The 115,343-nt window shown below is 65.9% G+C and carries 91 protein-coding genes (1 of these 91 running past the window's edge); 38 read left to right on the forward strand and 53 right to left on the reverse strand.

Features of this window, described 5'->3' with window-relative positions:
- Window positions 1-353 precede the first annotated feature (353 nt).
- From ACQR1D_RS27735 to ACQR1D_RS27745, 3 genes are all read right to left on the reverse strand, one after another.
- The gene (locus tag ACQR1D_RS27735) at window positions 354-3,962 is read right to left on the reverse strand and encodes an error-prone DNA polymerase (RefSeq protein WP_434894195.1); all 3,609 of its coding nucleotides are present in this window, start codon (window positions 3,960-3,962) and stop codon (window positions 354-356) included.
- Between the two features lie 366 nt (window positions 3,963-4,328).
- Window positions 4,329-5,915 (reverse strand): Y-family DNA polymerase, encoded by a 1,587-nt coding sequence (locus ACQR1D_RS27740; RefSeq protein WP_434894196.1) that lies wholly within the window; start codon window positions 5,913-5,915, stop codon window positions 4,329-4,331.
- Window positions 5,815-6,603, reverse strand: coding sequence for an ImuA family protein (locus ACQR1D_RS27745; RefSeq protein WP_434894197.1), 789 nt, complete (start codon window positions 6,601-6,603; stop codon window positions 5,815-5,817). The genes ACQR1D_RS27740 and ACQR1D_RS27745 overlap by 101 nt, the downstream gene beginning before the upstream one ends.
- A 184-nt stretch (window positions 6,604-6,787) precedes the next feature.
- On the opposite strand from ACQR1D_RS27745, the gene ACQR1D_RS27750 reads away from it, so the two are divergent.
- The gene (locus tag ACQR1D_RS27750) at window positions 6,788-8,026 is read left to right on the forward strand and encodes a putative DNA modification/repair radical SAM protein (RefSeq protein ID WP_434894198.1); all 1,239 of its coding nucleotides are present in this window, start codon (window positions 6,788-6,790) and stop codon (window positions 8,024-8,026) included.
- 100 nt (window positions 8,027-8,126) lie between these two features.
- Window positions 8,127-9,611, forward strand: coding sequence for a UdgX family uracil-DNA binding protein (locus ACQR1D_RS27755; RefSeq protein ID WP_434894199.1), 1,485 nt, complete (start codon window positions 8,127-8,129; stop codon window positions 9,609-9,611).
- A gap of 46 nt (window positions 9,612-9,657) precedes the next feature.
- Here the strand turns inward: ACQR1D_RS27755 and ACQR1D_RS27760 are convergent, their stop codons facing one another.
- The 7 genes from ACQR1D_RS27760 to ACQR1D_RS27790 form a co-directional block, all read right to left on the reverse strand.
- Window positions 9,658-10,998 carry a TfuA-like protein gene (locus ACQR1D_RS27760; protein WP_434894200.1) on the reverse strand — a complete coding sequence of 447 codons (1,341 nt, stop codon included), beginning with the start codon at window positions 10,996-10,998 and terminating at the stop codon, window positions 9,658-9,660.
- A gap of 8 nt (window positions 10,999-11,006) precedes the next feature.
- The gene (locus ACQR1D_RS27765; RefSeq protein WP_434840200.1) at window positions 11,007-12,296 is read right to left on the reverse strand and encodes a YcaO-like family protein; all 1,290 of its coding nucleotides are present in this window, start codon (window positions 12,294-12,296) and stop codon (window positions 11,007-11,009) included.
- 42 nt (window positions 12,297-12,338) lie between these two features.
- Window positions 12,339-13,454, reverse strand: coding sequence for an aKG-HExxH-type peptide beta-hydroxylase (locus tag ACQR1D_RS27770; RefSeq protein ID WP_316183636.1), 1,116 nt, complete (start codon window positions 13,452-13,454; stop codon window positions 12,339-12,341).
- Between the two features lie 99 nt (window positions 13,455-13,553).
- Window positions 13,554-14,759, reverse strand: a complete 1,206-nt coding sequence (locus tag ACQR1D_RS27775; protein ID WP_434840199.1) for a radical SAM protein — start codon at window positions 14,757-14,759, stop codon at window positions 13,554-13,556.
- On the reverse strand, window positions 14,756-15,787 hold the full coding sequence (locus tag ACQR1D_RS27780) for an aKG-HExxH-type peptide beta-hydroxylase (RefSeq protein ID WP_434840198.1): 1,032 nt from the start codon (window positions 15,785-15,787) through the stop codon (window positions 14,756-14,758). The genes ACQR1D_RS27775 and ACQR1D_RS27780 overlap by 4 nt, the downstream gene beginning before the upstream one ends.
- Window positions 15,788-16,027: 240 nt before the next feature.
- Entirely contained in the window at window positions 16,028-16,378 is a 351-nt protein-coding gene (locus tag ACQR1D_RS27785) for a hypothetical protein (protein ID WP_316183632.1), read from the reverse strand.
- 492 nt (window positions 16,379-16,870) lie between these two features.
- Window positions 16,871-18,040 (reverse strand): M20 aminoacylase family protein, encoded by a 1,170-nt coding sequence (locus ACQR1D_RS27790; protein ID WP_315801251.1) that lies wholly within the window; start codon window positions 18,038-18,040, stop codon window positions 16,871-16,873.
- Window positions 18,041-18,213: 173 nt separating this feature from the next.
- On the opposite strand from ACQR1D_RS27790, the gene ACQR1D_RS27795 reads away from it, so the two are divergent.
- The gene (locus ACQR1D_RS27795) at window positions 18,214-19,833 is read left to right on the forward strand and encodes a GMC family oxidoreductase (protein WP_434840197.1); all 1,620 of its coding nucleotides are present in this window, start codon (window positions 18,214-18,216) and stop codon (window positions 19,831-19,833) included.
- Window positions 19,834-20,185: 352 nt separating this feature from the next.
- Here ACQR1D_RS27795 and ACQR1D_RS27800 read toward each other — a convergent pair whose 3' ends face one another.
- The gene (locus ACQR1D_RS27800; RefSeq protein WP_316183630.1) at window positions 20,186-21,358 is read right to left on the reverse strand and encodes an acyltransferase; all 1,173 of its coding nucleotides are present in this window, start codon (window positions 21,356-21,358) and stop codon (window positions 20,186-20,188) included.
- 223 nt (window positions 21,359-21,581) lie between these two features.
- Here ACQR1D_RS27800 and ACQR1D_RS27805 point away from each other — a divergent pair, with 223 nt between their 5' ends.
- The 4 genes from ACQR1D_RS27805 (at window position 21,582) to ACQR1D_RS27820 (ending at window position 24,288) form a co-directional block, all read left to right on the forward strand.
- Window positions 21,582-22,526 carry a metallophosphoesterase family protein gene (locus tag ACQR1D_RS27805; protein ID WP_315801254.1) on the forward strand — a complete coding sequence of 315 codons (945 nt, stop codon included), beginning with the start codon at window positions 21,582-21,584 and terminating at the stop codon, window positions 22,524-22,526.
- Between the two features lie 13 nt (window positions 22,527-22,539).
- Window positions 22,540-22,857, forward strand: coding sequence for a cupredoxin domain-containing protein (locus tag ACQR1D_RS27810; RefSeq protein WP_315801255.1), 318 nt, complete (start codon window positions 22,540-22,542; stop codon window positions 22,855-22,857).
- 97 nt (window positions 22,858-22,954) lie between these two features.
- Window positions 22,955-23,503, forward strand: coding sequence for a sigma-70 family RNA polymerase sigma factor (locus ACQR1D_RS27815; protein ID WP_316183628.1), 549 nt, complete (start codon window positions 22,955-22,957; stop codon window positions 23,501-23,503).
- 2 nt (window positions 23,504-23,505) lie between these two features.
- Window positions 23,506-24,288, forward strand: a complete 783-nt coding sequence (locus ACQR1D_RS27820) for an anti-sigma factor family protein (RefSeq protein ID WP_316183627.1) — start codon at window positions 23,506-23,508, stop codon at window positions 24,286-24,288.
- Between the two features lie 197 nt (window positions 24,289-24,485).
- On the opposite strand, the gene hpnO is transcribed toward ACQR1D_RS27820, so the two are convergent.
- Entirely contained in the window at window positions 24,486-25,877 is a 1,392-nt protein-coding gene (gene hpnO / locus ACQR1D_RS27825) for an aminobacteriohopanetriol synthase HpnO (RefSeq protein ID WP_315714885.1), read from the reverse strand.
- Window positions 25,878-25,978: 101 nt separating this feature from the next.
- Here hpnO and ACQR1D_RS27830 point away from each other — a divergent pair, with 101 nt between their 5' ends.
- Window positions 25,979-26,605 carry a DUF2147 domain-containing protein gene (locus ACQR1D_RS27830; protein WP_409997886.1) on the forward strand — a complete coding sequence of 209 codons (627 nt, stop codon included), beginning with the start codon at window positions 25,979-25,981 and terminating at the stop codon, window positions 26,603-26,605.
- Between the two features lie 69 nt (window positions 26,606-26,674).
- On the opposite strand, the gene ACQR1D_RS27835 is transcribed toward ACQR1D_RS27830, so the two are convergent.
- Window positions 26,675-29,275, reverse strand: coding sequence for an MMPL family transporter (locus tag ACQR1D_RS27835; protein ID WP_434840196.1), 2,601 nt, complete (start codon window positions 29,273-29,275; stop codon window positions 26,675-26,677).
- A gap of 487 nt (window positions 29,276-29,762) precedes the next feature.
- On the opposite strand from ACQR1D_RS27835, the gene ispH reads away from it, so the two are divergent.
- Together ispH and hpnH are read left to right on the forward strand one after the other, a co-directional pair.
- On the forward strand, window positions 29,763-30,689 hold the full coding sequence (gene ispH / locus ACQR1D_RS27840; RefSeq protein ID WP_315801259.1) for a 4-hydroxy-3-methylbut-2-enyl diphosphate reductase: 927 nt from the start codon (window positions 29,763-29,765) through the stop codon (window positions 30,687-30,689).
- A gap of 34 nt (window positions 30,690-30,723) precedes the next feature.
- The gene (gene hpnH, locus ACQR1D_RS27845) at window positions 30,724-31,872 is read left to right on the forward strand and encodes an adenosyl-hopene transferase HpnH (RefSeq protein ID WP_316183626.1); all 1,149 of its coding nucleotides are present in this window, start codon (window positions 30,724-30,726) and stop codon (window positions 31,870-31,872) included.
- 218 nt (window positions 31,873-32,090) lie between these two features.
- On the opposite strand, the gene ACQR1D_RS27850 is transcribed toward hpnH, so the two are convergent.
- The 5 genes from ACQR1D_RS27850 to ACQR1D_RS27870 all read right to left on the reverse strand — a co-directional run bounded on the left by ACQR1D_RS27850 (window position 32,091) and on the right by ACQR1D_RS27870 (window position 36,627).
- Window positions 32,091-32,855: a phosphorylase gene (locus tag ACQR1D_RS27850; protein ID WP_410051994.1), complete on the reverse strand. Its 765-nt coding sequence runs from the start codon at window positions 32,853-32,855 to the stop codon at window positions 32,091-32,093.
- Window positions 32,856-33,200: 345 nt separating this feature from the next.
- Window positions 33,201-34,451 carry a hydroxysqualene dehydroxylase HpnE gene (gene hpnE, locus ACQR1D_RS27855; RefSeq protein ID WP_316183367.1) on the reverse strand — a complete coding sequence of 417 codons (1,251 nt, stop codon included), beginning with the start codon at window positions 34,449-34,451 and terminating at the stop codon, window positions 33,201-33,203.
- The gene (hpnD, locus tag ACQR1D_RS27860) at window positions 34,451-35,290 is read right to left on the reverse strand and encodes a presqualene diphosphate synthase HpnD (protein ID WP_315801263.1); all 840 of its coding nucleotides are present in this window, start codon (window positions 35,288-35,290) and stop codon (window positions 34,451-34,453) included. Before hpnD ends, hpnE begins: the two co-directional genes overlap by 1 nt.
- Window positions 35,287-36,165, reverse strand: coding sequence for a squalene synthase HpnC (hpnC, locus tag ACQR1D_RS27865; protein ID WP_315801264.1), 879 nt, complete (start codon window positions 36,163-36,165; stop codon window positions 35,287-35,289). The genes hpnD and hpnC overlap by 4 nt, the downstream gene beginning before the upstream one ends.
- A gap of 225 nt (window positions 36,166-36,390) precedes the next feature.
- Window positions 36,391-36,627 (reverse strand): hypothetical protein, encoded by a 237-nt coding sequence (locus ACQR1D_RS27870; protein ID WP_315801265.1) that lies wholly within the window; start codon window positions 36,625-36,627, stop codon window positions 36,391-36,393.
- A gap of 477 nt (window positions 36,628-37,104) precedes the next feature.
- Here ACQR1D_RS27870 and ACQR1D_RS27875 point away from each other — a divergent pair, with 477 nt between their 5' ends.
- Window positions 37,105-37,599, forward strand: coding sequence for a hypothetical protein (locus tag ACQR1D_RS27875; protein WP_316183366.1), 495 nt, complete (start codon window positions 37,105-37,107; stop codon window positions 37,597-37,599).
- A 319-nt stretch (window positions 37,600-37,918) separates the two neighbouring features.
- Here the strand turns inward: ACQR1D_RS27875 and ACQR1D_RS27880 are convergent, their stop codons facing one another.
- Both ACQR1D_RS27880 and ACQR1D_RS27885 read right to left on the reverse strand, forming a co-directional pair.
- A complete protein-coding gene (locus ACQR1D_RS27880; RefSeq protein ID WP_316183365.1) occupies window positions 37,919-40,276 on the reverse strand; it encodes an efflux RND transporter permease subunit in 2,358 nt (785 codons plus the stop codon).
- A gap of 381 nt (window positions 40,277-40,657) precedes the next feature.
- Window positions 40,658-42,244, reverse strand: a complete 1,587-nt coding sequence (locus ACQR1D_RS27885) for a B12-binding domain-containing radical SAM protein (protein WP_316183364.1) — start codon at window positions 42,242-42,244, stop codon at window positions 40,658-40,660.
- Between the two features lie 583 nt (window positions 42,245-42,827).
- Between ACQR1D_RS27885 and ACQR1D_RS27890 the strand changes: the two genes are divergently transcribed.
- The 9 genes from ACQR1D_RS27890 (at window position 42,828) to ACQR1D_RS27930 (ending at window position 53,543) form a co-directional block, all read left to right on the forward strand.
- Window positions 42,828-44,564 carry a methyl-accepting chemotaxis protein gene (locus ACQR1D_RS27890; RefSeq protein ID WP_316183363.1) on the forward strand — a complete coding sequence of 579 codons (1,737 nt, stop codon included), beginning with the start codon at window positions 42,828-42,830 and terminating at the stop codon, window positions 44,562-44,564.
- Window positions 44,565-44,655: 91 nt separating this feature from the next.
- Window positions 44,656-45,276: a GTP cyclohydrolase I FolE gene (gene folE / locus ACQR1D_RS27895; RefSeq protein WP_315714899.1), complete on the forward strand. Its 621-nt coding sequence runs from the start codon at window positions 44,656-44,658 to the stop codon at window positions 45,274-45,276.
- A gap of 205 nt (window positions 45,277-45,481) precedes the next feature.
- On the forward strand, window positions 45,482-46,027 hold the full coding sequence (locus ACQR1D_RS27900) for a sigma-70 family RNA polymerase sigma factor (RefSeq protein WP_315772520.1): 546 nt from the start codon (window positions 45,482-45,484) through the stop codon (window positions 46,025-46,027).
- The gene (locus ACQR1D_RS27905) at window positions 46,024-46,674 is read left to right on the forward strand and encodes a ChrR family anti-sigma-E factor (protein WP_315749232.1); all 651 of its coding nucleotides are present in this window, start codon (window positions 46,024-46,026) and stop codon (window positions 46,672-46,674) included. The genes ACQR1D_RS27900 and ACQR1D_RS27905 overlap by 4 nt, the downstream gene beginning before the upstream one ends.
- 162 nt (window positions 46,675-46,836) lie before the next feature.
- Entirely contained in the window at window positions 46,837-47,430 is a 594-nt protein-coding gene (locus ACQR1D_RS27910; protein ID WP_315801270.1) for an RNA polymerase sigma factor, read from the forward strand.
- Between the two features lie 30 nt (window positions 47,431-47,460).
- Entirely contained in the window at window positions 47,461-48,987 is a 1,527-nt protein-coding gene (locus ACQR1D_RS27915) for a cryptochrome/photolyase family protein (protein ID WP_316238764.1), read from the forward strand.
- Window positions 48,988-49,102: 115 nt separating this feature from the next.
- Window positions 49,103-50,386, forward strand: coding sequence for a sodium:proton antiporter NhaD (nhaD, locus tag ACQR1D_RS27920; protein WP_316183359.1), 1,284 nt, complete (start codon window positions 49,103-49,105; stop codon window positions 50,384-50,386).
- 9 nt (window positions 50,387-50,395) lie between these two features.
- Window positions 50,396-52,441 carry a PQQ-dependent sugar dehydrogenase gene (locus ACQR1D_RS27925; protein ID WP_434840194.1) on the forward strand — a complete coding sequence of 682 codons (2,046 nt, stop codon included), beginning with the start codon at window positions 50,396-50,398 and terminating at the stop codon, window positions 52,439-52,441.
- 199 nt (window positions 52,442-52,640) lie between these two features.
- Window positions 52,641-53,543, forward strand: coding sequence for an SMP-30/gluconolactonase/LRE family protein (locus ACQR1D_RS27930; RefSeq protein ID WP_316238762.1), 903 nt, complete (start codon window positions 52,641-52,643; stop codon window positions 53,541-53,543).
- A gap of 350 nt (window positions 53,544-53,893) precedes the next feature.
- Here the strand turns inward: ACQR1D_RS27930 and ACQR1D_RS27935 are convergent, their stop codons facing one another.
- From ACQR1D_RS27935 to ACQR1D_RS27950, 4 genes are all read right to left on the reverse strand, one after another.
- A complete protein-coding gene (locus ACQR1D_RS27935; protein WP_434840193.1) occupies window positions 53,894-54,274 on the reverse strand; it encodes a hypothetical protein in 381 nt (126 codons plus the stop codon).
- Between the two features lie 102 nt (window positions 54,275-54,376).
- Window positions 54,377-55,255, reverse strand: coding sequence for a transglutaminase family protein (locus ACQR1D_RS27940; protein ID WP_315801276.1), 879 nt, complete (start codon window positions 55,253-55,255; stop codon window positions 54,377-54,379).
- Entirely contained in the window at window positions 55,252-57,786 is a 2,535-nt protein-coding gene (locus ACQR1D_RS27945; protein WP_434840192.1) for a circularly permuted type 2 ATP-grasp protein, read from the reverse strand. Before ACQR1D_RS27945 ends, ACQR1D_RS27940 begins: the two co-directional genes overlap by 4 nt.
- Window positions 57,787-57,816: 30 nt before the next feature.
- The gene (locus tag ACQR1D_RS27950; protein ID WP_434894201.1) at window positions 57,817-61,128 is read right to left on the reverse strand and encodes a DUF2126 domain-containing protein; all 3,312 of its coding nucleotides are present in this window, start codon (window positions 61,126-61,128) and stop codon (window positions 57,817-57,819) included.
- Window positions 61,129-61,562: 434 nt separating this feature from the next.
- Between ACQR1D_RS27950 and ACQR1D_RS27955 the strand changes: the two genes are divergently transcribed.
- Complete coding sequence (locus tag ACQR1D_RS27955) at window positions 61,563-61,760, forward strand: hypothetical protein (RefSeq protein WP_008964013.1); 198 nt, start codon at window positions 61,563-61,565, stop codon at window positions 61,758-61,760.
- Window positions 61,761-61,996: 236 nt separating this feature from the next.
- On the opposite strand, the gene ACQR1D_RS27960 is transcribed toward ACQR1D_RS27955, so the two are convergent.
- From ACQR1D_RS27960 to hpaR, 4 genes are all read right to left on the reverse strand, one after another.
- Window positions 61,997-63,520 carry a UxaA family hydrolase gene (locus tag ACQR1D_RS27960; protein ID WP_316218542.1) on the reverse strand — a complete coding sequence of 508 codons (1,524 nt, stop codon included), beginning with the start codon at window positions 63,518-63,520 and terminating at the stop codon, window positions 61,997-61,999.
- Window positions 63,521-63,637: 117 nt separating this feature from the next.
- On the reverse strand, window positions 63,638-64,417 hold the full coding sequence (locus ACQR1D_RS27965; protein WP_316183352.1) for an HpcH/HpaI aldolase family protein: 780 nt from the start codon (window positions 64,415-64,417) through the stop codon (window positions 63,638-63,640).
- Between the two features lie 131 nt (window positions 64,418-64,548).
- The gene (locus tag ACQR1D_RS27970; protein ID WP_316183351.1) at window positions 64,549-65,634 is read right to left on the reverse strand and encodes a malate/lactate/ureidoglycolate dehydrogenase; all 1,086 of its coding nucleotides are present in this window, start codon (window positions 65,632-65,634) and stop codon (window positions 64,549-64,551) included.
- Between the two features lie 157 nt (window positions 65,635-65,791).
- Complete coding sequence (gene hpaR, locus ACQR1D_RS27975; protein WP_409997893.1) at window positions 65,792-66,247, reverse strand: homoprotocatechuate degradation operon regulator HpaR; 456 nt, start codon at window positions 66,245-66,247, stop codon at window positions 65,792-65,794.
- Window positions 66,248-66,423: 176 nt separating this feature from the next.
- Here hpaR and hpaH point away from each other — a divergent pair, with 176 nt between their 5' ends.
- From hpaH to ACQR1D_RS28000, 5 genes are read left to right on the forward strand one after another with little or no spacing between them, the layout of a single operon-like run.
- The gene (gene hpaH / locus ACQR1D_RS27980; RefSeq protein WP_434894202.1) at window positions 66,424-67,230 is read left to right on the forward strand and encodes a 2-oxo-hept-4-ene-1,7-dioate hydratase; all 807 of its coding nucleotides are present in this window, start codon (window positions 66,424-66,426) and stop codon (window positions 67,228-67,230) included.
- A gap of 24 nt (window positions 67,231-67,254) precedes the next feature.
- On the forward strand, window positions 67,255-67,653 hold the full coding sequence (locus ACQR1D_RS27985; protein ID WP_315801284.1) for a 5-carboxymethyl-2-hydroxymuconate Delta-isomerase: 399 nt from the start codon (window positions 67,255-67,257) through the stop codon (window positions 67,651-67,653).
- Window positions 67,646-69,184, forward strand: a complete 1,539-nt coding sequence (gene hpaE, locus ACQR1D_RS27990; RefSeq protein WP_434894203.1) for a 5-carboxymethyl-2-hydroxymuconate semialdehyde dehydrogenase — start codon at window positions 67,646-67,648, stop codon at window positions 69,182-69,184. Before ACQR1D_RS27985 ends, hpaE begins: the two co-directional genes overlap by 8 nt.
- Before the next feature lie 12 nt (window positions 69,185-69,196).
- The gene (locus tag ACQR1D_RS27995) at window positions 69,197-70,069 is read left to right on the forward strand and encodes a fumarylacetoacetate hydrolase family protein (RefSeq protein ID WP_434882587.1); all 873 of its coding nucleotides are present in this window, start codon (window positions 69,197-69,199) and stop codon (window positions 70,067-70,069) included.
- Between the two features lie 21 nt (window positions 70,070-70,090).
- Window positions 70,091-71,716 (forward strand): thiamine pyrophosphate-dependent enzyme, encoded by a 1,626-nt coding sequence (locus ACQR1D_RS28000; RefSeq protein WP_434882588.1) that lies wholly within the window; start codon window positions 70,091-70,093, stop codon window positions 71,714-71,716.
- A 34-nt stretch (window positions 71,717-71,750) separates the two neighbouring features.
- Here ACQR1D_RS28000 and ACQR1D_RS28005 read toward each other — a convergent pair whose 3' ends face one another.
- The 3 genes from ACQR1D_RS28005 to ACQR1D_RS28015 all read right to left on the reverse strand — a co-directional run bounded on the left by ACQR1D_RS28005 (window position 71,751) and on the right by ACQR1D_RS28015 (window position 74,443).
- Window positions 71,751-72,971, reverse strand: coding sequence for an MFS transporter (locus ACQR1D_RS28005; RefSeq protein ID WP_434840187.1), 1,221 nt, complete (start codon window positions 72,969-72,971; stop codon window positions 71,751-71,753).
- A 74-nt stretch (window positions 72,972-73,045) separates the two neighbouring features.
- Entirely contained in the window at window positions 73,046-73,696 is a 651-nt protein-coding gene (alkB, locus tag ACQR1D_RS28010; protein ID WP_316183347.1) for a DNA oxidative demethylase AlkB, read from the reverse strand.
- 3 nt (window positions 73,697-73,699) lie between these two features.
- Entirely contained in the window at window positions 73,700-74,443 is a 744-nt protein-coding gene (locus ACQR1D_RS28015; RefSeq protein WP_434840186.1) for a 2OG-Fe(II) oxygenase, read from the reverse strand.
- A 230-nt stretch (window positions 74,444-74,673) separates the two neighbouring features.
- Here ACQR1D_RS28015 and ACQR1D_RS28020 point away from each other — a divergent pair, with 230 nt between their 5' ends.
- On the forward strand, window positions 74,674-75,432 hold the full coding sequence (locus ACQR1D_RS28020) for a transglycosylase domain-containing protein (RefSeq protein ID WP_316183345.1): 759 nt from the start codon (window positions 74,674-74,676) through the stop codon (window positions 75,430-75,432).
- 15 nt (window positions 75,433-75,447) lie between these two features.
- On the opposite strand, the gene ACQR1D_RS28025 is transcribed toward ACQR1D_RS28020, so the two are convergent.
- On the reverse strand, window positions 75,448-76,800 hold the full coding sequence (locus tag ACQR1D_RS28025) for an amidase (protein ID WP_434840185.1): 1,353 nt from the start codon (window positions 76,798-76,800) through the stop codon (window positions 75,448-75,450).
- Window positions 76,801-76,806: 6 nt separating this feature from the next.
- On the reverse strand, window positions 76,807-77,130 hold the full coding sequence (locus ACQR1D_RS28030) for an AtuA-related protein (RefSeq protein WP_316183343.1): 324 nt from the start codon (window positions 77,128-77,130) through the stop codon (window positions 76,807-76,809).
- 191 nt (window positions 77,131-77,321) lie between these two features.
- On the opposite strand from ACQR1D_RS28030, the gene ACQR1D_RS28035 reads away from it, so the two are divergent.
- The 4 genes from ACQR1D_RS28035 (at window position 77,322) to ACQR1D_RS28050 (ending at window position 81,206) form a co-directional block, all read left to right on the forward strand.
- Window positions 77,322-77,735: a Zn-ribbon domain-containing OB-fold protein gene (locus ACQR1D_RS28035; protein WP_434840184.1), complete on the forward strand. Its 414-nt coding sequence runs from the start codon at window positions 77,322-77,324 to the stop codon at window positions 77,733-77,735.
- 4 nt (window positions 77,736-77,739) lie between these two features.
- A complete protein-coding gene (locus tag ACQR1D_RS28040) occupies window positions 77,740-78,879 on the forward strand; it encodes a thiolase C-terminal domain-containing protein (RefSeq protein ID WP_434840183.1) in 1,140 nt (379 codons plus the stop codon).
- A gap of 110 nt (window positions 78,880-78,989) precedes the next feature.
- Window positions 78,990-79,904, forward strand: a complete 915-nt coding sequence (locus ACQR1D_RS28045) for an SDR family oxidoreductase (RefSeq protein ID WP_315801296.1) — start codon at window positions 78,990-78,992, stop codon at window positions 79,902-79,904.
- 129 nt (window positions 79,905-80,033) lie between these two features.
- Window positions 80,034-81,206, forward strand: a complete 1,173-nt coding sequence (locus ACQR1D_RS28050) for an SMP-30/gluconolactonase/LRE family protein (protein ID WP_434840182.1) — start codon at window positions 80,034-80,036, stop codon at window positions 81,204-81,206.
- A gap of 67 nt (window positions 81,207-81,273) precedes the next feature.
- Here the strand turns inward: ACQR1D_RS28050 and ppc are convergent, their stop codons facing one another.
- The 3 genes from ppc to ACQR1D_RS28065 form a co-directional block, all read right to left on the reverse strand.
- Entirely contained in the window at window positions 81,274-84,057 is a 2,784-nt protein-coding gene (gene ppc / locus ACQR1D_RS28055) for a phosphoenolpyruvate carboxylase (RefSeq protein WP_434840181.1), read from the reverse strand.
- A gap of 117 nt (window positions 84,058-84,174) precedes the next feature.
- The gene (locus tag ACQR1D_RS28060) at window positions 84,175-85,719 is read right to left on the reverse strand and encodes an acyl-CoA synthetase (RefSeq protein ID WP_434840180.1); all 1,545 of its coding nucleotides are present in this window, start codon (window positions 85,717-85,719) and stop codon (window positions 84,175-84,177) included.
- A gap of 129 nt (window positions 85,720-85,848) precedes the next feature.
- Window positions 85,849-86,658, reverse strand: coding sequence for a crotonase/enoyl-CoA hydratase family protein (locus ACQR1D_RS28065; RefSeq protein WP_316183338.1), 810 nt, complete (start codon window positions 86,656-86,658; stop codon window positions 85,849-85,851).
- Window positions 86,659-86,760: 102 nt separating this feature from the next.
- On the opposite strand from ACQR1D_RS28065, the gene ACQR1D_RS28070 reads away from it, so the two are divergent.
- Complete coding sequence (locus ACQR1D_RS28070) at window positions 86,761-87,636, forward strand: SDR family oxidoreductase (RefSeq protein WP_434840179.1); 876 nt, start codon at window positions 86,761-86,763, stop codon at window positions 87,634-87,636.
- Between the two features lie 132 nt (window positions 87,637-87,768).
- A complete protein-coding gene (locus ACQR1D_RS28075; RefSeq protein ID WP_434840178.1) occupies window positions 87,769-89,349 on the forward strand; it encodes a fatty acid--CoA ligase in 1,581 nt (526 codons plus the stop codon).
- A gap of 189 nt (window positions 89,350-89,538) precedes the next feature.
- Here the strand turns inward: ACQR1D_RS28075 and ACQR1D_RS28080 are convergent, their stop codons facing one another.
- A complete protein-coding gene (locus ACQR1D_RS28080; RefSeq protein ID WP_434840177.1) occupies window positions 89,539-90,813 on the reverse strand; it encodes an acyl-CoA dehydrogenase family protein in 1,275 nt (424 codons plus the stop codon).
- 166 nt (window positions 90,814-90,979) lie between these two features.
- On the opposite strand from ACQR1D_RS28080, the gene ACQR1D_RS28085 reads away from it, so the two are divergent.
- Window positions 90,980-91,759 carry an enoyl-CoA hydratase-related protein gene (locus tag ACQR1D_RS28085; RefSeq protein WP_434840176.1) on the forward strand — a complete coding sequence of 260 codons (780 nt, stop codon included), beginning with the start codon at window positions 90,980-90,982 and terminating at the stop codon, window positions 91,757-91,759.
- A 233-nt stretch (window positions 91,760-91,992) separates the two neighbouring features.
- Here the strand turns inward: ACQR1D_RS28085 and ACQR1D_RS28090 are convergent, their stop codons facing one another.
- From ACQR1D_RS28090 to ACQR1D_RS28100, 3 genes are read right to left on the reverse strand one after another with little or no spacing between them, the layout of a single operon-like run.
- The gene (locus ACQR1D_RS28090; RefSeq protein WP_315801304.1) at window positions 91,993-92,370 is read right to left on the reverse strand and encodes a DUF6285 domain-containing protein; all 378 of its coding nucleotides are present in this window, start codon (window positions 92,368-92,370) and stop codon (window positions 91,993-91,995) included.
- On the reverse strand, window positions 92,370-93,359 hold the full coding sequence (locus tag ACQR1D_RS28095; RefSeq protein ID WP_315801305.1) for a phosphotransferase family protein: 990 nt from the start codon (window positions 93,357-93,359) through the stop codon (window positions 92,370-92,372). The genes ACQR1D_RS28090 and ACQR1D_RS28095 overlap by 1 nt, the downstream gene beginning before the upstream one ends.
- Window positions 93,356-94,150, reverse strand: coding sequence for an enoyl-CoA hydratase/isomerase (locus ACQR1D_RS28100; protein WP_315801306.1), 795 nt, complete (start codon window positions 94,148-94,150; stop codon window positions 93,356-93,358). Before ACQR1D_RS28100 ends, ACQR1D_RS28095 begins: the two co-directional genes overlap by 4 nt.
- A gap of 178 nt (window positions 94,151-94,328) precedes the next feature.
- On the opposite strand from ACQR1D_RS28100, the gene ACQR1D_RS28105 reads away from it, so the two are divergent.
- Together ACQR1D_RS28105 and ACQR1D_RS28110 are read left to right on the forward strand one after the other, a co-directional pair.
- A complete protein-coding gene (locus ACQR1D_RS28105; RefSeq protein ID WP_315801307.1) occupies window positions 94,329-95,108 on the forward strand; it encodes an SDR family NAD(P)-dependent oxidoreductase in 780 nt (259 codons plus the stop codon).
- Window positions 95,109-95,276: 168 nt separating this feature from the next.
- Window positions 95,277-96,110: an alpha/beta hydrolase gene (locus ACQR1D_RS28110; protein WP_315801308.1), complete on the forward strand. Its 834-nt coding sequence runs from the start codon at window positions 95,277-95,279 to the stop codon at window positions 96,108-96,110.
- Between the two features lie 69 nt (window positions 96,111-96,179).
- Here ACQR1D_RS28110 and ACQR1D_RS28115 read toward each other — a convergent pair whose 3' ends face one another.
- The gene (locus tag ACQR1D_RS28115) at window positions 96,180-96,470 is read right to left on the reverse strand and encodes a hypothetical protein (protein ID WP_315801309.1); all 291 of its coding nucleotides are present in this window, start codon (window positions 96,468-96,470) and stop codon (window positions 96,180-96,182) included.
- 181 nt (window positions 96,471-96,651) lie between these two features.
- Here ACQR1D_RS28115 and ACQR1D_RS28120 point away from each other — a divergent pair, with 181 nt between their 5' ends.
- Window positions 96,652-97,263 carry a flavin reductase family protein gene (locus ACQR1D_RS28120; RefSeq protein ID WP_315801310.1) on the forward strand — a complete coding sequence of 204 codons (612 nt, stop codon included), beginning with the start codon at window positions 96,652-96,654 and terminating at the stop codon, window positions 97,261-97,263.
- Between the two features lie 20 nt (window positions 97,264-97,283).
- Here ACQR1D_RS28120 and ACQR1D_RS28125 read toward each other — a convergent pair whose 3' ends face one another.
- The 3 genes from ACQR1D_RS28125 to yghU form a co-directional block, all read right to left on the reverse strand.
- Entirely contained in the window at window positions 97,284-97,613 is a 330-nt protein-coding gene (locus ACQR1D_RS28125; protein WP_410051476.1) for a cytochrome c, read from the reverse strand.
- A gap of 5 nt (window positions 97,614-97,618) precedes the next feature.
- Window positions 97,619-98,818, reverse strand: coding sequence for a molybdopterin-dependent oxidoreductase (locus ACQR1D_RS28130; protein ID WP_434840175.1), 1,200 nt, complete (start codon window positions 98,816-98,818; stop codon window positions 97,619-97,621).
- A 528-nt stretch (window positions 98,819-99,346) separates the two neighbouring features.
- A complete protein-coding gene (yghU, locus tag ACQR1D_RS28135) occupies window positions 99,347-100,222 on the reverse strand; it encodes a glutathione-dependent disulfide-bond oxidoreductase (protein WP_316183439.1) in 876 nt (291 codons plus the stop codon).
- A 179-nt stretch (window positions 100,223-100,401) separates the two neighbouring features.
- Between yghU and ACQR1D_RS28140 the strand changes: the two genes are divergently transcribed.
- A complete protein-coding gene (locus tag ACQR1D_RS28140; protein WP_434840174.1) occupies window positions 100,402-101,913 on the forward strand; it encodes an acetyl-CoA acetyltransferase in 1,512 nt (503 codons plus the stop codon).
- Window positions 101,914-101,928: 15 nt separating this feature from the next.
- Here the strand turns inward: ACQR1D_RS28140 and ACQR1D_RS28145 are convergent, their stop codons facing one another.
- The 9 genes from ACQR1D_RS28145 to otnK all read right to left on the reverse strand — a co-directional run.
- The gene (locus tag ACQR1D_RS28145) at window positions 101,929-102,267 is read right to left on the reverse strand and encodes an antibiotic biosynthesis monooxygenase family protein (RefSeq protein ID WP_315801315.1); all 339 of its coding nucleotides are present in this window, start codon (window positions 102,265-102,267) and stop codon (window positions 101,929-101,931) included.
- Between the two features lie 112 nt (window positions 102,268-102,379).
- Window positions 102,380-103,468 (reverse strand): J domain-containing protein, encoded by a 1,089-nt coding sequence (locus tag ACQR1D_RS28150; RefSeq protein ID WP_315801316.1) that lies wholly within the window; start codon window positions 103,466-103,468, stop codon window positions 102,380-102,382.
- A 39-nt stretch (window positions 103,469-103,507) separates the two neighbouring features.
- On the reverse strand, window positions 103,508-104,473 hold the full coding sequence (locus ACQR1D_RS28155; RefSeq protein ID WP_434840173.1) for an MBL fold metallo-hydrolase: 966 nt from the start codon (window positions 104,471-104,473) through the stop codon (window positions 103,508-103,510).
- A 347-nt stretch (window positions 104,474-104,820) separates the two neighbouring features.
- On the reverse strand, window positions 104,821-106,512 hold the full coding sequence (locus tag ACQR1D_RS28160) for a methyl-accepting chemotaxis protein (protein WP_316183444.1): 1,692 nt from the start codon (window positions 106,510-106,512) through the stop codon (window positions 104,821-104,823).
- 470 nt (window positions 106,513-106,982) lie between these two features.
- Window positions 106,983-108,689, reverse strand: a complete 1,707-nt coding sequence (locus ACQR1D_RS28165; protein ID WP_434840172.1) for a methyl-accepting chemotaxis protein — start codon at window positions 108,687-108,689, stop codon at window positions 106,983-106,985.
- A 386-nt stretch (window positions 108,690-109,075) separates the two neighbouring features.
- Complete coding sequence (locus ACQR1D_RS28170) at window positions 109,076-110,680, reverse strand: ABC transporter substrate-binding protein (protein ID WP_434840171.1); 1,605 nt, start codon at window positions 110,678-110,680, stop codon at window positions 109,076-109,078.
- A gap of 69 nt (window positions 110,681-110,749) precedes the next feature.
- Entirely contained in the window at window positions 110,750-112,453 is a 1,704-nt protein-coding gene (locus ACQR1D_RS28175) for a methyl-accepting chemotaxis protein (protein WP_434840170.1), read from the reverse strand.
- 542 nt (window positions 112,454-112,995) lie between these two features.
- The gene (locus tag ACQR1D_RS28180; RefSeq protein ID WP_316183447.1) at window positions 112,996-115,023 is read right to left on the reverse strand and encodes a methyl-accepting chemotaxis protein; all 2,028 of its coding nucleotides are present in this window, start codon (window positions 115,021-115,023) and stop codon (window positions 112,996-112,998) included.
- Between the two features lie 267 nt (window positions 115,024-115,290).
- Window positions 115,291-115,343, reverse strand: partial view of a 3-oxo-tetronate kinase gene (gene otnK / locus ACQR1D_RS28185; RefSeq protein ID WP_434894204.1) — the 3' end only. 1,225 nt of this gene lie beyond the right edge of the window; only the last 53 of its 1,278 coding nucleotides appear in the window; its start codon lies beyond the right edge, outside the window; its stop codon occupies window positions 115,291-115,293.

A 115,343-nucleotide genomic window follows, 5' to 3' on the forward strand; every position in this document is an offset into this window, starting at 1 on the left:
ACATTCAACGCCATCTCCAAGAGCCGCCAAGAAAACGAGAATACCAAGCGTTAATTTGGTAAGTTAGCGCCAATGGGGGTATCTCTCCGAAAGCAACGACCGTGGAGACAGACCCCTCACCCAACCGAACTTGCCGCACCTTCCTACATGCCCTCTCCCACAAGGGGAGAGGGCGCATTCACTTGCACTGCGCACGATCTTTCAACGTGCAAACACCGCGATGATAATTCCAATCGTTGATGCGGATCGTCATTGCACTTGGTGGAGGAAGTTACTTCGGGCGATGCGAAGCATCGCACGAAACACCGCGCCCAACATGTTAGGCGAGCCATGTGGCAACACCTCTCCGTACCTCAATGAAAATCCCGCGAGCGCGGCAGGATGCGGACGTTGCGGGGGTGGCTGACGCGCTGGGAGGGAGTGTCGGGGTGGTCGCGGCGGTCGTCGTTGAGCGGCTCGGCGGGCGTGGCGCCATGAGGGACGGCGCCGAGGCGGTCGTCTGACAGCAAGGTGAGATCGGCGCTGCGGTCGACCAGGCGCTCGGCGACGAGATGAACGACTTTCTCGGGGCTGCTCTGGATGCGGCCTTCGACCAGCACGAGGCGCGCGCCCATCACCTCCTTGCGGAAGGTCTCCATCACCTTCGGCCACACCACGATGTTGGCGATGCCGGTCTCGTCCTCCAGGGTCATGAACACGACGCCCTTGGCGCTGCCCGGTCGCTGCCGCACCAGCACCACGCCGGCGCAACGAACTCTGCGACGGTCATTGGCATCGTTGATCTCGCGGCAGGCCAGCACGCCTTCGGCAGCAAAACGCTCACGCAGGAACTCCATCGGGTGGCCCTTCAGGGACAGGCGGATGGTCTGATAGTCCGCGACGACGTGCTCCGGCAGCGGCATCTCCGGCAGCGGCCTGGCGCCCTCGTCCGGCTGCTCGCGGGCGATGGCGGCCTCGAACAGCGGCAGCGGCACGTCGTCGGGCAGCCGGCGCACCGCCCAGAGCGCGGCGCGACGGTCGAGCCCGAGCGATCGGAACGCATCGGCATCGGCCAGCAGCAGCAGCGCACGCTTGGGCAGCGCGGTGTCGCGGGCGAAGTCCTCCAGCGAGGTGAAGGGACGGCGCTCGCGCGCCTTGATGATGCGGTCGGCCCAGTCGTCCTCGCGGTCGAAGATGTCGGCTTGTGTCTCGTTATCGTTGCGGGGCGATGCGTTTGCATGCTCTCCAAATGCACCAATCGTTTGCGAGTTAGAAACAACTCCACCCACGCCGTCATTCCGGGGCGCCCGGAGGGCGAGCCCGGAATCCATAACCACGATCGGGAGTATGGATTCCGGGCTCGCGCTGCGCGCGCCCCGGAATGACGATGGGGAGAGAGCCTCCCCAGCACCTATTGAAGATGTTGGAGCAGGCTGCGCCTTCCTCCGCAGCGCCTCCGACAATTTCCTGATCCGTTCCTCGTCGCGGTCGATCCAGCGGAAGCCGTCGATCTGGCGGAAGCCGAGGCGGACGGCGCAGTATTTGTCGTTCGTGTTCTCCAGCGTGTTGTCGGCGAAGCTGTGGGACACGTCGATGTTGCGGATCTCGACGCCGTTCTTGTGGGCGTCGCCGACGATCTGCGCCGGGGCATAGAATCCCATCGGCTGCGAGTTCAGCAGCGCGCAGCAGAACGCGTCGGGATGGAAGCATTTCAGCCAGGACGAGACGTAGACGAGCTGGGCGAAACTCGCGGCGTGGCTTTCCGGGAAGCCATAGGAGCCAAAGCCCTTGATCTGGTCGAAGCAGCTCTTGGCGAAGGCCGGATCGTAGCCGCGCGCGATCATGCTCGTGACCATCTTCTCCTCATAGGAGCCGATGGTGCCGACGTTGCGGAACGTCGCCATCGCGCGGCGCAGGCCGTTCGCCTCCTCCGGCGAGAACTTTGCCGCCTCGATCGCGATCCGCATCGCCTGCTCCTGGAACAAGGGCACGCCGAGCGTCTTGTGCAGCACCTTGTAGAGTTCGTCCGCCGGGCCGTGATCGGGCGACGGCGACGGATAGGTCACCTTTTCCTGATTGTTCCGACGTCGCAGATACGGATGCACCATATCGCCCTGGATCGGCCCGGGCCGGACGATCGCAACCTCGATCACGAGGTCGTAGAAGGTGCGCGGCTTCAGCCGCGGCAGCATGTTCATCTGCGCCCGGCTCTCGACCTGGAACACGCCGAGCGACTCGCCCTTGCACAGCATGTCGTAGACTCTGGAATCCTCCCGCGGCACCGACGCCAGATCGTGATGAATATGCTTATGCTGCTCGATCAGCGCAAAGCTCTTGCGGATGCAGGTCAGCATGCCCAGCGCGAGCACGTCGACCTTCATCATGCTGAGCGCGTCGACGTCGTCCTTGTCCCATTCGATGAAGGTGCGGTCGTCCATCGCGGCGTTGCCGATCGGGACGTAGCTGTCGAGCCGATCCTGCGTCAGCACGTAGCCGCCGACATGCTGAGACAGATGGCGCGGAAAGGTGATCAGCTCCCCCGCCAGCTCCACCGCGCGACGGATCATCGGGTTGGCGGGATCGAGCCCGGCCTGGCGCACCTGCATGTCCGACAGGCCGTCGCCCCAACTGCCCCACACGGTGTCGGCGAGCACGGAGGTGACGTCTTCGGTCAGGCCGAGCGCCTTGCCGACGTCGCGGATGGCGCTGCGCGGGCGATAATGGATGACGGTGGCGATGATCGCGGCGCGGTGGCGGCCGTAGCGGCGATAGACATATTGCATCACCTCCTCGCGCCGCGAATGCTCGAAATCGACGTCGATATCCGGCGGCTCCAGCCGCTCCTTGGAGATGAAGCGCTCGAACAGCAGATCGATCTTGGTTGGATCGACCGAGGTGATGCCGAGCACGTAGCAGACAGCCGAATTCGCCGCGGAGCCGCGGCCCTGGCACAGGATGCCCTGGCTGCGAGCATAGCGGACGATGTCGTGGACGGTGAGGAAGTAATGCGCGTAGTTGAGCTCGGCGATCAGCGCCAGCTCCTTGTCGAGAACAGCGCGCAGCTTGTCATCGAGATGGTCGCCGAAACAGGTCTTGGCGCCGGCCCAGGTCAAATCCTGCAGATGCCCCTGCGCGGTCTTGCCGGGCGGCACCGGCTCGTCCGGATATTGGTATTTGAGCTGGTCGAGCGAGAAGACGATGCGGTCGGTGAAACGGATGGTCTCGGTCACAGCGTCGGGGTGGTCACGGAACAGCCGCGCCATTTCGTGGCCCGGCTTGAGATGGCGCTCGGCATTGGCCTGGAGCCTTCGGCCGATGGTCTCGATCGAAGCTTTCTCGCGGATGCAGGTGAGCACATCCTGCAGCATGCGCTGCTGCGGATGATGATAGAGGACGTCGTTGGTGGCGATCAGCGGCACTTTGCTGGAAGCCGCAAGGCGCGCGAGCCGCGCCAGCCGGCGGCGGTCGTCGCCACGATACAGCAGGCTGCCGGCCAGCCACACGCCTTCGGCGGGGCTGTCTTTCAGCCGTGCCAGGATTTTGCCGAGCACAGCCTCGTCGAAGCGATGCGGCGGCATCAGCACCACGAGCTGGCCTTCGATGAACTCGAACAGATCCTCGAAACTCAGGCGGCAGTCGCCCTTGGCGACCTTGTCGAGATCGCTGCCGCGCTTGCCGTGGGTGAGCAGCTGGCACAGCCGGCCGTAGGCGGCGCGGTCGCGCGGATAGACCAGGATGTCCGGCGTGCCGCAGGTGAACACCAGCCGTGCGCCGTAGAGCAGCTTCGGCTTGCAGCTCAGCCGGTCACTACTCAGCTCGCTATAGGCGCGGACGATGCCGGCGAGCGTGTTGTGGTCGGCGATGCCGATGGCGGTGAGGCGATACTCGGCGGCCTGATGCACATAGTCCTGCGGATGCGAGCCGCCGTGCAGGAAGGAAAAATTGGTGGTGATGCCGATCTCGGCATAGGGGTTAGGGGTCATGGGGTGATCGCCGAGGCTGGGCGGCGGCACGATGCCTGACCCTTAAAGGGATGATGTAAGCGCGCATCTTGCGGCTTGCTCGGCCCTCACCTCGCCCCGCTTGCGGGGGCGCGACGAGCTGCGCTCGCGCTGAGAGGTCGGATTGCATCGTCAGATGCAATCCGGGTGAGGGGGTACAGGTCTCACCACGAACACTTCCCGTGCGGCTGCCCCTCACCCCACCCCTCTCCCCGTGAAGAACGGGGAGAGGGAGCGCACCGTCCGCGCTGCAAGTGCTCGGATCCAATTTCCAGACAAGTGCGTTAACTTGCTCTCCAAAGGGGAAGTAGCGAGCTTGCCGCGAGATGTGTGTGATCGCTCCTGCCCTCATGCGAACAGCCCGTGCATGTACCAGGCGGGCTGCATCGGCAAACCGTTCTCCGGCTGCTCGAGTTCGCGGTCATACAGACCGTCGCGGTAGAGCCAGAAGCGCAGGCCGTGCTCGTCCTCGACGCGGAAATAGTCACGCGTGAGGCCCTGCCCGTCCGGCCGCCACCATTCCATCGCGATGCGCTCCGGGCCTTCGGCGCGCACGACGGCATGCGCCGCGCGGCGCCAGACGAAGCGCGCGGGCGGGCCGTCCGGTACGCCGGCGATCACCTGGATCGCCTCGGGGCGCGCGAACAGCCGCAGAGGTCGCAACGGCGGCTCGCCGTCGCTTCGCTCGGGCCAAGCGGCCGTGCTGGTGGCCGCCAGATGGTGCTGCGCTGGCAGCGGCAGCGCTACGCGCTCCGGAATATGCGTATCCACCGGCAGATGCACGACCACACGCTTGCCGCCGATGCGCGCGGCGATGCGGTCGATCAGGGCCGAGAGCTCATCATTGTCATGAACATGCGCATCGAGATCGCGCTGCTGCTGCACCACGATCTCGCTGCGGCTGGCCGACAGCCGCATCATGTCGAAGCCGAAGCCGGGATCGAGCGGATCATTCAGCGCCTCGAGCCGTTCGCGAAACAGCCGGTCGATGACGACGGCCTCGGTGACCGGCTGGCCGGTGTCGACCGCGATGACGCGCACCAGCCCATCGGTGCGGAAGAAGCAGGCCTCCAGCCGCCGCGCGCCCTTGCCCTGCTGCGCCATCGCCGCCACCAGCATCGCGGCCAGGCTGGAGAGGCTGGCCGCGATCACGGTGTCGGTCGCGACCGGCTCGGCGAAGCGCTTGTCGACGATGTAGTCCGGCGGGACTTTGCGCGGGCTGATCGGCGCATCGGCCTCGCCCAGCGCCTGCGCCAGCACACGGGTGAAAGCGGCGCCGAACCGCGCGGTGATCTCGTTGCGGCCGCGCGCGGCGACGTCGCCGATCGTCTTCAAGCCGGCGCGGCGCAGGCCGAGCGTGATCGCCTCGCTGCCGCCCAGCGCGGCCACCGGCAGCGGCGCCACCGCAGTCGCCTCCTCGCCATCAGGCACGATGCGGCCGTGCACCTGCCGGTTCAGCGTCCGCGCGCAGACGGCGTTGGAGGCGATCGCCGCCGACACAATGAGGCCGTGCGCGGTCAGCGCGTCGCAGACCGACCGCATCAGTCTGGCTTCGCCGCCGAACAGATGCACGCAGCCGGTGATGTCGAGCAAAAGCCCATGCGGGGGATCGAGCGCCACCAGCGGCGTGAAGCGGTCGCACCAGTCGGCGATGCCCTCCAGCATCTTTGCATCAGCCGCCAAATCCGCCTCGTGCACGACGAGATCGGGACAGACCGCGCGGGCATTGGCCAAGGGCTGGCCGAGGCTGACGCCGTGACGCGCCGCCGCCTCGTCCAACGAATGGATCAGCAGCACATTGGCATCCTTGAGGACGACGGCCTGCGGAAGGCCATCATGCGGATCGGCGGCGCGGCTGCGCTTGATGCGATCGATGGGCAGGCGCGGCAGCCACAGGCTGAGGATCCGCCGCCGGTTCATTGAAACGGCATGCATCGGGGGTCCACTCCATGATCCATCGTCCGGTCTGGCCGTGACGGTTGCGAATGAGCTCGGCATCGAGGCGCGGTGCGCCCCACGCCATCCACGGCGCCGAGGGCAGCGACGGCGCGGTGCGGACGATCCAGCGCGTCTCGGCGGTCGAGGGCTCGGGCGTGGCCGCGATGCGCAGCATGAGCGCCGTCACCCCGGACTCCTGCGCCGCCAGGGTCAGCTTGCGGCTGGCGACGAGATCGAGCTTTTGCGTCTCGCCCCACACCTCCAGCATCACACCGCCCAGCGCATCGCAGACGAGCGCGTCGGCGGCGGTGCGCAGGGCGTGATCGAGATCGGGCGCGCGCACGATCACGAGTCGGCACGGATCGAGGCCGAGCTCGGCGAGCCCGCTCATCGACAGCGCGCCCATCTCGCGCTCGGCGAAATCCTGCCGGATCCAGATCAGCGGCCGGCGCGCGGCGACACGCGCGGCAAGCCCGCACAGAAAACCGGTCGCGGCCGCCGCCTGGCGGCAGGTCTCGGCGAACACCTCATGCAGCGCGCCGGTGGCGAGCCCACCCTGCAGCACCGCATCGGCCGCGTCATGGCCGAGCGCGACCCGGCGCAAATCATGTGCGCCATCTCCCGCCTCGAGACGGGCAATGCGGCCGCGCAGACGCGCGAGCGTATCCATGCGTGCGCCGGTCATCCGTCGCCGCTCCTCTTCAATCCATCGTGCGGGCGCTGCCGTTCTCAAGTGAAGCAGGCAGTTGAACCCGCGACGACCCTCTTTGTTCATGATACGTTCTAATATAAAGCTAACGCCTTCGAGAGAGTCAATCGGGATTGCCCCGGATACGATTCAACGAATGGAATCAAAGGGATTCAAAGGTATGGAGCTGCTCCGCAAGCTGGAGATCCTGGCCGATGCCGCCAAGTACGACGCGTCCTGCGCCTCCAGCGGTACTGAGATGCGGGATTCCCGCGACGGCAAGGGTCTCGGCTCGACCGCGCCCGGCATGGGCATCTGCCATTCCTATGCGCCGGACGGACGCTGCATCTCGCTGCTCAAGGTTCTGCTGACCAATGCCTGCAACTACGACTGCCTGTATTGCATCAACCGCGCCTCCTCCAACGTGCCGCGCGCCCGCTTCACGGTCGACGAGGTGGTGAAGCTCACCATCGACTTCTATCGCCGCAACTACATCGAGGGGCTATTCCTGTCGTCGGGCATCATCCGCAGCCCGGACTACACGATGGAGCAGGTCGTGAGCGTCGCGCGCAAGCTGCGCGAGGAGCATCGCTTCCGCGGCTACATCCATCTGAAGACGATTCCCGAAGCCGACGAGGCGCTGATCGCGGAAGCCGGCCGCTACGCCGACCGGCTCAGCATCAACATCGAGACGCCGCTGGAAGAGAGCCTGACGCAGCTCGCGCCGGAGAAGGACCAGCGCGCGATCCGCCGCACCATGGGCCGTCTCAGGCTGAAGCTCGACGAGACGGCGGAAGCCAAGAAGACGGTGCGCCGGGCGAAGCCGCCGCGCTTTGCGCCGGCCGGCCAGAGCACGCAGATGATCGTCGGCGCCGACGCGGCCAACGACCGCGTCATCCTGTCGACCTCGGCCAATCTCTACGGCGCCTACAAGCTCAAGCGGGTGTATTACTCCGCCTTCAGCCCGATCCCCGATGCCAGCCGCGCGCTGCCGCTGCAGGCCCCGCCTCTGGTGCGCGAGCACCGGCTGTACCAGGCCGACTGGCTGATGCGGTTCTACGGCTTCGACGCCGACGAGATCGTCGAGGAGAACGAGGGCATGCTGCCGCTCGACATCGACCCCAAGCTTGCCTGGGCGCTGCGCCATCGCGACCGCTTCCCGCTCGACATCAACACCGCAAGCCACGAGGAGCTGCTGCGCGTACCCGGCTTCGGCACCCGCACCGTGCAGCGCATCCTCGCGACCCGGCGCACCACCACGATCCGCCTTGCGGATCTCGCCCGGCTCAACGTCGTCCGGAACAAGGCGCTGCCGTTCATCGTTCTCTCCGACCACCGGCCGTCTCCGTCTTTGCTCGACGGTGCCAGCCTCAGAGCCCTGCTGCGGCCGAAACCGCAGCAGCTGGGATTTGGATTTTGACGGAAGCCGTCATCGCGAGCGCAGCGACGCGATCCAGGGGCGACACGACGACTCTGGATTGCTTCGTCGCTTCGCTCCTCGCAATGACGTGAGGAGACAAATGCACGTCGTAACCCTCGACAGCGACACCGATTTCGACGGCTGGCGCCGGGCGGCGCGGGCGCTGGCGATGAACGACGTCAGGCCGGCGGATGTCACATGGCGCGTCAAGGGCGCGGCGCCCGATCTGTTCGACGACCATGCTGACACCCAGCTGCCCGAGGTGCCCAAGGGCGCGTTTTCGGTGCCGGCGAGCTTCATGGAGCTTGCTGAAAGCGCGATCCTGCACAGCGACCCCAGCCGCTTCACCCTGCTCTACCGGCTGCTGTGGCGTCTGCGGACCAACCACGATCTCATGGACATCGCCACCGATCCCGACGTCGCGCAGGCCAATGCGCTGGCGCGCGCGGTGCGCCGCGACGTCCACAAGATGCACGCCTTCGTCCGTTTCCGCGAGGTCGGCCGCGAGCGCGAGTCACGCTACGTCGCCTGGTTCGAGCCGGAGCATCACATCGTCGAGCGCGCCGCGCCGTTCTTCGCCCGGCGCTTCGCCGACATGCCCTGGTCGATCCTCACCCCGGAAATCTGCGCGCATTGGGACGGCAGCCACGTCTCGTTCACGCCGGGTGTGAGCAAGGCCGAAGCGCCGTCGGAAGACCGCCTCGAAGAGGTGTGGCTGCGCTATTATGCTAGCATTTTCAATCCGGCACGGCTCAAAGTGAAGGCAATGGAAAAGGAGATGCCGAAGAAATATTGGCAGAACCTGCCCGAGGCCAAGCTGATCCAGCCGCTGATCGCGGCTGCCGCCCGGCGCACCACCGAGATGATCGCCGAACCTGGCACCGAACCGCACAAGCCACAGAAGCGCGTCGAGGAGACCGCGATGACCCGCAAGCCGAAAGCCCACGCGCATGCTGCTGCTGAGACCTCACGTGATGTTGTCGCCGCCGACCTTGAGACCTTGCGTGAAGAAGCCGCGTCCTGCCGCGCCTGCCCGCTGTGGAAGGATGCCACCCAGACCGTGTTCGGGGAAGGTCCTGAGCATGCGCCGCTGATGCTGGTCGGCGAGCAGCCGGGCGACAAGGAGGATCTGGCCGGCCATCCGTTCGTCGGCCCGGCGGGACAGATGCTCGACCGTGCGCTCGCAGAGGCCGGCATCGACCGGTCCAAGGTCTACGTCACCAATGCGGTGAAGCATTTCAAGTTCGTGCCGCGCGGCAAGATCCGGCTGCACCAGAAGCCGGCCACGCCGGAGATCAAGGCCTGCCGGCAATGGTACGAGCGCGAGCTCGCCGCCGTCCGGCCCGCTCTGGTCGTGGCGATGGGCGCCACCGCGGCGCAGTCGGTGTTCGGCAAGATCACCCAGGTCACCAAGAATCGCGGCCATGTGGTCGACCTGCCCGATGGTGTCAGGGCGATGATCACGGTGCACCCGTCCTATCTCTTGCGCCTGCCCGACGCCGACGCCAAGGCGCGTGAATACGAACTCTTCGTGCAAGACCTGAAGATCGCCGCCGCCGCGCTCAAGCGCGCCCACGCGGCATGACCGCCTCCCCGCCATCGGGCGTGAAGCACGACGCGGCAACCGTCGGTCAGGATTTGCGCGAGGTGTAAACGTGCTCGCGCAGCAGGGCCTGGATCAGCGCGGCGCGATCCGGAAACCCGAGCGATCCCGCCAACTCCGCCTCGTCCTGGCCTCCGTCGTCGGACGCTGCCGGCAGATATCTCGCCATCAGCTCGTCCTCGCTGATCCCGAAATCGGCCGGACAGCCGCCGCCATCGATCTCCGCCTGCTTCAGCACCTCGCATTTGTCGCGGGCGCGCGCCAGCAGATCCTCGAAATGGCCGTCGATCCGGGCCCAGTCGGCCAGCGCATTCAGGGCCGAGCCGTTGAGCCCCTTCCTGAACGAGCGGATGCGCGCCTCGTCCAGCATCAGCTCCAGAAACTCCGAGCGGGTCAGGCCGTTGCGCGCGATCCACGCCTCGAGCTCGGCCGGGTCCATCAGATCCCTGCTCTGGCGAAACCGGATGATCTCCGCGCTCAGCGCCTGGGCGTCGACCCTGACGCCGCGGCGCTTGGCCTCCGATGCGGCGAGAAATCGCGCGATCGCCTTGTCGGACAGGTCGCCGCCGCGCGCGGCCAGCAGCCGCAGCTCGTCCATCAATTGCGGCGTCCCGTCCGGGATGCCGGACTCGCGTTCTGCGGCCGCCGAGCGCTGTGCGTCCTGGATCAGGCCGTCCCACAACTGCGTGTGCTCGAAGGCGTAATCGACCGCCTTGGGCACCACGTCGCCGGCGAACCGGCGCCGCATCGTCCGCAGCATCTCCAGCGCGTCGTCACGCTTCTGGTCGATGCGGTGATCCGGCAGCCAGACCTCCAGCGCGTCGATCTCCTGCGACGTCAGGCGGCCATCGGACCGCGCGCCCTGCAGCAGCGCCGGGTAGCTGCGCTCGGGATAGAAGCTTGCCTTGCCGAGCGCCTCCAGGATCTGACGGGACGCCTCCGAGATCACGCCAGCGGCGACCGCCTTCTGCAGGGTGAAGCGGATGTTGACCAGCGGCTCGGACAGCGCGGGAAAGCCGAGCTCCGCCGGCCCGTGAATCAGGGCGACCTCGTCGTCGGCCTCGAACACGCCGTCGCGATACGCCGCGAATACCTTGCCGACGCCCTCCATGCCGAACGCGTGCAGCTCGGCCGCGCGCAGCGCGCCCATGCTGGCGCTGCCGAACACGTGGATGCCGTTGGCCATCGCCCACAGGATCTCCTTGTGCCACACCGACGGCACCTGCTCGAAATAGCCGTCGATGATCCCGATCGCCGCAGGCTTGGCCAGCGCGGCGCGATAGACGTCGCCCTGCTGCACCGGCGGGAGATACTCCGCCTCCAATTCGAGCGCGGCGTCGCGCGGATGCAGCGTCGGCCCGGTGAACACGATGCATGTCATAGCGGATGCCCCGATGGCTGGCGCCGCGAGAGCTGATCATCGGCGAAGGCCCGCGCCCTCCGCCCCGGGCTGTAGTCCGGATTCTTGTCGAAGGTCTCTAGCCCTGGAATGACGACCCTCGCCACGGGGATCTCGAACCTGCTCTTGGTGAGATCGACCGCGATCACCTGTCGGACACCGGCGGATTGCAGCCGATCGAGAACCACGGCGAGGTCGTCGTTGAACGTCTCCGAGGCCAGCGACGGCGTTTCGCGCAGGCTTCGCGTCGGCGGGCTGGTTCGCAGCAACGCCCGCTGCTCGCCGAGAAACTGCGCGGCCAGCGCCGTCTCGTCATATTCCTCGCGAAACACGTCGTCGCGCGCCCCCGCGATCAGCGTCAGCCGGCTCTGCGCCGCTTCGGTCAGCGCGCGCAGGAAGGCGATCTCCGGCGATAGATGCGCGCCCATGCCCAACGCAGCATAGAGATCCCGCCCCAGCTCCTCGTCACGATCGAAGATCAGGCACTGGCAGGCGGCGAGCCCGACATCGGAGCTGATGTCCCACGCCACCACCTCGAGGCCCGCACGCTCGCACATCTCCAGCAGCCGCCTGTTGCCTTCGTCCTGAACCGTGTCGAGCGCGATGCGCCGGCCCTGCTGCTCGTCCGGACTGCGCAGGTGCCAGAGCGTGGTCGCATCGCGCTCCACGACCTCGCAGATGCCGTGCAGCAGCGCCTCGATCAGGTGGTTGCCGGACGCCAAGCCGTTCGACGACGAGATGAAGCTGCCGGCCGGCATTTCGGGGCGCGATGTCGAGAGGTTCACCATCTCGAACGGCACCCAGACATCGGCATCCGCAATCAGATCGCGGCCTTCGATCCACAGCATCTGCAGATCCGGATGGAAGCGGCCGCCGGCGATCAGCGGCAGGTCGGCGACGTCGACCACGTCATGGTCGCGGATCAGCTCGGCATAGGTCGCAAGCTTCAACGGCAGCGTGATCGTCTCGGCGTGAAACAGCTCGATCGATTCCATCAGGCCCGACGCCTTCGCGGCGTCCAGGGTCAACCCCTTGCCCTGCGACACCGAGACCGAGCGCGAGTTCGGCCGGCAGACCATGGTGACGGGAATGCCGACCCGGTCGAGGCCGGTGACGTCGGCCACCCGCGTGATCCCCATCTCGGCGAGGTAAGGACGCACCCGCTCCACCGTCTGCGACGGCGGCACCGACCGCTGCGTTCCCGATCGAAAGCTCTTCTGGACCGGACGCGCCAGACGATCCCGATGCAGTGCCGTTCCACTCCCCATCCGCAGCCTCCGCACTCAACCGTCACCGACGTCGTCGTCGCATCAGCCTGCATGGCGGACATCGGCGAAAGCGCCGACGACGACGTTCTGCATCTCCTCGATGGTCTTCTGCACATCGGCGTCGACCACCGACGTGAACCCCGCGATGCTGTCGAGCAGCGGCTGCTTGCAGAAGCCGCGCAGGCAGAGCTGGATGCGCTTGATTGCGACGCCCTGCTCGAACGCGCCGGACTGCATCGCCCGGCTCCAGAAATGCAGCAGGCCGTACCAGACGAAACAGGCCTGCAGGAACGACGGAAACGGCAGCCGGCTGCCGCTCCAGGGCGAGGTGATGCGCGGCAGCGACCCCTTCGCCGTCGAATCGAGAAACCAGGGCTGTTCCTGCTCCTGCATGTAGAGCAGCGCGTGGATGCCCTCATGGACCAGCGCATCGGCGACGTGGGATTCGTCGATCTCGGGAAGGTGCGGATTGGCGAGGAAGGTTCGGCCGATGTAATAGCCGTTCGATCCCGACGAGAAGCTGGCCGGGCTCTCCGGATCCTTCTGCAGGATGAGGGCGATGTTGAAGCGGGCGACGAAGCGGGGAAGCCCCGCCTCGGTCCGTTCGAGCGCCGCCCGCGACCGGCGCAGCAGATCGTGCAGCCGGTCGATTTCGCTGTCCGAGAACGGCGGGCGCGGCGGCGGGACCGGCCGGTCCTGGCCGGACAGGTCCACCCTGAGCGCATGCGGGCTGCCGTAATCGGTCACCGGCATGCCCTCGACCTGGGGCCAGATGCAGGCGCCGTCACGCAGATAGCCGCGGTCGCCGAGCGCGGTCCACACGTCCCGGTCGGCGGCGACGTCGAGCTCCTGGCGCAACGCCTCGGCCACGAACGCATCGCGCAGAAATCGTCCCTTGTCCTCGGCGTGCCGGCCCGGCGCCGACAACAGACGGAACGAGGTCTCGGGAGCATCGAGAACCCGCATGAAGCCATCGTCCGCGACGCGATCCATCATGCTGCGCAGCTCGTCCCCGCCCGCGGGATCGTCGCGGCAGATCTCGCCCACGGCCTCGCCCAGCTTCTGCGCGAGCCGATCGCCATAGCTGGCAAGCACGCCGTCGCACACCGCGTCGTAATCGTCCCAGCGCAGAATATCGGGCATCCGGGTGATCGTCATCGTGCGCACTCCTTCCGCTTCCGCATTCCACTCTCCACCGTGCCGCCCGACCGCAGGCCCCGGCGCGATCGCTCATGAGACGGCGATCGAGGTCCCGCCTCAGCCGATGGCCGGCAACTCCTGCTGCAGCCCCACCGCCCGCTGCAGCGCCATGTCGATGAAATGGGCCCGGCGGAGCTTCGTTTCTTCCACCGACGTCCCCAGCCGTTCACGGACATGATCGAACAGTTTCAGGAGATCGGCGCACCACACCGTCGGATTGTTGAAGCCGGTCTGCGACGCATAGCGATGCGGAAGATAGCCGCCGGCACAGGTGTCGCGCTCGCGGCAGGCGCGGCAGCCGTCGGGCAGCGGCAGGCCCTCGAACACCGCCGCGCGGTGAAACGCGCCAGCGTGCTGGACGTCCATGAAGTCGGAGGTCCGCACATTCAGGCCGGTGCGCGCGGCACCGTCGTAGCAGACCCGCAGCACATCCAGCCCTTCGATCTCGCCATCGGTGTTGACGAACAGGAAGGTCAGCGGCTGGTTGCCGAGCATGTCGATGCGGCTCTCCCCGCCCTGAACCAGCCAGGCGATATTCCAGAAAATCTTGATCCGGAGATCCAGCGTGCCGTCCCGCCACCAATCCTCGAAGATCGGGATCAGAAAATCGGCACAGGGTGTCGGCCCATAACGATCGCGAACCGCCGCAATGGTGTCATGGGTGAAATCCGGCAGCAGATAGTCGATGGAGGCCGGTCCCAGGCTCGTCAGATGACGATGCACCGCGGCGCCGCTGGCCCCGAGTTGGATCACCGACAGGAAGCGGAGCGGAATCCCGGCGCGGCGCAGCACCGACAGGCCCTGCTCGACGTCGTGATAGGAGCCCCGCCCGGCATGATCGACGCGCAGGGAATCATGCACCTCCGGCGTTCCGTCGATGCTGATCCCGAGATCGATGTCGAACCTCTTGATGATCCCGGCCCAGCCGTCGTCGAGCAGCGTGCCGTTGGTCTGCATGCAGAGCTGCACCCGCGCGACGCCCGCCAGCCCGTCCTTGATCTTCTGGCACCAGGAGCTGAACCGCTCATGCTTCACCAGGCACGGCTCGCCGCCATGAAAGGTAATCGTCAGATAGGTCTGGCCTGTGGCCAGGCAATGACCGCGGATGCGGTCGATCGCGATCTCGACGACCTCATCGTCCATGATCGCGGGGCGTTCTTTCCAGGTGCTGTCGCCCTTGTTGTAGACGTAGCAATAGGAGCAGTTCAGATTGCAGCGCGACGCGACCTTGAACACGAAGTGAAGATGAGGACCGTCCTTCATTGGTAGGCAATCTCGGCGGTGCGATCGACGAAGACGCGGCCGTCCTCGGTCAGGAACTGTCGCGCATCACCCAATACGACCTGCGCCTCCTTGAGCTTGGTCAGCATGTTGGCAAGCTCGGCATCGTACTCGGCCGATCCGCCAAACCCCTGCTTCTCGGCCTCGCGATAAAAGGCACAGATGTAGGCGATGGCGTGAAACGCCAGCAGGATCCCGCGCAGGGGCCGCGGCTCCGGCCGCAGCGGCGATGCGTAGCGGCCCTGGTGCTGCGGATCCACCAGGGGACCAGAGGCCTCCGCCATGAACAGATGCAGATGCGCGGATTCGTGGACGATGGCCTCCATCACCTGCATCAGCCCGCCGAACAGATCGGCATAGACCATGCCGGGCACATCGGCCTGCGATCCGCTGCGGAAATAGGATCGCTCGCTGCTGCGCAAGGGAATCAGGACCCGCGTCACATCGGACACCCACTTCACGCACTCGGGAAACTTCTTTGCGGCGGTCACGAGGATCTCGAGCGCGTTCGTCACCTCGCGCATCATCCGGGCCTGCTCGTCGGCCGAGAGATCGGCGTGCTCGGCCCAGGTATCGGGGATCGGAAATCCCAGCGAGTGGCACCCCACATCGACCGATATGTCGTAGGGCCACTCCTTCATCGGAAGCAGCGCGGCCAGCTCGTTCAGGTCATACGTGCCGGCCTCGATCCGATAGCCTCCGACCGGCGACCATAAGGTCAGCGGCTCCGGCGCCGTCAGCGACGTGGAGGCAGTCGGCGCATTGGCAGCCGTCCAGATCGCGACCTGCAGATCGCGCTGCGGGCTTTTGTCGTGTCCCTCATAGGTGATGGAGTTCATGCAGGGATGGCGAAGCCAATCCGCTTCATGCGCATTGGCTTCGATGAGCGATGCCTTGAGCGGCTCGCCATCCAGGCCGAGGCGCTCCTCGGGCTGCCATCTCAGGATCTTGTCGTTGAATTTCTCATGCCAGGCAGATTTCGACGGTCGCCAGGTCCACGCGTCAGTCATGATCGAGCATGCCTCCGGAAATACGCCAACGAAGCCAGCCGCGAGCTTTCCCGCCGTGAGGCAGGACCGCAACCGATTCCGGTATCAAGAGCAGCTATCAGGAAAGCTCATGCGCACGACGGCGACCGAGTCCCGTCATACGCAATGGCGAGGTGGCGGGCGGGCCAAGACCGGTCACATCGGCAAGATCCGACACGGCAGGCCCGCTTCGCTTGGGTCTAAGCCGAACAATCGATCCGATCACCTGGTCGATTTCGTCGACGCGGCCGGCGCCTGGGACACGTTGAACTGCCCCTTGAGGTCCTTCACAGCCCGCACCTGCGTGAGGCGCTCAGCAAGAGCCCCCAGGACCGCAGGATCGTTGGCGATTTCGCGTTCCATCTCGTCCGGACGCTCCATCGCCGCGAGGCGGCTGAAGACGATGCCGCGCGAAAACGGGTTGGTCTTGCTGAAGATCGCTCCGCGCGAGAATGGAACGCCTTCCGCCATGATGTCGATCTTCAGAGAGGCACGTGCAATCTCTGAATCTACTACGGATTTCAACGCAAGATCGACCTTCTTGCGCATTTCCGCCGGATCGCGATCAGCCATTCCTAAAACTCCCAGTCGGTTGAGAACCGCCATTCATTCAGAAAGGAAATAGCAACGTCCCGGTACAAGTCCTGTGACCTCGCGCCCTGAACTCACAGATCCTGGAACATTCGTCTTGGAACACAGACAGATCTTGCAACGATGTAGCTGTGCTAACCACTTCGCTCAGGCCGTCCACACTCGGCCAGTCGCCGAAGTCGGAAAAAACTAACATGAAGCTATTTGAGGCACAATAGAGTAGTCGGGTCGATACACCTGCTGATTGCTTACATGGAGGACATGCTGCGATCGCCTCATATGCCTGCAACGGCTGCGCATGACGCGTGCCTTGCGCCTGCAAACATTATCGCAAGGCATATCGTCGCACCTCGCTCCACCGCAGCGCACGCGCAGCCATCTCGCGAAGGTCATGAACCCCAACGTGCATAGGGCAAGCAAAAGGCCCGCGCTCACCGCGCGGGCCCGTCACATTCCCATGCGCGATGACGAGCCTCACGCCGCCAGCGTGTTCTCCACCACCTTGATGAAGAACGACGTTCCGTAGACGATCGCCTCGTCGTTGAAATTGTAGGCGGGGTGATGCAGGCCGGCGCTGTCGCCATTGCCGACGAAGATGAAGGCGCCGGGACGGGCCTCGAGCATGTAGGCGAAATCCTCGCCGCCCATCATCGGCGGCATCTCGTGGACGTTGGCGTCGCCGGCGACCTCCTTGGCAGCGCGGATCGCGATCTCGGTCTGCTCGGCGTGATTGATCACCACGGGATAGCCGCGCGCATAGTTCAGGTCGATCCTGGCGCCGGTCATCTGAGCGACGCCGGTCACGACTTCGCGCACCCGCTTCTCCATCAGCTCACGCACCTTCGGCGTCAGCGTCCGCACGGTGCCGCGCAGCACCGCGCTCTGCGGAATCACGTTGCGGGCATTGCCGGCGTGGAACTCGCAGATCGACAGCACCGCGGCCTCCAGCGGATCGACGCTGCGCGACACGATCTGCTGCAGCGCGGTGACGAGCTGGGCGCCGACCAGGAGCGAGTCGATGCAATTGTGCGGCTTGGCGGCATGACCGCCATGACCCTCGATGGTGATGTCGATCGCGTCGGTCGACGCCATCAGCGCCCCCTGGCGGATGGCGAAGGCGCCGACCGGCAGGCCGGGCCCGTTGTGCATGCCGTAGACTTGGTCGATCTTGAAACGGTCGATCAGGCCGTCCTTGATCATCGCGTCCGCACCACCGCCGCCCTCCTCGGCCGGCTGGAAGATCACCGCCACCTCGCCGGCGAAGTTGCGGGTCTCCGCCAGATAGCGCGCGGCGCCGAGCAGCATCGCCGTATGGCCGTCATGGCCGCAGGCATGCATCATGCCCGGGGTCTTCGAGGCATAGGGCAGTCCGGTCGCCTCCACGATCGGCAGCGCGTCCATGTCGGCGCGCAGTCCGAGCACCTTCACCTCGCCATGGCCGGGCTTGCGGCCCTTGATGACCCCGACCACGCCGGTTTGGCCGAGGCCGGTCACGACCTCGTCACAGCCGAACTCGCGCAGCCGATCCGCGACGAAGGCCGCCGTCCGATGCACGTCGTAGAGCAGCTCCGGATGCGAATGGATATCCCGCCTCCAGGCCTGGATATCGGGCTGCAGATCGGCGACGCGGTTGACGATGGGCATGGGGAATCTCGTAACTCCGGTGGGACTTTGCGCCTGTTTAGCATGCAAAAGTCGCACCGCCCAAGATAAGGGCTGCGCCCGTCTCATGGCTCGGTCAACCAGCCATGAACGTGGCGCTTGTCCGGGCTGGTCCGGGCTGACTAAAAGCTCGCAACGATGGGAAGGGAATGCCGATGCCGAGACAGCTCGAGGGGGATTACGACTATATCGTGGTGGGCGCCGGCACCGCCGGCTGCATCCTCGCCAACCGGCTGTCGGCCGATCCCAAGGCCCGCGTCCTGATTCTCGAGGCAGGCGGCAACGACAACTGGATCTGGTTCCATATTCCGGTCGGCTACCTCTTCGCGATCGGCAATCCGCGCTCCGACTGGATGTTTCGCACCGAGGCCGAGCCGGGCCTCAATGGCCGCTCGCTGGCCTACCCCCGCGGCAAGGTGATCGGCGGCTGCTCGGCGATCAACGCCATGATCTCGATGCGCGGCCAGGCCGCCGACTACGACCATTGGCGCCAGCTCGGCCTCGCCGGCTGGAGCTATGCCGACGTGCTGCCGGTATTCAGGAGGCTGGAGGATCATTTTCTCGGCGAAAGCGAACACCATGGCGTCGGCGGCGGCTGGCGGATCGAGGCGCCCCGGCTGTCCTGGGCGGTGCTCGACGCGGTCGGCGACGCCGCCGAGCAGATGGGCCTGCGCCGCATCCCCGACTTCAACACCGGCGACAATGAGGGCATCAGCTATTTCCACGTCAACCAGAAGCGCGGCCGGCGCTGGTCCTCCGCGCGGGGCTTCCTCAAGCCGGCGCTGAGCCGGCCGAACCTGCGGCTGGAAACGCAGGTGATGGTGGATCGCCTGATCATCGAGAACGGCCGCGCCGCCGGCGTGCGCTTCCGGCAGAACGGCGAGACCATCGAGGCCCGCACCAGGGGCGAGGTCATCCTCAGCGCCGGCTCGATCGGCTCGGTGCAGGTGCTGCAGCGTTCGGGCATCGGCCCGGCCGAGTGGCTCGGCGCGCTCGGCATCGACCTCGTCCTCGACAGACCGGGCGTGGGACGCAACCTGCAGGACCATCTGCAGCAGCGCGCGATCTACAAGGTCACGGGCGTGAAGACGCTGAACGAGACCTACTACTCGCTGGTCCGCCGCGGCCTGATGGGTCTCGACTACGCGTTCCGGCGCCGCGGGCCGCTGACCATGGCGCCGTCGCAGCTCGGCATCTTCACGCGCTCGGATGCGACGCGCGACCGCGCCAACATCCAATTCCACGTGCAGCCGCTGTCGCTCGACAAGTTCGGCGATCCCCTGCATCGCTTTCCCGCGATCACGGTCAGCGCCTGCAATTTGCGTCCGACCTCGCGCGGCAGCGTCCGCATCCGCTCCGCAGCAATCGATGAAGCGCCATCGATCGCGCCGAACTATCTGGCGACCGAGGACGACCGCCAGGTCGCGGCCGACGCCATCCGCGTCACCCGCCGGCTGATGAAACAGAATGCGCTCGCCGCCTACAGGCCGGAAGAATATCTGCCCGGCCCATCGGTCGGCGATGACGACGCGGCGCTCGCCAAGGCCGCCGGCGACATCGGCACCACCATCTTCCACCCCGTAGGCACGGCGAAGATGGGCTCCCCCGATGATCCGATGGCCGTGGTCGACGAGCGGCTGCGCTTCCGCGGCATCGACCGCCTGCGCATCGCCGACGCCTCGATCATGCCGACCATCACGTCGGGCAACACCAACACGCCGACCGCGATGATCGCGGAGAAGGCGGCGATGATGATCCTGGAGGATGGGCGGTGAAGCGCGCGCATGCGATCCCGCTCGTTTTGCGCCGAACTCGCGCGCGCAATTCTCACCATCGGCATCGATGGCGTTGACACAGGGCGCTGTACGATACAGCGCCCTCTCCCCTTGTGAGAGAAGGCATCTTCGGCCTATCCACGCGCGCGGTTGGGTGAGGGTATATCTCGGCGAGCGACGCTCGTTGAGGCATACCCCTCACCCAACCGAGCTTGCTGCACTGTCCTACATGCCCTCTCCCACAAGGGGCCCACAAGAGGAGAGGGCGCATTCACCCGCACCGCGCCTCGTCTTATTGACGCCAAGTGTCACCGTAACGAGTTCGACGGCAGCCACCGCCGCGCGCAACGGATCAGACGATCCGCGCCACCAACGGGATTCGGCGCAACAGCACAGTCGCCAGCCAGCTCACCGACAGCGTGCCCGCCAGCACGATCGCGAACTTCACTCCCGCCGGCCACGCCGGGTCGTAGACCAGATATTGCAGCCACAGCAGCGGCAGGAAGTGCAGCAGATAGATGCCGTAGGCCGACGGCTGCAGGCGATCCATCAGCGCCAGCGGCGCCTTCGCCCAGCGCAGGAAGAAGGTCGGCACGCCGAACGCCATCGCAGCACAGAAGCTTGCCACGGCGCTGCCATAGGCCGCACGCCACCATAGCGGCGGCGAGTCGAAGTCGGCGATCCAGTTGTGATGGGCGTAGGCCAGCAACAGGATCGCGCCATAGCAGCCATAGGAAAGACCGAACCAGATCCACCAGCGCCGCACCAGCGCGCCGTCGGCCGCGAACGGGCCCGCTCGCAGCCCGGCGGCACCGATCGCGACGCCGCCGACGAAGAAGGCCGGATAGAGCAGCACCCGGCTCGCCTGCAGCGGCAGCGGAAAATGTCCGGGCATGAACCAGAAACCGTCACCGAAGCCGAGATGCGGCGGCAGATAGGCCAGGTTGGCGATCACGAGGAAGATCAGGAAGCCAGTGAGCGGATAGTGCAGCAACGCCCCGGCCCAGCGCCCGACTGCGCCGATCGCCTGCGGCGCCAGGACGCAGACGAGCGCAGCCAGTATATCAAACCCCAGCAGCACGCCGAGAAACCAGGCCGAGCCGGACGGCCACGGCCCTTCGCTGATCATGCGCCACCACACCGCGGCGAACTGATCCTCGGCCACGTAGTATCGGTAATAGGCGATCGGCATGATCACGAGGATCGACACGATGTAGGGCACGCCGAGCCGCAGCGCGCGGCGCCCGACATAGTCCGACGCGCCCCGGCCCGCCAGGCTTGCCGGCACGAACAGGCCGGAGATGAAGAACATGCACGACATGAAGTAGCTGTCGTTGAACAGCGCGACGAGGTCGAAGCCGAGCCAGTGCATGCGGTCGCCGCCCTGGCCGAAATGAGTGTAGTTGATGGCGGAGTGATAGAGCACGACCGAGAGCGTGATGAACGTCCTGGCGCGATCGAGCGGCACGATCCGATCGGCAGACAGCTCGGTTCGTTGCAGGTTGGGGATCACGCGCTCATGCATCGACGTCGCATCCAGTCCATCAGCCGCCCTTCGGCGGCGCACGCCGCTTGTATATTTCGCGCGGCCCTGCGCCGACATCCTGCGCGAGCAGGTGAGCCGCCGGCCATGGCCGGCATGATCACGAACACGTCATCGCGTTTCGATCGCGAGAAGCCGGGAATAAAACCGGGCCGCCATCGCTCTTCTCACCCGCAAGCCCGATGACGGGCAACGGGAGATGACGATGAGCCTTGGTGATCACGACGAGAACGGCGTCAGCCGTCGCAAGGTGCTGGAGTGCATGACGTGGGCAGGCACCGGCGTGCTCTGGACGCTATCGGGCGGCGTGCCGCGTTCGCTCGGCCTGGTCGACGCCGCGCGGGCGGCCGAGCAGCCCGCCTCCGGCCTGACCTTCCTGCAGATCAGCGACAGCCATGTCGGCTTCGACAAGCCGGCCAATCCCAACGCGCTCGGCACGCTCGAGGAGGCCGTCAACCGCATCAAGGCGATGCCGGTGAAGCCGTCCTTCATGATCCACACCGGCGACATCTCGCATCTGTCGAAGGCGGCCGAGTTCGACGACGCCGATCGCATCATCTCGCAGACGCGGCTCGACGTGCACTACGTGCCCGGCGAGCACGACTTCCTCGACGAGGACGTCAAGCTCTACAAGGAGCGCTACGGCAAGGGCACGCGCGGCTCCGGCTGGTATTCGTTCGACGCCAATGGCGTACACTTCATCGGGCTGGTCAACGTGGTCGATCTCAAGGCCGGCGGGCTCGGCAATCTCGGCGCCGAGCAGCTCGCCTGGCTGGAGCAGGATCTCAAGGGCCGCTCCAAATCGACCCCGGTCGTCGTGTTCGCGCACATCCCGTTGTGGACCGTATATCCGGAATGGGGCTGGGGCACCGAGGATGGCGGCCGCGCGCTGGACAGCCTGAAGGGGTTCGGCTCGGTGACGGTGCTGAACGGCCATATTCATCAGGTGATGCAGAAGGTCGAGGGTAACGTCACCTTCCACACCGCGCGCTCGACCGCCTTTCCGCAGCCGGCGCCGGGCACGGCGCCCTCGCCCGGCCCGATGAAGGTCGAGGACGCCAGGCTGCGCAGCCTGCTCGGCATCGCCAGCATCGACTTCAAGGTCGGGTCCGAGCGGCTCGCCATCATCGACACGCCGCTGGCCGGCTGAGGACGGAAACGCAATGAGCCAGTCTGTTGTTCGCGGCGCCTGCCTCGCCGCCGCGCTGCTTCTCGGCGCCACGCCGCTGCGCGCCGAGACCATCAAGGTCACCATCGACAACTTCACCTTCACCCCGGCCGCGGTGACGGTGAAGGTCGGCGACACCGTGACCTGGACCAACCACGACGACATCCCGCACACGGTGGTGTCGGCCGGGAAATACCGGTCGAAAACGCTCGATACCGACGACAGCTTCTCCTTCACCTTCGCAGCCGCCGGCGACTACAAATATTTCTGTTCGCTGCATCCGCACATGACGGGGCTGGTCAAGGTTGAGTAGCATCGCGAACCAGGGCATGAGCATCGTCGCATGGACCGGTCGGCGGCGTAGCGCCGGCCGCGCCGTGCGACCGCGAACCGGGCCGGAGACCACGCCGGTGACGACAGCCAGTGACGATCCCGAGAGGGCGCGACGCTTCCGCGAGGCGGCACTGCCGCATCTCGACGATGTCTACACGCTGGCGCGCTATCTGCTGCGCAACGCCGCCGACGCGGAGGACGCGGTGCAGGAATGCTACCTGCGCGCTCTGAAGCATTTCGACACCTACCGTGGTCCGGCGATGAAGCCGTGGCTGTTTGCGATCCTGCGCAATGTCTGCCACGCCGAATTCGCGCGCCGCGCCGGTGCGCCGGTCAAGGCGCTCGACGATGCGCCCGAAGCGGCCGAGCAGCCGCCGCTGTGGCAGGAGAGCACCGAGACGCCGGAAGGCGCCGTGCTGCGCGAGCGCGATGCCTCGGCGATCCGGCGAATGATCGACACGCTGGCCGAGCCGTTCCGCGAGACGTTCGTGCTGCGCGAGGTCAACAATCTGTCCTATCGCGAGATCGCGGAGGCCGCCGACGTGCCGGTCGGCACCGTGATGTCGCGTCTCGCCCGCGCCCGCGCGATGCTGCGCGCCGCCTGGCTCGCGCAGGAGGAGCTCTAGCCATGACCTGCGATGAAGCCGAGATCCTGATCCACGCGCTGGCCGATAGCGAGCTCGACGCCGGCCACGCTCTCGAGGTCGAAGCCCATGTCGCGACCTGCCCGCGCTGCGCTGCGGAGCTTGCTACCATCAGGGAGATGAAGCAGATGCTCGCCGGCGCCGACCTCGGCTACAAGGCGCCCGCCGCCTTGCGCCAGCGCATCGAAGCCGCCCTGCCGCCGGTCGAGGCGGCCGTCGTTACTCCGTTTGCCGTCCGGCCGAGCCGCCGCTCGCTGCTGAAGGGCTTTGCGATGGGCTCGGCCGTGTCGGCGCTGGCCGCCACCGGTCTCGTCGCCATCGTGCTGCGCAATGACGACCAGCAGCGGATCGAGGCCGAGATCGTCTCGGCGCATCTGCGCTCGCTGCAGGCCGGCCACCTGACCGACGTGATCTCGACCGACCAGCACACCGTCAAGCCCTGGTTCAACGGCAGGCTCGACGTGGCGCCGCCGGTGATCGACCTCACCGCTGAGGGATTCACCCTGATCGGCGGGCGGCTCGATTATGTCGATGCCCGCCCGATCGGCGCGGTGGTCTATCGCCGCCGCCAGCACGTCATCAATCTGTTCGTGGCGCAGACCTCGTCCACCGAGCGCCGCGCCGCACGGATGGACACGATCCAGGGCTTCAATATCAGGAGTTGGCGCGACCGCGGCCTCAGCTATTGGGCGATCAGCGATATCGGCGGCGACGAGCTCGAGGAGTTCGGCGAGCGGTTCGAGCGGAAGATGGGTGGGAGCAGCTGAGTCGCTCTCGCGCGCTCCGTCATTGCGGGCGAAGCGACGCAATCCCGAGGCGCGAAGGAAGGCTGGATTGCTTCGCTCGCCATGACAAGCCCTTCGTAGGGCGGGCAAAGCGTAGCGTGCCCCACCAAAGGTCCTGCGAGGATCGAGATGGTGGGCACGGCGCGTCGCGCCTTTGCCCACCCTACATGTTCGTCAGCTCACGCCGATTTGCGGATGGCGTTGTCGACCAGGGTCTTGCCGAGCGACCAGATCGCGCCGGGGACCTTGTGGCTCTGCGCGATGACGTCGTCGAAGGCGCGCTCGATCCAGGCGCAGTCCTCCTCGGTGATGGTCAGCGGCGGCAGCAGCTTGATCGTGTGCAGGCCGTGACCGGCGACCTGGGTCAGGATCTTGTGATCCTTGAACAGCGGCACCGTGATGAGCTGGCAGAACAGGCCCTTGTTGGCGCTCTCCAGCATGGTCCACGACGCCTTGAGGCGCAGCGATTTCGGCGGACCGAACTCGACGCCGATCATCAGCCCCTTGCCGCGGACTTCCTTGAGCAGCTCGTAGCCCGGCACCATCCGGGTCAGCGCCAGCCGCAGCTCGGCGCCGCGCTTGGCGGCTGCCTCGACCAGCTTCTCGGCCTTCATCACCTCGAGCGTGGCAATGCCGGCGGCCATCGCGAGGTCGTTCTTGGCGAAGGTCGAGCCGTGCACCACGGCGCGATCCATGCGGTTGAATATCTTGTCGAAGATCTGCTTGCGCGTCAGCAGCGCGCCGACCGGGACATGGCCGCCGGACAGCGCTTTCGACAGCAGCACCATGTCGGGCTCGACATTCCAATGTTCCACCGCGAGGAACCGGCCGGTGCGTCCCATGCCGGTCTGGATCTCGTCGGCGATGAAGATGGTGCCGTATTTCTTGCAGAGCGCAGCGGCACCCGGCAGGAACTCGTCGGAGGGCATGTTGACGCCCTTGCCCTGGATCGGCTCGACGATGAACGCTGCGATCTCGCGCGACGACAGCGCCTGCTCGAGCGCGGCAAGATCGTTGAAGGGGATTGCCGTGCAGCCCGGCAGCAGCGGCTCGAAGCCGTTGCGGAAGTTCGAATCATCGGTCAGCGACAGCGCGCCATAGGTGAGACCGTGATAGGAGTGCCCGCAATAGACGATGCCGGGCCGGCCGGTCGCGCCACGCGCGAATTTGATCGCGGCTTCCACGGTCTCGGCGCCGGAATTGGCGAAGAACACCTTGTCCAGATACGGGACATATTCCAGCAGCCGCTCGGCAAGAACGCCCGCCAAGGTCGAGACGTCGAGCTGAACGAGATTCGGCAGGTCGGTGTCGAGGACGCTTTTCAGCGCGGCGCGCAGTGTCGGATGATTGCGGCCGATTGCAAAGACGCCAAAACCGCTGAGCAGGTCAAGATAACGGGCCCCATCACGATCGTAGAGATATTGCCCTTGTCCCTTCTGGAACCCAACATCATATCCAATCGTTTTGAGAACGCGGACAAGCTGCTCGTTCAGATGCCGAGAGTGCATCGTGCTGCGCTGCGCTTGCCGCTCCACAAACATCTCGGAAACGTCTAGATTGGGTTTTAGCATCGGCTACATACTTCGGTTGATGGACGTGACGTCAACTGAAAACGCGCAATGCGGCGTTTTGCCCTCATTCGCACCATCAAAGCAAGCACGGGTTTCTGCCAATGTTGCATCGCCTTAGATATCTCATGTCGACGACACTAGCATACTCCGCAGTCGTGTTCGCAGCAGGAATTTCTTCCGCGCTCGCGGCCGACCCCACCGGCGACTGGCGGGTTGCCGACGGCGTCGCGAACATCCGAGTCGCACAATGTAATGGCAGCATGTGGGGCGTCGTGGCCTGGGAGAAGACCCCGGGCGGACGCGACAGCAACAACCCCGATCCGGCCCGCCAGAGCCGGCCGACGCTCGGCATGCCGATCCTGATCGACATGAAGAAGAAGCCCGGCGCAGACGCGTGGGAAGGCCAAGTCTACAACGCCAAGGATGGGCAGCTCTACAGCTCCACCATCACGCCGGTCGACCCCGATCACCTGGAGATCAAGGGCTGCGTGCTCGGCTTCCTGTGCGGCGGCGAGACCTGGACGCGGGTTGCTCCGCCGATTCCGTCGAGCCCTGTGAACAGCATGGCCAAAGGTACACAGAAACCAATCGCGCCGGCCCCTGCTCCGGCGGCCAAGACGACCACCGGCGTCGGCAGTGGCGCAACCGCATCGGCCAAGCCGGGACACAAGCCCGCGGACCAGGTCGGCGATATCTGCCTGCTGCCCGAGATCGCGCGCCCCCGCTAACTAACGGGCGTCCGTCACGCGAACAAAAAAAAAGCGGCCGAGAGATCGGCCGCTTTTTCTATTCCGTGATCACGAGCCCTCTTGCTCCTTGATCTCGCGAGGCTTGCCCATCAGCGCCGGCTGGAACAGCAGCACGGCGGCGAGCGTGGTGACCAGCGACAGCGCCAGCAGCTTGCCCATGCTGGACGTGCCGGGATGGCTCGACAGCCAAAGGCTGCCGAATGCGGTCGCCGTCGTCAGTGCGCTGAAGAAGATCGCCCGGGTCAGGCTGGTCTGGAGCAAATTTGTGCGGCCGCCGCGCCACGCCACCACGTAGTAGATCTTGAACGCGACGCCAATGCCTAGCAGGAGCGGCAGGGCGACGATGTTGGCGAAGTTCAGCGGCAGCTTGATCAGCACGCAGATCTCCAGCGTCACGGCGCCCGCAACCAGCAGCGGCACGATCGTCATGAGCACGTCGCTGAAGCGCTTCAAGGTCACCCACAGCAGGAGGCTGATCACGACCAGCGAGTAGATGCCGGCGTGGATGAATGCCTTCACGATCGTGTCACCGGACTTCAGGATCGAGACCGGACCGCCGATCGCGTTGGGCTCGGCCGTCAGGACGGCGTTGGCGAATCGCCTGAGATTGTCGTTGTCGTTCGGATCGCCCTTGGGCTGCGCCTCGACCCGAATCAGTCCGTCCTTGCTCTTCCACTGCGACACCAGTTCCGGCGGAAGGTTCGCGAGGCTGACCGGCTGCGCCTGGAGAGTGGCGCTGAGCTGCGTCAGCGTGATCTTCCACGGCTCGACGAACACCGCCTGCGCCTTGTTGCGAACCGTTTCGCTGGCGCCCGCGAGCCTGGCAAGCGCGTCGGCGAGCCGCCGCGACGCGACCGCGCCCGGCCCGTTGCTCTCGCCCGCGGTGCGCCGGAGATTGTCGACGGTCGAGTTCAGGGCGTCGACATTCTCCTTGTCGCTCGGCGCCGCATCGACCTGATCGGGGTTGAGTGCAGGCCCCAGCACCTTCGCGCCCTGCGCGATCAGCTTCAATTTGGCCGGCTGGTCCTCGGGGACGAAGCTGTCGAGCGACATCACGCGCGCCACCTCGGGCAACTTCGCCAGCTTGGCCTCGATCGCCTTGGCCTCGGTCTCGGAGCGCGTCAGCACGTCGATCGCATTGGCGCCCGTGTTCGGATCCTTTCGCAGGTCGAGATAGGTCGCGATCGACTCGGCGCGCGGATTGCGCAGGTTCATCGGGTTGAAGTCGAACTTCATGTAGTAGAGCAGCGGCAGGCCGGCGACGACCAGGCCGAGCGTGCCGACGATGATCGGCACGCGGTGCTTCTCGAGGAAATGATCGACCGGCGCCAGGAAGGCGTAGCCGACCGGCTCCTTCTCGCCGGGCGGATTGAGGATCCTCAGCAATGCCGGCAGCACCGTGATCGACGACAGGAACGCGATGATCATGCCGGCGCCGGCGATGGCGCCGAGCTCGGAGATGCCCTTGTAGTCGGTCGGCAGGAAGCACAGGAAACCGGCAGCCGTCGCCATCGCCGCGAGCGACAGCGGCACCGCGGAGCGGCGCGCGGCTTCCGCCAGCGCCTCCGGAAGATTGTCGTTCTTGAACCGCTCGGAGCGATAGCGCACGCTGAACTGGATGCCGAAATCGACGCCGAGGCCGATGAACAGCACGGCGAACGCGACCGACAGCAGATTGAGCGAGCCGACCATCATCAGGCCGACGGCCGTGGTGAGCGCGAGGCCGATGAACAGGTTGATGAACACGGCCGAGATGATCTTGGCCGAATGCAGCGCCAGCCACAGGATGATCAGCACGACGACCACGGTGCCGATGCCGTTGACGACGGCGCCTTCCTGCACGGTGGCGTATTCCTCGTTGGCGATCGGCACCGGCCCGGTCAGCCGCACGCGGGCGTGAAAGCGGTGCGGGAAATCGAGCTCGGCCGCCGCCTGACGGATCGCATCCGTCGCCGCCTTGCCGGGCTCCAGGGCCTGGTAGTCGAGGATCGGCTTGAACTGGATGAAGGCGCGCTTGTCGCTGTCTTCGAGCGGCTTGTCGGAGATCAGCTGGCGCCAGGAGAAGGTCGCATCGCCCTTGTCGAGCACGGTCTCGACCGTCTGGGAGATGTAGTCGAACGGCCGCGCGGCATTATCGAGCTTGACCTGGCCGCGCTTGACGCCGGCAAGGCCGGTCTCCAGCGCACCGGTCAGGCCGCGGATCGAGGGGTCCCCGGCCATGATCTCGACCAGCGGCGCCGCCGCCGTGAACTGGTCCGTGAGCTGCTTGACCTCCTCGGTCGGCAGGAACAGCAGGCCGTTCCTGGCGAAGAACTCGCCGCCGCCGAGCAGCTCGACCGATGAGAAGTTCGCGGTGTCGCCCTTGAGCTTCTTGGCAAGCGCATCAGCCGCCACGCCGGTCAGCTCCGGTGTCGCCGCCTCGACCACGCCCAGGATCATGCGATCGCGATCGAACGCCTGCTCATATTGCTGGTCGCGCTTGCGCCAGTCGAGATCAGGCGAAATCAGCTTGTTGATGTCGGTATTGATCGAGAAATGACGCGCCGTATAGAAGCCCGCGCCGACGGCGAGCAGCAGGGCCGCAATCAATGTCGGCCAGGCAAACCGGGTGCAGGCCTTGACGATCGAGACGACAAACGTGGTCAGCACTTCGTGACTTTCTAATGTTTAGAGAGCTGGGCGGAAACGTCCGCTTCATGGCGGAGTTCCCCGATCAGGGCGAGCCCCGGACGCACACATCCTGAGCGCGCCCCGACCCGGCCTGGCCCAACCTTGAAGACGAGGATGGTCCCTCGACGGCGGATCAAGTTGAACGATGCACGGAACCGTCGGGCCGGCTGATATAGCGGCTGTTCTCGGCGGTAAAGTGACGAACGAGTGAGAGCATAACCAACTCAATTGATTGATCTAATTTATAATTACTAAATTACCTGCAACCTCTCGGGGGCTGCGTGCGACGCATCACATGCGAGCGACTTGCAGACCGGCTTTTCTCTTCGCTCGATTTTTGACACAAAGCCCTGCGTTTCCATCCGTGTGGCGGGCCATTGGGGGCACTCGCTGGTGCGATTATTGCAACCCTGTCGCACGCACGGAGGTGCCGGGTCGAAAGTGAGGCAACGTGGCTGGACGTCCCATGCAGGTGTATCTCGCGCAGCCGCGCGGTTTTTGTGCTGGAGTCGTGCGTGCGATCGAGATCGTGGAGCGCGCGCTGGAGAAGTATGGCCCGCCGGTCTACGTGCGTCATGAGATCGTCCACAACAAGCATGTGGTCGAGAGCCTGAAAGCCAAGGGCGCCATCTTCGTCGAGGACCTCTCCGAGGTCCCCCCGCGCGCCGTCACCGTGTTCAGCGCCCACGGCGTCGCCCGGACGGTCGAGGAGGAAGCGGCCGCCCGCGGGCTGCCGGTGCTCAATGCCACCTGCCCGCTGGTGACGAAGGTTCACAACCAGGGCAAGCGCTACATGTCCAAGGGACGTACCCTGGTACTGATCGGTCATGCCGGCCATCCGGAGGTGGAGGGAACCATGGGCCAGGTTCCCGGCCCGGTCTACCTCGTGCAGAACGTGGCCGATGTGGCCGCCCTGCCTCTGCCGCTCGACACCCCCTTGGCCTATATTACCCAGACCACGCTCAGCGTGGACGACACCCGGGACATCATTTTAGCCCTTCAAGCCCGCTTTACAGACCTTCAAGGTCCCGATATCCGGGATATCTGCTATGCGACACAGAACCGCCAATCTGCGGTAAGGGATTTGAGCAAGCTGGTGGACGTCATCCTGGTGGTGGGCGCCGCCAACAGCTCCAACTCGAACAGACTGCGCGAGATCGGCACCGAGGCCGGGGTCGCAAGCTATCTGATCGCTGATGGCAGCGAGCTTGATCCGGTTTGGCTGAAGGGGGCCAAGGCCGTCGGCATCACTGCCGGCGCCTCGGCTCCCGAAGTGCTTGTCGACGACGTCATCGAAGCCCTGCGGCGCATCGGACCGGTCGAGGTCGCGGTGGTCCCGGGGCGGGAAGAAAACATCGAATTCCGCCTGCCGGCCGAGCTGGTCGCGGGCTGATCGGTCCTCGTTTGGTCCAGAAAGAAGAGACGTAATGGCAATCCCCTTCCATAAGGAACTGCGTATCGGGGCCTATCTGATGAAGCAGAAGCTTCTCGGCCGGAAACGCTATCCGCTCGTGCTGATGCTGGAGCCGCTGTTCCGCTGCAACCTGGCCTGCGCGGGCTGTGGCAAGATCGACTATCCCGACGCGATCCTCAACCGCCGCATGAGCGCGCAGGAGTGCTGGGACGCCGCCGACGAATGCGGCGCGCCGATGGTCGCGATCCCCGGCGGCGAGCCGCTGATCCACAAGGAGATCGGCGAGATCGTGCGCGGCCTCGTCGCGCGCAAGAAGTTCGTCTCGCTCTGCACCAACGCGCTGCTCCTGGAGAAGAAGCTCGACCTGTTCGAGCCGTCGCCCTACCTGTTCTTCTCGGTGCATCTCGACGGCCTGCGCGAGCATCACGACAAGGCGGTGTCGCAGAAGGGCGTGTTCGACCGCGCCGTCTCCGCGATCAAGGCCGCCAAGGAGCGCGGCTTCACCGTCAACGTCAACGCCACCGTGTTCGACGGCCACCCGGCCGAGGAGATCGCCAAGTTCCTGGACTTCACCACCGAGCTCGGTGTCGGCGTCACCATGTCGCCCGGCTATGCCTATGAGCGCGCGCCGGACCAGGAGCACTTCCTCAACCGCACCAAGACCAAGCAGCTGTTCCGCGACGTCTTCAAGCTCGGCAAGGGCAAGAAGTGGAATTTCATGCATTCCGGCCTGTTCCTCGACTTCCTCGCCGGCAACCAGGAATTCGAGTGCACGCCCTGGGGCATGCCTGCGCGCAACATTTTCGGCTGGCAGAAGCCCTGCTATCTGCTCGGCGAAGGCTACACCAAGACCTTCAAGGAGCTGATGGAGACCACCGACTGGGATTCCTACGGCACCGGCAAGTACGAGAAGTGCGCCGACTGCATGGCGCATTGCGGCTATGAGGCGACCGCCGCCAATGCGGCGCTGACCAACCCGATCAAGGCGATGTTCGTGTCGCTGCGCGGCATCAAGACCGAAGGCCCGATGGCGCCGGAGATCGACCTCTCCAAGCAGCGCCCGGCGCAATACGTGTTCTCGTCGGAGGTGCAGAAGCGCCTCTCCGAGATCCGCAAGGACGAGGCCGTCGAAGCCCAGCAGAAGGCCTCGACCGCGGCCTGAGGCCGCTGAGATCAGTCCACAACGAAACGGCCGCCGGGCAACCGGCGGCCGTTTTTCGTTGAGGTGCTATGGGCTCGTAGGCGCCGCTCCGTTTCGGTGCAGGGATTGCGCCTCTGAGCGAAGCTCTTTCCACACGTCATTGCGAGCGCAGCGACGGAGCAAGCGGGATTATCGGAGCCTTAGCCGATAAAGCCGACGATCATTCGCCAGCCGGCGCCTTACGCTTCGGCGGCGGCCAGCGTCTCGGTCTCGAGGAAATGCTCGGCCGCCAGCAGGCCGCTCAGCAGCAGGTCGCGGGCGCCGCGCAGCGAGCGCAGGGCGCGATTGAACTCGATGCCCGTCGACACCAGACCACGCAGCACGGCCGGATTGCGGGCGACGCCGCGCAGGATCATCGGCAGGTCGATGTCGCCATTCGGCTTGATGGCGTCCTTGGCGAGCGACGGGAGGGTGCGATGGGCGGGATCGGAGATCACCCGCAGCGCCGCGAACGGCAGCCCGTACTCGGCGGCATAGGCGGCAGCGATGTGGCTCTCCATGTCGACCGCGGCCGCGCCGGTCTTCATGCGCAGCGCCGCCTTGCGGGCCTGCGCCACCACCACCTCTTCGGCGCCGGCGAGCACGCCGCGCACGACGCGGCGCTTCTTCAGGGCGGCGCGGGCGATGTGCTCCTCGCGCAGCGACAGGCCCGACAGCCAGCGGGCATCGCCGGCGGTCACCTCGGTGGCGACGACGATGTCGCCGGCCTTGAGGCTCGGATCGAGGCCACCGGCCACGCCGAAGCTGACGACGCCGCGGATCGAGGTCGGATCGAACACGGTGAGCAGCGAGCGCAACTGTCTGGGGTCGCTCGAGCTGCAGATCACCATCATGCCGGGCCCGGCAGCAATCCGGGCCTCCTGCACCAAGCCCGTCACGACCAAGACCGGCCGCGGATCAATCGGGCGATCCGCGGACGTGTCGTCCCCCATCCCCAACTTCACAATCCGACCCCTGACACCTTCTCGGACGTCGCGTGATCCGACGTCTCCGTCTCTTGTTCCAAAGCCTCAGCCGCGGCGGCGCCAGAGCGGAAAGACCTTAACAAACCGAGGATTACGCAGAAAATTTCCACGAGGAAACCCCGTTTGCGCCGCACTGCACCCGCACCCGATGCGTTTTTTGCCGGGTGTTGCCATTTGGCCCCGCCGACCCCTGTTCCGCCCTGGAACAGATCGCGTCAGCGCCTCCAGGCGTTGAACTTTAAGCAAGAACTACGCCACGAAAATGTGAGACTCGGGGCGGGGGGCGGCGTGACGGCGCGGCCGGATTCGGCAGCCCTGCGCCCGTCAGCCGTGCCCGAGCAGGAGATTCGCGGCGCGGTCGCCGGAGCGCACCGAGCCTTCGATGGTTGCTGGCAGGCCGGTATCGGTCCAGTCCCCCGCCAGAGCGAGATTGCCGAACGCCGTCTTCACTCCGGGCCGGAGCGCGTTCTGCTCCGGCGTCGCCTCGAAGGTGGCGCGACGCTCGCGCACGATCTGCCACGGCGGCAGCTCGCCCGAGATCCCGGCGGCCTTGCAGACGTCGGCCCAGATCGCGGCGGCGAGTTCCTCGCGCGGCATGTCGACCAGGCGATCGCCATTGCTGATGGTGACCGAGAGCCGCTGCGGGAAGGCGAACAGCCACTCGACCAGGCCGCCGACCACTCCGAGCAGAGCTGGTGCATCGCGCGGCGGCGTGATGCGGAAATGGGCATTGACGATGGCACGATATTTCGTCGGCCCCGTGAGTCCCGGCAGCAGCGCCATCGCCGGCCGCGGCGGCACGGCGAGCACCACGACGTCGGAGGGACCGAGCGCGACGGTTTCATCACCGCCGAACCTGAGCCCGGTGACGCGACCGCCTGCATTGTCGAGGCCGCGCAGCTCGCGGCCGATCCGGACGCTGCCGCCCTTGCCTTCCAGGAATTTCACGGCCGGATCGATCAGCACGCCCGACAACCCGTCGCGCGCGATCAGCGGCCGGCAGGCCTGACCGCCGGCCAACAGCGTCTCGCGGACGATGGCGCCGGCGAGCCCCGCCGAGCCCTCCGGCGGATCGCAGTTCAGCGCCGCGAGCAGCAGCGGCTGCACCAGCCGGTCGTACAGCGCGCCCTTGCAGGGAATCGTGCTGCCGATGGTCTTGGACGTGCCGGCCCAAATCAGCGGCGACAATGCGAGATAGTCGCCGAGCTTGGTATCCGGCACGCGGCGGCCCTCGTCGAACACCCACAGCGGCAGCCGGCCGTTGCCGAGATCGAGCAGCCAGCGCTGGCCGCTCCGGATGTCGACGAATGCGAACTGCGCCTTCTCCGGCCCGACCAGCCCCGCTTCCGAGCCGATCGCACGGGCATAGGACAGCACGTGATGATTGGCCGACAGCAGCAGATGGTTGCCGTTGTCGATCACCAGGTCGGTCGCGGCGTCGTAATAGGACCGGCAGCGGCCGCCGAGCTGCTGCGTGGCCTCGTGGACGTGCACGATGTAGCCCGCGTTGGCGAGCCGCACGCCGGCGGAAAGGCCGGACACGCCGGCGCCGATGATGTGAGCTGTCTTCTGCATCAGATGATTGCGTAACGGAGGATGATGCCGATCTTCGTGAGCTTGCTCACGCGGACGGGCTCGCGCGGCAGCGCGAAGCCGCGTTCGAGCAGGAGGTCGAACACGGCGCGATAATATTTCGACATGATCCGCGGCGCCCGCACGGCGCGCCGACGATTTCGCCGCATGATCTCGTCGGCCTTCTCGAAATGCGTCTTGGCCCTGACCGCTACCGAGTTGCAGACCTTGGGCAGCGCCCGCTCCTGCATCACCTTGACCGGATCGTCGCTGGTGATGCCGGCGAACAGCAGCGCCTCGCGCGGCAGGTAGAGCCGGCCGATGCCGGCATCCTCGTCGATGTCGCGCAGGATGTTGGTGAGCTGCAGCGCGCGGCCGAGATGGTGCGCGAGCAGGATGCCGTCCTCCTCGGGCATGCCGAAGATGCGCACCGAGAGGCGGCCGACCGCGCTCGCCACGCGGTCGCAATAAAGGTCGAGCGTGGCGAGATCGGGCGCGCGGATCTCCGCCGGCACGTCCATCTCCATGCCGTCGATGATGGCGAGGAAGTCCTCGCGCTTCAGTCCGAAGGTCTTCACCGACGCGACATAGTCGCGCAGCCGCGGCGGCGGGTTGCCCTGGTACAGCGCGTCGATGTCGTCGCGCCATTTCTGCAGCGCTGCCAGCCGCTCGGGCCGCGGGCCGTCGGAATCGGCGATGTCGTCGACCTCGCGGCAGAAGCTGTAGACCTGGAACATCGCATCGCGCTGGGCGCGCGGCAGGATGCGCATGGCGGCATAGAACGAGCTGCCGGAGGCCGCCGTGCCGTGATCGACGTTATCCGCGGTCGCCTCGAGGGTCATGCGCCGGCTGCCGATTTGGTCTGGGGATGACGCCCGGCCACGCGGCGGCCGATCTCGCCCATCACCGAGGTGAAGGTGAGACCGAGCATGCCGATGGGCGACAGGTGCACGCGCTCGCTCAGCGGATCGCGCACCTTCAGCAACGCCACGATGCGGTCGGCGAAGGCCTGGATCACGGCGATCTCCAGTCCGAAGCGGAAATCCTTGACGCCGCTGTTGAGGTCCCTGCCCTCCTCGAGCAGCGCCGCATTGCGGACGGCGAGCTTCTGCAGGCAGCTCAAGAGCTGCGGCGACGATTTGGCTGCGCCGAGCATCTCGACCGTGGCGCCGGCTTCGGCCAGCGCGTCACGCGGCAGATAGACGCGGTTGAGCGCCTTGTAGTCCTTGCCGCAGTCCTGCAGGTGGTTGTTGATCTGAAGGCCGGCGCAGATCGCGTCCGAGGCCGGCCAGGTCGCGGTGGACTCGCCGTGCACATCGAGCATGAAGCGGCCGACCGGCATCGCCGAATAGCGGCAGTAGTGGATGACCTCGTCCCAGTTCTCGTAGCGCAGCTTGGTCACGTCCATCCGGAAGGCAACCAGCAGATCGAGCGCGTGCCGGGGCGACATGCCGCGCCCGGCGAGCGCCCGGCGCAGGCTGACGGCGACGTCCTGGGTCTCGCCCGTTCCCGTCAGCTCAGCCTCGAGCAGGTCGAGCAGCCGCAGCTTCTCGTCGCCCGGCAGGCTCGGATGGTCGGCGATGTCGTCGGCGGTGCGCACGAAATTGTAGAAGGCGAGGATCAGCGCCCGATGCTCAGGACGGATGATCCACGACGCCACCGGAAAGTTCTCGTCCCGGTGTGTCTTGCCGGATCGCAAATCGCTCGCGGTGGTCATGGACGAAACAGCTATCAGGTTGAAGGGGCGCTACCGAAAACAATGCCCGCCGCTTCGCTCATGCGAACGGATTGCTCGCCCCCCATATAGGCGAAGATCCCGCCAAAACCAATGCAATCGATGTCGGGCAGCCCATAGAAGCGAACCGCCGTCCTGCCCCGAGGGGGCGGGCCGGCGGTCGTTAACCAAGAGAGTTCGGAAACAACCGTTCCGAACGGCAACCGCTTACTGGTTGTGGGTCTTCAGCACCTGATCGCAGGCCGAGCTGATCTTGGGGCGGTTCTCCTTGAGGCACGCCAGAATCGTGAAGTCACCCTGATCGATGACCGCACGGCAGAACTTCTGAACGTCACGCGTGCAGGCCGCCTGCTCTTCGGGCGTGCCGCCGCGGCCTTGCGCGAACGCACCGGTGGAAACGGACACCGACGACAGCAGGGAAAGTGCCAGGAAAATCTTACGCATCGTGTTCCTTCATTTTGACAGCAGAGGAGACCTCCCGGATCGCCGATGCTGCCCGGGAAACACCTGTTTGGTTTGGCAAGGACCGCAAGCCCCCCAGCGCCGGAGGTACGCTGCCAAATGCGGCCAAATTTGCGCCCTATGATCCCGAGCGGATCAAGCTCGGAGATCACAGCTTTGGCACAAACAAGGCGTTGATACTAGGGCGTTATTCTCGGAACACGTTTTTCGCATTTGGCTGTTGCAAGCATGCCGCGCGGACCGTTAGATGCGGGCGCCGTCGAGGCGGCTTGCGTGCAGCCGTCTTGCGAGGACGACCATTCGGCGCCGACCGGTCGCACGGTATCGGCGGGCATCATGGCATCCGGTCGCAGCGCCCGACCGGCCGTCATTTGAACCTAACCTTCGGCGAGAACACCAAGTGTTCGAAGCGGCGGCATACGCCGACACAGCGGTGTCATTTTGGATGGGAAACTCGATATGAAACTGTTCGGCTCACCTTTCTCTGGGCACGTCGTCAAGGCCGCCGGTCTCGGAGCGGCACTGTTCGTGGCGGCGACCGCAGTTCACGCTCAGTCGGGCCCGTTCGCCGGCTTCGACGGCTCGTGGTCGGGCAACGGCACGGTCGCGCTGTCGGACGGCACCACCGAGCGCATCCGCTGCAAGGCCAGCTACAAGGTGGCCGGCGCCAATCTGAAGCAGAGCCTGCAATGCGCCAGCGACAGCTACAAGTTCCTCCTGTCCAGTGACGTCACCAGCCAGGGCGACCGCATCTCCGGCAACTGGAGCGAATCCAGCCGCAACGTGAACGGCGAGCTGCAGGGCACCGCCGGCAACGGCCAGATCGACGTGTTCGTGCAGGCCGCCGGCTTCGCCGCCAGCATCACCCTGCGGACCAGCGGCAACAAGCAGGTCGTGCAGATCTCCTCCAAGGGCGAGATTCGCGGCGTCAACATCACGATGTCGAAGACCTGATCTTTGGACCGGAGCGCGTCGCGCGCTCACGGGCAGTCGAATGCGCAAACGGCCCTGACAATGTCAGGGCCGTTTTGTTTTGCGGTGCTTCCGCAGCCGTCGGATACGAATGAGACCCACCGTCGTCGTCGCCCGGCTTGCCGCCTTCGCTCACGCTTCGGCACGCCCCCGAGGTGTTTAGCCGCGTCGAAGCCGAAGGCGCAGACAGGACCGGGCGCCCAGTGTTCCAGAGGCTGTCGTAGTTGAACCGATAGGCCACGGCGTACTGGATCACCCGCTTTCGCGGGTATAACGGCCCTGGTTTACGCAACAGCCTGGGCTAGAGCGGCTTGCGCTTGAGCTTCTGCGACAGGTTGATCAGGAACATCGCGGTCGGGCGGAGGATGAAGAGATCGGCGAACAGCGCCGCCACCATCGAGAACGCGCTGAGCCAACCGAACAGCCGCAGCGACGGCAGATCCGAGAACACGGTGACGACCAGGCCGCAGGCCAGCACCACGGTGGTGAGGATCAGCGCCGGTCCGACCAGCACGGTGGCCCGCTCCACGGCGACTGCGGCACTGACGCCGGGCGCGCTCTCCATCCGCAGCCGGTTCAGGAAGTGGATGGTGGCCGACAGGCCGAGGCCGAAGGAGACCGTGAGCGCCACCACGCTGGCGAATTGCAGCCCCTCCCCCATTGCCCACAGCACGGTCCCCGACATCACGACAGGGAAGATGCCGGGCAGGATGCAGGCGAGCATGACGACCCAGGACCGGAAGGCCAGCCCGATGAACATCGCCACCAGCGCGAACTCGATCGTCAGCCCATGGTTGAGCTTTTCGATCATGCCGGCCGAGTTGCGCGCGGCGATGGCGGCGAGACCGGTAACGGCGATTTCATAGCCGGGATGCTTCTTTCTCACCGCATCGAGCTCGTGGTCGAGCTTGTCGACCACCGGCAGCAGCTGGCTGGAGTCGACATCCGGCACACGGCCGGCGACCACCACCGCATCCTGCTCCTTGTCGATGAAGCGGCGCACCAGATGCTCGGGGATCAGATTGACGTATTCCTGCAGGGTCGCGGTATCCGACGAGCCGGCCTTCTCGGCCAGCCAGCGCCGGAGCGTCTCGACCGACCAGACGTTGCCGACACCCGCGGTCTTCTCGACCGTGGCATGGACGTCGGCGATGGTCTGCAGGGTCTCCGGGGCATAGAGCGAGGCGCCCTTCGGAAACTGGATGAGCACGTTGACCGGATTGGCGCCGGTCAGCTTGGCATCGAGCCGGTTGCTCGCCGCAACCGCCTGCTGCTTGTCCGGCACCTGGTCGGCGAGGCGATAGCGCGGCTCAAGGGTCGAATACACCACCGCGAGCGAGCCGACGAACAGCACCGCGATCAGGCTGAACAGGCCGGGACGGCCGACCATGCGCACCGCGATCCAGTAGCAGAAATTGCGCAGCGCCTGGACGCCGGCGTCGGCGCCCTGGAATTTGACCGCGAACGTCTTCTCGTTCCGCACCAGCAGCACGCCGAACACCGGCACCAGCGACAGCACCGCGACCAGCGCGATGATGGTGGCGGCGAGCCCCGCCTCGCCGAACTTGCGGATCAGGTCGCTGTCGGAGAACTGCAGGGCGATGAAGGAAATGCCGGCGGTGGCGTGGGTCAGGACGCAAGCCGGGCCGACGACCAGCACGGCGTTCTTGAACGCCGTCACCTTGTCCTGCCCCGCGATCAGGCGGTCGCGAGCGGCGAAGGTGAGCTGCATCGAATCGGAGAAGCTGATGACCATGATGAGCGGCGTCATCACGTTCAGGAACATGTTGAGATTGAAATTGGCCCACCCGAGCGCGCCGAGCGCGAGCATGATCGCGATCAGCGGCGGAAACGCCGCCGCGATCATGAACGAGACCTTGCGGAAGAAGATGATGGCGATGACGCAGCCGGCGAGAATGCCGAGAATGTTGTAGGTTAGCCCGTCACGCTCCACCGCGTTGCGGATCTCGAGCTGCATGACCGGCACGCCGGAAAGCTGGACATTCAGGCCGGTGTCGCCGAGGTCCTCCGCCATCAGCTTCCGGATGTCGCCCACCACCTTCCCGAGATCGTTCGAGGCGACCACCTTGGGCTCGAGCGACAGCACGATCAGGGCCAGCGTGCCGTCCTCCGACAACAGCTTGCCACGGATGATCTCGTTGGACTTCACCGTTTCGATGAACTTGTCGTAGGCCTCGCCCTCCGGCAGATCCGACGGAAACAGCGCGGCCGGCAGCTTGCCGGGCGCCGGCGCCTGACGGGCCGAGAACAGCGACACCAGGCCCCGGGTGCCCTCGACCAGTTGCAGGTCGGTCACGAAGTCACGAAGCTTCTCGAGGTTTTGGCGGGCCAGCAGGGTCTTGCCCTCGACCACGACGAGGACGTCGAATTCCTCGGCCGGGAACTTCTTCGTCACCTCCTCGTACTGGTGGAATTCCTTGCTGTCGGAGCGAAACAGCTGGCTGAGCGAATCGTCGATCTGGATGCGCTTGATGCCGAACACCGCCGCCACGATGAGAACGAGCAGGACGACGCAGGAGAAGATCGGCGCCTTGACCGCGAGGAGGCCGAGCCGCTCGATGCCAAAGGCGATGCTGTCGGCCGGCCGGTGCTCGACCTTCTCGACATGGACTTCGTTGTCGTGCCTGACTTCCAGCATGCGGTGTCCAGTGGTTGGGGCGCGGCCCAATTCGGAAGGCCTGAGCGCATAGGGCAGAAATAAGGCCGCTCAGCGAAGCAGAGATGACCGCATTGTGGCCCCGCAGCCGAAGCTAATCCTTGAAAACACGTGAAAATTCGTCGAGGCGGTCTAGCAGGGTTCACTCCCCGGCCGCAACCATGCGCGGCCACACAAGACGGCGAGCCGCGACGGCTTCCGATCACGCCACGATTCTGCCGTGCTTGAAAAGAGGTGGACGGCCCCGACGGACGCGGGGCTCGAAACCTGAACGACTCAAGGACCGGTATCCGACTGAGCCGTCCTTGCCGGAGCAGGCCGCGGCGCCGGCGAGCGCCCCGCTGCCCTCCCCCGGCGAGGCCATCACCCCGCAGGAAGGGCGGCCTCGCGCAGCCGGATCGAGTAGTTCGACGCGTTCTGATGCCCGCGCGAGGCGGCGCGCGCAAACATGATGAGGTGATGCGCGATCAGCGTCACGGCGATGAAATTCTCGATCTCGCCGCGCTTGAGCTGGCTCCAGGCAAAGCGCCAGAACGGCCGCTTGTAGTCGCCGAGCACGCCCACCTTCCAGAAGATCTTGCCCATCATGACCAGGCCGCGCCTGACGTTCGGCCAGCTCTTCATCTCGTCGCTGACCGGCACCTCGATGCGGTTGGCGTAGGTGGTGTCGCATTGGTGCTTGTAGCGCGCGAACAGCCGCTCCGGCTCATAGGCCACCTCCATGCAGCGCCGCCACGCCGTGACCACCTCGTCATAGGGCATCAGGAATTTCACGTTGGAGTCGCGACCGTCGTCGTGGACCAGCCTGCCCTCGCGCTCGAGGCGATCCCACAGGGGCGTCTTCGGGAGCGCCTGCAGCAGATTGATCGTGAGCAGCGGGATCCGGCTCTCCTCGACGAACTGCAGCAGCGCGTCCGCGGTCTGCGGCGTGTCGGTGTCCAGCCCCATGATGATACCGGAGACGACCTCCATGCCGTAGCTGTTGATGGTCCTGATCCCCTCCAGGATCGGCACCATCATGTTGTGATCCTTCTGCATGGCCGTCAGCGCATCCGGATCGGGCGTCTCGATGCCGCAGAAGATGGTGATGAAATAGGCCTCGCGCATCTTCTCCAGGATCTCGGGCCGCTTGGCGATGTTGAGCGTGGCCTCGCAGGCGAGCCGCATCACATAGCCGGTGCGCTTCTGCCATTCGATCAGATGCGGCAGCAGCTCCGTCGCGGCTTTGCGGTTGCCGATGAAATTGTCGTCGACGAAATAGACCGAGCCGGTGACGCCGCATTCCCTGAGCTTGTCGAGCTCGGCGATGATCTGCTGCGGCGACTTGATGCGCGGGTTGCGCCCATAGAGGCCGGGGATGTCGCAGAACTCGCATTGATAGGGACAGCCGCTGGAATACTGGATACTGCCGAGAAAGTACTTCTTCACCTCGGCGAGCTCATAGGCCGGCACCGGGAAATCGGTCATCGCCACCCGCTCGCTGGTCCGCAGCACGACCTGCTGCGCAGGCCGTGACGGATCCCGCGCCAGCCGCGCGATCAGCTCGTCGGTCGCATCGCCAAGCTCGCCGACATGCAGATAGTCGAAGCTCGGATAGTAGTCCGGGCAGGCGCTGACCGAAGGGCCGCCGAGCGCGACCGGCAGGTCGAACGCGTGCGCCCGCTGGCAGATGTCGTTCATCTGCTGACGCTGGATGTGCATGCCGCTGACGAACACCGCTTCGGCCCAGGAGAAATCCTCGTCCCGCGCCGGGCGGATGTTCTCGTCGATGAAGCGCACCTGCCAGGAGCTTGGAAGATAGGCCGCGATCAGCAGCAGCCCCTGCGGCGGCATGAAGGCCTGGATGCCGTCGGTGAGCGGATAGGCATGCTCGAAGGTTCCGAACGACGAGGTGTAGCGCGGAAACACACAGAGAATGCGACGTACCGTTTCGATGCCCTCGAATCTCATCGACTGCCCCTCGCGACAACCCGCTAACTGGTTACCTTACGGCCGAAGACAAGGCTTCGCCACCCCTTCCGGAAAAGTTGAGGTGCGATCGAGTTTTCCGCTCCTGTCGCAAGGCGCGACGTCCCCGCCGCGTGCCCGATGCTCACGCTGCCAGGCATGATCAGACGCGACCTGATGAGGCGACCTGATCCAATGTATCGCAATACGGATGGCGGAATGCGACGGGCGATCCAAGGTTCCAATCAGATGGATCATCGATCGGTCGAGCGCGACGACCGCTCCCGCCTGTCTCCGATCGGCGACCAATTGCTGAGCGCGCGTGCGCGCGGTCACTGGTTTGCAATGCATTTGCAAGGGAACGAGGGGCCTCGAAAGGGCGCATGCCCTCCGTAGTCGACCGGACGCCCCGGCGCCCGCCCCTGCTGCGGAGCACCAACTAATCGATTGAAACGCCAAGCAAAGTACGCTGTGGTTGTATAATACTGACGGTGTCCACTTAACGCTTTCTCCATGAAGGTTTTGCATAACTATTAACAATCAAGCGCCTCCTCCGTCGCAGCAAAAACTCGCGGTGTCTCACCTCATGACCTCACGCCCGACGTCAACGAAGACGGCCACGCGCCGATCCATCGCAGTCAAGCTCTATGCAATCTTCGCGTTGTTTGCGCTATTGACCGCCGCAATCACCTGGCTGTCCGACTACAACTCGCGGCGGGCCACGGAGCTCATCAAAGCCATCGAGACGGCCAATCTCGCCGCTCACAACGTTCAGCTGGTCAACGGCCTCGTCTATGCCGTCGTGATGGAGTCGCGTGGCGTCTACATGTCGACAGATCCGGCCGTCGTGAAGCAATACGGCAACGGCTTGCTCAAATTCAACGCCGAGATTCTGAAGGTCGTCGACAAGTGGCAGGCGATCGTACAGGCCGACGACGCCCAGCAATTCGCAACTTTCAAGAAGCGGATCGAGCAATTCGTCGAATTCCGCGCCGAACTGGTCCGCCGCGCCAATGAAATCAGCCCGGCTGCGGGACGCGAGTGGGGCGACAACGACGCCAATCGCTCCGTGCGCAAGGCGCTCAACACGGACCTCGAAGCGCTGTCCAAAGTCTATGTCGAGCGCGGAGGAAAGATCGCCGAGAAAGCGGCGCTGAACAACAAGCTCTCGCTCATGCTGACAGGCCTTGGCGGCTTGATGTTGGTTCTGGTCGCAGCCGGCGTGGTGATCATCGCTCGCTCGATCGCTCGGCCGCTGTCTCAGATCACCGAGACGATCCGCCAGGTCGCCACCGGCGCCGAGAACGTCGAAGTGCCGTATGCCGGGCGCGCCGACGAGGTCGGCGAGCTGGCCCGCGCCATCGGCGTGTTCCAGCAGGCGATGGCCCACAACCGCGACCTCAATGTCCAGGTCTCGCAGGACTCCGAAATCCGCGAAGCCCGGGCCCGCCACATCGAAACCGCGGTCGAGGAATTTCGCACCGCAATCGGCAGCGTGATGCGGACCGTCACCGAGAACGCCGCCGCGATGCGCGCCACCGCCGAGGCGATCACACGGCTGACGGCGGACGCCAACGAGCGCGCGGTCACCGCAGCCGGCGCGACGTCGCAGGCCTCGACCAACGTTTCCGCCGTCGCGAGCGCCGCCGAGGAGTTGTCGACGTCCGTCGAGGAGATCGGCCGGCAGATCCGGCAGTCGGCCGGCGCCGTCGAGCAGACCGGCCAACGCACCGAGAAGTCGGTCACGGAGATCGAGGGCCTTGCCGCCGCCACCCAGCGCATCGACGGCGTATTGACCCTGATCCAGACCATCGCCGAGCAGACCAACCTCCTCGCTCTGAATGCGACCATCGAGGCCGCCCGCGCCGGCGAGGCCGGCCGCGGCTTTGCCGTCGTCGCTCACGAGGTCAAGGCGCTGGCCGGGCAGACGGCCAAGGCGACCGAGGAGATCAGCCAGAACGTCGGCCTGATCCAGGCCTCGACCAAGACCGCGGTCGACGCGGTCCGCGAGATCGGCCAGGCGGTCCGCGGCATCAACGAGATCACCTCGAACATCTCCAATGCCATCCAGCAGCAGGACCAGGCGACGCGGGAGATCTCGACCAACGCGCAGTCGACCGCCCAGGGCAACCAGACGCTGGTCATGAACATCGGCTCGCTCCGCGACGCCATCAGTGAGACCTCGACGGCCGCCGCCTCCGTCCTGTCGGCGTCCGGCGACCTCAACGCGACCGCGCAGACGCTCGCCAACGAGGTCGAGAAGTTCTTTCAGAACCTGCGCTCGGGTCCGTCCGCGGAGATGCGGCTGCGCAAGGCGAGCTGACCGGGGCGAGCCCTCGGTTGCGGAAATCGCCCCCCGCAAGACGTGATCCGTTCCGACACCGGAACCGTTTCTTGGTTTTTGGAGAGCCGTCGTGCGCCAGACAGCCAAGAAACTTCCGTTCGCCTGCGACCCGGTCGCGGTCACCCAGGATGACGTCGAGGACGCCATCCGCACCATCCTGACCTGGATCGGCGAGGATCCGTCACGCGAGGGTCTCTCCGAGACCCCGGCCCGCGTGGCGCGGGCCTACAAGAGCTATTTTTCCGGCTATGAGCAGAACCCCGAGGAGTATCTGCGCAAGACGTTCGAGGAGACGGCCGGCTACGATGAGATGGTGCTGTTGCGGAACATCCCGTTCCAGAGCCATTGCGAGCACCACATGGCGCCCATCATCGGCCGCGCCTGGGTCGGCTACGTGCCGCGCAACCGCGTGGTCGGGATTTCCAAGCTCGCCCGGGTCGTCGAGGCCTATGCCAGCCGGCTGCAGATCCAGGAGCGCATGACCGCCGAGATCGCCAACATCATCGACGAGGTGCTGCAGCCGCAGGGCGTGGCGGTCGTGATCAAGGCAGCCCATCACTGCATCAGCTCGCGCGGCGTCAAGAAGCACGGCGTCGATCTCACCACCAGCCGCATGCTCGGCTGCTTCCGCACCGACCCGATGAGCCGCCAGGAGTTCCTGGCGATGGTCAATTCCGACCTGAAGGATTGAAGGGGCCGGAAAATCCTCCGCCCACTGTGATCCAGCCGTCCATGGTCCACGTTATCCAGGGTCAAGCAGCGTGCCGGGGACCATGACCACGCGACTGAGAGCGACTGGATTAGCGCAATGGAACGTGGCATCGTCCCGGCATCGATTTGCACGGGCCTTCAGTGCCCGTACCAGGGTGAATGTGAGCAGAGGGCCGAAGGCGACTGTGGACTGGGCTGAATTGATCGGACGCGTCGCCGCGCGCGGCGATCGCGAGGCATTCAAGGCCCTGTTTGCGCATTTTGCGCCCCGCATCAAAGGTTTCCTCATCAAGACCGGCTGCAACGCCGACGACGCTGAGGAAATCGCCCAATCCACCATGGTGGCGGTGTGGACGAAGGCGGGGCAATTCGATCCGTCGACGGCCGGCGCGGCCGCCTGGATCTTCACGATCGCGCGCAACCAGCGGATCGACGCCGCGCGCAAGGCTGCCCGCGACAGCCGGCTGAGCAGAGAAGTGGGGCGGGACGAGGAAGCCGATCCGACGCCCGCAGCCGACCAGATCGTCTCGCGTGTCGAAGATGCCACACGGGTGGCGGCCGCGATCGAAAGATTGTCGGTGGAGCAATCCACCGTGATCCGCCTGTCGTTCGTTGAAGAACGACCGCATTCGGAAATCGCGGCGGTGCTCGGCCTGCCGCTGGGTACGGTAAAGTCACGAATCAGATTGGCGATGAATCGCCTGAGAGACCTGTTGGACGACGCGACATGACGATCAGCCACCACCCGCCGGAAGACCTGCTGGCCGACTTCGCCACTGGTGCGCTCGACGAGGCCGAGCGGCTGGTCGTCGGTGTCCATGTCGCCGATTGCGGCCGATGCCAGCGCTTCGTCCGCGCCATCGAGCAGCTCGCCGGCGCCTCGCTGGATGCGGCCGAGCCGATCGCGACGGGCGCGGATGCGTTCGATGCCGTGATGGCACGCATCGATCGACGCCCGCAGGCGGCGCCACAGGTGAGCGAGGTCGCCGAGCACGATCCCGAGCTCGCCGACCTCCCCGAGATGGTCAAGCGCTGCAAGATCGGCAAGCGCCGGCGTGTGGCGCCCGGCATCAGCATGCGCCCGATCCTGCTGCCGGGCACCGGCAAATCGCGCGCCTTCCTGCTGCGCTCGGAGCCTGGGGCGCGGATGCTGGAGCATACGCATTCCGGCAACGAGCTGACCTGCGTGCTGAAGGGCAGCTTCAGCCATCTCGGCGGCTATTACGGACCCGGCGACTTCGACTATGGCGACGACGAGGTCGACCATCGTCCGGTGGTCGGTGACGAGGGCCCCTGCCTCTGCCTCGTCGCCATGACCGGCGACCTGCGCATGCACGGCCTGCTCGGCCGGCTGATCAGCCCATTCGTCCGGCTCTGAATTGCTCCGCCGTCATTGCGAGCGCCGCGAAGCAATCCGGAGCGACGCGGAGGGCCTGGATCGCTTCGTCGTTTCGCTCCTCGCAACCATGACCGCAAGCATTCGGGTGATCCGCATCGGACTCTGACCCGTTTCCGCTCAGGAAGCGCATGGAGGAGACAGATGCGATCAGCAAGCGCGGATAAGGGGTACGTCGCGCATCTCGGCGGCTTGCTGGCCCGTGCCGGACGCAACGACGAGCAAGCCTTTGCCGAGCTGCATGCTGCAACGATCTTGAAGATGCGGAAGACCGTGCGCGCCTTGCTGCCCTCCTCGGCCGACCTCGACGACATCCTGCAAGATGGCTACCTGAAGATCTGGCGGCATGCCGCGAGCTTCGACCCGGCGCGCGCCTCGCCCATCACCTGGATGTGCACCATCATGCGCAACACCGCGATCGATGCGCTGCGCGCCACCGGCGTGCCGACCTCGGAGCTCGATGAGGCGCTCGCGATCCCTGATCCCGCTGACAGCGCCGCCGACGACGAGTTCGACTACGCGCTGGCGGAACCGATCGCCCGCGAGGCGCTCGAGCGGCTGCCGGAGGAGCGCCGACGGCTGCTGGCGCTCGCCTATCTCGAGGGCGAAAGCCGGACGCGGCTGTCGGAACGGTTCGGCGTGCCGGTCGGCACCATCAAGACCTGGCTGCATCGCAGCCTGCTCACGGTGCGCAAGGATTGTCTCGGCCAGGCCCACGCGGTTACCGTGGCGGCCTGATCGTCGGCATGGCGCGATGACCAACGTATCATGATCAGGACACGTCCCGTCAGACATCTCGTCGTCGTGCTGGGCGACCAGCTCGATGCGGACTCGGCGGCCTTCGACGGCTTCGACCCGGAGCAGGATGCCGTGCTGCAGATGGAGGTCGCCGACGAGGCGAGCTACGTGCCGCAGCACAAGATGCGCATCGCCTATTTCTTCGCGGCGATGCGCCACTTCCGCGCCGATCTCGAGGGCCGCGGCCGTACCGTCCACTATGTCCGGCTCGATGATCCCGCCAACACCGGCACGCTCGACAGCGAGATCGCGCGGCATCAGGCCGCGCTGCAGCCGGCGGCGACGATCGTGCTGGAGCCCGGCGACTTTCGCGTGCGCGAGGGCTTGCGCAAGCTGCCGCAGCGGATCGACATCCGCGCCGACCGCCACTTCCTGTGCACGGCGGACGAGTTCGACGCCTTCACCGAGCGCCATCCCCGCCCGATCATGGAAACGTTCTACCGCGCGATGCGGCGCAAGACCGGCATCCTGATCGACGACAGCGGCCGCCCGGTCGGCGGCAGCTGGAATTTCGACGCCGACAACCGCAAGGGGTTCGGCAGGAGCCGCCCGCCTATTCCCGTGCCCCGATCCTATGCGCCCGACGCGATCACGCGCGACGTGCTCAAGCTGGTCGCGGCGCGCTTCTCCAACAGTCCGGGCAAGCTCGGCCGCTTCGACCTGCCGGTGTCGCGCGTCGACGCGCTGACGGAGCTGTCGGACTTCGTCGCCTGGCGGCTGTCGCTGTTCGGCACCTATCAGGACGCGATGCTGAGCGACGAGCCGTTCCTGTATCACTCGCGGCTGTCGGGCGCGCTAAACCTGCACATGCTGAACCCGCGCGAGGTGGTCACGGCCGCGCTCGAAAGCCGCAACGCGCCGCTGAACGCTCTCGAAGGCTTCGTCCGCCAGATCATCGGCTGGCGGGAATTCGTGCGCGGCATCTATTGGCAGCGCATGCCTCACTACGCCGATGAGAACGCGCTCGACGCCAGCCTGCCGATGCCGCGCTTCTACTGGACCGGCGAGACCGAGATGCGCTGCCTGGCGCAGGCGATCGGCCACACCATTGACCATGCCTATGCGCATCACATCGAGCGGCTGATGGTGCTCGGCCTGTTCGCGATGCTGCTCGGCGTCCGGCCCTACGACGTGCACCTCTGGCACATGTCGATGTTCCACGACGCCATCGACTGGGTGTCGCTGCCCAACACACTCGGCATGAGCCAGCACGGCGATGGCGGCGTGGTCGGCACCAAGCCCTATGCGGCCTCGGGCCACTACATCGACCGCATGAGCGACCATTGCCGCAATTGCCGCTACGATCCGAAGCAGGCGACCGGCGACAGCGCCTGCCCGTTCACGACGCTGTATTGGAGCTTCCTCGCCAAGCACCGCCGCCGCTTCGCCAATAATGGTCGCATGCGCAACCAGTACGTCAATCTCGAGCGCCGCAGCGCGGCGGAGATCCGCGCCATCCGCAACCACGCCGACGCGATCGTGTCGGCCCTGGTGTAATCCGGCGTTCGCCGGTCTGAACAGCGCTCACGGCTTGCTGGCCGGACGCCGATCGGTCATATCTTGGGCAGTTCCATCCCGCCCCTCCGCCGATCAAGCCCGGAATGCCTCACTCATGACCGCTGCCATCGTCGCCGTCTTCACGCTCGCCTATGCCGTGGTGGCGCTGGAGCACCCGTTCCGGATCAACAAGGCGGCCACCGCCCTGGTCGGCGCCGGCCTGATGTGGACCGTCTATGCTGTCATGGGCGGCACGGCTCCGGCGGTCGCGACCGAGCTCAACGAGTCCGTGGCCTCGACCGCCCAGATCATCTTCTTCCTGATCGGCGCGATGACCATCGTCGAGGTGATCGACGCCCATAACGGCTTCGAGGTCGTGACCTCGCTGATCGGCACCCGCAACCAGGTCACGCTGGTCTGGCTGGTCGGCTTCGTCACCTTCTTCCTCAGCGCCATGCTCGACAACCTCACCACCGCGATCGTGATGGTGTCGCTGATGAAGAAGCTGTCCGGCCGCGACGAGGACCGCCTGGTCTTCGCATCGATCATCGTCATCGCCGCCAATGCCGGCGGCGCCTGGTCGGCGATCGGCGACGTCACCACCACCATGCTGTGGATCGGCGGTCAGATCACGCCGCTCGCGATCATGAAGTCGGTCTTCATCCCCTCGCTCCTGAACCTGCTGGTCCCGCTTGCCGTCATCAGCTTCACCCTGCGCGGCAAGCAGCTCGTGCCGCCGGCGAGCGCCGGCCTCGCCTCGATCAGCCCGATCCTGCCGTTCGAGCGCAATTTGATGTTCTTCATGGGCCTCGGCATCCTGGTCGCCGTGCCGGTGTTCAAGGCGGCGACGCACCTGCCGCCGTTCATGGGCATCCTGTTCGGCCTCGGCCTGTTGTGGATGGTCGGCGAGATCGTCCATCGCGAGAAGGCCTTCGAGCAGAAGCAGCGCCTGACCCTGGTGCATGCGCTGACTCGGATCGACATGCCCTCGATCGTGTTCTTCATCGGCATCCTGCTGGCGGTGGCCGCGCTCGAGCACACCCACATCCTGGAGGCGCTGGCGCAATGGCTCGACCGCAGCGTCGGCCGGCTCGACCTGATCGTGATCGTGCTGGGGCTCGCCAGCGCCGTGATCGACAACGTGCCGCTGGTCGCGGCATCGATGGGCATGTACAGCCTGAGCCAGTTTCCGCCGGACAGTTTCCTATGGGAGTTCGTCGCCTACTGCGCCGGCACCGGGGGCTCGATCCTGATCATCGGCTCGGCGGCCGGCGTCGCCGCGATGGGGCTCGAGAACATCCACTTCTTCTGGTACGTCCGCCGCATCAGCCTGCTCGCGCTGCTCGGCTATTTTGCCGGTGCCGCGGCCTACATCGTCCAGTACAACCTGCTGCACTGAGCGGATCGCATGAGCTGGTCGTGGCGCATTCTGGCAGTCGTCGCGACCCTGCTGCTCGGCGCGGGCGACGGCCGCGCCGACGACGTGACGCTCAAGAGCGGCTACGCGCTCGGCGCGAAGAGCTGCGGCGAAGCGCCCCTCGGCTTTCCACGGCTGCGGATCGACATGAAGGCCGGCTTCTGCGCCGGCCTCGTCGCCAGCCGCGACGACGGCCTGAGATTTCCCCGCGGCATCGTGCAGATCCCCGGCCATCGGCAGTTCGTGATCGCGGACATGGGCGGCTGGGGCCATGATGACGGCCGGCTGCTGATCCTCGATCCCGCGGCGCCGGCCGGCCAGCGCCTCCGCGAAGTGATCACGCGGCTATCCTATCCGTTCGGACTTGCGGCCGGCCCTGGCGGCCGCATCTACGCCTCCACCGACACGTCGATCTTCCGCTTCGATCCGCTCGCGGCCGATCCGAGAGCAACGATCGAGACCATCATCCGCGACCTGCCGGGACGCCGCCTCACGCTGCCCGACGGCACCCGCCTGTCGGAAAGTGCGCATCCGCTGAAGGCATTCGCCTTCGACCGTACCGGACGGCTGTTCGTCAATATCGGCGCGCCCAGCGACAACTGCCTGTCGCCGGCGCCGATCACGCAGCCCTGCGCCGCGGGCGAAGGCCCTTCGGCACTCGCCGCGATCTGGCTGTTCACGCCACCGGCCGGCGGCGTCTTTGCGGCGCTGAAGCCCGGCGATCCCTCGCCGCCGCACCAGGTTTACGCGCGCGGCCTGCGCAACTCGATGGCGCTGGCATTGCATCCGCGCTTTCCCGATCCCGGCACCGCCTTCCTGCAGGGCGAGAACGCGCGCGACCTGCAGGACGTGTTCGCACCGAACGAGGAGATCAACGCGATCGAGCAAGGGCGCCACTATGGCTGGCCCTATTGCTACGACCTCGCCACGCCGAGCCCGGAGTTCAGGCGCGTGCTGCAATCCGGAACGCTCAAGAGCTTCTGCACGACAGCCTCGCACTATCAGCAGCCGTGGTCGCTGCTGCCGCCGCATGGCGCGCCGCTCGGCATGCTCTACTACACGGGCGATCGTTTCGAGGAGCTGAAAGGCAGGCTGCTGGTCGGCCTGCACGGCTATCGCCCGACCGGCAGCCGCCTGCTCGCCTATGAAGTCGACGAGCACGGCTTTCCCAAGCTGAGCCCGGCGCCGGTGCGCTATCACGTGAGCTGTGCCGCCGAGCCGACGCGCGCCTTCCAGACCGCGGCGGGGCCGGCGCGCGCCGCCGCGTTCGACGAGATCATCGCCGGCTGGCATCGCGTCAACGGCATCCGGCCGCAGGGCGCACCGGTCGGGATGACCATGGCTGACGACGGCGCGCTCTGGCTGGTCGAGGACAAGAACCAGACCGTGATCCGGATCGACCGCACCGGCGAGGCTGCGCCCGAGCCGCTGCCCTGCGATGTCAGAAGCGATCAGTTGATCGACCGGCTGGCCGCCTTGGTGATGGACGATGGCACGAGCCGCGCGCGGCTGGCGACGGTGCGCAGGACCCTGGTCGAGAGACATTGCAGCGGCTGCCATTCGGATTTCGGCCTCAAGGCCGGACAGTCCGAGCGAGACAAGGACCTCGCGGTGCTGCGCTTCATGCTGGCCCAGGACGGCTGGATCTATCCCGGCGATCCCGAGTCCGGCCGGCTGCGTCAGCGGCTGCGCGGACTGGGCGCCGAGCGGCAGATGCCGCCCGGTGCAGATCTGATCAAGACGGAACCAGGCTATGCGAAGCTGCTTGATGTTGCCGACGACCTCGTCGCGCGCATGGTTCCCGGCACGCGGATGCGCGTCAAGCCCGGCGGTCCGCCGCACCGCAAGTTCTTCGCCGCTGATGGCCGCGAATGCGGCGACATTCCGTTCGGCAAGATCGTCGTGGTGACCGAGAGGTCTGCCGTCAATAAGCCCGGCTTCAGCCGTTTCTTCCGGCCGGCCGACACCTATCTCAACGGCGCCTGCACGGACGATGATGGCTATTACATCCAACAGCAGTTTCTGGTGCCGCTCTGACGACGCCGCGATGAATCGTAGGGTGGGCAAAGGCGCAGGGCGACGCTTCCTCCGCCAAAACGCAATCTCGCGCGCGCCGTGCCCGCCGGCCGCGGGCACCTGTCTCCGTGATGGTGGGCACGGCGCGCACGAGAGCGCGTTGTGGCGCGCGCAGTGGCGTATCGCGCCTTTGCCCACCCTACGCATCTCCTGTTGGGCGATGCTCGTCACGCTCGCCCTCGCGACCGTCCCTGCCCTGGCCACCTCGAAACTGTTCGAGAGCGCGCAGCTCACACCTTCCGGCGAATACACCTTCGGCATCGAGGGGCCCGCCGTCGATCGCGACGGCAATCTCTTCGTCGTCAATCTCGGCAAGCCCGGCACGATCGGCCGGCTCGCACCTGAGGCGACCACGTCAGAGAAATTCACCGAGCTGCCCGACGGCAGCGTCGGCAATGCGATCCGCATCGACGCCGCCGGCACGATGTTCATCGCCGACTACAAGAAGCACAACATCTTCGCCATCGCACCGGGCGAGACCGCGCCGCATCTCGTCTTCCATGCCGACGACATGAGCCAGCCCAACGACATCACGCTGTCGCGCGACGGCACGATCTATGCGAGCGATCCGAACTGGAAGGCGCGCAGCGGCCGCATCTGGCGGATCGCGAGGGGGCCCAACGGCGCGCTGCAGGGCGAGGCGATGGCGGCACCGCGGGCGATGGGCACCGCCAACGGCATCGATCTGAGCCCTGACGGCCGCACGCTCTATGTCGGCGAATCCAACAGCGGCGAGATCTGGTCCTATGCGGTGGATGGCGACGCGCTCGCCACGCCCAGACTGATCAGAAGGTTCGAGCCCAACACGATCGACGGCCTGCGTACCGATGCCAGCGGCCGGCTGTTCGTCGCACGCATCCTGAAGGGCAGCATCGCCGTGCTGACGCCCGACGGCCGCGCCATCAGGGAGATCACGCTGCGAGCCAAGGAGCCGACCAACCTCGCCTTCGGCGGCAGCGACGGCAAGACCGTGTTCGTCACCCAGCGTCAGGGCGGCTTCGTCGAGTCCTTTCGCACCGATGTCGAAGGGCGCGAGCATTGCTTGCAGACACAGACGTGCTGACTGCTCAGCCGGGTGGGACACGACCAGCATCACTCGGACACGACGTGTAGCGACACTACTGCAGCATATTCAATGTCTGGCGCTCATGAGAGACCGTGCAACAGATTGGCTGTCGTCCCGGGCAAGCCGTGCCAGCGCGACAGCGTTGGCACGGCGCCGACCCGGGACCCATACTCCGCAGCAGGAGTGATGAGCACGATGTTGCGAGCTGCGTGCCGGCCAACAAAACAGTTGGGGTTATGGGTCCCGGCGTTCGCCGGGACGACACTGGTTGTTGCGCAAGCGCATTCCAACTCACTGGAAACGGAAAGCCCCGCATGCGCGAGGGCCTTCCTGACAACAGCGATCGCTTACCGCCCGTACACCACCGGCGCGCGTTGGACGATCAGCGGCGGCGGCAGGTCGCGCTGCCAGACGCGGCCGTCGTCGAACTGGATACGCATGCCGTCGGGCGAATAGACCGCGCTTTCGTCACGCGCATCGATCCAGAGCCGGCTGTTGGGCGCATTCCAGTCCGGCCAGGCCTGGAGGGACTCGCCGGTCTCGGTGGTCAGGTTCACGGCATCGCCGTTCTGCGTCACGAAGGCCGGCGCGCCGATCATGCCGTCGCGGCACATCTGGATGCAGCGGTAGGTGCCGGTGAGGTTGGCGCTCGGCTGGGCCGAGGCGGTGCCGGCGACGCAGGCGCCGACCAGGCCAATCACGATTGCAACACGTCTCATGTCGATCACTCCATCGCTCGAAAGGGTCAGCCAGCCCCCATTCGGGCCCCTCGGGCGGATCAAGTGCGATGCGGGAAAAATGTTCCGGATGTTCCCCTCGAGGGAACCGCCCTACTCGACCCTCACGACGTCGACGGCGACGCCGAGCTTCTGCTTGGGCGAGCCGACGATGATGCCGTCGACCGGCGACACGTCGGAGAAGTCGCGGCCCATGCCGAGGATGATGTGATCATTGCCGACCAGGAGATCGTTGGTCGGATCGAAGCCGATCCAGCCGAGCTCGTCGCCGCACCACAGCGACACCCAGGCATGGGTGGCGTCGGCGCCCTGCAGCCGGGGCTGGCCCTCCGGCGGGATGGTGCGCAGATAGCCGCTGACATAGGCCGCTGGCAGGCCGAGGCCACGCAGGCCGGCGATCATGACATGCGCAAAATCCTGGCAGACGCCATGGCGATTGTCGAACACCTCGCGCAGCGGGGTCGAGATCACGGTCGCCTTCGGATCGTATCTGAACTCCTTGCGGATGCGCCGCATCAGATCGGCGGCGCCGGTGACGATGCCGGTGCCGGCGCGAAAGCTTGCCGCAGCATAGTCCGTCACCAGTTCCAGCACCGGCACCAGGGCGCTTTCGAAGACGTAGCCGATCGGCGACGACGGGCCGAGGCTCGTCGCCTCGAACGCTGCATCGCGCACCTGCTCCCAGTCCGCACTCGGCGCATCGCGCTCGGGCGGCGTGCGCGACAGCTTCACCCGCGAGCGCGAGTCGATGCGCAGGTGGCGGTGCTGGGTGTCGATCACGACGCTCTCGGTCAACGTGCCGAAGAAATCGCGCCGCGCGGTCCGCTCCGAGGGCCGCGGCCGGATGTCGACGCTGTGCGAGATCAGCTCCTGGCCGTCGCCGCTGAGCGGCTCCAGCCGCAGCGAGCAGCGCGCGAAGCTGACGGCGCTCTCATACTCATAGGTCGTGACGTGCCGGATGTCGTAGATCACGCGAGGCCCGTCAGCTTTTCCGGCCGCGTCGCGTTCGGACCGTGCGGGAAATAATGCTGGCCGATCGCCTCCGCCAGGTTGAGCAGGTCCTGCTCCAGCGCAAACAGGGCGCGGCCGTCGAGATGCGCCGCCTCCGCCGCGGCCAGCCGCGCGCCCAGCGAGATCGCGAGGCGCTGCGGCCGCTCGATCAGCCCGTTCTCCTTCAGCACCGGCAGGCTCGCGATGTGCTCGTTGAGCAGCTCGACCTGGAACGCGACCGAGCGCGGATTGTAGAGGTCGAGCACGACGAGATCGCGGATCGGCGCCAGCGACGGGCCGATCAGATAGCGCGAGCGATAGGTGATCTGACAATCGACCAGCGTGAGCAGGACGTCGAGATCCTCGGGCGTCGCCTCGTCATAGCCGAACTGGCGCGCGAAGCGCGCGGTGTTGATGGCGCGTTCAACGCGGCGCCCCATGTCGAGAAACCGCCAGCCGGCGGCGCGGTTCATGTTCTCCTGGGCGAGGCCGGCGAAGCTCGCGAGCCGGTCGAGCGTGAGCTCGGCGATGCTGACGACGGCGTCCTCATCCTCGGCCTCCTGCGCCAGCCGGTTCGGCATCTCGGTGATGACCTGCCAGGCGTCGGGCGAGAGGCGCTCGCGCAGCGAGGTCGCGGTGCGCTGGGCCGATCTGAGCAGCGACAGCGCCGAGCCGAACTGCGCCTCGGCCTGCAGCGCCTCGGCCGCCACCTGGAATCCCTTGCTGCGCGAGGTCTGCCCGACCGCGCCCCACGCCAGCAACAGCCGTTGGATGCGCTCGGCGGTGTTGAGCTGCGCCAGCGAGCCCTTGCCGGGATCGCGATGCTGGGCGGCGAGCGCGCGGATCAGCCGCACGGTGGCCTCGGCGCGCTCCAGATAGCGTCCCAGCCAGAACAGATTGTCGGCGGCACGGCTCGGCAGCACGCCGGCGATGCGGCGGATCCGCACATTGTCGGAGCCCGGCAGCAAGCTGCGCGCCGCGACCGCCTTGTCGGACACCACCCAGACGTCGGCGGCGCGCGCGCCGTCGCCCATCGACACCGCGCGCGCATCGGGCTTGTCGGCGATGCGACAGAAGCCCCCGGGCATGACGGTCCAGCCGTCGGGCGTGGCGGCCGCGAACACCCGCAGGACGAACGGCCGCGGTGCGATCCGGCCCCCCTCCCACACCGGCGTGGTCGACAGCCGCACCACCTCCTGGCCGACATAGTCGATGCCGCGCTGGCTGATCGCCGCGCGCAGCCGCTCGCGCTCCGCGGCCGAGAGCTCGCCGGCCAGCACCGGACCGCTGCTGGCGAAGCCGGGCACGGCGCGGCCATAGGCGCCTTCGATCGCGAACTCTTCGAGCCGCGACAGCACCTCGTCGCGCGCGGACTTCTGGCCGCACCACCAGGTCGCGATGTGCGGGATCTTGAGATCCTCACCGAGCACGCGCCGCGCGAGGCTCGGCAGGAAGCCAAGCAGCGCACGCGCCTCCAGCACGCCGGAGCCCGGCATGTTGGCGATCACCACGCCGCCCTTGCGCACGACGTCCATCAGGCCGGCGACGCCGAGCCGCGAGCCGGCATCGAGCTCGAGCGGATCGAGCGAGTTGGAATCGAGCCGCCGCAGCAGCACGTCGACGCGCTTGAGGCCCGCGACGGTGCGGATGTGCACGCGGTCGCCGCTGACGGCGAGATCGTCGCCCTCGACCAGCAGGAAGCCGAGATAGCGCGCCAAGGTCGCGTGCTCGAAATAGGTCTCGCTGAACATGCCCGGCGTGAGCACGGCGATGCGCGGCTCGTCACGATCGGCGCTGGCGCGCAGCGCATCGCGGAATGCTTCGAAGAACGGCGCGAGCCGCTCCACGTTCATGGACTTGTAGATCGAGGAGAAGGCGCGCGACTGCACCAGGCGGTTTTCCAGCGCGTAGCCCATGCCGGACGGCGCCTGGGTGCGATCATTGAGCACCCACCAGCGCCCGTCGGGGCCGCGGCCGATGTCGGCGGCATAGACGCTGAGGAAGCGCCCGCCCGGCGGTTTGACGCCGCAGACCGGACGCAGATATTCGCTGGAGCCGGCGACGGCGGCCGCCGGCAGCGCGCCGCTCGTCACCAGCCGGCCCTCGCCATAGATGTCCCGCAGCACGCGCTCGAACAGCTCGGCGCGCTGGACGATGCCTTGGGACAGTTGCGCCCATTCGGACTCGTCGATCAGCAGCGGCAGATGGCTGAGCGGCCACGACCGTTCGGCATTGTCGCCCGGCGAGCGATAGGTAACGCCGGCCTCGCGCAGATGGCGATCGGCAGAGGCGAACCGGCGGTCGATATCGGTCGGCGCGAGTGCGGCGAAGGTATCAGCAAAGCGGGTCCAGACCGGCCGCGGCTGGCGATCGGCGCCGATGAACTCATCGGGGATGCCGGGGAGCCGGGCATAATCGCGGGCCCAATGCTCGGCACGGCGCAGCGGAGAACGTGCCGCCGGCCGACCGGCGGCGGGGCTCGCTCCCTGGTCCTGGCCGCTCGAGCCGTCCATACCCTGGTCCTCCGCACAAACTCCGTGCCATCAATGCAGGAGCGGCCTGCGCAAGTCGAGGGTCATCGGGAATTCATTTGTGCGTTCTTCCGGCGGCAGCGCGATTCGTCCGGGAGTGTGGCCGTGATCCTGGAAGCGGGCGAGCCGCCGCGCCTCCGCTTCGTAGGAGTTGATCGGCTTGGTGTCGTAGTTACGGCCGCCGGGATGGGCGACGTGATAGACGCAGCCGCCGAGCGAACGGCCGTTCCAGGTGTCGATCAGGTCGAAGGTCAGCGGCGCATGCACCGGAATCGTGGGGTGCAGGCCGGAGGCCGGCTGCCACGCCTTGAAGCGCACCGCCGCGACCGCCTCGGCGGATCGCCCGGTCAAGGTCATCGGCATCCTCCTACCATTGCAGGTGATGAGGTGGCGGCCCTCGACAAACCCTTCGGCTTTCACTTGAAGCCGCTCGACCGAGGAATCCACGTAGCGCACGGTGCCGCCCGCGGCGCCCTCCTCGCCCAGCACATGCCAGGGCTCCAGCGCCTGCCGCAGCTCCAGGGTCACGCCGCCATGCTGCACGCGGCCGAAGGTCGGAAAGCGAAATTCGAGCTGCGCCTGGTACCATTCCGGCGAGAAGTCGTAGCCGGACGACCGCAGCTCATCCAGCACATCAAGAAAATCTTCCCAGATGAAGTGAGGCAGCATGAAGCGGTCGTGCAGCGCCGTGCCCCAGCGCACGAACCGGCCATCCTGCGGCTCGCGCCACAATTTGGCGATCAGCGCTCGGATGAGAAGCTGCTGCGCCAGCGACATGCGCGGATCCGGCGGCATTTCCAGCGCGCGGAACTCCACCAGTCCGAGCCGGCCCGTCGGTCCCTCCGGCGAGTACAGCTTGTCGATGCAGATCTCCGAGCGATGGGTGTTGCCGGTGATGTCGACCAGCAGATGCCGGAACAGCCGGTCGACCAGCCACAGCGGCACGCTCTGCCCGACGTGGGGCACGTTGGCGAGCGCGATCTCGAGCTCATAGAGGCTGTCGTGGCGCGCCTCGTCGATGCGCGGAGCCTGGCTGGTCGGCCCGATGAACATGCCGGAGAACAAATAAGACAGCGACGGGTGCCGTTGCCAATACAGGACGAGGCTCTTCAGCAGATCCGGGCGCCGCAGGAACGGCGAATCCGGCGGCGAGCTGCCGCCGACGACGACATGATTGCCGCCGCCGGTGCCGGTGTGGCGGCCGTCGATCAGGAAGCGATTGGCGCCGAGCCTCACCTTCGCCGCGTCCTCATAGAGCCCGAAAGTGATGTCGACCGATTGCCGCCAGCTCGCGGCCGGCTGGATGTTGACCTCGATGACGCCGGGATCGGGTGTCACCTTGATCACCTCGATGCGCGGATCGAACGGCGGGGCATACCCCTCGACGTGAACCTTGATCTGCATCGCCTCGGCCGTCGCTTCGACCGTTGCGACCAGTTCCAGGTAGTCCTCGATGGTTTCGACCGGCGGCATGAACACGCAGAGAATGCCGTCGCGGATCTCGACCGACATCGCGGTGCGGACGCCGAGCCCTCCCCAGTACTGATACTGCACGTCCTGCGGCGACTGTGCACGATCGAGCTTCGGCAGTGGCGGCACCTGCGGCACGATCACCGGGCGTCCCTGCGCGTAGGTCGGCAGCGGCCCGCGCTCCTCCATCGGGTCCTGCTCGTGGATGTACGGGAAATCCTCCGGCGGAATGTGGGCCAGCGAGCCGATCGGCAGCCGCAGGCCGAGCGGCGAGTCGCCGGGAATCAGAAAAAGCCGCTTGCGCCGCAGGCCCCAGCGCTCGCTGCGCCAGCGCCTGGGCTGTGCATTCCAGCGCTGGATCGGCAGCACGAAGCCGCGCGGAATGTGCAGCCCTTCGTCGAATACACGAGCCATGCGCGCGCGCTCCTCGGGATCGGCGAGCTTGGAATCGAGCGCATCGACGTTCTCGGGCAGCGCGGCTTCCTTCTGCAGCCAATGCGCGGGATCTTCGAACGCGGGCAGCACGTAGTCCGGCTCGAGCCCGAGCGTCTCGGCGGCCGTATCGAGGAAACGCTCTGCGTCCTGGATCGTCGCCATGCGCGGGCCATCGACGCTGGCGATCAGATCCGGATTGCGCCAGATCGGCTCGCCATCCTTGCGCCAATACAGTCCGAACGCCCAGCGCGGCAGGCTTTCGCCAGGATACCACTTGCCCTGGCCGTAGTGCAGCAGGCCGCCGGGCGCGAACCGCGCGCGCAGACGCCGGATCAGGCTGTCCGCGAGCCCGCGTTTGGCCGGGCCGACTGCCGCCGTATTCCACTCCGCCGATTCCATGTCGTCGATCGACACGAAGGTCGGCTCGCCGCCCATCGTGAGGCGCACGTCGTGCGCGGCGAGATCGACATCGACCGCTTCGCCGAGGCGGTCGAGCCGGTCCCACGCCTCATCGGAAAATGGCCGGGTGATCCGCGGCGCTTCGCGGATGCGCTTCACATTCATCTCGAAGTTGAAATCGACCTCGGCAACGCCGGCACTGCCGCTGATCGGCGCGGCCGAGTGATAGTGCGGCGTAGCCGCGACCGGAATGTGCCCCTCGCCCGCGAGCATGCCCGAGGTGACGTCGAAGCCGATCCATCCAGCGCCGGGCAGATAGACCTCGGCCCAGGCATGCAGATCGGTGAAATCATTCTCGACCTCGACCGGTCCCTCGACCGGATCGATGTCGGGACGGAGCTGGATCAAATAGCCGGAGACGAAGCGGGCGGCGAGGCCGAGATGTCGCAGCGTCTGGATCAGCAGCCATGCCGAGTCGCGGCAGGATCCGGCGGCCTGCGACAGCGTCTCCTCCGGCGTTTGAACGCCGGGCTCCATCCGGATGATATAACGAATCTTTTTCTGCAACTGCGCATTGAGTTCGACGAGATAGTTGACCGTGTTGTCCGCGTCACGGGGAATCGACTTCAAGTATTCCGCGAACAACGGCCCCGGCTCGATCGTCTCGAGATAGGGCGCGAGTTCCACCTTGAGGCCGTCCGGATAGGCGAAGGGAAAACTGTCGGCATAAGGCTCGACGAAGAAGTCGAACGGATTGATCACGGTCATCTGCGCCGTGAAGTCGACCTCGATTTTGAGTTCGTTCACCTTTTCAGGAAAAACGTAGCGGGCCAGCCAATTGCCCTGCGGGTCCTGCTGCCAGTTCACGAAATGGTTGGGCGGCGTGACCTTGAGCGAATAGCTCAGCACGGGGGTCCTGGTATGGGGTGCAGGACGCAGGCGGATGGTCTGCGGGCCCAGTTCGACCGGACGATCGTATTTGTAATGGGTGACGTGATGTAACGCGACGTAGATTGACACGAGGTTTCGGCGCTCCAGCAACTTTTTTGAGCAGAACATTGCCGTGCTTAGGGATCAAGCACTAACAAAGGGCAAGAGCTGCCTATTGAACTATCCTAAGCCCGAAAGGCGGCATTTGGCGCCGCGACGTTGGAATGTCTTCCCCCTATCAGGTGCCTCCGCTGCACGTACCGGTCGCTTTTCCGGCCGCTGCGCGCCCCAATCGGGGCCGGAACGAAGAACGAGAGAAGAACAAACAACCTATCAGCCGCTCCACGCAGAGTTGTCCACAGGAAGCCGCGGAAGCGCTCACGGAAGATTGACCAGTTCGTCAAAGCAGGGATTAACCCCGAATGATGAACTAACAAGAACTAATAGCGTTGCATTTGCCGCAATCGCTTGATAGCTCGACTACACATGCTATTTAGGACCACCATTGCCAAAAGGAGAATCAAGTGGCGAAGACAGCTAAGAAGGCAGCTACCAAGAAGTTGGCGCGGAAACCCTACACGCCCGCCGACATCAAGCTGCTGAAGCAGCACTCGAAGTCCAAGACCCCGGTTGCCAAGATCGCCAAGGCGATGAAGCGGACCGAAGGCTCGCTCCGCCAGAAGGCTCTGGCGCTCGGCATCGGCCTGGGTCACCAGCGGTAAATTGCTCGGCGCCGCTGTCGCGCGAGCGTCGGCAGGGCCAGCCCATGACGGACTGCCCATAACAGGCTGACCACGACAGCCAGCACATGGCGACGCCCTCACCTGTCATCTGATCTCAGTTGCGATCCAATCTCAGCTAACTTGCGATCTCAGCTGCGATCAGATGCCGGGACATCCGAACCACAGCCCCGATGGGGGCCGTCGAATAGCTGAGTGATCCAGCTACACCGATCAAGCTACATCGTCGCGCCGAGCACCCAGGGTGCGAACTCGGCCCCGCCGAAATCGAAGCTCTCGCTCTTGGTCGGCTGCCCCGAGGCGGTCTTCAGCATCAGTTCGAAGATGCGCTGGCCGCAGTCCTGCACCGTCTCCTCGCCGTCGAGGATGGTGCCGCAATTGACGTCCATGTCGTCTTCCATCCGCTTGTACATCGGCGTGTTGGTCGCAAGCTTGATCGACGGCGCCGGCTTGCAGCCGAACACGCTGCCGCGGCCGGTGGTGAAGCAGACGAGATTGGCGCCGCCGGCCACCTGCCCCGTCGCCGCGACCGGGTCGTAGCCGGGCGTGTCCATGAACACGAAGCCCTTCTTGGTGACGGCTTCCGCATAATGCAGCACATCGACCAGATTGGTGCTGCCGGCCTTGGCCATCGCGCCGAGCGACTTCTCGAGAATCGTCGTCAGGCCGCCGGCCTTGTTGCCCGGGCTGGGATTGGCGTTCATCTCCGCACCCTCGCGCGCCGTATACTCCTCCCACCAGCGCATCAGGGAAACGAGCTTCTCGCCGACGTCGCGGCTGACCGCGCGGCGCGTCAGCAGATGCTCGGCACCATAGGTCTCCGGTGTCTCCGACAGGATCACTGTGCCGCCATGTCGCACCAGCAGATCGCTTGCCGCACCGAGCGCCGGATTGGCCGAGATGCCGGAATAGCCGTCGGATCCACCACATTGAAGGGCGACTGTCAGTTCGCTGGCCGGAACCGTCTCGCGCTTGACCCTGTTGGCGTCGGCGAGCGCTTCCTTCACGAAGCCGATGCCGGCCTCGACGGTCTTGCGGGTGCCGCCGACCTCCTGGATGTCCATGGCGCGCAGGCGGCCGGCGAGCTTCTGCTCCTCCATCAATCCGCCGATCTGATTGGCCTCGCAGCCAAGGCCGAGCACGATCACAGCGGAGAAATTCGCGTGCCGCGCGTAGCCACCCAGGGTTCGCCGCAACAGCTTCAGCGGTTCGTCCAGCGTCATGCCGCAGCCGGTCTTGTGCGTCAGCGCCACCACGCCGTCGACGTTGGGGTAGTCGGCGAGCGGATCGTCGCCAGTGAACGGATTGCGCTTGAACACATCGGCGACCAGGCCCGCAACATGGGCGCTGCAGTTCACCGAGGTCAGAATGCCGATGTAGTTGCGGGTCGCAACCCGGCCATCGGGCCGGCGAATGCCCTCGAACGTCGCCGGAAGATCGAAATTCGGTGTCGGCTTCACGTCGACCCCATAGGCGTAGTCCTTGGCGAAATCGCCCATGCCGCAGTTCTGTGTATGAACATGCTGGCCCGGCGCGATCGGCGCGGTGGCGAAGCCGATGATCTGGCCGTAGCGGCGGATCGGCTCGCCCTGCGCGATCGGACGCACCGCGACCTTGTGACCGGCCGGAATCCGGTCGGTCGTCGTGACCCCCTCGGCAATCGACAGCCCCGGAGGCAGGCTGGCGCGCGCAATCAGGACGCTGTCCTCGGGATGCAGACGAATGACGGGGGGCGGAGCCATGGCTGTCTCTCTCGTATCAGGACGTCGATCGCGAACAAACATGCGAATGGCGAGCGGCGCATAGCGAAAGGAAACGGATCCTCTTCGCTACGCCCTCCTCGCCATTCGCCTTTCTCGTTACGCCTTGCCGCCGGAGTCCTTGCGGGTCTGCGCGACCTGCTGGCGGGCATAGACCTGCATCAGGCCGACCTCGTTCGACAAGGTCACGAGCTTGAAGCCCATGTTGATGGCGCGGACCGCACCCTCGGCGCCGCTGCAATGAATGCCGGGATTGAGCCCGCGTTTGCCGCATTCCTTCACGATCTTCTCATAGATCTTGAGGATCTCCGGCTCGTCGCGATCGAGCTTCGGCACCAGACCATAGGAAAAGCCGAGATCGGAGGGCCCGATATAGACGCCGTCGATGCCTTCGACATCGAGGATGGCCTCCATGTTCTCGACCGCGGTCCTGGTCTCCATCATCGGCAGCAGCACGATCTCGTCGTTGGCCGTCTTCTGATACTCGCCCGCACTGCCATACATGCCCGAACGAATCGGACCGTTGGAGCGCACGCCCTTCGGCGGATATTTTGAGTAGGAAACGAGGTTGCGGGCTTCCTGCGCTGTGTTGACCATCGGGCAGATGACGCCATAGGCGCCGCCATCGAGCACCTTGCCGATAATGCCGGGCTCGTTCCACGGCACGCGCACCATCGGCGTGACCGGATGGCCATGCATCGCCTGGAAGCATTGGACCATCGACAGATAGTCCTGCACCCCGTGCTGCATGTCCACGGTGACGCTGTCGAAGCCGCACTGAGCCACGACCTCCGCGGAAAACCCCGAGGGGATCGCGAGCCAGGCATTCACCACCGCCTTGCCTTCGGCCCAGAGCTGCTTGACCTTATTGTTCGCCACGACTGCGTTTCCTTCCCTTGTTGTTCAACCGTTCTGTCTCGTTCAAATTCGTTCTCGCCGATGGCGCAACGCAATGCAATCCCGCTCAATCTGCGCGTGGATCGCTCGCGCCACCGGCGATCACACTGATATCACGATGTCGCCCGCTGAATGCTCGCTTCGCTGACACCCACGTCGCGCGCCGTGTTCACTATTGCCGCCCAGGTGTCGTCGGGCAATGGCACGCCATTGGCCGTACGCTCGGCCCGCATCTTGCGCTCGGGGTCGCCCGGCACCAGCACCTGATCGACGCCGGAGACCGGCTTGGTCGCCCGGATGAAATCCGTATAGCGGGTGATCTCACCGTCGAAGAAGCTCGCCGGATCGACCACCTTCGGGTCGATGTAGATCGCGAGCATGCCGTTGGCGAAGCGCCGGTTTGCCGACGTCGCCCCGGTGCCGGTCAAGGCGCCGCCGAGCAGCTCACAGATAAAGGCGAGCCCGGAGCCCTTGTGCTCGCCGAAAGCGCGGATCGCTCCCGTCCCCTTGGTGTGGTCGCGCGTCCCCTCGGTCTCATAGGGTCCATAGAGCACCGCCGGATCCTCGCTGAGCGTCCCGTCGGCATCGATCAAAGCGCCCTTGGGCAGCTTCTTGCCGCCGCGGCTCGCCACCAGGACCTTGCCCTCGGCCACGATCGAGGTCGCGAAATCGAGCACGATGGGATCCTGCCCCTGGCGCGGGATGCCGACACAATAGGGCGCGGTCGAGAACCGCTTCTCGACGCCGCCATAGGGCGCCACCAGCAGGGAGCCCGCGGCCGTGACGAAATGAATGGACACGAGTCCTTCGGCGGCGGCCATTTCTGCCCAGTCGCCGACGCGGCCGAGATGGCCGGAATTGCGCAGCGCCAGCGCAGCCAGGCCGCTCTTCTTGCAGCGCTCGATGCCGATCCTCACGGCCTGCGGCGTCACCGTCTGGCCGTAGCCGAACTTGCCGTCCACGACCACCAGCGACGGCGTGTCGACCACGATGTCCGCCGTCTGGTTGGGCACGATCGATCCCATCTTCTTCCAGCGGATATAGACGGGCACCCGGATCACACCGTGACTGTCATGCCCGGTGAGATTTGCCGTCGTGAGATAGGTGGCGATCCGCCGCGCCTCCTCAGCAGAGGACTCGGCATGTTCGAAGACGTCGGCGACGAAATCGATGAGGCGGGCAACCTTGATTGTGACCATGACAACTCGCGGGTTCGATCAGCATGCAGACAGAGTTAGCATGGAATGCCATGCCTGCGACGCACGCCATCTCCGCTCGACTGCATCGCTTCTTATCAAAACGCCGAACGGCCTGCCAAGTACGAGACCCCTTCCGTTGCGCCTCGTCCGCGGCATATCAGCCGTCACCGCTGTCGTCGGGGGCGAGATCGCCGCCGATGCTCAGCTCGAGCTCGCCAAGCATCTTGTGCAATGCGGCAAGCTTGCGTGTACCGTACCGGCTGGCAATCGATGCGTAGATCGCCTCCGAGCTCGGCGCGACCTGCGCGATCAGCTTCATGCCCTTGCTCGAAATCGACAGCACGCCCCTGCGCATGTCGCGACTATCGACTTCGCGCTGAATCAAGCCACGCGCCTCGAGATCGCGCAGGATGCGGGACAGGCTGGGCCCGAGCAGGAACGCGACCCGCGCCAGCTCGGTCACCTCGATCACGTCGACCGCCGCCAGCGCGCGCAGGATGCGCCATTGCTGCTCGGTCAGGCCGTGCTGCCGCAGATTGGGACGAAACTGCCGCATCACGGCCTCGCGCGCCCGCAACAAGGCCATCGGCAGCGACTGCGAGAAGTCGCGCATCGGCACCTTGCGGGCGTCCTTCGCCGCCGGCCTCGCGACCTTCGCCCTGGTCTCGCTCACATCAATCTCCTGGGGGTCATCCCAAATATTTGCACTGCAGCAAACGTCCTTTCGGTTTGCCGGCAGAAACTTAACATGTTAATCATCTGCGGCCACCTCTTTTCTGAGCGACAACCATGCCTCTTTCGAGCGACCAGATACATAGCTGCGCGTTACGCCTGGATCAGGCTGAAAAGAGCCGCCACCAGATCAGGCAGTTGTCGCAGGAGTTTCCCGATATCACCATCGCGGATGCCTATGCCATCCAGGACGCCTGGATCGGCATCAAGGTGGCCGCGGGCCGCGTCATCAAGGGGCACAAGATCGGGCTGACGTCGAAGGCGATGCAGAGCGCGCTGAACATCGATGAGCCCGATTCGGGCGTGCTGCTCGACGACATGTTCTTTGCCGATGGCGGGCTGGTGCCGTCCGACCGCTTCATCGCGACACGGATCGAGGCGGAGCTTGCCTTCGTCATGAAGCACCGTTTGTCAGGGCCGGACTGCATGGTGTTCGACGTGCTCAACGCGACCGATTTCGTGGTGCCGGCACTGGAAATCCTGGATACGCGGATCGAGCGGGTGGATCCCGCGACCAAGGCGACCCGCAAGATCTTCGATACGATCGCCGACAACGCCGCAAATGCCGGCATCGTGCTCGGCGGCCGGCCGCTGCGGCCGCTCGATACCGACCTGCGCTGGATCGGCGCACTCTGTTATAAGAACGGTCAACTGGAAGAGACCGGCTTGGCCGCCGGCGTGCTGAACAACCCGGCGACGGCCGTTGCCTGGCTCGCCAACAAGATCGCAGCGCACGGGCTTGCCCTCGAACCAGGCCAGGTCGTTCTGGCCGGCTCCTTCATCCGGCCGATCGAGGCCCGCAAGGGCGACACCATCCAGGCCGACTACGGCCCGTATGGAACGGTGAGCTGTTACTTCACCTGACGCCTGCACCGGAGCGACCGCATCATGCCGCATTTCAGCATCGAATACTCCGCCAATCTCGACGCCTTTGTCGTGATGGCCAACGTCTGCGAGGTGGTCCGTAAGGCCGCCAGTGAGACCGGGATCTTTCCGATCGGCGGCATCCGCGTGCGCGCGATCCGCTGCGAGCATTACGCGATCGCCGACGGCAAGCCCGATGCCGCCTTCCTCGCCATGCTGCTGCGGCTCGGCGAAGGCCGCGACCTCCCGGCACGGCAGAAGGCCGGCGAATACGTCTTCAAGGCGCTCTCGGATTACCTCGATCCCGTCTTCGCCAGCAGCAAGTTCGCGCTGTCCTTCGACATGCAGATCAACGACGCCGCGACCAGCTGGAAACGCAACAACATCCACGACGCCCTGAAAGCGAAGGCATCCCATGGATAAGGCCAATCCCAAAACCGACATTTACAAGTCCAACCTCGACCGCGCGGCTCCCCTGCTCGCGAAGCTGAAGCACGAGGGCATCGGCCATTTCATCGACGGCAAGGTGGTGCCGGCCATCTCGGGCGCAACGTTCGAGACCAAGTCTCCGATCGACAACACCGTGCTCGCGACCGTCGCACGCGGCAATGCCGAGGACATCGACCGCGCGGCGACATCGGCCGCACTTGCCTTCAAATCCTGGCGCGACATGGCGCCGGCGATGCGTCGCAAGCTGCTGCATCGCGTGGCCGATGCGATCGAGGATCATGCCGACGACATCGCGGTGCTCGAATGTATCGATACCGGGCAGGCCTATCGCTTCATGGCCAAGGCCGCGATCCGCGCCGCGGAAAACTTCCGCTTCTTCGCCGACAAATGCACCGAGGCCCGCGACGGCCAGAGCACGCCGAGCGACGAGCACTGGAACATTTCGACCCGGGTGCCGATCGGCCCGGTCGGCGTGATCACGCCCTGGAACACGCCGTTCATGCTGTCGACCTGGAAGATCGCCCCCGCACTCGCGGCCGGCTGCACGGTCGTGCACAAGCCGGCGGAATGGTCGCCGATCACGGCGCAATGGCTCGCCAAGCTCGCCAAGGACGCCGGCATTCCCGACGGCGTGCTCAACACCGTCCACGGCTTCGGCGAGGAAGCCGGCAAGGCGCTGACCGAGCATGCCGCGATCAAGGCGATCGGCTTCGTCGGCGAGAGCTCGACCGGCTCGGCGATCATGGCGCAGGGCGCACCGACCTTGAAGCGGGTGCATTTCGAGCTCGGCGGCAAGAACCCGGTGATCGTGTTCGACGATGCCGATCTCGACCGCGCGCTCGACGCCGTCGTGTTCATGATCTACTCGCTCAACGGCGAGCGCTGCACGTCGTCCAGCCGCCTGCTGGTGCAGCAGAGCATCGCCGAGACTTTTGCGGCCAAGCTCGCCGCGCGCGTGCGTGCGCTGAAAGTGGGTCATCCGCTCGATCCCGCCACCGAGATCGGACCGCTGATCCATGAGCGGCACCTCGCGAAGGTCTGCTCTTATGTCGACGTTGCGCGCGAGGATGGCGCGATCATCGCCGTCGGCGGCAAGCGGTTCGACGGCCCGGGCGGCGGCCATTACGTCGAGCCGACGCTGGTGACCGGCGCGCGCCAGACCATGCGCGTGGCGCAGGAAGAAGTGTTCGGGCCGTTCCTCACCGTGATCCCGTTCCGCGACGAGGCCGACGCGATCGCGATCGCCAACGACGTGCAATATGGCCTCACCGGCTATGTCTGGACCGGCGACATGGGCCGCGCGCTGCGCGTCGCCGACGCGCTGGAGGCCGGCATGATCTGGCTGAACTCGGAGAACGTCCGCCACCTGCCGACGCCGTTCGGCGGCATGAAGGCGTCGGGCATCGGCCGCGACGGCGGCGACTATTCGTTCGACTTCTACATGGAGACCAAGCACGTCTCGCTCGCGCGCGGCACCCACAAGATCCAGCGGCTCGGCGTGTAAGGAGAGATGCCCATGACCTCCCCTCGCCTCGCGACCTACTCCGTCAACGGCTCTGTCCGCTATGGACTTGTCACTGACAAAGGTCTTGTCGATCTCTCGGCGCGCTTCGCCAAGGACTATCCGACCTTACGCGAAGTCATCGCGGCGGGCGCCCTGCCGCGGCTGATCGAGACCGCCGCCGGCCTCTCGCCCGATCACGGCCTCGATGCCATCACCTGGCTGCCGCCCATCCCCTCGCCCGAGAAGATCATCTGCATCGGCGTCAACTATCCCGATCGCAACGCCGAATACAAGGATGGCCAGGACGCGCCGAAATATCCGTCGATGTTCATGCGCACGCCGCGCTCCTTCGTCGGCCACGAGACGCCGCTGGTGCGCCCGCGCGCCTCGCTGCAACTGGACTACGAAGGCGAGCTCGTGCTGATCATCGGCAAGGCGGGCCGTCACATTCCCGAGGCCCAGGCGTTGGATCACATCGCGGCGTTGACGCTGTGCAACGAGGGCACCATCCGCGACTGGGTGCGGCATGCCAAGTTCAACGTCACCCAGGGCAAGAACTTCGACTCCACCGGCAGCCTCGGGCCCTGGATCGTGCCCTACACCGACGAAAGCCAGATCGCCGACATCCGGCTGACGACGCACGTCAATGGCGAATTGCGCCAGGACGATCGCACGTCGCGGCTGATGTTCGGCTTCCGCTACCTCATCAACTACATCTCGACCTTCACCACGCTGATGCCCGGTGACGTGATCGTGACGGGCACGCCCACCGGCGCCGGTGCACGGTTCGACCCGCCGCGCTATCTGAAGCCCGGCGACGTCATCGAGATCGAAGCCCAGGGCGTCGGCACCTTGCGCAATGGCGTCGTCGACGAAGCTCTATAAAATCAGCAACGGAATGTCAGCATGACCACCATGACCGGCGGCGAAGCCATCGTCAGCGGGCTTGTCGCCCACGGCGTCGACACCGTGTTCGGCCTTCCTGGGGCGCAGGTCTACGGCCTGTTCGACGCCTTCCACCAGGCGCAGCTCAAGGTCGTCGGCGCCCGCCACGAACAGGCCTGCGGCTACATGGCGTTCGGCTATGCCCGCGCCAGCGGCAGGCCCGGCGTATTCAGCGTCGTTCCCGGACCCGGCGTGCTCAACGCCGGCGCGGCGTTGCTCACCGCCTTCGGCTGCAACGAGCCGGTGCTGTGTCTCACGGGCCAGGTGCCGACGGATTATCTCGGCCGTGGCCGCGGCCATCTGCACGAGATGCCCGACCAGCTCGCCACCTTGCGCACCTTCGTCAAATGGGCGGAGCGCATCGAATATCCCGACAGCGCGCCGACGCTGGTCGCGCGCGCGTTCCAGGAAATGCTGTCGGGGCGACGCGGTCCCACGGCCCTCGAGATGCCGTGGGACGTGTTCACGCAGAAGGCCGAGACGGCCGCTGCCAAGCCGCTGCCGCAGTTCGCGCCGCCGCAGCCCGATCCCGACCGCATCGTCAAGGCCGCCGGACTGATTACCTCTGCGAAAACGCCGATGATCTTCGTCGGCGCCGGCGCGATCGAGGCCCGCGAGGAGATCCTCGAGCTGGCCGAGATGATCGACGCGCCGGTCGTGGCGTTCCGGTCCGGACGCGGCATCGTCTCCAACGCGCATGAGCTCGGGCTCACCATGGCCGCCGCCTACAAGCTCTGGCCGACCACCGACCTGATGATCGGAATCGGCACCCGCATGGAGCTGCCGACCACGTTCCGCTGGCCGTTCAAGCCCGATGGTTTGAAGTCGATCCGCATCGACATCGACCCCGCCGAAATGCGGCGCCTGGTCGTCGATGCCGGCATTGTCGCCGATGCCAAGGCCGGGACGGCCGCGCTCTCGGCGGCCGTCGGCAAGGCGGGCTACCGCAAGACCTCCGGCCGCCGCGCAACCATTCGCGAGGCCAGCGCCGCCACCTTGCAGGAGATCCAGAAGGTGCAGCCGCAGATGGCCTATCTGAACGTGCTGCGCGAGGTGCTGCCGCCGGACGCCATCGTTACCGACGAATTGTCGCAGGTCGGTTTCGCCTCCTGGTACGGCTTTCCGGTGTACGAGCCGCGCACCTTCATCACCTCGGGCTATCAGGGCACGCTCGGCGCGGGCTTCCCGACCGCGCTCGGCGCCAAGGTCGCGCATCCCGACAGACCGGTGGTGGCGATCACAGGCGACGGCGGCTTCATGTTCGCGGTGCAGGAGCTGGCGACGGCCGTGCAGTACAACATCGGCGTGGTCACGCTGGTGTTCAACAACAACGCGTATGGAAATGTCCGGCGCGACCAGCGCGAGCGCTTCGACGGCCGCGTCGTGGCCTCCGACCTCGTCAACCCGGATTTCGTCAAGCTCGCGGAGTCCTTCGGCGTGGCCGCGAGCCGCGTCACGGCGCCGGATCAGTTCAAATCAGCGCTGCAGAAGGCGCTCGCGCATGGCGGGCCCTATTTGATCGACGTCGAAGTGCCCCGGGATTCCGAGGTCTCGCCCTGGGCTTTCATTCATCCGGCAAAACCATAGGCCGATCGCGGTGGACGACTGGGCGGTTGCAGGGTCAGGCAGATGCCTGCCGTCCCTGCAACGCTGCCGCGGCCATCACCAGCAGGCCGGCGCCGGCCACGAACCAGCAGGCGACCGGCGCCCATTGCACCAGGGGCGCGTAGTCGGGCAGCTTCTGCAGGCCGCCGGCGACGGCGGCGATCCGCGCGAAGGTCGCCAGCGCCAGCGCCGAGAACACGAGCCCGGTCACCTTGCCCTCGGCGCCGGTCGTCCCGATCGCGAGCGCCGCGGACATCGCGCTCATCATCATGCAGCCCCAGGCGGCCCCGGCGATGAACTGCGCCACGATCAGCACGGTCAGTGCGCCCGCGAGCTCGGCGATCACGATCGCGAGCGCGCCGAGTAGACCGGCGATTCCCATCACCATGAGCCCGCCGCGATGCTTGACGACCACGCTGGCCGGGAACAGCACAAGGTTGAAGCCGATCCAGAACACCGGCATCAGCCAGGACAAGTCCTCCGGCCTGGCGAAGCGGAGATAGAAAGCCGAGCTGTTGATGCTGAAATGCAGCTGGTAGCCGAGCGCAAGGATTACCATGGCGCCGATGAACAGCAGCGGCAGTCCCCGCAGCGGCTTGGGCTCAGGCTTGGCCACTGCTTGCGCTGCCGGACCGCTATCCTGCGGAATGCGCGAGAGACCGAGCGCCGTCAGCAGCAGCACAGCCGATGAGATGACGAACGGCAGGCGCGGATCGTAGTCGCGCAGGATCACGCCGAGATAGGGCGACACGGCGCCGGCCACGCCGTAGCCGAGCATGACCAGCGCTGCCAGGAACGGAATGGCCGGCCGGGCCGCATGACGCCCGAGCAGCGTCAAGGGCGGCGCGCGCAACACTGACGAGGTCAGCGCCCAGATCGCGATCAGTCCGATAAAGACCGCAGGACCCGCCGACGCTGCCGCGAAAGGCAGCGCCACGAAGGCGGCGCAGGATATCGCAGTCAGCAGGCCGATGAAGAGACCGAATCGCGAGGCGATGGGCCCGAGCCGATCCGCGGCGATTCCCATGGCCGTGTCCGACAGCGTGAAGATCGCCTGGTCCAGCATCAGGATCAGAACGACGGCCGAGGGCGCGATGCCGGCCTGGGCCGCAAGCTTGGGCAGATAGATCACATAGGTCGTCCACAGCAGCGTGAACACCAGCTGCAGCAGCGCAAGGTGGAGTCCGAGCCGCGTCGCCGCCGGCGCCCGCTCGTCCGCAAGTTCGACAGTGCTCATGGCCCCTCTCCCGGAGGGCAGCATAGAGCGGGTGGCGGCCGATGCAAAATGACGAAGAGCACACAGCGGCTGGACTACTGCGCGCGGCGGAACGTCAGGTTGATGCGCCGGCGCCCGAGCCGAGCATGCTCGCCGCCGGCGAGCGGCCCGACGCCGTGAAAGGCGAGCCGCGCCGGGCCGCCCCAGACGACGACGTCGCCATGGGCCAGCCGATAGCGTTGCGTCTTGTCGGAGCGCTTGAGGCCGCCGAACAGGAACGTCGCCGGCAGCCCCAGCGACACCGAGACGATCGGCGCGCCGATGTCGCGCTCGTCGCGGTCCTGATGCAGCGACATCTTGGCGCCGGGCTCGTAGCAATTGATCAGGCAGGCATCGGGCGCGAAGGCGGCAAAGCCTGCCTCATTCGCCGCCTGCTCGGCGAGTTGTCGCAACAGCGGCGGCATCGCCGGCCATGGCCGACCGGTGTCCGGATCACATGCATCATAGCGATAGCCGCTGCGGTCCGTCACCCAGCCGACCGACCCGCAATTCGTCATCGCCACCGACATCTGGTGGCCGCCGGGCGTGATCATCCGGCGGAACGGCGCCTGCGCGGTGATCGCCTCGATCGCGGCCAGAAGTTCCGTCTCATGCGGCTGCGCAAAACCACGCAGCAGCACCGCGCCGGGCGCGAGCGGCTCGCGCGCCGGTCCGGCGATCTCAAATCCATCGAACAGATCCGTCATTTGCTACTTCGCATCGTGAAAGATCACCCCGAGCGTATGCCGCCGACCGGAACGCAGCCGGCTTACGCCATGGCGCATGTTGACGCGGTAGCTGCCGCGGGTGCCCTGGACCGGGCGATTGTGGACCGCGAACACCACGGCGTCGCCCTGCCGGAGCGGCACCACCTCGGCGCGCGACTGCATGCGCGGCCGCTGTTCGGTCAGCACGAACTCGCCGCCGTCGAAATCACGCCCCGGCTCGGATAGGAGAATCGCAACCTGCAGCGGAAACACATGCTCGCCATAGAGATCCTGGTGCAGGCAGTTGTAGTCGCCGTCGACATATTGCAGCAAGAGCGGCGTCGGCCTGACCTGGCCGGCCTGATGACAGCGCGCCAGGAAGTCGTCGTGCTCGGCGGGATAGCGGACGTCGATCCCCATGGTCGCATTCCACCGGTTGGCGATCGCGACGAGATGGGAATAGATCCGCGGCCGCAACTCCGCGATCGGATCCGGCAGCGGATAGCTGAAATATTTGTACTCGCCGCGCCCGAACCCATGCCGCGCCATCACCACGCGGCTGCGGAAATGCCGGTCGTCCGGATAGAGAGAGGCCAGCATGCGGCAGGTGTCGGGCGACACGAGTTGCTTTAACACCGCGGAGCCGCTGACGTCGAGGTCGCGGTCAACCATCGCCCAATCGATCGCATCGACGCCAGTCGCGGCGATGGAATTGAGGTCGGGCACTGCGTGCTTAAGTCTGGCCATGCAATTCATCCCAGCTGTCATTCCGGGGCGGCGCGAAGCGACGAGCCCGGAATCCATACTCACGATCGTGGTTATGGATTCCGCGCCTGCGCGCAAGGGCGCGCATCCCGGAATGACGAGGATGCGACAGAATGATGAGCGACGGCCACCCGTTTCCTGGCGCTCTGCTGTGATCGTGCTGGAACGCCCTGATGAACCGAAATGCTTCGGGTGGAACTAATGATCTGACGATGCAACGTCTCGGCACCCAACGCGTCTTCATCATCCTGCTCGGCAAGTCGATCCTGGCCGTTCTCTCGCTTGCCGTCGTCCTGCTGCTCTACGCCGAAGCCTACGCGATATGGTACGCCGAATATCATCTTGGCGTCCCTACTGAAGCCGAGATCGCAGCGCTTCCTGCCGCCGGCCATCTTTGTCCGCTCGAAGCGGGATCGCCGTACGTCGCGCTGGCAGACATGCCCCTGCTGCTGCGGCAGGCCGTCATCGCGTCGGCTGGCGCCGACTTTCAGACACGGCCCAATCTCGTTCTGCCGGCGACAATGGCGGCCATCATCGACGGCCGACGGCCCGATACGAGGATCACGTTTACGGTCACCCGCCATTGCCTGCAAGCTTTGGCTCCAGACTGTTGTCGCGGCCTGGATTGGCACGTCGGAAACACGGTCTTCATGGGCCGTCTGGAACGAACCCTGTCGCGCGAGCGAATTCTCGATTCCTACCTGAACGACAGCTATCTCGGCCGCAACGCCTATGGTGTCGCAGCGGCGGCGACCGCGCATTTCGGCAAGCCCCTGGCAGACCTCAACATCGACGAGATCGCCCTGCTCCTCGCGCGTTTCCAGATGCCGAGGCCCTCTGAGCGCGACGGCGAGCGGCGCAACTACATGCTCGACAAAATGCTGTCAGCCGGCCTCATCGACGAGGCCCAGGCGACCGCCGCCAGGGCCGCCCCACTCCCCGCCGTCGACACAACGCCGCGCAGTCCCTGACCGCTCGCGTCCGCCTCAGCCCCGCACCACGCCCTCGATGCCCGCCGCGATCTCCAGCAGCTTGCGGTCGTGGCCGCCGGACTGCGCCAGCATCAGGCCGACGGGCACTTCGCCATGGCGGTGCGCCGGGAGCGAGATGGCGCAGCCGTCGATCATGTTGATGAAGGTGCAGTTGCGCAGCGCACGGACGTTCTCGCGGGCGAAGGCCTGGTCGTCGGCGAGATCGGCGATTTTCGGCGGCGCGTTGGCGGTGGTCGGCATCACCAGCGCGTCGTAGGGCGCGATCCGCGCGGCGGCGCGCGTCACCAGCGAGCGGCGGGCGTTGAGCATCTCGATGTAGTCGGGCACGGTGATCGCCTCGCCGCGCATGATGCGCACCGAGACGCGCGGATCGTAGACGTCGCCCTTGGCCGCCAGCAGGAAGCGGTGCCAGGCATAGCTCTCGGCGGCGGCGAAGCCGCCCTTCGCGCCGATGATGCCGACGTCGAGGAACTCCGGGAATTCGATGCGCGCGATCAGCGCGCCCTGCTTCGCCAGGCTTTCCAGCGCGCGTTCGAACGTAGCGGCCACCTCAGCATCGAGCTCGTCCAGCACGATAGTGGTGGGCACCGCGAGCCGCAGGCCCTTCACCGGGCGTGATGCCAGCGGCCGGATCGGCTCGTCGGCCAGCACGGAATCGAGCACGGCGCAGCACGCCACGGTGTTGGCGAGCGGGCCGAAGCTGTCGAGCGTGGTCGACAGCGGCACGCCGCCGTCGAGCGGCACGCGGGCCTGCGTCGGCTTGTAGCCGACGATGCCGTTGAACGCCGCCGGAATGCGGCAGGAGCCGCCGGTGTCGGTGCCGAGCGCACCATAGGCCATGCGATCGATGACGGAGACGGCGGCGCCCGACGACGAGCCGCCGGGCACGTAGCCGATTTCGCGCTTCCAGGCGCTCTTCGGCGTGCCGTAATGCGGGTTGATGCCGATGCCGGAATAGGCGAACTCGGTCATGTTGGTGCGGCCGATCACGACGAAGCCGGCCCGGCGCAGCCGCGCCACCACGGGCGCGTCGGCTTCGGCCGGCGCCGAATCCTCCAGCGCCCGCGAGCCGGCGCGGGTGACCTGGCCCTTGATGTCGAACAGATCCTTGATCGACACCGGAATGCCGGCGAAGGGCGACGGCGCGGCATTGGCCTTGCGCAGCGCGTCCATGCCATCAGCGGCAGCGAGCGCCGCCTCCTTGTCGACATGGATGAAGGCGCGCTCCCCCTCACCCGCAGGATCGGCAATGCGGGCGAGGCACCCCTCCACCAGCTTGCGCGCGGTGGTGCGGCCGGCGGCGAGATCGTCGGCCAGCGCGGCCAGGGTCGGAATTGAAACGGTCATGGCATCCTATCGCATGTCTGCGGCATCGGCCGCGATGTCCAGATCGAGCAGCGCGGAACTCAGCGACTTGCCGTGCGCATCCAGCGCGAGCGAACGGGTGACCCCGCCGCCGAGCGCCCGGCTCATCACGAAGTTCAGCGCCGCAATGTTGGGCAGCTCATAGCGGACCACCTCGCCCTGGACAATGCCGGCGAAGTGCGCCTTCACCCGCTCCGCCGTGACTTGTGCGAGCAGCAGCGGGTAATCCTTGGGGTCGTAGGCGATGACCGAGATGTTCGAGGTGTCACCCTTGTCGCCGGTCCTGGAATGGGCGATGTCACGCAGCTTCATCTCGGCTCCGATCCTACTCTCCGCATCAAAGACCAATTTTCATCAGGCGGCAATTGCCGTCCAAACACCTCTGCGCCCCCCGGAGGGCCGCATGCGCGGCGTGATGGACCGTTGACGCGTCTGCGTCAAATGGCGCATCACGGATGCAAAGGAGCGGGCGACGGAGCCCGCCGCAGGGAGGATCAACCCGGATGGCCGAGCCGATGCGCGCACGTCCCAAACCGACGCCGGAGACGCAGCATTTCTGGGACGGCACCCGGGCCGGTGAGTTGCGGCTGCAGCGCTGCGACGCCTGCTCCCACGTCTACTTCCCGCCGCGCCCGTTCTGTCCGGCCTGCGCCAGCCGCAAGGTCAGCGTCTTCAAGGCCACGGGCAAAGGCACGCTCTACAGCTACGTCATCAACCATCGTCCCCCTGCACCTGGCTTCACGCCGCCTTACGCCATTGCCGTCGTGGCGCTCGAAGAGGGCCCGCGCATGATGAGCAACATCACGGGCTGCCCGCAGACACCGGAGGCGTTGGAGCTCGACATGGCCCTCGAAGTCACATTCGAGACATTGGACGAGCAGATCACCCTGCCCCTGTTCCGGCCGGCGAAAGGATAACGCCATGCGTCGAAACCAGGTTGCCGTGGTCGGCGCGGCCGAGACCACCGAGCTCGGTGTTATCCCGACGATGTCGCAAATCCAGCTGCATGCGGACGCGGCACTGAATGCGATCGCCGATGCCGGGCTGAAGCTGTCGGACATCGACGGCTTCGCCACCGCCGTCGAGACGCCGCAGCAGATCTGCCATTACCTCGGCATCACACCGACCTGGGTCGATGGCACCTCGGTCGGCGGCTGCTCCTTCATGCTGCATGTCCGCCACGCCGCGGCTGCGATCGAAGCCGGCCTGTGCAAGACCGTGCTGATCACCCATGCCGAGAGCGGCAAATCGATGATCGGCAAGCTGCCGCGCTCGATCCCGCCGGACAGCCTGCAGGGCCAGTTCGAGGCGCCGTTCGGCGTCTACGGCCCGCCCAGCATGTTCCCGATCCCCGTGCTGCGCTACATGAAGACCTACGGCATCACCCATGAGCAGTTGGCGATGGTTGCGGTCGTACAGCGCGAATGGGCGGCAAAGAATCCGCGCGCGATGATGAAGGACCCGATCACCGTCGACGACGTCCTGAACTCGCGCATGATCGCCTACCCGTTCCGCCTGCTGCAGTGCTGCCTCGTCACCGATGGCGGCGGCGCGCTGATCCTGACCTCGGCCGATCGAGCCAAGGATTTTCCGCAGAAGCCAGTCTATATTCTCGGCACCGGCGAAAGCGTGGAGACGCCGATGGTCAGCCAGATGGAGACGTTCAATTCGTCGCGTGCCTTCAAGGTCGCGGGCCCCCTCGCCTTCAAGGAGGCCGGCATCGGCCATGCCGACGTCGATCATCTCATGATCTACGACGCGTTCGCGCATCTGCCGCTGTTCGGTCTCGGCGATCTCGGCTTCATGCCGCATGAGGAGACCGGGCCGTTCATCGCCGCCGGACACACGCGGCCAGGCGGCAAGCTGCCGCTCAACACCAATGGCGGCGGCCTGTCCTACATGCATTCGGGCATGTACGGCATGTATGCGCTGCAGGAGAGCGTGCGCCAGATGCGGGGCATCGCGCCGGCGCAGGTGCCGGGAGCCAAGATCTCGGTGTGTCACGGCGTCGGCGGCATGTTCGCCGCATCGGGCACGATCATCTTCACGAACGAGAGATAGCAGCCTCCGTCATTCCGGGGCGCGCGGCACGTGCGAACCCGGAATCTCGAGATTCCGGGTCTGGTGCTTCGCACCATCCCGGAATGACGGAGCAAAACAGGAGAAGACTCATGACCAAATCGCTCCAGGACAAAGTCGTCATCGTCACCGGCGCCGGCCGCGGCATCGGCCGCGAGATCGCGCTGCTGTGCGCCGCCGAAGGCGCCAAGGTCGTCGTCAACGATCCCGGCGTCGCCTCCGACGGCTCGGGCACCAGCGCCGCGCCGGCGGAGGAAGTGGTCGAGGAGATCAGGAAGCGCGGCGGCACGGCGGTGGCGAATTTCGAGAGCGTGTCCGAAGCGATCCCGGCCAGCAAGATCGTGAAGGCCGCGACCGACCACTTCGGCAAGCTCGACGGCGTGGTCAACAATGCCGGCATCCTGCGCGACATGATCTTCCACAAGATGAGCATCGAGGCGTTCGAAGCCGTCATCAAGGTCCACCTGATGGGCTCGTTCTACGTCGCGCACTCCGCCGCGCGGCTGTTCCGCGAGCAGGAGAGCGGCTCCTTCGTCCACTTCACCTCGACCTCGGGGCTGATCGGCAATTATGGCCAGGCCAACTACGCCGCGGCGAAGCTCGGCATCGTCGGCCTGTCGAAGTCGATCGCGCTCGACATGGGCCGCTTCAACGTGCGTTCCAATTGCGTCTCGCCGTTTGCCTGGAGCCGCATGATCGGCACCATCCCGGCGGAGACCGAGGCCGAGAAGGAGCGCGTCGAGCGCATGAAGCGGATGGGGCCCGAGAAGATCGCGCCCGTCGTCGCCTATCTGCTCGGCGATGCCTCGAAGGACGTCACCGGCCAGATCTTCGCCGTTCGCATGAACGAGATCTTCCTGATGAGCCAGTCGCGCCCGCTGCGCTCGGTGCACCGCGGCGAGGGCTGGACGCCGCAGACCATCGCCGAGCACGGCATGCCCGCGCTGAAGCCGTCGTTCTACAAGCTCGATCGCTCGGCCGACGTGTTCGGCTGGGATCCGATCTGAGATTGCGGCGCGGAAAAACTCCGCCTGCAGCGCACACTATCTCAAGTTGTTTTTTGTTAAGACAACCCGCTGAAAGCCACGATTTCGTCGTATGGTCGCCTTCCTACAAAAAAACTTGGAGGAAACCCCATGACGAACTCAGCACACGACAGCTCGCAGGATCAGCTGGCCGGAGCCCGCGGCTTCGACCGGCGCCGGCTGCTGAAGGGAGCCGCGGCGTTCGCGGCTGCCGCAGCAACGGCGACGTCCGCATCGGCTGCAACAGTCACGCCGTTTGGCCAGACGGGCGCACCGACGCTCGCGACGGATCCGCTGCCGCTCGGTCCCTTGCCGGGCAGCCGCTATCCGGACTCGCATCTGGAATCCGCGAAGAAGCCCAAGCTGTCGTTCGGGCCGGCGGAATTCCCTGCCTTCGCAGGCACGATGGCGGTCGAGCGTGTCGCGACGGGAATGCGCTGGGCCGAAGGTCCGGTCTACTTTCCCGCCGGCCGCTACGTGCTGTTCAGCGACATCCCCAACAATCGCATCATGCGCTTCTCCGAGGACGATGGTCACCTCAGCGTCTACCGCCAGCCGTCGATGAATTCGAACGGCAACACCATCGATCGCGAGGGACGGCTGATCACCTGCGAGCACAGCGGCCGGCGCGTCACGCGCACAGAGCTGGACGGCTCCATCACGATCATCGCCGACCGCTACAACGGCAAGCTCTTGAACTCGCCGAATGACGCGGTGGTCGCATCCGACGGGGCGATATGGTTCACCGATCCGGTCTACGGCATCGGTGGTTTCTATGAGGGCCTCAAGGCGCAGCCCGAGCAGGACAAGCACAATGTCTATCGGGTCGATCCGAAATCGGGAGAGGTGAAGGTTGTGGTCGACGACTTCGTCGAACCCAACGGGCTGGCCTTCTCGCCCGACGAGAAGAAACTCTACATCATCGACACCGGCTTCACCGACGGGCCGGACAATCCCGCACACATCCGCGTATTCGACGTCGATCACGCGGCCGGCAAGCTGGCCAACAGCAAGGTGTTCGCCGAAATGCCGAAGCCAAGCATCTCCGACGGTGTCCGATGCGACCGCGACGGACGGGTCTGGTGCTCCGTGGGTTGGGGTGATCCGAACGAGGACGGCGTGCGCTGCTATGCCCCGGACGGAACGTTGCTGGGCAAGATTCATATACCTGAAACGGTCGCCAACCTTTGCTTCGGCGGCCAGCAGCGCAATCGACTCTACATCTGCGGCTCAACATCGCTCTATGCGGTGTATACGAGTGCACAAGGCGCTCTGAAGCCCTGATCCGCAGACAGCTGATGTGTCGGGCTGGCGAGGAGCTCATTGTCCTCGCCAGTCCGCGTTCGTCGCGTCAGCCCGTATTCCTCAACCCCGCCGAGATGCCGTTGATCGTCAGTTGAATCCCGCGCAGCACCTGCTCGTCCGGGTTCTGCGCGCGGTGCTCCTTCAACAACTCGACCTGCACGTGGTTGAGCGGATCGAGATAGGGAAAGCGGTTGCGCACCGAGCGCTCGAGCAGCGGGTTGCCCTGCAACAGACGCTCCTGCCCGGTGATGTCGAGCAAGGTCTCGATCACCAGATTCCATTCACGGCGGATGCGGCCGAAGATCTTTTCCCGCAGGGCCTCGTCGGGGACCAGCTCCGCATAGCGCGAGGCGATCGCGATCGAGCTCTTGGCGAGCACCATGTCCATGTTCGACAACAGCATGCGGAAGAACGGCCATTCCCGGTAGAGCTCGCGCAGGAACGGCATGCCCTGCTCCGGATTCTCCGCGATCCAGGTCTCGACCGCGCTGCCGAAGCCGTACCAGCCCGGCAGCATCAACCGGCACTGCGCCCAGGAGAACACCCAGGGGATGGCGCGCAGATCCTCGATCGCGCGGGTCTTCTTGCGCGAGGCTGGGCGGCTGCCGATGTTCAAGGTCGCGATCTCGTTGATGACGGTCGAGGCCCAGAAATAGTCGACGAAGCCGTCGGTCTCGTAGACCAGGCCGCGATAGGCCTTGAACGCGAGCTCCGAGAGCCGGTCCATCGCGGTGAGATATTCGCGCTTTGGCGCCGGCTGGCGCGGATGCAGCAGGCTGGCCTCGAGCGTCGCCGCGGCGAGGATCTCCAGATTGTTGCGGCCGACCTCGGCATTGGAATATTTGCTGGAGATGATCTCGCCCTGCTCGGTGATCCGGATCTGGCCGTTCACGGCGCCCCCGGGCTGCGCGATGATGGCATCGTAGCTCGGGCCGCCGCCGCGGCCGACCGAGCCGCCGCGGCCATGGAACAGCCTGAGCCGGATGCCATGGCGTTCGAAGATGTCGACCAGGCCGATCTCGGCCTTGTAGAGCTCCCAGCCCGAGGTGACGAAGCCGCCATCCTTGTTGCTGTCGGAATAGCCGAGCATGACCTCCTGCACGGCGCCGCGGCTGTCGACCAGGCGGCGGTAATCGTGCAGCGCCAGCATCCGGTCCATGATGCCGCTGGAGGCCTGCAAATCCTCGATGGTCTCGAACAGCGGCACGATATTGACGGCGCAGCGGCCCGATGGATCGATCAGGCCGACCTCCTTGAGCAGCAATGCCACCTCGAGCATGTCCGACATGCCCTTGCACATCGAGATGATGCACTGGGGAATCACATCGGCGCCGAACGTCGCGTGCGCCTCGGCGGCGGCGCGGAACAGCGCGAGCTCGCCGACGGTCTCGTCGCTGTACTTCACGAACTGCGAGACCAGTGGCCTGGCATTGCGCAGCTCGCTGACCAGCAGGCCGACGCGGGCATCCTCGCTGAGCGCCATGTAGGACATGCCGGGCATCGCGGTGTCGATCAGCTCGGCGACGGTGCGCTCGTGCACCGCCGAGTTCTGGCGGATGTCGAGCCGGGCCAGATGGAAGCCGAAACAGTCGACCGCGCGCCGGAGCATGCGCAGCCGGCCGCGCGCAATGACCTCGGCATTGTTGGCGATCAGCGAGCGATGCAGCACGTCGAGATCGTCCTGCAACTCTTTGACGCTGTCGTAAGGCGCGACCGCCGCCACCGGCAGGCGGCTGATCTGGATGCCGAGCTTCTTCGCGGTGGCCGCCAGCCGCGCATAGATGCCGGACACCGCGAGACGATACGGCTCACCACGACGATGCGGCGACGTGTCCGGCGAGCGCTCGGCCAGCGCGCGCAGCTCCTCGGAGACATCGGCGAGATGCGCCGCAATGGACAGCTCGCTGCCGAGCAGATGCAGCTCCTCCAGATAGTAATGCAGCGCCAGGCTGGATTGCAGCTTGAGCGTTCCGCGCATGACCTCGGCGGTCACGAACGGATTGCCGTCGCGGTCGCCGCCGATCCAGCTCCCCATCCGCAGGAACGAGGCGAGATCGCCCGCCACCTCCGCGCCGTCGTTGAGCCGATCTTCCAGCGTGCACAGCAGCCGCGGCACCTCGCGCAGGAAGGTGTAGTCGTAGAACGACAGACCGTTGGTGACCTCGTCGAGCACCGTCAGCTTGGTCCGGCGCAGCAGGTTGGTCTGCCACAAGGTCAGCACGGCGCGGCGCAGCGCCTCGTCATTGGCCGCGCGCTCATCCGGCGTCAATTGCATCCGCTCGCGGCGGTCGAGCAGCATCGCGATCTCCATCTCGCGATCCATCGTGCTCTTGCGCCGCACCTCGGTGGGGTGCGCGGTCAGGACCGGGCTGACCAACGCGGTGGAGAAGAACTTGCGCAGCTCCGCCGCCTCGAAGCCGGCCGACTTGGCGTGGGCGAGCGTCGCCGCCAGCATGCCATTGCCGCCGTTGGCGTCGCTCTTGGCGCGCATGCGGCGAATGTTGTTCTGGTCCTCGGCGATGTTGGCGAGATGGGAGAAATAGCTGAAGGCGCGGACGATGCGGACGGTCTCCGCGGTCGACATGCCGTCGAGGATCTGCTCCAGCTCGCGCCGCGCCTGGCGGTCCTCGTCGCGATGGAAGCGCACCGAGGTCTGGCGTATCAGCTCGACGAGGTCGAAGACGTCGGCGCCCTCCTGGTCGCGAACGGTGTCGCCGAGGATGCGGCCGAGCAGCCGGATGTCGTCCCGAAGCCGCGCATCCTCCTCCATGGCCTGCGCCTCGGCGGCGCGGTTGGGACGGATTTCCTCTGGTATGGCTTGCGGCGACATGGATGCGCTCTCCAGCAGCTGCCCATTTACGGGTCAGTCTGCCGTATCCGCATTGCAGCGCAAGATCAAGAAAGAGGCGTCGCCTGCCCTATTCCAAGCTATCGTTCCTCCCCTCGGTCAGATTTGCCTTCCGGCTCGCTCCCAATACGGATCGCGCAGCCGCCGCTTGAAGATCTTGCCGGAATCCTCGCGCGGCAATTTATCCTGGATTTCGATGTGCCTGGGCACCTTATAGTCGGCCAGCGAGGCCTTCAGCCGCGCCTTGATAGCGCCGACATCCAGCACGACGCCGGGCTGCGGTTCGACAACGGCCATCAGCGCCTCGCCGAACTCCGTGTCGGGGATGCCGAACACAGCGCAATCGTGCACGCCCGGCACGGCATGCAGCACCGCCTCGATCTCGGCCGGATAGATGTTGACCCCGCCGGAGATCACCATGTCGCGCTTGCGGTCGCACAGGAACACATAGCCATCGGGGTCCATGTAGCCGACATCACCCGAGGTGATGAAGCCGTCGCGGTCGATCTCGGCGCGCTTCTCCGGCTTGTTGTGATAGGTGAAATCCGGGTTGCCCGCGATGCGCGAATAGATCTCGCCGATCTCGCCCTGCGGCAGGATGCGCCCGTCCTCACCGAGGAAGCGCAACTCGGCGCCCGGCGAGACCTTGCCGACGGTGCCGGGCTTCTTCAGCGCGTCCTCGGAGCTCGCGAAGGTGACTGCGCCCGATTCGGTCGAGCCGTAGAATTCGTAGATGACCGGCCCCCACCATTCGATCATCGCGCGCTTGACGTCGGCCGGGCACGGCGCCGCGGCGTGGATGATGTGACGCAGCGACGACATGCCGTAGCGGCTGCGTACCTCCTCGGGCAGCTTCATCAGGCGGATGAACATGGTCGGCACCATGAAGATGGTGTCGATCCGCTCCGCCTGGATGATACGGAGAAACTCCTCCGGCTCGAACCGCGGCATCAGCACCAGCGCGCCACCGAGCCGTCCGGCACGCAGGCCGAAGGCGTTCGGCGCGGAATGATACAGCGGTCCGGGCAGCAGCGCGCGCGAGCCCGGCTTGAGTCCATAGATCAGCGCCCGCATCCGTTCGGCCGAGGCCGCCTGCTCCACCGTCGGCGCATTGCGCCGGACGCCCTTGGGATGACCAGTCGTGCCGGAGGTGTAGATCATGTTCTGCGGCTGCGGCACCTGCGGTCCTTCGTAAGGACCCTGTTGCATGAGCCAGCTTTCCAGGTCGGTCGCGAACTCCGGTGTTGCGAGCAGATCCGCGCCGATCTTGTAGTTGGACAGGATCTCCGGCGGCGTCGGGACGCTGAGCACGGTGATGCCGGAGGGAATCATGCCGCGAAGCTGATGCAGCAGATCGGCGTGACCGATCAGCACCCGCGTCGCGGAGTCCTTGAGGATGTAATCGATCTCCTCCGGCTTGAAGTGCCAGTTCACCGGCACACCATAGGCGCCCAGTCGCATCGCGCCGTAGGCGGCCTCGATGAAGGCGATGTCGTTGCGCATGAGCATGCAGACGCAGTCGCCCTGGCGCACGCCGAGCTGCGCGAGACCGCTCGCGATCCGCGCGGCGCGGTCGGCGACGTCAGCGTGGCTGCGCCGGCGTTCGCCGGAGATGATGCCGCAAAACAGGGAGGACGTTTCCATTGTTATTGCCTTGTCCGATCTGGCGTCGGTTCGAGTTTCCGCCGTCATTCCGGGGCGATGCGCAGCATCGAACCCGGAATCTGGAAATTGTTTGGCTCAGCTCCTTCGGGGCTGCCCGCAAGGAGGAGGCTAATCTACAAACTTGGGCGCACGCTTTTCGATGTTCGCCCGCACCGACTCCAGCTGGTTCGGGCTACCGATCAGCTTCTGCTGCTCGACCGATTCCGCGAGCAGCGCCGGGCCCGGATCGACCGAGAGGTTGTTCAGCATGCGCTTGGCGGCGCGGATCGCATCCGGATTCTTGCCGGCGATCTCACGCGCCGTCTCCAGCGCGGCCGCGCGCGGATCGGCGCAGATGCGCGTGACGAGGCCGTAAGCCTGCCCCTCTTCCGGCGAAAACACGCGGCCGGTATAGGTCAGCTCGCGCAGGATGTCGTCGCGCATCAGGGTCGCCAGGATCGGCGTGCCCGCCATGTCCGGCACCAGACCCCATTTGATCTCCATGATCGACATCTTGGTGTCCGGTGCGACGTAGCGCATGTCGGCGCCGAGCGCGAGCTGGAAGCCGCCGCCATAGGCCACGCCATGCACTGCAGCAATCACCGGCACCGGCAACTGCCGCCAGCCCCACACCGCCTGCTGGGCGAAGTTCGCCTTGCCGTGGGTGCGAACGGTGAGGTCGCGCTTCTCGCCGCCGGGTATGCCGTTGCCGCCGGAGTCCTTCATCGCCGCGAAACGGCCCATGTCGAGTCCGGCGCAAAAGGCGCGGCCCTCGCCAGACAGCACCACGGCGCGCAGCCCCTTTTCCTTCGCCAGCCGCTCGGTGGCCGCCACCAGCGCCTCGAACATCTCCATGTCCAGCGCATTCATCTTGTCGGCACGGACCAGGCGAACGTCGGCGACGCCGTCCTTGATCTCGATCGCGATGCGGTTGTCCATCGAGCGGTCTCCTCACGAATGTCTTTGTGACTTTACAGAAGGCTGTCGGAGCGATTTAGTCAATCGACCAATTAACTCACAACATGTCAGGCGGAAACTCCCATGTTCAAGGACAATCTCCTCGAAGGTCGGCGCATTCTGGTGACCGGCGGCGGCACCGGCCTTGGCAAAGCGATGGCCGCACGCTTCCTGCAGCTTGGCGCCGAAGTGCATATTTGCGGCCGGCGGAAAATCGTCTGCGACGAGACCGCGACCGAACTGATGGACCTCTATGGCGGGCGCGTAACCAGCCACGGCGTCGACATCCGCAATGCGATGGCGGTCGAGGAAATGATCGAGGCGATCTTCCAGGAAGGCGGCCTCACCGATCTCATCAACAACGCCGCCGGCAATTTCATTTCCCGCACCGAGGAATTGAGCCCGCGCGGTTTCGACGCGGTTGCCAACATCGTGATGCACGGCACGTTCTATGTGACGCATGCCGTCGGCAAGCGCTGGATCGCAGCGAAGCAGCCGGGCAACATCGTGTCGATCACGGTCACCTGGGTGCGCAACGGCTCGCCCTATGTGGTGCCCTCGGCAATGAGCAAGTCGGCGATCCACGCCATGACGATGTCGCTCGCGACCGAATGGGGCCGCTACGGCATCCGCCTCAACACCATCGCACCCGGCGAGATCCCGACCGAAGGCATGAGCAAGCGCATCAAGCCTGGCGACGAGGCCGGCGCGCGGACCAAGGCGATGAACCCGATGGGCCGGGTCGGTACCATGGAGGAGTTGCAGAACCTCGCGGTGTTCCTGATCTCCGGCGGCTGCAACTGGATCAACGGCGAGACCATCGCGATGGACGGCGCCCAGGCGCTGGCGATGGGCGGCAACTTCTATCAGCTGCGCGACTGGAGCGACGACGACTGGACCAAGGCCAAGGAGTCGATCAAGGCGCAGAACGAAAAGGACCGCGCGACGCGCACGAGCTGATGGCCCAATCGCCCGGTTGATCGGCGACGTGCTCTCTGTAGACTGATCGAGAGATGCTTGCTCCGGCGCAATCCGGGGCGAGGACCACGACAAGACATCGAACAAAGAAAAAGACGTAATCGGAGGGGAAACATGTCCGTCTCGACGGCAACGTCGACGCTCGTCGACGTCGTGCGCGACAGAGCGCAAACGCTGGGCTCCGCCACCGCATATGAGTTCGAAGGCCGCGTCACCAGCTTCGCCGAATTCGACCGCAAGACCAACCAGGTCGCCAACGCGCTGAAGGCGCTCGGCATCAAACAGCACGAGCGGATCGCCTATTTCGGCAAGAACAGCGACATCTATTTCGAGCTGCTGGTCGGCGCCATGAAGGCCAACGTCGTGATGGCGCCGGTGAACTGGCGCCTCGCCGGTCCCGAGGTCGCCTTCATCGTCGAGGACTGCAAGGCGCCTGCCCTGTTCGTCGGTCCCGAGTTCATCACGATGATCCGCAACATCCGCGGCCAGATTCCGAGCGTGCGGCACATCATCACGACCGAAGGCGGCGCGCCGGAATGGCAGGACTACACGGCCTGGCGCGACGCGCAGAGTGCCGACGATCCTGGCGTAGCGATCACGCCGCGGGACATCGCGCTGCAGCTCTACACGTCCGGCACCACCGGCAAGCCGAAAGGCGCGATGCTGTCGCACGCGAACTTCCTCAACCTGGTGAATACCGGCAATCCCGAGGAGAAACCGGACTGGAACAAATGGTCGACCGACGACGTCTCGCTGATCGCGATGCCGATCTTCCACATCGGCGGCTCCGGCTGGGGCCTGATGAGCCTCTACCACGGCGCCCGTGGCGTCATCGCGCGCGAGTTCGATCCCACGAAGATCCTCGACTTCTTCGAGCAGTCCGGCATCACCAAGCTGTTCATGGTGCCCGCCGCGATGCAGTTCGTGGTGCGGCAGCCGCGCGCGCGGCAGGTCGATTTCTCGCGGCTCAAATACATGCTCTACGGCGCCTCGCCGATCCCCGCGGCGCTGCTGAAGGAATGCATCGAGGTGTTCAAATGCGGCTTCGTGCAGATGTATGGCATGACCGAGACCACGGGCACCATCATCGCGCTGCCGCCCCAGGATCACGTCGAAGGGCTGGAGCGGATGCGCTCGGCCGGCAAGCCGCTGCCGGGCGTCGAAGTCGCGATCATCGATCCCTTGGGCAATCCGCTGCCGCCGCGGCAGGTCGGCGAAATCGCCACCCGCTCCGGCTCCAACATGACCGGCTACTGGAACCTGCCGGAGGCGACCGCACGCACGCTTGGCAGGGACGGCTGGCTGCGCACCGGTGATGCCGGCTACATGGACGAGGACGGCTACGTCTACATCCACGACCGCATCAAGGACATGATCATCTCCGGCGGCGAGAACATCTATCCGGCCGAGGTCGAGAGCGCGATCTGCGACCACCCCGATGTCGCCGAGGCCGCCGTGATCGGCATTCCCGACGACAAATGGGGCGAGGCCGTCAAAGCCATTGTGGTGATGAAGCCGGGCAAACGCGCCACCGAGACGGACATCATCAATTTCACCCGCACCCGCATCGCCGGCTTCAAGACGCCGAAGAGCGTCGATTTCCTCGATGCCCTGCCGCGCAATCCCTCCGGCAAGATCCTGCGGCGGAATCTGCGCGACCCATATTGGGCGGGCAAGGACCGGCAGGTGAATTGACAACCGGCGGTGTTCTCGTTGCGACAGCCTGGATCGCGTCGTTGGCGCTCGCGATGACGTGGAGAGAGCGCGCACTCTCTCCACACCGTCATTGCGAGGCGCCCTTGCGCCGAAGCAATCCAGGGGCCAAGTGACAGGTCTGGATTGCCGTGCTGACGCTCGCGATGCCGCCACGCGATCAGGCCGCGCTCACCGCTTGTTCGCCCCCATATAGCCAAACAGGAACCCCGCCACCTTGCGCATCTGGATCTCCTCACTGCCCTCGGTGATGCGATAGCGGCGGTGGTGGCGGTAGATGTGCTCGAACGGCTTGTGGCGCGAATAGCCCATGCCGCCATGCACCTGGATGGCGCGGTCGGCGGCCTCGCAGCACAGACGGTTAGCCCAGTAGTTGCACATCGACACCTTGTCGGAGAGCGTGTGCTCGACCTGCGCCTGGGTGAGCTGGTCCATCTCCCACGCGGTCTTGCGGATCAACAGCCGCAGCATCTCGGCCTGGGTCGCCAGCTCCACCAGCGGCCACTGGATTGCCTGGTTCTCGGCCAGCGCCTTGCCGAACGGCTTGCGCTCACGCGCGTAATTCACGCTCTCGTTGATACAGTAGACGGCCGCACCGAGCGAGCTCGCCGCCTGGCGGATGCGGTTCTCGTGCACGAAGCATTGGGCCAGCGACAGCCCGCGCCCGACCTCGCCGAACAGCGCGTCCTCCGGCACGAACACGTCGGTGAAGCTGACGCGCGGATGGTCGGTCGGCATGTTGAAGGTCCAGAGATATTCCTCGACCTTCACACCCTCGGTCTTGGCCGGCACCAGGAAGCAGGTGATGCCGCGCGCATCGCCGTCATTGCCCGAGGTGCGCGCGAACAATGCGCAATGCGTGGCGACGTGCATGCCCGTGGTCCACATCTTCTCGCCGTTGATCAGCCAGCCCTTGACGTTGTCGCGGGTCGCCGGGACGGCCTTGGTCTCCATATGAGTCGCATCCGAGCCGTGATGCGGCTCGGTCAGACCAAACGTGATGCGGTACTTGCCGGTGATCGAGCCGTCGATCATCGCCTTCTGGTCGTCACGGCCGTAGCGGTCGAGCATGGTCACGATCGGCAGATTGCCGACGATCGAATGCTCGTTCTGCAGGTCGTTGTGCAGGCCGAGGCCCTTCGACGCGAAATGCTCGCGGATTACCGCCATCCAGAGGTTCGAGCCGTCCTTGCCGCCATAGCGTTTCGGGATCGCGAAGCGCAGATGGCCGGCCGCGTCGGCGCGGTCCTTGGCCTTGCGCAGCAGCCGCTCCCAGTCATGCCGCGGCAGGCCGCCATTCTCGAAATCGGTGCGCGCCCATTCGCGGCGATGATCGAAGAAGCGGATGTTGTCGTCCGCCTGCTCCAGCGGCTTGATCTCGGCGGCGATGAAGCGGTCGAGCTCGTCGAGATAGGCGATCAGTTCCTTCGGCAAGGAAAAATCCATGGCGTGTCTCCCTGTGCGTGTCGTTGTTGTTCTTGCTCTTGGTCAGGCCAGCCCGCCGCCGCGTGCTTGTGGCGCGCGGCGCGGTTGCGTATTTGGATGACCGCGCGCGCGGCGCAGGCGCTAAGCTCGCGCACGGCAGCCAATCAGAAACCAGGAGGAACGGTCGATGGAGCTGAAATTCTCGAAGGTCACGCGCAAGGGGCCGATCACAATCGTCACCCTTGCCCGTCCCGAGGTCTACAACGCGCTGCATACCGACGCACATTACGAGCTGGAGGCGGTGTTCGACGGGTTCGCCGCCGATCCCGAGCAATGGGTTGCGATTGTCACCGGCGAGGGTGACAAGGCGTTCTGCGCCGGCAACGACCTGAAATGGCAGGCGGCCGGCGGCAAGCGCGGCTGGGGCCGAAGCGGCTTCGGCGGACTGACGTCGCGCTTCGATTGCGACAAGCCGCTGATCGCCGCCGTCAACGGTGTCGCCATGGGCGGCGGTTTCGAAATCGCGCTGGCTTGCGACCTGATCATCGCCTCTGAGAATGCCACCTTCGCCTTGCCCGAGCCGCGCGTCGGTCTCGCCGCACTCGCTGGCGGCCTGCAGCGGCTGCCGCGTCAGATCGGCATGAAGCGCGCGATGGGCATGATCCTCACGGGCCGCCATGTCGGCGCGCGCGAGGGCCACGAGCTCGGCTTCGTCAACGAGGTGGTGCCGCAGGGCGAGGCGCTGGCGGCCGCCGTGCGCTGGGCCGAGACCATTGCCAGGAACTCGCCGATGTCGATCCGCGCCTCCAAGCAGGCGATCGAGAAGGGCCTGGCGGTGTCGCTGGAACAGGCGATCACCGAGCAGCGCGACTATCCGGCGGTGCAGGCGATGATTCATTCGCAGGACTACATCGAAGGGCCTAAAGCGTTCTCGGAGAAGCGGCCGCCGAAATGGCTTGGGCGGTAGAGCCTCACCGAGCTCGTCATTCCGGCGCGCGCGCAGCGCGAGCCCGGAATCCATAGCCGCGATCGTGCCTATGGATTCTGGGCTCGCGACTGCGTCGCGCGCCGGAATGACAGTGCGGGTCTGCCTCCACTCCGTCATGGCCGGGCTTGACCCGGCCATCCACGTCCTGCGGCAGATTCGTGAGAGGATGGATGCCCGGGTCAAGCCCGGGCATGACGACGGAGAGTTACACGTCATTCGTGCCTCCCCGCCTCGCGCTTGTAGGATGCGTAGTTCGGCTGATCGACGGCGAGCTTGTCGAGCGTGGTCTGCCAGAGATGCTCCTTCAGACCCGGCGTCGCGAGATCGACAGCACCGCTCGCAATCTGCTCCGCCAGTGCGCGATTGAGGTCGAGCAAGGCACCGTCCTGTCCCAGCAAATCCTTCAAACGCGCATGCTCTGCAGCCTCCGCGGGCGCCGCCTGTGTCAATTGCCGCACGACCAGATCGAGCGCGTTGATGCCGACGCGCAGCTTGAACGCCTGATGTCCCGAGATCAGCGGGGCTACATCGTTGCGAAGAAAATCGGCCACCGCCTGTACCAGCTCGGTCGGAGTCGGTTCGTCCTGCATCAGCCCTCTCCCCGCGGCGCCAGCAGCCGCAGCAGATCGATCTCAGTCTCCGACGCGCGGCGGCCGATCATGGCGCGTTCCATCGAGTGGTCGGGACCCAAGCGAAACCGCTGCATCATGCCGCAGCACATCACGCCCCAGCGCAATGTGCCCATGACCTCCCAGAACTTCACCCTGCCGGCATCGACCTTGCGGCCAGCGGCCTCGTAGCCCGCGTACAGCTCCTCGCGCGAGCCGAAGCCACCGACGGGCTTGTCGATCTCGCCGAAGCGCCAGGAGTTGACGCAGATCCAGCCGAGATCCTCCATGGGATCGCCGAGATGGGCGAGCTCCCAGTCGAGCACGGCGCGCACCCCGTCGGGGCCGATGATGAGATTGCCGTTGCGGAAATCGCCGTGCACCAGCGTGACCTCCGCCGAGGGGCCGGGATCATTGTGCGACAGCCAGCGCAACGCGAGATCGAACACCGGGCGCGGCCAGTCGAAGCTTTGATATTCGCGCGCAAGCTCCGCGATCTCCCTGACCGCGTTCATCTCGCGCAACGCCGGCAGTGCCTCGCGCCGAATGCCGTGGATGCCGGCGGCGATGCCGCCGAGCTGGCGCGCGAGACGGGGGCGCGCCTCGGCAAACTCGGCATCGCGCAGGATCTTGCGCGCGATGGTCTCGCCCTCGACGCGGCGCATGATGAAGCCGGCGCCGAGATCGTCCTCCGGCGTCAGCAGGTGCAGCACCTCGGGCGACGGCACCCCGGCGGCACGCGCCAGCCGCATCAGCGCCGCCTCGTTGTCGAGCCCGGCGGCGCGGCCAGGCGCGGCGCCATAGCCCTTCGGCGAGCGGCGCAAGATCGCACCGACATCGCCCGCGGGATGGACGATGTCGAAGCGCCACGTCTCCTGGCTGGCGCCGCCGGAGAGCTTTGCGGCGCCGTGCACGCCGGTCGCCCCCGGCATGAACGAGGCGACGCAGCGGGACAGCTCGGCCTCGATCATTGGCCCTTGAACTTGGCCGGCCGCTTCTCGAGGAACGCGGTGACGCCTTCCTTGAAATCCGACGTGCTGCCGGCGACGCGCTGCGCCTGGAATTCAGCGTTGAGCTGGTCTTCGAACGAGTTCTCGGGACTGTCCCAATACAGCTTGCGGATCTGAGACAATGCGACCGTCGGGCCATTGGCGAGCTCATGCGCGAGCTTCATCGTCTCCTCCTTCAGCGCCGCATCGTCATAGACGCGATTGACGAGCCCCCATTGCAGTGCCGTCTCGGCCGGCAGCTTCTCGCCGAGCAGCGACAGCTCGATCGCGCGCGCCTTGCCGACGAGGCGCGGCAGCAGCCAGGTCGAGCCGCAATCGGGAACGAGGCCGATGCGGCGGAAGGCTTGCAGGAAGTAGGCGGACTTGGCGCACAGGATCATGTCGCCCATCAGCGCGAAGCTCATGCCGGCGCCCGCGGCCGGGCCGTTGACCGACGTCACGATCGGGCAATGCAGGTTGCGCAGGCGGCGCAGGAACGGATGGAAGGCGGTCTCGAGCGCGGCGCCGGCATTGCTGCGGCCGGGCTTGGCCTGCGTGTTGCGGCCCTGCAGATTGGCACCGGTGCAGAACGCGCGTCCCGCGCCGGTGACGACGAGACAACGCACCTCCGCCTTCTTCTCCTCGATCTCGTCGAGTGCCTCGGCGAGCCCGCCCAGCATGTCGATCGAGACCGCGTTCATCACCTCCTGATGATCGAGCGTGAGGACGGCGACGGGCCCGTCGAAATCGAGCGTGACGTGCTTGAACTGCATGGTTTCCTCTCAAGAGCTTTTCGAGCGCTGCATTCTTTACGGCGGAAATTCGCTGCATCGCCCGGTTCGTGCAGCATATTTGATTTTTGCGCTGCGCTTGTCCATGGTTGGATCATCCCAATAACTGAAGCGGCGCGCAGCGCACTCACATCATCACGGAAACGTCCGAGAGAACCCCATGAACATGTTCGACCTCACCGGCCGCGTGGCCGTCGTCACCGGCGGCAATGGAGGCATAGGCCTCGGAATCGCCCAGGCACTTGCGTCCAGTGGCTGCAACGTCTCGATCTGGGGCCGCAACGCCGAGAAGAACAAGGCAGCCGCGGCCTCGATGGCGGCTGGTCCCGGCAAGGTCGACACCCGGGTCTGCGACGTGACGAGCCCTGCTTCCGTCAACGACGCGATGCAAGCGACGCTCGACGCCTTCGGCCGCGTCGACGGCTGCTTCGCCAATGCGGGCATCGGCGGCGGCGGCCGCAAGCCTTTCATCGAGCGCAGCGAGGAGGAATGGCGCACGATGTTCGCGACCAATCTCGACGGCGTCTTCCACGCCTTCCAGGCTGCCGCGCGGCACATGACGGCCCGGGCGGAGGCCGGTGATGCGTTCGGCCGCCTGGTCGCCACCTCGAGCCTCGCCTCGCTGTTCGGCACCGCGCGCAACGAGCACTATGCCGCGACCAAGGCCGCGATCAACGCGCTGTGCCGCGCGCTCGCGGTCGAGCTCGCACGCCACGGCGTCACCGCGAATGCGATCCTGCCCGGCTGGATCAGGAGCGACATGACCGCGGGCATCATGGGCAATGAGAAGTTCGTCGCCAACGTCATGCCGCGCATCCCGGTGCGCCGCTTCGGCGAGCCGTCGGATTTCGGCGGCATCGCCGTCTACCTCATGAGCAAGGCGTCGTCCTATCACACCGCAGACTGCTTCGTGATCGACGGCGGCTATACCGCCTTCTGACCGGCAGCAGCGACCGGTGGGCCGGTGCGCCGGTCCGCCGAACCCGGATTTGTTCCACATCCGTATTCCAAGATTTCCGAAATTTAATGCTGTCCAGGCTGCCACGCCCTCGTGACCTCGGCGTTGTCCCTCATCACATAACGAGGAGAAGCCGAGGGGAAGGAAGCCATGAAGCGAGGCGTGACGGTTTTGGCCTGTGTGTCTGCCCTGACTGTGGCCGGCTATTTCGCTATTGCGAAGTGGGGCATCCAGCACGAGAGCCGTGAGTTTTTCGATGCCGAGCGGCAGCGGCCGATCACGGTCGACGTAGCCGTGCGCACGGATTACGAGATGAAGGCCAATGCCGGGCTGTGGCGGCTCCCGGTGGCGATCATCAGCAACGGCAACACCGTCAAGAACACTGAGTATTCCTTCCTCGCGAACGTGTTCGCCGCGCGCGGCTATCTCGTCGCCAGCGTTCAGCAGGACCTGCCGACCGATCCGCCGCTCGTCACCAAGGTCGGCATGCCCTATGTCGGCCGGCTCGACGTCTACAAGAAGGGTGAGGCCAACATCCTGTGCGTGCTCAAGGAGATGAAGAAGCGCCATCCGAATGCCGACTATGAGCATCTGACCCTGGTCGGCCATTCCAACGGTGGCGACACCGCGATGTATTTCGCCAAGGAGCATCCGAACATCGTTTCGCAGGTGGTGACGCTCGACAATCTGCGGGTGCCTTTCGTGATCCGGGACAAGCTGAAGATCCTGTCGTTCCGCTCCGACGATCCGCAGTTCAAGACCGATCCCGGCGTGTTGCCATCGCAGGTCGGCAAGAAGAGCGGCATCGACATCATCAAGACCGAGTTCCAGCACACCTGGATGAGCGATCGCGGTCCCTATACGGCGCGGGAGCGGATCCAGGCGACGCTCGACAAATATCTCGGCGGCGACACCACCAGCGAGCTCGCACCGGCAGACACCGACAATCTGATCGTCACCAACGGCGCAGCGGCCCTGCCCTGATCTGACGATACGTCGGCGGGGCGGCATGCGCATGGCAGCGGCGCAATCGCGCAGCCGCCATCGCAGCCGTCAGTTCTGCGGTTTCTTGGCCGGCGGGCCGTTCTTATTCCCCGGCATTCCCTTGATATTCGACGGATCCTGAGCGCTGACGTCCGGATTATGGCGGTTGATCGTGGACGAGCCGACCGTGCCGCCTGTCGTCTCAGTGCCCGGTCCGTTCTTGTTGCCGGGCGCGCCCTGGATGCCTGCTCCGGAATTCTGCACACTCGGCGGCGGCGTGGTCTGCGGGCTGCCCTGCGCCAGCGCGGACGTAGCCGAGACGGCGAACGCGCAAGCAATCAGACTGATCATTGGTTTCATGGCGCGACCTCCATTTGTAGTTGCTGTGCTGTCCGAACGTGGCGCTGGCGGAGCCGTTCCCGGAAACATGGAGTTTCCCGCGCGAGGACGCCGATGTGCGCACCCTCTGCCCGCTTTATTGGCTTCCGGATCGCGTCACGGCCCACTACGGTCGGGGAACCGACGCACCAGAGGCCCCTACATGGAATACCTCTCCACCGATCTCAGCCCGCGCGAGCGCTACAAGATCCTGACCTCCTTCGTGCTGCCACGGCCGATCGCCTGGGTCACGACCAGGGGCGAGACCGGGGTGGTCAACGCCGCGCCGTTCTCATTCTTCAACGTGATGGGCGAGGACCCGCCGCTCTGCGTGTTCGCGATCAACCTGCGGCCGGACGGCCGGACCAAGGACACCCTGGTCAACATCCGCCGCTCAGGCGAGTTCGTGGTCCACATCACCGACGAGCCCCTGGCGCAGGCGATGCACGAGACCGGCGGCGACTTTCCGCCGGAGATCGGCGAGCCCGATCATCTCGGACTCAAGCTCGCACCCTCGCGCATGATCGGCGTGCCGCGGCTGGCGGACGCACCGTTCGCGATGGAGTGCAGGACCTGGCAGCTCATCGACGTCAACGGCGACCGCGTGCTGGTGCTCGGCGAGGGCCTCGCCTTCCACATCCGCGACGAGTTGTGGGACACCGAGAAGATGCGGGTCGAGATGGAGCTGTTCCACCCCGTGGGGCGCATGTTCGCCGACCGCTATTGCCGCACCGACGACCGCATGGATTTCCCGCCGGCGAAGGGCGCCGGCTGAGCGCTCCCGGCCGGACGCCGTCAGTAGGTCGCGGCCAGATAGCTGACGATCTTGTCGACATCGGCCGCGTCGATCGGGGCACCATAGACCTTGATCATCTTGGTGACCTCGGCCTGCCAGAACTCCTTCTTGTTCTGCATCGGCGGCTGCGTCTTGATGTAGTCGGAGGAGTGGCAGGCCGTGCAGTTGCCCTGCACGACGGCGAGGTCGGGCCCCGGCTTGAACGCCGCGGTCTCCTGCGGAACCTGATAGTTCACCGGGGCTGCGGTGAGGGCGATGGGGCTGCCCGCCAGGCAACCAAGCCCGGCAGCCAGCGAGGCGATGAGGAACGACATCCGTTGCATGGTCATCCTCCTCAGGCCGCCGTGACGCGGACGGTTTCGACGACATTGCGCAGATAGCCGGCCGGATTCCAGCGCGGCGTCTCCGGCTGGGTCTCGCCGGAATTGCTCGTGGCCCGCACCTTGAGATCGTGGGATCCCGCGGCAAGCTTCACCGGCAGCTTCCACTCGCGGAAGGAATATTTCCCGAGGTCCTTGCCGAGCCGGGCATCGGTCCAGCTCTGGCCACCGTCGGTCGAAACGGCAACCTGCCTGATCCCGGCCCCGCCGTCGAATGCGATACCGCGCAGCGTTGCCCTGCCTGCCTTCAGCTTCGCGCCATCGGCCAGGCTGGTGATGAACGAGCGGACCGTGAAGCGGTTGATCGGGATCGTCGCTTTCGGCGTGGTCCCGGGCTCCACGGCGTTGTTCGGCGTGTCCGGGATGCGATAGGCCGATTTCATCCAGAAGCCGTCAAAGACGTTGTCGATGACGGTGATCTCGTTGAGGTGCTTGACCCAGTAGGTGCCGTAGTAGCCGGGTACGATCAGGCGCAGCGGAAAGCCGTTGAGGAACGGCAGATCCTCGCCGTTCATGCCATAGGCCAGCATGACCTCGCCATTCATGGCGTGATCGAGGTCGAGCGCCTTGACGAAATCCGGCGTCTTGTCGATCACCGGGCCATCCATGCCGCCGAAGGTGACCTGTCTGGCGCCGGCCTGGACACCCGCCATGTCGAGCACGGTCTTGAGCGGCACGCCCCGCCAGCGCGCATTGCCCATGGCGCCGTTGCCGAGCTGGCCGCCGGCGACGCGCGGCTCGAAGAAGCCGCGGCTGTTGCCGGAGCACTGGTTGACGGCGACGATCTCGGTCGCCTTCATCCTGCGGATGTCCTTGAGCGACAGCTTCAGCGGCTTGTCGACCTTGCCCTTGATCTCGAGCGTGAACTTGTCCGGGTCGAGATCGTAAGGCAGTCCCGCCAGATGATAGCGGACAAAGAAGGCGTTGTTCGGCGTGATCCCGCCGTCGTTGAACACTGCGAATGGCGTTTCGAGTTGCGGCGGCCGGCTGGTCAGGCCGATCATCGGCCGCTTCTGCGGATACTTCACCAGCGGACGCTCGCCGTTGGCGAAGGGCAACGTCACCGTCTCCTCGGCCAGCGCACGGGTCGCGCCGAAGCTGCCCAGCAAAGCTGCCATCCCCGCTCCCTTGAGCAGATCACGTCTGTCGATCATGGGTCTCCCTCCGGAGTGGTGGTTCTCGCCAGGGGTCATCACCTCGGGACGAGTTGGTCAGCACACGGCATGCATTGCGGCGCCAGATGATTGTTGCACGATTCTCTCGTGACAAGAAAAGACGTGATGTCAGAGATCAAACCATCGCGATTCATCGCACTGCGGCAAAAATGAAGACCGCGCGTGGGTGACGGAGTGCGCACGCGAGTCGTGCCGGCGAAAGGGCGGTTCGCGGGTCGCGTCGTCCTTGCGAGCGAAGCAATCCAGAGTCCCGCGTCGACTCTGGATTGCTTCGTCGCTGCGCTCCTCGCAATGACGGGTGTTAGCCCGGGTGCCTGGATCGTGGCGGATTTGTAGCCCGGATGAGCGGCTGACGTCCGTAGGGTGGGCAAAGCGGCGCCATCAGGCGGCGCGTGCCCACCGGCGGTTGATGTGAGGGAGCGCGGTGGGCACGGCGCGTCGCACAGATGTGAACGCCAACAATGATGGAAGGCGCGCCTTTGCCCACCCTACGACACGACGACCGAACTACCCGCCCTGCCCGATCTTGTCCTGCGTCTTGGTATCGAAATCGCCGGCGTCGTGGCGCTCGTGGAGCTGGCTCTTGGGATCGCCGGAGACGCGGTTGACCATGCGGCCGCGCTTCACAGGGGTGCGCTGCGCGATCTGGTCGGTCCAGCGCTGGACGTGTCTGTAGTCCTGCACCGAGAGGAATTCGCCGCCTTCGTAGAGTAAACCCTTGGCGAGCGCGCCGTACCACGGCCACACCGCGATGTCGGCAATGGTATAGTCGGGGCCGGCGAGATACTCGCTTTCGGCCAGGCGGCGGTCGAGCACATCGAGCTGGCGCTTGACCTCCATCGCGAAGCGGTCGATGGCATATTCGATCTTGGTCGGCGCATAGGCATAGAAGTGGCCGAAGCCGCCGCCGAGATAGGGCGCGGCGCCCATCTGCCAGAACAGCCAGGACAGGCATTCGGCGCGCTTGGCCGGCTCGGTCGGCAGGAAGGCGCCGAACTTCTCGGCCAGATAGACCAGGATCGCGCCGGACTCGAACACGCGGATCGGCTCGGGCCCGCTGCGATCCAGCAGCGCCGGGATCTTGGAATTGGGATTGATGGCGACGAAGCCCGAACCGAACTGATCGCCCTCGCCGATCCGGATCAGCCAGGCATCGTATTCGGCGCCGCTGTGGCCCAGCGCCAGCAGCTCCTCGAGCATCACGGTGACCTTCACGCCGTTCGGCGTTCCCAGAGAATAGAGCTGCAAGGGATGACGGCCGACAGGCAATTCCTTCTCGTGGGTCGGACCTGCGATCGGCCGGTTGATGTTGGCGAAGCGGCCGCCGCTGGCCTTGTTCCAGGTCCAGACCTTGGGCGGCACATAGCTGTTCTGTTCGGACACGGCAGACTCCGGCATGAGCGTCAGGAGCGAGCGTTTTAGGCGCATATGCCGTCGAGCGGAAGCCACACCGCGCGCGGGCGCCATCAGCATTTTCTGCATTGCGCGGTCGAACCTGCGATGACAGAACGGAGACAAGACAACAATGACGGTCCGTCATGGGCCCGCTCCTGGAAACGCCGATGACTGCAACTACCCTGCCCCCCGACCGCATTCCCGTGATCGTCGGCGTGGGCGAGATCGTCGATCGCCCGAAGGACATTCGCGACGGTCTGGAGCCGCTGGCGCTGCTCGAACAGGCGATCCGCCGCGCGGAAAATGACGCGGGCGCCAAGCTCGTCCATGACACCGGCTCGCTCGACGTCGTCAACTTCCTGAGCTGGCGCTACCGCGCCCCCGAGCAGCTTCTCGCGCAGCGGTTGGGCGTCGCGCCGGCGCACTGCCATTATGGTCCGGTCGGCGGCGAGAGCCCGATCCGCTTTCTGCACGAGGCCGCCTTGCGCATCGCGCGCGGCGAATGCGAGGTCGCCGTGGTCTGCGGCGCCGAGGCGCAATCGACCGCGACCAAGGCCGAGCGTGCCGGCATCACTCTGCCGTGGACGCCGTTCGCCCATGATGTCGAGGAGCCGAAGCGCGGCGCCGCATTCCAGAAGCCGCTGGCGGTGAAGCTCGGCGTGTTCCGTCCGGTCTCGGTCTATCCGTTCTACGAGGTCGCGAGCGCGGCAAAATGGGGCCAGACGCCGCGGCAGGCGCTCGCCGAATCCGGCGAGCTGTGGTCGCGCTTTTCGGCGGTCGCCGCCTACAATCCCAACGCCTGGCTGAAGCGGCACTTCGCGCCCGACGAGATCACGACGCCGTCGGCCGACAATCGCCCGATCGCCTGGCCCTACACCAAGCTGATGGTCGCCAATCCCATGGTCAACATGGGCGCGGCGCTGATCCTGACCAGCCTCGCCAAGGCGCGCGCCGCCAGCATCGCCGACAGCCGCATGATCTATCCGCTCGGCGGCGCATCAGCGGAGGATCCGCGCGACTATCTCACGCGCGACCAGTTCGCCGAGAGCCATCCGCAGAACGCTGTATTGCGGGCTGCGATGAACATCGCCGGTGGCAGCGGCGCCGCGTTCGACGCCATCGAGCTCTACAGCTGCTTTCCCTGCGTGCCGAAGATGGCACGGCGAACCCTCGGCCTCGGCGCCGACGTCGAGCCCACCGTCACCGGCGGGCTGACCTTCTTCGGCGCGCCGCTCAACACCTACATGACGCATGCCGCCTGCGCGATGGTGCGGCGGCTGCGCGGCGGCGCCAAGCGCGGCCTGCTGTACGGCCAGGGCGGCTTCGTCACCAAGCATCATGCGCTGGTGATCTCGCGCGAGCCGCCGTCGTCCCTGTCACAGGAGGTGAGCGTGCAGGCCGAGGCGGACCGGCACCGCGCCGTCGCGCCGGAGTTCGTCAGCGAGGCCAGCGGCGGCGGCAGGGTCGAGAGCTTCACCGCGCTGTTCGATCGCAACGGCGAGGTTGAGCATGGCGTGGTGATGCTGCGCACCGAGCAGGACGCGCGCACGCTGGCGCGCGTGCCGGCGCAGGACGCAGCCACGCTGGCGCGGCTGATGGATCAGGACAGGTCGCCGGTCGGCTTGCTCGGCACGATCACGATGGCCGCGGATGGCGTGCCGGAGTGGCGGGCGAATTAGTCCGCTTCCGTCACCTCACACCTCCCGCGCCTCGTGCTGCCAGCGTGCATAGGCCGTATCCCAATCAGGATCGCGCTCCGCCACGAAGCCGAGCGTTCGGCCGCCGCCGAGGTCGCGGAAGCCGATCATGGCGCGCCGGTGCGCGCCGCTTCTGACATAGACGCGCATGCTGGCTTCGTCGGTCCAGACCGTCAGCGTGTGATAGATGCCATTCACCGGACGAAGCTCGACGCGCAGATTTCCGGGAGCGGCGCGCGCCTGGCGGACGGCGCGCAGCGTGTGCCACCAGAATCGCGCCAGCCGAGTGAGGCCGCGATGCGGGCGGAAGCCGGTGACGGACACGTAGACGCTCATGGCGCGCTCCTGGATCGCACCCCGTCGCGGGGGGAACGGTCGCGCCGGCGGGTGTGAGCACAACGCTGCTCACCGCGTCCTGGATGTCGGCGCGCAGATCACGGTCCGGCGGTCAGCGCCCACTTCGCCTGGGCTTCACGTCGGCAGGCACCGTGCCGGTGGTCTCCTCAGCCGCCGGGGGCGAGCTGTTGTCGCCCGCCAATTGCCGGTCGCGCTTGAGCGCGACGGCCTCATCCCGCCGCGCGGCCGCAACCGCCGATTCCGGATCCAGCTTGAGCGCCTGGTTGAAGTCGGCGAGCGCGCGGTCGTAGCTTCCCTTTTCCAGCCACACCGCGCCGCGGTCGCTGTACGTCGCGGCATCGTTGAAGCCCATGCGCACGGCGTGGTCGAGATCGACGAGGGCCTCGTCCAGATCTCCCTTGCGCTGGAACGCCAGTCCACGATCGTGAAACAGCATCGGGTTGTTCGGATCGAGCCGGATCGCCCGCTCATAATCGCCAAGCGCCCGGTCGAAGCGGCCCATGCGGACCAGATCCCTGGCGCGGTAGCGATAGAGATCGGCATTGCGGGGCGCGAGCCGGATCGCCTCGTCGAGATCGGCGACGGCCCCTTCGACATCGCCCTGGCGGCTGCGGTCCATCGCGCGCTTCACCAGGGATGCGGCGGTCATCGGTTCGGCCGGGACGACCGGCTCTGCGGCTTGCGGCGCAGGCGCCTCCATCGCCGGGGGCTGCACCGGCAGCACGGCTCCGGTCGCATCCTGGACGGCAGGCGCCGGGATGGTCTCACCTGCGACCTTGCGCTGCGGCGCGGATCGGGCCTGCGGCGACGGTGTCACGATCGAGCGCGTCGCCTGCCTGCTCATCCAGTCACCGGCGGAGGGCAACAGCAGAATCTCGAGGCCGATCAGGATCGCGCTGAGCACGGCGGTCGCCGCGGTGAACTGCAGGATGGCGTCCCAGCGCTCGCGGCGGACGCGATCGCGCTCGGCGGCAAGATCGGCGTCGTATTCGGCGCGCAGGCCAGGGTCGCGCAGCACGTTGTAGGCGACGATGATCATCTTGAGCTGATGCTCCGACGCCGCATCGGCGCCGCCCCGGAGGTCGGGATGGTGCGCCTTGGCGGCCAGGCGGAACGCCCGCTTGATCGTGTCGAGATCGGCCCGCGGCGATACGCCGAGCACCTCGTAATGCGTCTTCATGGTGCGATCCCGTGCCTCTCTACCGAGGCCGGTTCGGGATCACGCGGGGAGCAGGTCGAGCGCATAATGGGCGCCATCGCGGGTGAGCCTGCCAAACGCGGCCCACGGAAAATGAGATCCACAAACCAACATCTTTTCTGCAACGATACGATCGAGCAATCTGCGCCGGCTGACCTCGGCAGCCGGGCCGTCCTGGTCATACGCGCCGTGCCATTCGGGATGGCGCAGGCACAACGCCGGCACATAGGCGGTGTCGCCCGAGATCATCAGTTGCTCCGCTCCGGAGCTGAGATGAAAGGCGGTGTGCCCCGGCGTATGTCCGGGGACGCTGACGAAGCGGATGCCCGGCACCACCTCGTCCTCGCCCTCGACCGGCAGCACGTTCTTCCACCCCGGGATCACGCTCTGGATGCGGCGCGCCAGCGACTGCCGCCACGGGGGCAGTCGGCTGGTCAGAGATGCGTCGGTCCAGAACTTGTATTCCGCCGCGGCCACGATGATCTCGGCGGTCGGAAACACCGGCGCGTTGGTGTCCTCGCCGAGCAGTCCGAAGATGTGATCGGGATGGAAGTGCGAGATCAGGATGGTGTCGATGTCCTCCGGGCGAATGCCGGCTGCTTTCAGATTGTCCAGCATGCGACCTGAAATGAAGATCGAGTCGGAATTGTAGCCCTGCACCTGGCCGCCGCCGCCGGCATCGCACAGCACGGTCTTGCCCTTCAGCCGCACCACGAAGGTGGAGATCGGGATCGGGACGAAGGCGGAGCTCAGGCCTGCGGCGTGCAGCGCCTGCTTGACGTCGCCGATGCTGGCGTTGCCGATGAAGCCGGCCTCGTGCGGCTTTTCCCAGATCCCGTCATAGAGGGCGATCACCTCGGCCTCGCCGATCGTGATCCGGCGATAGCCGGGCGTGGGATCCTCAGTGCGGCGGCGCGGCTTGGCGGCAACGACGGCAAGCCCCGCATCGAGACCGAGGGCGGCCGCAGCCGTCGCGGCCGATAGCACCAAGGTCCTGCGCGAAGGGCCGCTCGCAATCACATTGCCTGCCACTAAATGTACCGCTGGTTGAATAAATATCTAACACAAGTTAACCTCTGCACCTTAGCGGGATTATGGCGCGACAACGGCCTTTCTGGCCGGGGCGTCAGGTGTGGGGAGTCTGCAACGGTCGGGGATGATCCCGTCGAGCGGGGCGCCGCCTGACGAACGGCGCAGGCATGTGCGTTCCGCGCCGGCGCGGCTCGCCGGGGGCGCCATCGGTTCTGCGTACGGCTATCGGCAGGCTGTGTCGTTCGATGATCGAATGGGACAGCGGCCCATCTCGGCCGCTGTCGCCCGCTTCGTCATGCCTATCAGGCGGCGCGAACGGATTGCAGGAAGCGGCTGACCTCCTGCTTGAGCCGGTTGCTGTCGCCGGAGAGCTGGCGCGCGGCGCTGAGCACCTGCCCCGAGGTGTCGCCGGTCTCGCTGGCGCCGCGCTGGACGTTGGCGATGTTGGCGGACACCTGCTGTGTACCCGCGGCGGCGTGCTGGATGTTGCGCGAGATCTCGGCGGTTGCGGCGCCCTGCTCCTCGACCGCGGCCGCCACCGTCGCGGCGATCTCCGACAGCCGCTCGATCGTCGTCGAGATCTCCCTGATGGCACCGACCGACTCCTGCGTGGCCCCCTGGATGCCGGAAATCTGTTGGCCGATCTCGCCGGTCGCCTTTGCAGTCTGTTCGGCCAGCGCCTTGACCTCGGAGGCGACGACGGCAAAGCCGCGGCCGGCTTCGCCCGCCCGTGCGGCCTCGATGGTGGCATTGAGCGCCAGCAGATTGGTCTGCCCGGCGATCGTGTTGATCAGTTCGACGACGTCGCCAATGCGGGTCGCCGCCTTCGACAACTCGCCGACGCGATCATTGGTGCGGCGGGCCTGCTCGACCGCATCGGAGGCGATGCGCGCCGACTCCTGCACCTGGCGGCTGATCTCACGGACCGACGAGGTGAGCTCCTCGGTCGCCGAGGCGACGGCCTGAACGTTGGCCGACGCCTCTTCGGAGGCCGCGGCGACGGTGGTGGACAGCTCCTGCCCCCGCACGGCGGTGCTCGACAGCGAATTGGCCGAACTCTCGAGCTCGCTGGAGGCCGAGGACACCGTATTGACGATGTTGCCAATGGCCCCTTCGAAACTGTTGGCAAGCTCTGACATCTCCCGCTTGCGCGAGGCGGCTGCGCGCCGCTCCTGCTCACCGAGCTCCCTGGCGTTGAACCGCACCATCGTCTGCACGGTCTGCAGGTTACGCAGCGCGCGGCCGATCTCGTCGTCGCGCTCGATGCGCATGCGGGTGTCGAGCTTGCCCTGAGTGATGCTTTCCATCGTCTCGTTCAGATGATCGAGCGGCGCCACGATCACGTTCATCGTGCGCAGCCCGACCAGGCCGCACAGCACGACACCAGCGGCAGCAATCGCCACGGCGGTCATTCCGGCGAGCCCGCCCTCCCCGAACGAAATGACGCCAAGCACGAGCAGGAACAGTGTCTGCAATCCAACCAGCGTTCGCAGCCTTGCCGCGATCGTGCCGGCGAACATCGAGAGATGGTCGAACACCGAGCGGCGGCGGACGATGCCGTCGTCGATCTTGTAACCATGTGGCCGCTTTTCGCGAATCGCCGCATAGACCTGCTCGGCCTCGGCGCGCTGGTCGGCGGGCAGCTTGGTGCGCACCGAGGTGTAGCCGACGACCTGGCCGTCTTTGCAGATCGGCGACGCCGTCGCCAGCACCCAGTAATAGTCGCCATTCTTGCGGCGGTTCTTGACCGCGCCGACCCAGGGACGGCCGGCCTTGAGCGTGGTCCAGAGATTGTCGAAGGCTTCAGGCGGCATGTCGGGATGGCGCACGATGTTGTGCGGCTGCCCCATCAGTTCGGCTTCGGTGAAGCCGGCCGCGTCGACAAAATCCTGGTTGAAGAAGGTCAACTTGCCCTTCGTGTCGGTCTTGGACACGATCAGCGTGTCATCCGTGATCGGATACTCGACGTTGGTGACGGGCAAATTCTTACGCATGGCGAGTCTTTCAATCGACGATGATGGCCGTGAGCCGTGCCGGCACTGGCATGACTAATTTTGTTGCAAGAGATGCATCGATCGTCGCAGTCGCCGATTAACCTAAGATAAAATGCCGCCACCGTTGAAATACGGGCGCTGGCGCTCATTGATGGCAGTTGCAAATCGCGCAAGACCTGTAGCCGGTGTGTCGCCACACGAGTGCAGACAGAACGGCGCATCCATGTTGCCGCCGTTGACGGAGCGCACAGATCGTTGCGCTCCTGGCCGCTCGGGATCTCAGGCGGCGCGAACCGTTTGCGGGAAGCGCGTCGCCGATGCGGGTCGCGGCCCTCGACAGCTCGCCGAGGCGATCGGTGGTCGAGCGCGACTGGCCGACTGACTCGCCCGCCTTCCGCGCCGACCGGCCCACGAAAAAGGGCGCGGCCTCCCGGCTACGCCCTGGTCTCGTTGGAATCTGCCCGCCGGGATCAGGCGGCGCGCACGGTGTCCAGGAAACGTCCGACCTCGAGCTTGAGGCGGTTGCTGTCGCCGGACAGCATCTGCGCCGCCGAGAGCACCTGGGACGACGCCGAGCCGGTCTCGCTGGCACCGCGCTGCACCTCGGCGATATTGGACGACACCTGCTGCGTGCCGATCGATGCCTGCTGGATGTTGCGCGAGATCTCCTGCGTCGCCGCGCCCTGCTCCTCCACCGCGGCGGCGATGGCCGAGGAAATCTCCGACAGCTTCTCGATGGTGCCGGAGATCTCGCGGATGGCACCAACGGATTCCTGCGTCGCTGTCTGGATGCTGCCGATCTGCTGGCCGATCTCGCCGGTGGCCTTGGCGGTCTGCTCGGCCAGCGCCTTCACCTCGGAGGCGACCACGGCAAAACCACGGCCGGCTTCACCTGCCCTGGCGGCCTCGATGGTCGCATTGAGCGCCAGCAGATTGGTCTGGCCGGCGATGGTGTTGATCAGCTCGACGACGTCGCCGATGCGGGTCGCGGCCTTCGACAATTCGCCGACGCGATCATTGGTCCGCCGCGCCTGGTCGACGGCATCGCTGGCCATGCGCGCGGACTCCTGCACCTGCCGGCTGATCTCGGTGACCGAGGAGGCCATCTCCTCGGTGGCGGAAGCGACCGACTGGACATTGGTCGAGGCTTCCTCGGAGGCTGCGGCAACCGTGGTCGCCAATGTCTGCGAGCGCGCGGCGGTCGAGCTCAGCGACGTGGCCGACGCCTCCAGCTCGGTCGAGGCATGCGACACGGTGCCGACGATCTGCCCGACGGCCTGCTCGAAGCCGTCGGCCATCTGATGCATCTCGGCGCGGCGCTTCTCGGCCATCAGCTTGTCCATCGCGATCTTGGCCTCGGCCTCCTGCTGCGCCTTCTCGGCCAGCATCACCTTGATCTGGTTGACGGCCTGCGCCGTATCGCCGATCTCGTCGCCGCGGCCCTCGCCGGAGATGGCTACATCCTCTCCCTTTGCCATGCGCTGCAGCACGGCGACCAGCGCGCGCATCGGCTTGGCAATGCCGTACTGGCCGATGACGAAGCCGAGCGACAGACCGGCGATGATGCTGATGGCGGAGAGGACCATCAACCTGTGTGATGTTTCGACATACTCATCAGCCGACGACTTGGCCAATTCTTCGACGCGGTGATCTACCTGCTCGGCCACTGCCCGCATCTTGGCTCGGAGCGTCTCGGCAACGGCATCACTGGCCTTGACCGTTTCGAGCAACTTCTGAGCGGAGTCGCTGATCTGGTTGGAGGACGCCGCCTCCACCACGGCCAGCGTCTTGCCGATACTTATCTGATAGGCTGCGAATGCGTCTCGAACGCCGCCGAGCATCGCCTGGGTTTCCTGGTCATTCGTCTTTGAGACTTCGTCCAACCGTTCCTTGAACGCCTTCATCTGCTCGTCGATGATGTGATGCGCTGCGTTGCGGTTGTCGTCGCGAGGATCGAGTGCGCTACGGAACTCAGCGCCGACGATGGACGCCACATTCGTGTTGGCTCGCGCGGCCAGCATCGAGCGCCGAGCAGCCCGCGCCATGCGCTCGGCGTTCTCGTTGAGATCGCGCAATGCACCGGCGGCGATGTAGCTCAGGGCACCCATCATGGCGCTGAGCAGGAGCACGATCGTAAGAATCTTAGTCAGGACGCGAAAGCGCGAAAGAAACGACATCTACAACCTCTCATGAAGGCCGATGACGTCAAACGAAGCCGAGACTACGTCGAGGACGCAATCGAAGTCGCTCCTGCATCACCGGTGATGTTGGGTGAGCCGACCTTGTTGCGCTTGAATCGAAAAAAATCTTAATTTTCTCGACCGTAAAAATTCGGATCAAATGATACGCGCGGACGGTATTTTTCCCCGCCGCGCGCTCGCCCCGATAGACAGCCACGGTAGTGGCCAACCGCTGCGAGCGCTCGGCCACCGAGGGTCGGGGATCTTCACCGAGGCTTCGAACTCACCGGAGGCAGAGGACGCGCACGCCGACGATCCGCGAGCCCGTCGCTTCGAGGGCGCGCCGGCAAGTTGCTTCATCTCGCGCTCCCCCGCGCCGCGGATCATTCCAGCTCGATCGGCTGATAGGCGCCGGTCTCGTCGAGCGCGGTGCCCCAGATCTTGTGCGAGGCCTGATGTTCGGCGGGGCCGAAGTTGAGCGAGGCGCCAAGCCCCAGATCGATGTTGCGCATCGACTCCAGCGTATCGATCAGCCGCTCGGTATCGAGCTGCGGACCGGCCTGCTTCAGGGCTTGAACCAGGATGCTTGCCTCGATGTAGCCCTCGAGCGAGGTGTAGTCCGGCGGTTCGCCGGGGAAATGCTTCGCCAGCGCAGCCTTGTAGTCGAGCACCACGCTCGAATAGCCGGAGACGGCGGGAACGGTCTGGGTCACGACCACCCCGGCTGCGTAGCGTGGGCCGAGCAGCATGAGCTCGTTGGCAAGCGCCGATGCACCGACCGCCGACACGTTGACGAAGAGGACGCCGGGCAGCGCGTCGCGCGCCTTCTCGATGAACTTGGCGGCCGCGCGCGAGGTCGCGACCATGATGACCGCACGGACCGGCACCTTCTGGGTCTTGAGCTGATTGATCGCGGGCTCCACATCCACGGTGTTGCGGGTGTAGTTCACGCGCAGGATCGCCGCGTCGTTGAGGCCGAGGACGCGAAACGCCTTTGCAACGCCGGCAAAGCCTGCATCGCCGAACGAATCGTCCTGCGCGAACAGCGCAATCTGTCGTGGGGGCACGCGGCGCAGCTTGACCAGGTAATGCACCAGCGCATCGGCCTCTTCCGAATAGCTCGGACGATAGTTGAAGACGTAGCGGTCCGGCGGATCATGACGCGAGACGTTCGCGCCGGTGTAGGGGCTGAAGAACAGCATCCTACGCTCCAGCGAATATGGAATTGCGACGGCCGCCGTCGCGGTCCCGAAACTGCCGACGAAGCCGAATACGCGCTCCTTCTCGTAGAGCTGCTTCATGGCATCGAGCGTGCGGTTCGGGTCATAGCCGTCATCGACCACGGCCAGCCTGAGCATTCGGCCATTGACCCCGCCGGCTTCGTTGGCGCGGTTGAACGCGGCTTCGATGCCCACCTTGAGCAGGCGGCCCGACTCCTTGTTCGCGCCCGACAGTGGCAAGACGCTGCCGAACGTGATGTCGCGCTCCGTGATGCCGCGAACCGCCGAAGCAGCCACGGCACTCGTTGCCCCCGTCGCAGCGACGGAGAGCGTCGGGTCCCGCAGCGCGCCGGCCGCCATCGCCGGTGTGCCCGTCGATCGCTCGATGTCGGCAAGCTGGAGCTCGGCCCGCCGGCAGTCCTGGCGGCCACTCGCCACGGCCGCGCGACCGTCGGCGATGGAGCGGTCGAACTGGCGCGTCAGCTCGTTGCGATCGCCGTCGTTGTTCGACGCCTCCCGGATGACGGCCTGGAACTTGCCGATGATGGCCTGGATACGCGGCCGAGGGATATCGCTGCAGGCAAGGGCCGCCCCGATGGCGGGACCGATCCTGCCGCCGAGGTCGCGCACGACGGCGAGGTTGTCGCCCGGCGCGGCCCCGACCGAGGTCGTGAGCATGAGGGTGAGAATGATCGCCGAGGAAGTCGCGAACGATCGCGTCCGGTTCACCATCTCGTGGCGGGGCCGGAGGTCAAGGAAGGTCATCATGTCGGGATTCGAACTCGTTGAGACACGTTGGTCGGATCTTTGTGAGCTGATGAGATCGCCGCGGGCCCGTCAGGCCGCGCGGACCGTCTCCAGGAAGCGGCTGACCTCGCGCTTGAGGCGGTTGCTGTCTGTCGACAGCCCCTGGGCCGCCTCCAGCACCTGGGTTGAGGCCGAGCCGGTCTCGGTGGCGCCGCGCTGCACGTCGGTGATGTTGACGGAGACCTGCTGCGTGCCGTGAGCCGCCTGCTGCACGTTGCGCGAGATTTCCTTGGTCGCGGCGTTCTGCTCTTCGACGGCGGCTGCGATTGTCGAGGACACCTCCGACAGCCGTTCGATGCTGCCGGAGATCAGCCTGATCGCCGCGACCGATTCCTGCGTCGCCGTCTGGATGCCGGCCACCTGCTGGCCGATCTCGTCGGTCGCCTTGGCGGTCTGCTCCGCCAGCGCCTTGACCTCGGCGGCGACGACGGCAAAGCCCCGCCCAGCCTCGCCGGCCCGCGCCGCCTCGATGGTGGCGTTCAACGCCAGCAGATTTGTCTGCCCGGCAATGCTGTTGATCAGCTCGACCACGTCGCCGATGCGGCTCGCCGCCCGCGACAGCTCGCTCACCCGCTCGTTGGTCTTCTTCGCCTGCTCGACCGCTTCGTTGGCCATGCGCGCCGATTCATGCACCTGGCGGCCGATCTCGGTGACCGAGGACGTCATCTCCTCGGTGGCCGAGGCGACGGATTGCACGTTGGTCGACGCTTCCTCCGACGCAGCCGCCACCGTGGTTGCGAGCTCGCCGGCGCGGACCGCCGTCTTGCTCAAGGTATCCGCCGAGACCTCCAGTCTGGACGACGCCGACGAGACCGTCTCGACGATCTCGCCAACGGCGCTTTCGAAGTCGTCGGCCATCTTGTGCATGTCGGCCTTGCGGCGGGCCAGCGCCCGCTGCTCGGCTTCCTTCTGCTCCGCTTCCAGCGCGTGACGTGCGACCGCATTGCTCTTGAACACCTCGACGGCGCCGGCCATCTCGCCGATCTCGTCGCCGCGTCCCACGCCGGGGACCTCGACGTCGAGACGGCCGCCGGCGAGGCTCTTCATCGCGCTGGTCATACGATGCAGCGGGCTGGTGATGCCGCGCCCGACGAGCGTCGACAAGACGAGCAGGATCAGCAGCACGATCCCGGCCGCCATCAACGACTGCCGCGTCGAGGCCCAGGCCTGCGCCGAGAGGTCATCGATATAGACGCCGGTCCCGACCAGCCAATTCCAGGGGGCGAAGCCGGCGACATGGGTGAGCTTGGGCTGCGGCGTCTCGGAGCCGGGCTTCGGCCAATCATAGTCGACGAAGCCGCGGCCATGCTGGCGGACCACGTCGATCATCTCGATGAACAGCTTCTTGCCGTTCGGATCCTTCATGTCCGCGACGTCCTGCCCGACCAGCTTGGTCGAGATCGGATGCATCAGCATCTTCGCGGTCAGGTCCGTGACGAAGAAATACTCGTTGCCGCCATAGCGCAGCTGGGAGGCGCGCTCGAGCGCGCGCTTCTGCGCCTCGGCGACCGAGATCGTCCCCTTTTGCGCGGCCGCGTGCTCCTCGGCGAAGATGCCGAGCGCGAGCTCGGTCAGATGCTGCAGCTCGAGCTGCTTCTGCTGCTTGAGGCCTGCGGCGAGCTCACGGGAATTGAAGGCGGTCAGGCCGATCAGGCCGAGGAAGCTCAGACCGATCAGGGCGTAGATCTTGATACCAATGGTGAGCTTGAGGCGATGAGGCATTGCAAACGACATGTCAGTCTCCACGGGCGCGACTCATGCTGGGGCGCTCGGGGACAGATCACGTCGATAGGCGTGGGCTCGCCCTCGTATGCACGCAAACGGGCCCGCAGCCCACGCGTGGAAGCTACGGAACCCGAAATTAAGTCTGGTTAAGACGATGTCCGTACGACTACGGAGTAACGATCGAAAAAGCGATCGTTGCTCATCCAGATCGGTAACGCGCTCCGGCTTGGCGGTGCGACGCGTCGTCTCATGTGGTGCGACCGAACGAGGGAGCGCCGTTTGCCCGTGGAGCTCGAAGGTGCGTTGGCCGCGAATGGCCAGACCCTACACGCCTAATCTTAACACAAGTTAAAAATGCAGATTGACTACGCAGGTTAGTTTTGCCGGTGTCGATGCGACGCGAATAGAAAAGCCGCAGGCAACGGGCCACGGAGTGTCTCTGTTGGGTCAGAAAACGTTGGGTCAGAAAGCGCAAAAGGCCGGAGCGTTCGATGCTCCGGCCTTTCAAGCCCCCTGCGCGAGCAGGAATTGGCCGTTTCCGCGGCTCGGCGTTACGCCGCCCGCACCGAGCCGAGGAAGCTCGCGACCTCCTGCTTGAGACGATTGCTGTCGCCGGACAGCGCCTGTGCCGCTGAGAGCACCTGGGCCGAGGCCGACCCGGTCTCGGCCGCGCCGCGCTCGACATCGGCGATGTTGGACGAGACCTGCTGCGTGCCATGCGCCGCCTGCTGGACGTTGCGCGAAATCTCCTGCGTCGCCGCGCCCTGTTCTTCGACGGCGGCTGCGATGGTCGAGGAGATTTCCGACAGCTTCTCGATCGTGGAGGAGATCTCCTTAATGGCGCTGACCGACTCCTGCGTCGCGACCTGGATGCTGGAGATCTGCTGGCCGATCTCGCCGGTGGCCTTCGCGGTCTGTTCCGCCAGCGCCTTGACCTCGGAGGCGACGACCGCGAAGCCGCGGCCGGCGTCGCCGGCGCGTGCGGCCTCGATGGTGGCGTTGAGCGCCAGCAGGTTGGTCTGGCCGGCAATCGTGTTGATCAGTTCGACGACGTCGCCGATGCGGGTGGCAGCCTTGGACAGTTCGCTGACTCGCCCGGTCGTGGTGCGGGCCTGGCCGACGGCGTCGTTGGCGATGCGCGCCGATTCCTGCACCTGGCGGCTGATCTCGGTGACCGACGAGGCCATCTGCTCGGTCGCAGACGCCACCGACTGGACGTTGGTCGTGGCTTCCTCCGAGGCAGACGCAACCGCCGTCGTCAAGCCTTGCGAGCGCGTCGCGGCCTGGGTCAGCGTCGTGGCGGACTGCTCGAGCTGGCTCGAGGCCGACGAGACGGTGTTCACGATCTCGCCGACCGCGGCTTCGAACTGCTCGGCCAGCCGCTGCATGTCGGCCTTGCGCTGGCGCGCCGCGACCTCATCCAGCGCGCTCTTTTCCTCGGCCTCGGTGCGCGCCTTCTCCTCGGCATTGCCACGGATCACCGTGACGGTCTTGGCGAGATCGCCGATTTCGTCACCCCGCGATGCGCCGGGAATGGCGATGTCGATGCGGCCGCGCGCCATCTCGCCGAGCGCCGCGTTGAGCCGCGTCAGCGGCCGCGCGATCCCGAGGAACGAGAACACGACCGAACCGATCACCGACAACAGAACCGCCAATCCGACAAACAGCGTGATATAGCTCGCCTGCGCGGCGACCTGGTCTGCCTCGAACCGGGCGCTCGCGTTGCGCGCGCGCGCGTCCTGGATCGCAGAGGACATCAGCTCGCCGGCCTCGCCGAGATAGATGAGCGTGCGGTCGCGCAGCACGGCCTCCTTGATTCCCTCGGTCTTCACCACCTCGTCGTTCGCGGCGACGAAGTCGGAGGCGAGGCCATTGAGCTTGGTGATCGTGGCCTGGATCTCGCGGTTGTCGGCGAGCATGCGAGCGTCGGTCAGCGAGCTCTTCAGCCCCGGCACCGTCTGCTTCACGGTCAGGATGGTTGCGGCGTCGCCAGTCATGCCGAACCGCCACGCCTGCGACCGCATGTAGTTCAACTTGGCATCGGCGGCGTGAAGCTGGCGCTCGACCCGCTCGCGGAAGGCGAGGTTCGGCAGCGACGGCGAGGCGAGCAGCGCCTTCAGGCTGGTGTTCCACTCGTTGGAGACCGCACTGCGCTTCTCGATCTGCGTCAACAACTTCTTCTGCGCCTCGGCGAGATCGACCGCTCCCGCGGCATAGCTCGTCATCAGCTCCTTGATCCGGGTCAACCGGGCGCGATTGTCGGCGGTCGATACGTTGCCGAGCGCGGCGTCGATGTCGGTCACCATCGCGGTCGAGAACTGCTGAATGTCGGCGGCTGCCTTCTCTGCCTCGGCCGGCGCACGCGCCAGCCGCGCCGAACGGCCGCCGAGCTGGGTCTGCTGCATGTTGATGCTGGCCGACAGCACGCTCTCGACCACGCGCCGCGCGCGCTCGGCCTGCTGATTGGCATGGTTGACCGCTCTTTCCGCCATCAACTGGTTAGCGATCATGCCGACCGCGAGAGACGCGCCGATGGCGCCAGCAAGCCCGAGTTTGTAGCCGATCCGATTCAGTTTCATTGCCCTACCCACAGATGGACGCGTCACGCGACGGTCCGTACTGGAGGTATAGCGGTGAGGTCCCTAGAGACCGTTAATTTACGGGAGTTATCGGGCATTACACGCAAAAAACATCTGCTTTTTCTGTGTGCGCCCCGATGCTTACGGCGGCACGACGGCGCTGCCGCGCCGAGCGACGGCTCACAAACTAAGCAGATGATGTAATCGGCACCGAGGCCCTGCGCGTCGTTCCAGAATCCGGCACACGCTCACGCAGCCGATGCGCAGCTAGCGCATCAGCCCGAGCGCATCGGCGAAAAACTGCGGACCGCCGAAATTGC

This window comes from Bradyrhizobium sp. HKCCYLRH2047, from assembly GCF_051168175.1.
Classification (GTDB): domain Bacteria; phylum Pseudomonadota; class Alphaproteobacteria; order Rhizobiales; family Xanthobacteraceae; genus Bradyrhizobium.

Bases quoted from the DNA above. Each gene is read 5' to 3' on its own strand.
- ACQR1D_RS28115 (WP_315801309.1), bottom strand. From the start codon at position 96,470: ATGAAACCAATGATCAGTCTGATTGCTTGCGCGTTCGCCGTCTCGGCT.
- ACQR1D_RS27925 (WP_434840194.1), top strand. From the start codon at position 50,396: ATGAGCTGGTCGTGGCGCATTCTGGCAGTCGTCGCGACCCTGCTGCTC.
- ACQR1D_RS27790 (WP_315801251.1), bottom strand. From the start codon at position 18,040: ATGCCCATCGTCAACCGCGTCGCCGATCTGCAGCCCGATATCCAGGCC.
- ACQR1D_RS27755 (WP_434894199.1), top strand. From the start codon at position 8,127: ATGCACGTCGTAACCCTCGACAGCGACACCGATTTCGACGGCTGGCGC.
- ACQR1D_RS28050 (WP_434840182.1), top strand. From the start codon at position 80,034: ATGACGAACTCAGCACACGACAGCTCGCAGGATCAGCTGGCCGGAGCC.
- ACQR1D_RS28105 (WP_315801307.1), top strand. From the start codon at position 94,329: ATGAACATGTTCGACCTCACCGGCCGCGTGGCCGTCGTCACCGGCGGC.
- hpnO (WP_315714885.1), bottom strand. From the start codon at position 25,877: ATGCTAAAACCCAATCTAGACGTTTCCGAGATGTTTGTGGAGCGGCAA.
- ACQR1D_RS27960 (WP_316218542.1), bottom strand. From the start codon at position 63,520: ATGGCTCCGCCCCCCGTCATTCGTCTGCATCCCGAGGACAGCGTCCTG.
- ACQR1D_RS28080 (WP_434840177.1), bottom strand. From the start codon at position 90,813: ATGGATTTTTCCTTGCCGAAGGAACTGATCGCCTATCTCGACGAGCTC.
- ACQR1D_RS27915 (WP_316238764.1), top strand. From the start codon at position 47,461: ATGATCAGGACACGTCCCGTCAGACATCTCGTCGTCGTGCTGGGCGAC.
- ACQR1D_RS27830 (WP_409997886.1), top strand. From the start codon at position 25,979: ATGTTGCATCGCCTTAGATATCTCATGTCGACGACACTAGCATACTCC.
- ACQR1D_RS27800 (WP_316183630.1), bottom strand. From the start codon at position 21,358: ATGCATGAGCGCGTGATCCCCAACCTGCAACGAACCGAGCTGTCTGCC.
- ACQR1D_RS27905 (WP_315749232.1), top strand. From the start codon at position 46,024: ATGACGATCAGCCACCACCCGCCGGAAGACCTGCTGGCCGACTTCGCC.
- hpaH (WP_434894202.1), top strand. From the start codon at position 66,424: ATGCCTCTTTCGAGCGACCAGATACATAGCTGCGCGTTACGCCTGGAT.
- ACQR1D_RS27795 (WP_434840197.1), top strand. From the start codon at position 18,214: ATGCCGAGACAGCTCGAGGGGGATTACGACTATATCGTGGTGGGCGCC.
- ACQR1D_RS27740 (WP_434894196.1), bottom strand. From the start codon at position 5,915: ATGCATGCCGTTTCAATGAACCGGCGGCGGATCCTCAGCCTGTGGCTG.
- ACQR1D_RS28040 (WP_434840183.1), top strand. From the start codon at position 77,740: ATGCGTCGAAACCAGGTTGCCGTGGTCGGCGCGGCCGAGACCACCGAG.
- ACQR1D_RS27785 (WP_316183632.1), bottom strand. From the start codon at position 16,378: ATGGCTGATCGCGATCCGGCGGAAATGCGCAAGAAGGTCGATCTTGCG.
- ACQR1D_RS27910 (WP_315801270.1), top strand. From the start codon at position 46,837: ATGCGATCAGCAAGCGCGGATAAGGGGTACGTCGCGCATCTCGGCGGC.
- ACQR1D_RS28045 (WP_315801296.1), top strand. From the start codon at position 78,990: ATGACCAAATCGCTCCAGGACAAAGTCGTCATCGTCACCGGCGCCGGC.
- ACQR1D_RS28110 (WP_315801308.1), top strand. From the start codon at position 95,277: ATGAAGCGAGGCGTGACGGTTTTGGCCTGTGTGTCTGCCCTGACTGTG.
- hpnE (WP_316183367.1), bottom strand. From the start codon at position 34,451: ATGCAGAAGACAGCTCACATCATCGGCGCCGGCGTGTCCGGCCTTTCC.
- hpaE (WP_434894203.1), top strand. From the start codon at position 67,646: ATGGATAAGGCCAATCCCAAAACCGACATTTACAAGTCCAACCTCGAC.
- ACQR1D_RS28130 (WP_434840175.1), bottom strand. From the start codon at position 98,818: ATGATCGACAGACGTGATCTGCTCAAGGGAGCGGGGATGGCAGCTTTG.
- ACQR1D_RS27890 (WP_316183363.1), top strand. From the start codon at position 42,828: ATGACCTCACGCCCGACGTCAACGAAGACGGCCACGCGCCGATCCATC.
- ACQR1D_RS28165 (WP_434840172.1), bottom strand. From the start codon at position 108,689: ATGTCGTTTCTTTCGCGCTTTCGCGTCCTGACTAAGATTCTTACGATC.
- ACQR1D_RS28095 (WP_315801305.1), bottom strand. From the start codon at position 93,359: ATGATCGAGGCCGAGCTGTCCCGCTGCGTCGCCTCGTTCATGCCGGGG.
- ACQR1D_RS28150 (WP_315801316.1), bottom strand. From the start codon at position 103,468: ATGAAGACGCATTACGAGGTGCTCGGCGTATCGCCGCGGGCCGATCTC.
- ACQR1D_RS28090 (WP_315801304.1), bottom strand. From the start codon at position 92,370: ATGCAGGACGAACCGACTCCGACCGAGCTGGTACAGGCGGTGGCCGAT.
- ACQR1D_RS28065 (WP_316183338.1), bottom strand. From the start codon at position 86,658: ATGGACAACCGCATCGCGATCGAGATCAAGGACGGCGTCGCCGACGTT.
- ACQR1D_RS27745 (WP_434894197.1), bottom strand. From the start codon at position 6,603: ATGACCGGCGCACGCATGGATACGCTCGCGCGTCTGCGCGGCCGCATT.
- ACQR1D_RS28030 (WP_316183343.1), bottom strand. From the start codon at position 77,130: ATGAAGCTGCGTGACATCGCCCATTCCAGGACCGGCGACAAGGGTGAC.
- ACQR1D_RS28160 (WP_316183444.1), bottom strand. From the start codon at position 106,512: ATGCGTAAGAATTTGCCCGTCACCAACGTCGAGTATCCGATCACGGAT.
- ACQR1D_RS28020 (WP_316183345.1), top strand. From the start codon at position 74,674: ATGCAACGTCTCGGCACCCAACGCGTCTTCATCATCCTGCTCGGCAAG.
- ACQR1D_RS28170 (WP_434840171.1), bottom strand. From the start codon at position 110,680: ATGATGACCTTCCTTGACCTCCGGCCCCGCCACGAGATGGTGAACCGG.
- ACQR1D_RS28175 (WP_434840170.1), bottom strand. From the start codon at position 112,453: ATGTCGTTTGCAATGCCTCATCGCCTCAAGCTCACCATTGGTATCAAG.
- ACQR1D_RS28060 (WP_434840180.1), bottom strand. From the start codon at position 85,719: ATGGAAACGTCCTCCCTGTTTTGCGGCATCATCTCCGGCGAACGCCGG.
- ACQR1D_RS27775 (WP_434840199.1), bottom strand. From the start codon at position 14,759: ATGAAGGACGGTCCTCATCTTCACTTCGTGTTCAAGGTCGCGTCGCGC.
- ppc (WP_434840181.1), bottom strand. From the start codon at position 84,057: ATGTCGCCGCAAGCCATACCAGAGGAAATCCGTCCCAACCGCGCCGCC.
- ACQR1D_RS28125 (WP_410051476.1), bottom strand. From the start codon at position 97,613: ATGACCATGCAACGGATGTCGTTCCTCATCGCCTCGCTGGCTGCCGGG.
- ACQR1D_RS27805 (WP_315801254.1), top strand. From the start codon at position 21,582: ATGAGCCTTGGTGATCACGACGAGAACGGCGTCAGCCGTCGCAAGGTG.
- ACQR1D_RS27930 (WP_316238762.1), top strand. From the start codon at position 52,641: ATGCTCGTCACGCTCGCCCTCGCGACCGTCCCTGCCCTGGCCACCTCG.
- ACQR1D_RS27945 (WP_434840192.1), bottom strand. From the start codon at position 57,786: ATGGACGGCTCGAGCGGCCAGGACCAGGGAGCGAGCCCCGCCGCCGGT.
- ACQR1D_RS28005 (WP_434840187.1), bottom strand. From the start codon at position 72,971: ATGAGCACTGTCGAACTTGCGGACGAGCGGGCGCCGGCGGCGACGCGG.
- ACQR1D_RS27780 (WP_434840198.1), bottom strand. From the start codon at position 15,787: ATGACTGACGCGTGGACCTGGCGACCGTCGAAATCTGCCTGGCATGAG.
- ACQR1D_RS27750 (WP_434894198.1), top strand. From the start codon at position 6,788: ATGGAGCTGCTCCGCAAGCTGGAGATCCTGGCCGATGCCGCCAAGTAC.
- ACQR1D_RS27995 (WP_434882587.1), top strand. From the start codon at position 69,197: ATGACCTCCCCTCGCCTCGCGACCTACTCCGTCAACGGCTCTGTCCGC.
- ACQR1D_RS27970 (WP_316183351.1), bottom strand. From the start codon at position 65,634: ATGGTCACAATCAAGGTTGCCCGCCTCATCGATTTCGTCGCCGACGTC.
- ACQR1D_RS27820 (WP_316183627.1), top strand. From the start codon at position 23,506: ATGACCTGCGATGAAGCCGAGATCCTGATCCACGCGCTGGCCGATAGC.
- hpnH (WP_316183626.1), top strand. From the start codon at position 30,724: ATGGCAATCCCCTTCCATAAGGAACTGCGTATCGGGGCCTATCTGATG.
- ACQR1D_RS28025 (WP_434840185.1), bottom strand. From the start codon at position 76,800: ATGACCGTTTCAATTCCGACCCTGGCCGCGCTGGCCGACGATCTCGCC.
- ACQR1D_RS28035 (WP_434840184.1), top strand. From the start codon at position 77,322: ATGGCCGAGCCGATGCGCGCACGTCCCAAACCGACGCCGGAGACGCAG.
- ACQR1D_RS27810 (WP_315801255.1), top strand. From the start codon at position 22,540: ATGAGCCAGTCTGTTGTTCGCGGCGCCTGCCTCGCCGCCGCGCTGCTT.
- ACQR1D_RS28000 (WP_434882588.1), top strand. From the start codon at position 70,091: ATGACCACCATGACCGGCGGCGAAGCCATCGTCAGCGGGCTTGTCGCC.
- ACQR1D_RS27870 (WP_315801265.1), bottom strand. From the start codon at position 36,627: ATGCGTAAGATTTTCCTGGCACTTTCCCTGCTGTCGTCGGTGTCCGTT.
- ACQR1D_RS28070 (WP_434840179.1), top strand. From the start codon at position 86,761: ATGTTCAAGGACAATCTCCTCGAAGGTCGGCGCATTCTGGTGACCGGC.
- ACQR1D_RS28100 (WP_315801306.1), bottom strand. From the start codon at position 94,150: ATGCAGTTCAAGCACGTCACGCTCGATTTCGACGGGCCCGTCGCCGTC.
- ACQR1D_RS28140 (WP_434840174.1), top strand. From the start codon at position 100,402: ATGACTGCAACTACCCTGCCCCCCGACCGCATTCCCGTGATCGTCGGC.
- ACQR1D_RS27770 (WP_316183636.1), bottom strand. From the start codon at position 13,454: ATGACGATCACCCGGATGCCCGATATTCTGCGCTGGGACGATTACGAC.
- alkB (WP_316183347.1), bottom strand. From the start codon at position 73,696: ATGACGGATCTGTTCGATGGATTTGAGATCGCCGGACCGGCGCGCGAG.
- ACQR1D_RS28085 (WP_434840176.1), top strand. From the start codon at position 90,980: ATGGAGCTGAAATTCTCGAAGGTCACGCGCAAGGGGCCGATCACAATC.
- ACQR1D_RS28180 (WP_316183447.1), bottom strand. From the start codon at position 115,023: ATGAAACTGAATCGGATCGGCTACAAACTCGGGCTTGCTGGCGCCATC.
- hpaR (WP_409997893.1), bottom strand. From the start codon at position 66,247: ATGCGCGACTTCTCGCAGTCGCTGCCGATGGCCTTGTTGCGGGCGCGC.
- ACQR1D_RS28120 (WP_315801310.1), top strand. From the start codon at position 96,652: ATGGAATACCTCTCCACCGATCTCAGCCCGCGCGAGCGCTACAAGATC.
- hpnD (WP_315801263.1), bottom strand. From the start codon at position 35,290: ATGACCCTCGAGGCGACCGCGGATAACGTCGATCACGGCACGGCGGCC.
- ACQR1D_RS27985 (WP_315801284.1), top strand. From the start codon at position 67,255: ATGCCGCATTTCAGCATCGAATACTCCGCCAATCTCGACGCCTTTGTC.
- ACQR1D_RS28145 (WP_315801315.1), bottom strand. From the start codon at position 102,267: ATGAGCGTCTACGTGTCCGTCACCGGCTTCCGCCCGCATCGCGGCCTC.
- ispH (WP_315801259.1), top strand. From the start codon at position 29,763: ATGCAGGTGTATCTCGCGCAGCCGCGCGGTTTTTGTGCTGGAGTCGTG.
- ACQR1D_RS28015 (WP_434840186.1), bottom strand. From the start codon at position 74,443: ATGGCCAGACTTAAGCACGCAGTGCCCGACCTCAATTCCATCGCCGCG.
- ACQR1D_RS27885 (WP_316183364.1), bottom strand. From the start codon at position 42,244: ATGAGATTCGAGGGCATCGAAACGGTACGTCGCATTCTCTGTGTGTTT.
- ACQR1D_RS27875 (WP_316183366.1), top strand. From the start codon at position 37,105: ATGAAACTGTTCGGCTCACCTTTCTCTGGGCACGTCGTCAAGGCCGCC.
- hpnC (WP_315801264.1), bottom strand. From the start codon at position 36,165: ATGACCACCGCGAGCGATTTGCGATCCGGCAAGACACACCGGGACGAG.
- ACQR1D_RS27880 (WP_316183365.1), bottom strand. From the start codon at position 40,276: ATGCTGGAAGTCAGGCACGACAACGAAGTCCATGTCGAGAAGGTCGAG.
- ACQR1D_RS28075 (WP_434840178.1), top strand. From the start codon at position 87,769: ATGTCCGTCTCGACGGCAACGTCGACGCTCGTCGACGTCGTGCGCGAC.
- ACQR1D_RS27765 (WP_434840200.1), bottom strand. From the start codon at position 12,296: ATGGGGAGTGGAACGGCACTGCATCGGGATCGTCTGGCGCGTCCGGTC.
- ACQR1D_RS27735 (WP_434894195.1), bottom strand. From the start codon at position 3,962: ATGACCCCTAACCCCTATGCCGAGATCGGCATCACCACCAATTTTTCC.
- nhaD (WP_316183359.1), top strand. From the start codon at position 49,103: ATGACCGCTGCCATCGTCGCCGTCTTCACGCTCGCCTATGCCGTGGTG.